114 protein-coding genes (1 of these 114 running past the window's edge) are annotated in these 108,449 nt (G+C 72.9%); 66 read left to right on the top strand and 48 right to left on the bottom strand.

All coding sequences use genetic code 11. From position 1 onward, the window contains the following. The 3 genes from K8U61_RS05805 to K8U61_RS05795 form a co-directional block, all read left to right on the top strand. Positions 1 to 1,258 carry the 3' portion of an MFS transporter gene (locus K8U61_RS05805; RefSeq protein WP_224122044.1) on the top strand. 197 nt of this gene lie to the left of the window's left edge, so the window shows 1,258 of its 1,455 coding nt (coding positions 198-1,455); its start codon lies off the left edge, out of view; its stop codon occupies positions 1,256 to 1,258. A 42-nt stretch (positions 1,259 to 1,300) separates the two neighbouring features. Beyond that, positions 1,301 to 3,571: a heavy metal translocating P-type ATPase gene (locus K8U61_RS05800; RefSeq protein ID WP_224122043.1), complete on the top strand. Its 2,271-nt coding sequence runs from the start codon at positions 1,301 to 1,303 to the stop codon at positions 3,569 to 3,571. Positions 3,572 to 3,738: 167 nt separating this feature from the next. Further along, entirely contained in the window at positions 3,739 to 4,221 is a 483-nt protein-coding gene (locus tag K8U61_RS05795; protein WP_224122042.1) for a hypothetical protein, read from the top strand. A gap of 10 nt (positions 4,222 to 4,231) precedes the next feature. Here the strand turns inward: K8U61_RS05795 and K8U61_RS05790 are convergent, their stop codons facing one another. The 3 genes from K8U61_RS05790 to K8U61_RS05780 all read right to left on the bottom strand — a co-directional run bounded on the left by K8U61_RS05790 (position 4,232) and on the right by K8U61_RS05780 (position 6,865). After that, positions 4,232 to 4,654, bottom strand: a complete 423-nt coding sequence (locus tag K8U61_RS05790) for a DoxX family protein (protein WP_224122041.1) — start codon at positions 4,652 to 4,654, stop codon at positions 4,232 to 4,234. Between the two features lie 54 nt (positions 4,655 to 4,708). Then, positions 4,709 to 5,710, bottom strand: coding sequence for a glycosyltransferase family 2 protein (locus K8U61_RS05785; protein WP_224122040.1), 1,002 nt, complete (start codon positions 5,708 to 5,710; stop codon positions 4,709 to 4,711). A gap of 72 nt (positions 5,711 to 5,782) precedes the next feature. Further along, a complete protein-coding gene (locus K8U61_RS05780) occupies positions 5,783 to 6,865 on the bottom strand; it encodes a glycosyltransferase family 4 protein (RefSeq protein ID WP_224122039.1) in 1,083 nt (360 codons plus the stop codon). Positions 6,866 to 6,963: 98 nt separating this feature from the next. Here K8U61_RS05780 and K8U61_RS05775 point away from each other — a divergent pair, with 98 nt between their 5' ends. The 6 genes from K8U61_RS05775 to K8U61_RS05750 are packed head-to-tail and all read left to right on the top strand — an operon-like array spanning position 6,964 to position 14,118. Then, complete coding sequence (locus tag K8U61_RS05775) at positions 6,964 to 7,425, top strand: hypothetical protein (RefSeq protein WP_224122038.1); 462 nt, start codon at positions 6,964 to 6,966, stop codon at positions 7,423 to 7,425. Further along, positions 7,422 to 8,495 (top strand): glycosyltransferase family 4 protein, encoded by a 1,074-nt coding sequence (locus K8U61_RS05770; RefSeq protein ID WP_224122037.1) that lies wholly within the window; start codon positions 7,422 to 7,424, stop codon positions 8,493 to 8,495. The genes K8U61_RS05775 and K8U61_RS05770 overlap by 4 nt, the downstream gene beginning before the upstream one ends. Then, the gene (locus K8U61_RS05765) at positions 8,492 to 9,337 is read left to right on the top strand and encodes a lysophospholipid acyltransferase family protein (RefSeq protein WP_224122036.1); all 846 of its coding nucleotides are present in this window, start codon (positions 8,492 to 8,494) and stop codon (positions 9,335 to 9,337) included. The genes K8U61_RS05770 and K8U61_RS05765 overlap by 4 nt, the downstream gene beginning before the upstream one ends. Beyond that, on the top strand, positions 9,330 to 11,690 hold the full coding sequence (locus K8U61_RS05760) for a hypothetical protein (protein ID WP_224122035.1): 2,361 nt from the start codon (positions 9,330 to 9,332) through the stop codon (positions 11,688 to 11,690). Before K8U61_RS05765 ends, K8U61_RS05760 begins: the two co-directional genes overlap by 8 nt. After that, entirely contained in the window at positions 11,687 to 12,949 is a 1,263-nt protein-coding gene (locus K8U61_RS05755) for a lipopolysaccharide biosynthesis protein (RefSeq protein ID WP_224122034.1), read from the top strand. Before K8U61_RS05760 ends, K8U61_RS05755 begins: the two co-directional genes overlap by 4 nt. Then, positions 12,946 to 14,118 carry a CDP-glycerol glycerophosphotransferase family protein gene (locus K8U61_RS05750; RefSeq protein WP_224122033.1) on the top strand — a complete coding sequence of 391 codons (1,173 nt, stop codon included), beginning with the start codon at positions 12,946 to 12,948 and terminating at the stop codon, positions 14,116 to 14,118. The genes K8U61_RS05755 and K8U61_RS05750 overlap by 4 nt, the downstream gene beginning before the upstream one ends. On the opposite strand, the gene K8U61_RS05745 is transcribed toward K8U61_RS05750, so the two are convergent. Next, positions 14,090 to 15,163 carry an acyltransferase family protein gene (locus K8U61_RS05745; protein WP_224122032.1) on the bottom strand — a complete coding sequence of 358 codons (1,074 nt, stop codon included), beginning with the start codon at positions 15,161 to 15,163 and terminating at the stop codon, positions 14,090 to 14,092. The genes K8U61_RS05750 and K8U61_RS05745 overlap by 29 nt on opposite strands. A gap of 175 nt (positions 15,164 to 15,338) precedes the next feature. Here K8U61_RS05745 and K8U61_RS05740 point away from each other — a divergent pair, with 175 nt between their 5' ends. After that, entirely contained in the window at positions 15,339 to 16,985 is a 1,647-nt protein-coding gene (locus tag K8U61_RS05740) for a fibronectin type III domain-containing protein (protein WP_224122031.1), read from the top strand. Here K8U61_RS05740 and K8U61_RS05735 read toward each other — a convergent pair. Then, positions 16,967 to 18,421, bottom strand: coding sequence for an MFS transporter (locus K8U61_RS05735; RefSeq protein WP_224122030.1), 1,455 nt, complete (start codon positions 18,419 to 18,421; stop codon positions 16,967 to 16,969). The two genes, K8U61_RS05740 and K8U61_RS05735, sit on opposite strands and share 19 nt — an antisense overlap. A gap of 111 nt (positions 18,422 to 18,532) precedes the next feature. Between K8U61_RS05735 and rlmC the strand changes: the two genes are divergently transcribed. Beyond that, positions 18,533 to 19,663 (top strand): 23S rRNA (uracil(747)-C(5))-methyltransferase RlmC, encoded by a 1,131-nt coding sequence (gene rlmC, locus K8U61_RS05730; protein ID WP_224122029.1) that lies wholly within the window; start codon positions 18,533 to 18,535, stop codon positions 19,661 to 19,663. Between the two features lie 108 nt (positions 19,664 to 19,771). Here the strand turns inward: rlmC and K8U61_RS05725 are convergent, their stop codons facing one another. Then, positions 19,772 to 20,104, bottom strand: a complete 333-nt coding sequence (locus tag K8U61_RS05725; RefSeq protein ID WP_224122028.1) for a TfoX/Sxy family protein — start codon at positions 20,102 to 20,104, stop codon at positions 19,772 to 19,774. A gap of 49 nt (positions 20,105 to 20,153) precedes the next feature. Between K8U61_RS05725 and K8U61_RS05720 the strand changes: the two genes are divergently transcribed. The 3 genes from K8U61_RS05720 to K8U61_RS05710 are packed head-to-tail and all read left to right on the top strand — an operon-like array spanning position 20,154 to position 22,851. Further along, positions 20,154 to 20,996: a methyltransferase domain-containing protein gene (locus K8U61_RS05720; RefSeq protein ID WP_224122027.1), complete on the top strand. Its 843-nt coding sequence runs from the start codon at positions 20,154 to 20,156 to the stop codon at positions 20,994 to 20,996. Between the two features lie 23 nt (positions 20,997 to 21,019). Continuing rightward, positions 21,020 to 21,832 carry a glucose 1-dehydrogenase gene (locus K8U61_RS05715; protein ID WP_224122026.1) on the top strand — a complete coding sequence of 271 codons (813 nt, stop codon included), beginning with the start codon at positions 21,020 to 21,022 and terminating at the stop codon, positions 21,830 to 21,832. Between the two features lie 29 nt (positions 21,833 to 21,861). Beyond that, positions 21,862 to 22,851: an aldo/keto reductase gene (locus K8U61_RS05710; RefSeq protein ID WP_224122025.1), complete on the top strand. Its 990-nt coding sequence runs from the start codon at positions 21,862 to 21,864 to the stop codon at positions 22,849 to 22,851. A 12-nt stretch (positions 22,852 to 22,863) separates the two neighbouring features. On the opposite strand, the gene K8U61_RS05705 is transcribed toward K8U61_RS05710, so the two are convergent. Beyond that, entirely contained in the window at positions 22,864 to 23,019 is a 156-nt protein-coding gene (locus K8U61_RS05705) for a hypothetical protein (RefSeq protein ID WP_224122024.1), read from the bottom strand. Positions 23,020 to 23,136: 117 nt separating this feature from the next. Further along, a complete protein-coding gene (locus K8U61_RS05700) occupies positions 23,137 to 23,613 on the bottom strand; it encodes an SHOCT domain-containing protein (protein ID WP_224122023.1) in 477 nt (158 codons plus the stop codon). A gap of 31 nt (positions 23,614 to 23,644) precedes the next feature. Between K8U61_RS05700 and K8U61_RS05695 the strand changes: the two genes are divergently transcribed. Next, positions 23,645 to 24,085 carry a hypothetical protein gene (locus K8U61_RS05695; protein WP_224122022.1) on the top strand — a complete coding sequence of 147 codons (441 nt, stop codon included), beginning with the start codon at positions 23,645 to 23,647 and terminating at the stop codon, positions 24,083 to 24,085. Between the two features lie 10 nt (positions 24,086 to 24,095). Here the strand turns inward: K8U61_RS05695 and K8U61_RS05690 are convergent, their stop codons facing one another. Next, complete coding sequence (locus K8U61_RS05690) at positions 24,096 to 24,728, bottom strand: maleylpyruvate isomerase N-terminal domain-containing protein (RefSeq protein WP_224122021.1); 633 nt, start codon at positions 24,726 to 24,728, stop codon at positions 24,096 to 24,098. Between the two features lie 123 nt (positions 24,729 to 24,851). Here K8U61_RS05690 and K8U61_RS05685 point away from each other — a divergent pair, with 123 nt between their 5' ends. Next, positions 24,852 to 25,355, top strand: a complete 504-nt coding sequence (locus K8U61_RS05685; RefSeq protein ID WP_224122020.1) for a DUF4234 domain-containing protein — start codon at positions 24,852 to 24,854, stop codon at positions 25,353 to 25,355. 13 nt (positions 25,356 to 25,368) lie between these two features. On the opposite strand, the gene K8U61_RS05680 is transcribed toward K8U61_RS05685, so the two are convergent. Then, the gene (locus tag K8U61_RS05680; protein ID WP_224122019.1) at positions 25,369 to 25,980 is read right to left on the bottom strand and encodes a hypothetical protein; all 612 of its coding nucleotides are present in this window, start codon (positions 25,978 to 25,980) and stop codon (positions 25,369 to 25,371) included. Between K8U61_RS05680 and K8U61_RS05675 the strand changes: the two genes are divergently transcribed. The 3 genes from K8U61_RS05675 to K8U61_RS24850 all read left to right on the top strand — a co-directional run bounded on the left by K8U61_RS05675 (position 25,979) and on the right by K8U61_RS24850 (position 27,939). Further along, entirely contained in the window at positions 25,979 to 26,152 is a 174-nt protein-coding gene (locus K8U61_RS05675) for a hypothetical protein (RefSeq protein ID WP_224122018.1), read from the top strand. The genes K8U61_RS05680 and K8U61_RS05675 overlap by 2 nt on opposite strands. Positions 26,153 to 26,249: 97 nt before the next feature. Beyond that, complete coding sequence (locus tag K8U61_RS05670) at positions 26,250 to 26,393, top strand: hypothetical protein (protein WP_224122017.1); 144 nt, start codon at positions 26,250 to 26,252, stop codon at positions 26,391 to 26,393. 166 nt (positions 26,394 to 26,559) lie between these two features. Then, positions 26,560 to 27,939, top strand: a complete 1,380-nt coding sequence (locus K8U61_RS24850; RefSeq protein WP_263426745.1) for a glycoside hydrolase family 30 protein — start codon at positions 26,560 to 26,562, stop codon at positions 27,937 to 27,939. A 10-nt stretch (positions 27,940 to 27,949) separates the two neighbouring features. Here the strand turns inward: K8U61_RS24850 and K8U61_RS05655 are convergent, their stop codons facing one another. From K8U61_RS05655 to K8U61_RS05625, 7 genes are all read right to left on the bottom strand, one after another. Further along, positions 27,950 to 28,243 carry a contact-dependent growth inhibition system immunity protein gene (locus tag K8U61_RS05655; protein ID WP_224122016.1) on the bottom strand — a complete coding sequence of 98 codons (294 nt, stop codon included), beginning with the start codon at positions 28,241 to 28,243 and terminating at the stop codon, positions 27,950 to 27,952. Between the two features lie 67 nt (positions 28,244 to 28,310). Then, complete coding sequence (locus K8U61_RS05650; RefSeq protein ID WP_308043095.1) at positions 28,311 to 28,565, bottom strand: contact-dependent growth inhibition system immunity protein; 255 nt, start codon at positions 28,563 to 28,565, stop codon at positions 28,311 to 28,313. Between the two features lie 42 nt (positions 28,566 to 28,607). Beyond that, positions 28,608 to 30,011, bottom strand: a complete 1,404-nt coding sequence (locus K8U61_RS05645; protein ID WP_224122014.1) for an RNase A-like domain-containing protein — start codon at positions 30,009 to 30,011, stop codon at positions 28,608 to 28,610. Continuing rightward, positions 30,008 to 30,298 carry a WXG100 family type VII secretion target gene (locus tag K8U61_RS05640; RefSeq protein ID WP_224122013.1) on the bottom strand — a complete coding sequence of 97 codons (291 nt, stop codon included), beginning with the start codon at positions 30,296 to 30,298 and terminating at the stop codon, positions 30,008 to 30,010. The genes K8U61_RS05645 and K8U61_RS05640 overlap by 4 nt, the downstream gene beginning before the upstream one ends. Next, positions 30,298 to 30,609: a WXG100 family type VII secretion target gene (locus K8U61_RS05635; RefSeq protein ID WP_224122012.1), complete on the bottom strand. Its 312-nt coding sequence runs from the start codon at positions 30,607 to 30,609 to the stop codon at positions 30,298 to 30,300. The genes K8U61_RS05640 and K8U61_RS05635 overlap by 1 nt, the downstream gene beginning before the upstream one ends. 69 nt (positions 30,610 to 30,678) lie before the next feature. Continuing rightward, positions 30,679 to 31,821 carry an acyl-CoA dehydrogenase family protein gene (locus K8U61_RS05630; protein WP_224122011.1) on the bottom strand — a complete coding sequence of 381 codons (1,143 nt, stop codon included), beginning with the start codon at positions 31,819 to 31,821 and terminating at the stop codon, positions 30,679 to 30,681. A gap of 11 nt (positions 31,822 to 31,832) precedes the next feature. Continuing rightward, positions 31,833 to 33,005 (bottom strand): acyl-CoA dehydrogenase family protein, encoded by a 1,173-nt coding sequence (locus K8U61_RS05625; protein WP_224122010.1) that lies wholly within the window; start codon positions 33,003 to 33,005, stop codon positions 31,833 to 31,835. A gap of 86 nt (positions 33,006 to 33,091) precedes the next feature. Here K8U61_RS05625 and K8U61_RS05620 point away from each other — a divergent pair, with 86 nt between their 5' ends. From K8U61_RS05620 to K8U61_RS05605, 4 genes are read left to right on the top strand one after another with little or no spacing between them, the layout of a single operon-like run. Next, positions 33,092 to 33,715 (top strand): alpha/beta hydrolase, encoded by a 624-nt coding sequence (locus tag K8U61_RS05620; RefSeq protein WP_224122009.1) that lies wholly within the window; start codon positions 33,092 to 33,094, stop codon positions 33,713 to 33,715. Between the two features lie 10 nt (positions 33,716 to 33,725). Continuing rightward, complete coding sequence (locus K8U61_RS05615) at positions 33,726 to 34,223, top strand: gluconokinase (RefSeq protein WP_224122008.1); 498 nt, start codon at positions 33,726 to 33,728, stop codon at positions 34,221 to 34,223. 25 nt (positions 34,224 to 34,248) lie between these two features. Continuing rightward, positions 34,249 to 35,604: a GntT/GntP/DsdX family permease gene (locus tag K8U61_RS05610; protein WP_224122007.1), complete on the top strand. Its 1,356-nt coding sequence runs from the start codon at positions 34,249 to 34,251 to the stop codon at positions 35,602 to 35,604. 20 nt (positions 35,605 to 35,624) lie between these two features. Next, positions 35,625 to 36,008: a DUF427 domain-containing protein gene (locus K8U61_RS05605; protein WP_224122006.1), complete on the top strand. Its 384-nt coding sequence runs from the start codon at positions 35,625 to 35,627 to the stop codon at positions 36,006 to 36,008. Here the strand turns inward: K8U61_RS05605 and K8U61_RS05600 are convergent. Continuing rightward, positions 35,990 to 36,658: an EthD domain-containing protein gene (locus K8U61_RS05600; RefSeq protein ID WP_224122005.1), complete on the bottom strand. Its 669-nt coding sequence runs from the start codon at positions 36,656 to 36,658 to the stop codon at positions 35,990 to 35,992. The two genes, K8U61_RS05605 and K8U61_RS05600, sit on opposite strands and share 19 nt — an antisense overlap. A gap of 31 nt (positions 36,659 to 36,689) precedes the next feature. Then, positions 36,690 to 37,112 carry a hypothetical protein gene (locus K8U61_RS05595; RefSeq protein ID WP_224122004.1) on the bottom strand — a complete coding sequence of 141 codons (423 nt, stop codon included), beginning with the start codon at positions 37,110 to 37,112 and terminating at the stop codon, positions 36,690 to 36,692. 190 nt (positions 37,113 to 37,302) lie between these two features. Between K8U61_RS05595 and K8U61_RS05590 the strand changes: the two genes are divergently transcribed. Continuing rightward, positions 37,303 to 37,731, top strand: coding sequence for a hypothetical protein (locus K8U61_RS05590; RefSeq protein WP_224122003.1), 429 nt, complete (start codon positions 37,303 to 37,305; stop codon positions 37,729 to 37,731). On the opposite strand, the gene glgA is transcribed toward K8U61_RS05590, so the two are convergent. Then, positions 37,732 to 38,919, bottom strand: a complete 1,188-nt coding sequence (glgA, locus tag K8U61_RS05585) for a glycogen synthase (RefSeq protein WP_224122002.1) — start codon at positions 38,917 to 38,919, stop codon at positions 37,732 to 37,734. 37 nt (positions 38,920 to 38,956) lie between these two features. On the opposite strand from glgA, the gene glgC reads away from it, so the two are divergent. Genes glgC through K8U61_RS05570 form a run of 3 tightly spaced genes read left to right on the top strand, consistent with a single transcriptional unit; the run spans position 38,957 to position 41,724 of the window. Then, positions 38,957 to 40,204: a glucose-1-phosphate adenylyltransferase gene (gene glgC / locus K8U61_RS05580; RefSeq protein ID WP_224122001.1), complete on the top strand. Its 1,248-nt coding sequence runs from the start codon at positions 38,957 to 38,959 to the stop codon at positions 40,202 to 40,204. After that, entirely contained in the window at positions 40,201 to 41,115 is a 915-nt protein-coding gene (locus tag K8U61_RS05575) for an RNA polymerase subunit sigma-70 (RefSeq protein WP_224122000.1), read from the top strand. Before glgC ends, K8U61_RS05575 begins: the two co-directional genes overlap by 4 nt. 54 nt (positions 41,116 to 41,169) lie before the next feature. Then, complete coding sequence (locus tag K8U61_RS05570) at positions 41,170 to 41,724, top strand: dihydrofolate reductase family protein (protein WP_224121999.1); 555 nt, start codon at positions 41,170 to 41,172, stop codon at positions 41,722 to 41,724. Here K8U61_RS05570 and K8U61_RS05565 read toward each other — a convergent pair. Next, on the bottom strand, positions 41,691 to 42,566 hold the full coding sequence (locus tag K8U61_RS05565) for an NAD-dependent epimerase/dehydratase family protein (protein WP_224121998.1): 876 nt from the start codon (positions 42,564 to 42,566) through the stop codon (positions 41,691 to 41,693). The two genes, K8U61_RS05570 and K8U61_RS05565, sit on opposite strands and share 34 nt — an antisense overlap. A gap of 22 nt (positions 42,567 to 42,588) precedes the next feature. Further along, positions 42,589 to 43,167, bottom strand: coding sequence for a mismatch-specific DNA-glycosylase (locus K8U61_RS05560; RefSeq protein ID WP_224121997.1), 579 nt, complete (start codon positions 43,165 to 43,167; stop codon positions 42,589 to 42,591). A 59-nt stretch (positions 43,168 to 43,226) separates the two neighbouring features. Here K8U61_RS05560 and K8U61_RS05555 point away from each other — a divergent pair, with 59 nt between their 5' ends. Next, a complete protein-coding gene (locus K8U61_RS05555; RefSeq protein ID WP_224121996.1) occupies positions 43,227 to 43,694 on the top strand; it encodes a hypothetical protein in 468 nt (155 codons plus the stop codon). Here the strand turns inward: K8U61_RS05555 and K8U61_RS25370 are convergent. Then, complete coding sequence (locus K8U61_RS25370) at positions 43,691 to 44,932, bottom strand: phosphodiester glycosidase family protein (protein ID WP_224121995.1); 1,242 nt, start codon at positions 44,930 to 44,932, stop codon at positions 43,691 to 43,693. The two genes, K8U61_RS05555 and K8U61_RS25370, sit on opposite strands and share 4 nt — an antisense overlap. A gap of 60 nt (positions 44,933 to 44,992) precedes the next feature. Here K8U61_RS25370 and K8U61_RS05545 point away from each other — a divergent pair, with 60 nt between their 5' ends. After that, on the top strand, positions 44,993 to 46,219 hold the full coding sequence (locus tag K8U61_RS05545; protein WP_224121994.1) for a site-specific DNA-methyltransferase: 1,227 nt from the start codon (positions 44,993 to 44,995) through the stop codon (positions 46,217 to 46,219). Here K8U61_RS05545 and K8U61_RS05540 read toward each other — a convergent pair. Continuing rightward, complete coding sequence (locus K8U61_RS05540) at positions 46,138 to 47,007, bottom strand: LysR family transcriptional regulator (protein WP_224121993.1); 870 nt, start codon at positions 47,005 to 47,007, stop codon at positions 46,138 to 46,140. The two genes, K8U61_RS05545 and K8U61_RS05540, sit on opposite strands and share 82 nt — an antisense overlap. Positions 47,008 to 47,090: 83 nt before the next feature. Between K8U61_RS05540 and K8U61_RS05535 the strand changes: the two genes are divergently transcribed. Then, positions 47,091 to 48,071, top strand: a complete 981-nt coding sequence (locus tag K8U61_RS05535; RefSeq protein WP_224121992.1) for an EamA family transporter — start codon at positions 47,091 to 47,093, stop codon at positions 48,069 to 48,071. On the opposite strand, the gene K8U61_RS05530 is transcribed toward K8U61_RS05535, so the two are convergent. Next, on the bottom strand, positions 48,072 to 49,472 hold the full coding sequence (locus K8U61_RS05530; RefSeq protein ID WP_224121991.1) for a WS/DGAT/MGAT family O-acyltransferase: 1,401 nt from the start codon (positions 49,470 to 49,472) through the stop codon (positions 48,072 to 48,074). It abuts the gene before it with no gap. Between the two features lie 89 nt (positions 49,473 to 49,561). Beyond that, the gene (locus tag K8U61_RS05525; protein WP_224121990.1) at positions 49,562 to 51,121 is read right to left on the bottom strand and encodes a serine/threonine protein kinase; all 1,560 of its coding nucleotides are present in this window, start codon (positions 51,119 to 51,121) and stop codon (positions 49,562 to 49,564) included. A gap of 137 nt (positions 51,122 to 51,258) precedes the next feature. On the opposite strand from K8U61_RS05525, the gene K8U61_RS05520 reads away from it, so the two are divergent. From K8U61_RS05520 to K8U61_RS05505, 4 genes are all read left to right on the top strand, one after another. Then, positions 51,259 to 51,915 carry an HNH endonuclease family protein gene (locus tag K8U61_RS05520; protein WP_224121989.1) on the top strand — a complete coding sequence of 219 codons (657 nt, stop codon included), beginning with the start codon at positions 51,259 to 51,261 and terminating at the stop codon, positions 51,913 to 51,915. Between the two features lie 185 nt (positions 51,916 to 52,100). After that, positions 52,101 to 52,439, top strand: coding sequence for a hypothetical protein (locus K8U61_RS05515; protein WP_224121988.1), 339 nt, complete (start codon positions 52,101 to 52,103; stop codon positions 52,437 to 52,439). Between the two features lie 22 nt (positions 52,440 to 52,461). After that, positions 52,462 to 53,562: an FUSC family protein gene (locus tag K8U61_RS05510; protein ID WP_224121987.1), complete on the top strand. Its 1,101-nt coding sequence runs from the start codon at positions 52,462 to 52,464 to the stop codon at positions 53,560 to 53,562. Continuing rightward, complete coding sequence (locus K8U61_RS05505; RefSeq protein WP_224121986.1) at positions 53,559 to 54,653, top strand: DNA polymerase IV; 1,095 nt, start codon at positions 53,559 to 53,561, stop codon at positions 54,651 to 54,653. The genes K8U61_RS05510 and K8U61_RS05505 overlap by 4 nt, the downstream gene beginning before the upstream one ends. A 36-nt stretch (positions 54,654 to 54,689) precedes the next feature. On the opposite strand, the gene K8U61_RS05500 is transcribed toward K8U61_RS05505, so the two are convergent. Next, complete coding sequence (locus K8U61_RS05500; RefSeq protein WP_224121985.1) at positions 54,690 to 55,817, bottom strand: glutamate--cysteine ligase; 1,128 nt, start codon at positions 55,815 to 55,817, stop codon at positions 54,690 to 54,692. Positions 55,818 to 55,837: 20 nt separating this feature from the next. Further along, positions 55,838 to 56,395 (bottom strand): DUF402 domain-containing protein, encoded by a 558-nt coding sequence (locus K8U61_RS05495; RefSeq protein WP_224121984.1) that lies wholly within the window; start codon positions 56,393 to 56,395, stop codon positions 55,838 to 55,840. A 37-nt stretch (positions 56,396 to 56,432) separates the two neighbouring features. On the opposite strand from K8U61_RS05495, the gene K8U61_RS05490 reads away from it, so the two are divergent. After that, entirely contained in the window at positions 56,433 to 57,788 is a 1,356-nt protein-coding gene (locus tag K8U61_RS05490) for a threonine/serine exporter family protein (protein ID WP_224121983.1), read from the top strand. Here K8U61_RS05490 and K8U61_RS05485 read toward each other — a convergent pair. Together K8U61_RS05485 and K8U61_RS05480 are read right to left on the bottom strand one after the other, a co-directional pair. Beyond that, positions 57,760 to 58,602 (bottom strand): SDR family NAD(P)-dependent oxidoreductase, encoded by an 843-nt coding sequence (locus K8U61_RS05485; RefSeq protein ID WP_224121982.1) that lies wholly within the window; start codon positions 58,600 to 58,602, stop codon positions 57,760 to 57,762. The two genes, K8U61_RS05490 and K8U61_RS05485, sit on opposite strands and share 29 nt — an antisense overlap. Continuing rightward, the gene (locus K8U61_RS05480; protein WP_224121981.1) at positions 58,599 to 60,131 is read right to left on the bottom strand and encodes a flavin-containing monooxygenase; all 1,533 of its coding nucleotides are present in this window, start codon (positions 60,129 to 60,131) and stop codon (positions 58,599 to 58,601) included. Before K8U61_RS05480 ends, K8U61_RS05485 begins: the two co-directional genes overlap by 4 nt. 51 nt (positions 60,132 to 60,182) lie before the next feature. On the opposite strand from K8U61_RS05480, the gene K8U61_RS05475 reads away from it, so the two are divergent. Further along, positions 60,183 to 60,782, top strand: a complete 600-nt coding sequence (locus K8U61_RS05475) for a TetR/AcrR family transcriptional regulator (RefSeq protein WP_224121980.1) — start codon at positions 60,183 to 60,185, stop codon at positions 60,780 to 60,782. Here the strand turns inward: K8U61_RS05475 and K8U61_RS05470 are convergent. Then, positions 60,766 to 62,205 carry a sensor histidine kinase gene (locus tag K8U61_RS05470; RefSeq protein WP_224121979.1) on the bottom strand — a complete coding sequence of 480 codons (1,440 nt, stop codon included), beginning with the start codon at positions 62,203 to 62,205 and terminating at the stop codon, positions 60,766 to 60,768. The two genes, K8U61_RS05475 and K8U61_RS05470, sit on opposite strands and share 17 nt — an antisense overlap. After that, entirely contained in the window at positions 62,202 to 62,912 is a 711-nt protein-coding gene (locus tag K8U61_RS05465; protein ID WP_272491945.1) for a response regulator transcription factor, read from the bottom strand. The genes K8U61_RS05470 and K8U61_RS05465 overlap by 4 nt, the downstream gene beginning before the upstream one ends. A gap of 118 nt (positions 62,913 to 63,030) precedes the next feature. Between K8U61_RS05465 and K8U61_RS05460 the strand changes: the two genes are divergently transcribed. Next, positions 63,031 to 63,363, top strand: a complete 333-nt coding sequence (locus tag K8U61_RS05460; RefSeq protein WP_224121978.1) for a hypothetical protein — start codon at positions 63,031 to 63,033, stop codon at positions 63,361 to 63,363. Here K8U61_RS05460 and K8U61_RS05455 read toward each other — a convergent pair. Continuing rightward, positions 63,360 to 64,874 carry an FAD-dependent oxidoreductase gene (locus K8U61_RS05455; protein ID WP_224121977.1) on the bottom strand — a complete coding sequence of 505 codons (1,515 nt, stop codon included), beginning with the start codon at positions 64,872 to 64,874 and terminating at the stop codon, positions 63,360 to 63,362. The genes K8U61_RS05460 and K8U61_RS05455 overlap by 4 nt on opposite strands. Positions 64,875 to 64,928: 54 nt before the next feature. Between K8U61_RS05455 and hrpA the strand changes: the two genes are divergently transcribed. The 4 genes from hrpA to K8U61_RS05435 all read left to right on the top strand — a co-directional run bounded on the left by hrpA (position 64,929) and on the right by K8U61_RS05435 (position 71,493). Next, entirely contained in the window at positions 64,929 to 68,702 is a 3,774-nt protein-coding gene (hrpA, locus tag K8U61_RS05450; RefSeq protein ID WP_224121976.1) for an ATP-dependent RNA helicase HrpA, read from the top strand. Positions 68,703 to 68,709: 7 nt separating this feature from the next. Beyond that, positions 68,710 to 69,306 carry a hypothetical protein gene (locus K8U61_RS05445; protein ID WP_224121975.1) on the top strand — a complete coding sequence of 199 codons (597 nt, stop codon included), beginning with the start codon at positions 68,710 to 68,712 and terminating at the stop codon, positions 69,304 to 69,306. 274 nt (positions 69,307 to 69,580) lie between these two features. Beyond that, positions 69,581 to 70,030 (top strand): type II toxin-antitoxin system PemK/MazF family toxin, encoded by a 450-nt coding sequence (locus tag K8U61_RS05440; protein WP_224121974.1) that lies wholly within the window; start codon positions 69,581 to 69,583, stop codon positions 70,028 to 70,030. 86 nt (positions 70,031 to 70,116) lie between these two features. Further along, positions 70,117 to 71,493, top strand: a complete 1,377-nt coding sequence (locus tag K8U61_RS05435) for an extracellular solute-binding protein (protein ID WP_224121973.1) — start codon at positions 70,117 to 70,119, stop codon at positions 71,491 to 71,493. A 94-nt stretch (positions 71,494 to 71,587) separates the two neighbouring features. On the opposite strand, the gene K8U61_RS05430 is transcribed toward K8U61_RS05435, so the two are convergent. After that, a complete protein-coding gene (locus K8U61_RS05430) occupies positions 71,588 to 72,901 on the bottom strand; it encodes a ribonuclease D (protein ID WP_224121972.1) in 1,314 nt (437 codons plus the stop codon). Between the two features lie 2 nt (positions 72,902 to 72,903). Next, positions 72,904 to 73,536 (bottom strand): DUF3000 domain-containing protein, encoded by a 633-nt coding sequence (locus K8U61_RS05425; protein WP_224121971.1) that lies wholly within the window; start codon positions 73,534 to 73,536, stop codon positions 72,904 to 72,906. 70 nt (positions 73,537 to 73,606) lie between these two features. Between K8U61_RS05425 and hemE the strand changes: the two genes are divergently transcribed. Continuing rightward, complete coding sequence (gene hemE / locus K8U61_RS05420; RefSeq protein WP_224121970.1) at positions 73,607 to 74,644, top strand: uroporphyrinogen decarboxylase; 1,038 nt, start codon at positions 73,607 to 73,609, stop codon at positions 74,642 to 74,644. Here hemE and K8U61_RS05415 read toward each other — a convergent pair. Continuing rightward, a complete protein-coding gene (locus K8U61_RS05415) occupies positions 74,604 to 75,587 on the bottom strand; it encodes a DUF4349 domain-containing protein (protein ID WP_224121969.1) in 984 nt (327 codons plus the stop codon). The two genes, hemE and K8U61_RS05415, sit on opposite strands and share 41 nt — an antisense overlap. Further along, a complete protein-coding gene (locus K8U61_RS05410; RefSeq protein ID WP_224121968.1) occupies positions 75,584 to 76,528 on the bottom strand; it encodes a LysR family transcriptional regulator in 945 nt (314 codons plus the stop codon). The genes K8U61_RS05415 and K8U61_RS05410 overlap by 4 nt, the downstream gene beginning before the upstream one ends. Positions 76,529 to 76,667: 139 nt before the next feature. On the opposite strand from K8U61_RS05410, the gene sfnG reads away from it, so the two are divergent. The 6 genes from sfnG to K8U61_RS05380 are packed head-to-tail and all read left to right on the top strand — an operon-like array spanning position 76,668 to position 82,575. After that, positions 76,668 to 77,786, top strand: a complete 1,119-nt coding sequence (sfnG, locus tag K8U61_RS05405; RefSeq protein WP_224121967.1) for a dimethylsulfone monooxygenase SfnG — start codon at positions 76,668 to 76,670, stop codon at positions 77,784 to 77,786. Next, positions 77,783 to 79,009 (top strand): SfnB family sulfur acquisition oxidoreductase, encoded by a 1,227-nt coding sequence (locus K8U61_RS05400; RefSeq protein WP_224121966.1) that lies wholly within the window; start codon positions 77,783 to 77,785, stop codon positions 79,007 to 79,009. Before sfnG ends, K8U61_RS05400 begins: the two co-directional genes overlap by 4 nt. A 10-nt stretch (positions 79,010 to 79,019) precedes the next feature. Beyond that, complete coding sequence (locus K8U61_RS05395) at positions 79,020 to 80,180, top strand: LLM class flavin-dependent oxidoreductase (RefSeq protein ID WP_224121965.1); 1,161 nt, start codon at positions 79,020 to 79,022, stop codon at positions 80,178 to 80,180. Then, the gene (locus tag K8U61_RS05390; RefSeq protein WP_224121964.1) at positions 80,177 to 80,707 is read left to right on the top strand and encodes an NADPH-dependent FMN reductase; all 531 of its coding nucleotides are present in this window, start codon (positions 80,177 to 80,179) and stop codon (positions 80,705 to 80,707) included. Before K8U61_RS05395 ends, K8U61_RS05390 begins: the two co-directional genes overlap by 4 nt. After that, a complete protein-coding gene (locus K8U61_RS05385) occupies positions 80,704 to 81,204 on the top strand; it encodes a flavin reductase family protein (protein WP_224121963.1) in 501 nt (166 codons plus the stop codon). The genes K8U61_RS05390 and K8U61_RS05385 overlap by 4 nt, the downstream gene beginning before the upstream one ends. Before the next feature lie 27 nt (positions 81,205 to 81,231). Then, the gene (locus K8U61_RS05380) at positions 81,232 to 82,575 is read left to right on the top strand and encodes a protoporphyrinogen/coproporphyrinogen oxidase (RefSeq protein ID WP_224121962.1); all 1,344 of its coding nucleotides are present in this window, start codon (positions 81,232 to 81,234) and stop codon (positions 82,573 to 82,575) included. On the opposite strand, the gene K8U61_RS05375 is transcribed toward K8U61_RS05380, so the two are convergent. Further along, complete coding sequence (locus K8U61_RS05375) at positions 82,572 to 82,781, bottom strand: hypothetical protein (protein ID WP_224121961.1); 210 nt, start codon at positions 82,779 to 82,781, stop codon at positions 82,572 to 82,574. The two genes, K8U61_RS05380 and K8U61_RS05375, sit on opposite strands and share 4 nt — an antisense overlap. A gap of 122 nt (positions 82,782 to 82,903) precedes the next feature. Between K8U61_RS05375 and hemQ the strand changes: the two genes are divergently transcribed. Both hemQ and K8U61_RS05365 read left to right on the top strand, forming a co-directional pair. Next, a complete protein-coding gene (gene hemQ / locus K8U61_RS05370) occupies positions 82,904 to 83,647 on the top strand; it encodes a hydrogen peroxide-dependent heme synthase (RefSeq protein ID WP_224121960.1) in 744 nt (247 codons plus the stop codon). 37 nt (positions 83,648 to 83,684) lie between these two features. After that, the gene (locus tag K8U61_RS05365) at positions 83,685 to 84,824 is read left to right on the top strand and encodes a hypothetical protein (protein WP_224121959.1); all 1,140 of its coding nucleotides are present in this window, start codon (positions 83,685 to 83,687) and stop codon (positions 84,822 to 84,824) included. Positions 84,825 to 84,834: 10 nt separating this feature from the next. On the opposite strand, the gene K8U61_RS05360 is transcribed toward K8U61_RS05365, so the two are convergent. Then, complete coding sequence (locus tag K8U61_RS05360; RefSeq protein WP_224121958.1) at positions 84,835 to 86,202, bottom strand: FAD-binding oxidoreductase; 1,368 nt, start codon at positions 86,200 to 86,202, stop codon at positions 84,835 to 84,837. Continuing rightward, positions 86,199 to 86,540 carry a Rid family hydrolase gene (locus K8U61_RS05355; protein WP_224121957.1) on the bottom strand — a complete coding sequence of 114 codons (342 nt, stop codon included), beginning with the start codon at positions 86,538 to 86,540 and terminating at the stop codon, positions 86,199 to 86,201. The genes K8U61_RS05360 and K8U61_RS05355 overlap by 4 nt, the downstream gene beginning before the upstream one ends. Before the next feature lie 137 nt (positions 86,541 to 86,677). Between K8U61_RS05355 and K8U61_RS05350 the strand changes: the two genes are divergently transcribed. After that, complete coding sequence (locus K8U61_RS05350) at positions 86,678 to 87,802, top strand: response regulator transcription factor (protein ID WP_224121956.1); 1,125 nt, start codon at positions 86,678 to 86,680, stop codon at positions 87,800 to 87,802. A gap of 115 nt (positions 87,803 to 87,917) precedes the next feature. Beyond that, positions 87,918 to 88,865: a hypothetical protein gene (locus tag K8U61_RS05345; protein ID WP_224121955.1), complete on the top strand. Its 948-nt coding sequence runs from the start codon at positions 87,918 to 87,920 to the stop codon at positions 88,863 to 88,865. A 66-nt stretch (positions 88,866 to 88,931) separates the two neighbouring features. Here the strand turns inward: K8U61_RS05345 and msrB are convergent, their stop codons facing one another. Continuing rightward, on the bottom strand, positions 88,932 to 89,333 hold the full coding sequence (msrB, locus tag K8U61_RS05340) for a peptide-methionine (R)-S-oxide reductase MsrB (RefSeq protein ID WP_224121954.1): 402 nt from the start codon (positions 89,331 to 89,333) through the stop codon (positions 88,932 to 88,934). 50 nt (positions 89,334 to 89,383) lie between these two features. Here msrB and K8U61_RS05335 point away from each other — a divergent pair, with 50 nt between their 5' ends. The 3 genes from K8U61_RS05335 to K8U61_RS05325 all read left to right on the top strand — a co-directional run bounded on the left by K8U61_RS05335 (position 89,384) and on the right by K8U61_RS05325 (position 92,019). Further along, on the top strand, positions 89,384 to 90,457 hold the full coding sequence (locus K8U61_RS05335; RefSeq protein ID WP_224121953.1) for a ferredoxin reductase: 1,074 nt from the start codon (positions 89,384 to 89,386) through the stop codon (positions 90,455 to 90,457). Positions 90,458 to 90,532: 75 nt separating this feature from the next. After that, the gene (locus K8U61_RS05330) at positions 90,533 to 91,738 is read left to right on the top strand and encodes a fatty acid desaturase family protein (protein ID WP_224121952.1); all 1,206 of its coding nucleotides are present in this window, start codon (positions 90,533 to 90,535) and stop codon (positions 91,736 to 91,738) included. Then, complete coding sequence (locus tag K8U61_RS05325) at positions 91,717 to 92,019, top strand: hypothetical protein (RefSeq protein ID WP_224121951.1); 303 nt, start codon at positions 91,717 to 91,719, stop codon at positions 92,017 to 92,019. The genes K8U61_RS05330 and K8U61_RS05325 overlap by 22 nt, the downstream gene beginning before the upstream one ends. On the opposite strand, the gene K8U61_RS05320 is transcribed toward K8U61_RS05325, so the two are convergent. Further along, the gene (locus tag K8U61_RS05320; RefSeq protein WP_224121950.1) at positions 92,016 to 92,474 is read right to left on the bottom strand and encodes a GNAT family N-acetyltransferase; all 459 of its coding nucleotides are present in this window, start codon (positions 92,472 to 92,474) and stop codon (positions 92,016 to 92,018) included. The two genes, K8U61_RS05325 and K8U61_RS05320, sit on opposite strands and share 4 nt — an antisense overlap. Positions 92,475 to 92,522: 48 nt before the next feature. Here K8U61_RS05320 and K8U61_RS05315 point away from each other — a divergent pair, with 48 nt between their 5' ends. The 5 genes from K8U61_RS05315 (at position 92,523) to rimI (ending at position 96,159) form a co-directional block, all read left to right on the top strand. After that, positions 92,523 to 93,602: a DNA polymerase domain-containing protein gene (locus K8U61_RS05315; RefSeq protein WP_224121949.1), complete on the top strand. Its 1,080-nt coding sequence runs from the start codon at positions 92,523 to 92,525 to the stop codon at positions 93,600 to 93,602. A 284-nt stretch (positions 93,603 to 93,886) separates the two neighbouring features. After that, positions 93,887 to 94,234, top strand: a complete 348-nt coding sequence (locus K8U61_RS05310) for an STAS domain-containing protein (RefSeq protein WP_224121948.1) — start codon at positions 93,887 to 93,889, stop codon at positions 94,232 to 94,234. Positions 94,235 to 94,251: 17 nt separating this feature from the next. Further along, positions 94,252 to 94,800, top strand: coding sequence for a mycothiol transferase (locus tag K8U61_RS05305; protein ID WP_224121947.1), 549 nt, complete (start codon positions 94,252 to 94,254; stop codon positions 94,798 to 94,800). Positions 94,801 to 95,027: 227 nt separating this feature from the next. After that, on the top strand, positions 95,028 to 95,678 hold the full coding sequence (gene tsaB / locus K8U61_RS05300; RefSeq protein ID WP_224121946.1) for a tRNA (adenosine(37)-N6)-threonylcarbamoyltransferase complex dimerization subunit type 1 TsaB: 651 nt from the start codon (positions 95,028 to 95,030) through the stop codon (positions 95,676 to 95,678). A 7-nt stretch (positions 95,679 to 95,685) separates the two neighbouring features. Beyond that, positions 95,686 to 96,159: a ribosomal protein S18-alanine N-acetyltransferase gene (rimI, locus tag K8U61_RS05295; RefSeq protein ID WP_224121945.1), complete on the top strand. Its 474-nt coding sequence runs from the start codon at positions 95,686 to 95,688 to the stop codon at positions 96,157 to 96,159. Here the strand turns inward: rimI and K8U61_RS05290 are convergent. Continuing rightward, positions 96,147 to 97,778 carry an HAD family acid phosphatase gene (locus tag K8U61_RS05290; RefSeq protein ID WP_224121944.1) on the bottom strand — a complete coding sequence of 544 codons (1,632 nt, stop codon included), beginning with the start codon at positions 97,776 to 97,778 and terminating at the stop codon, positions 96,147 to 96,149. The genes rimI and K8U61_RS05290 overlap by 13 nt on opposite strands. A 110-nt stretch (positions 97,779 to 97,888) precedes the next feature. Beyond that, positions 97,889 to 98,311 (bottom strand): DUF2000 family protein, encoded by a 423-nt coding sequence (locus K8U61_RS05285; RefSeq protein ID WP_224121943.1) that lies wholly within the window; start codon positions 98,309 to 98,311, stop codon positions 97,889 to 97,891. Positions 98,312 to 98,360: 49 nt separating this feature from the next. Here K8U61_RS05285 and K8U61_RS05280 point away from each other — a divergent pair, with 49 nt between their 5' ends. Then, a complete protein-coding gene (locus K8U61_RS05280; protein WP_224121942.1) occupies positions 98,361 to 99,158 on the top strand; it encodes a helix-turn-helix transcriptional regulator in 798 nt (265 codons plus the stop codon). Next, a complete protein-coding gene (gene tsaD / locus K8U61_RS05275; protein ID WP_224121941.1) occupies positions 99,155 to 100,201 on the top strand; it encodes a tRNA (adenosine(37)-N6)-threonylcarbamoyltransferase complex transferase subunit TsaD in 1,047 nt (348 codons plus the stop codon). Before K8U61_RS05280 ends, tsaD begins: the two co-directional genes overlap by 4 nt. A 93-nt stretch (positions 100,202 to 100,294) precedes the next feature. On the opposite strand, the gene K8U61_RS05270 is transcribed toward tsaD, so the two are convergent. The 3 genes from K8U61_RS05270 to K8U61_RS05260 all read right to left on the bottom strand — a co-directional run bounded on the left by K8U61_RS05270 (position 100,295) and on the right by K8U61_RS05260 (position 104,113). Further along, the gene (locus K8U61_RS05270; RefSeq protein WP_224121940.1) at positions 100,295 to 102,415 is read right to left on the bottom strand and encodes an MMPL family transporter; all 2,121 of its coding nucleotides are present in this window, start codon (positions 102,413 to 102,415) and stop codon (positions 100,295 to 100,297) included. 100 nt (positions 102,416 to 102,515) lie between these two features. Next, entirely contained in the window at positions 102,516 to 103,625 is a 1,110-nt protein-coding gene (locus tag K8U61_RS05265; protein WP_224121939.1) for a hypothetical protein, read from the bottom strand. Continuing rightward, positions 103,622 to 104,113, bottom strand: a complete 492-nt coding sequence (locus K8U61_RS05260) for a SigE family RNA polymerase sigma factor (RefSeq protein ID WP_224121938.1) — start codon at positions 104,111 to 104,113, stop codon at positions 103,622 to 103,624. Before K8U61_RS05260 ends, K8U61_RS05265 begins: the two co-directional genes overlap by 4 nt. Positions 104,114 to 104,207: 94 nt before the next feature. Between K8U61_RS05260 and K8U61_RS05255 the strand changes: the two genes are divergently transcribed. From K8U61_RS05255 to K8U61_RS05245, 3 genes are all read left to right on the top strand, one after another. After that, complete coding sequence (locus K8U61_RS05255; RefSeq protein WP_224121937.1) at positions 104,208 to 105,308, top strand: S-(hydroxymethyl)mycothiol dehydrogenase; 1,101 nt, start codon at positions 104,208 to 104,210, stop codon at positions 105,306 to 105,308. Beyond that, positions 105,305 to 105,913 (top strand): MBL fold metallo-hydrolase, encoded by a 609-nt coding sequence (locus tag K8U61_RS05250; RefSeq protein ID WP_224121936.1) that lies wholly within the window; start codon positions 105,305 to 105,307, stop codon positions 105,911 to 105,913. The genes K8U61_RS05255 and K8U61_RS05250 overlap by 4 nt, the downstream gene beginning before the upstream one ends. 139 nt (positions 105,914 to 106,052) lie before the next feature. Continuing rightward, positions 106,053 to 106,646, top strand: a complete 594-nt coding sequence (locus tag K8U61_RS05245; protein ID WP_224121935.1) for a hypothetical protein — start codon at positions 106,053 to 106,055, stop codon at positions 106,644 to 106,646. 69 nt (positions 106,647 to 106,715) lie between these two features. Here the strand turns inward: K8U61_RS05245 and K8U61_RS05240 are convergent, their stop codons facing one another. Further along, positions 106,716 to 107,882, bottom strand: coding sequence for a class I SAM-dependent methyltransferase (locus K8U61_RS05240; RefSeq protein ID WP_224121934.1), 1,167 nt, complete (start codon positions 107,880 to 107,882; stop codon positions 106,716 to 106,718). Positions 107,883 to 108,087: 205 nt separating this feature from the next. Here K8U61_RS05240 and groES point away from each other — a divergent pair, with 205 nt between their 5' ends. Next, a complete protein-coding gene (groES, locus tag K8U61_RS05235; protein ID WP_011757078.1) occupies positions 108,088 to 108,381 on the top strand; it encodes a co-chaperone GroES in 294 nt (97 codons plus the stop codon). Positions 108,382 to 108,449: the final 68 nt, after the last annotated feature.

Raw genomic sequence — 108,449 nt, 5'->3', positions numbered from 1 at the left:
GCTCACCTCGACCCTGCTCGCCGGTGCCGTCGCGGTGCCGATCCTGGGTCGCCTCGGCGACATGTTCGGCAAGCGCCTGATGCTGCTGGTCGCGCTCGGCGCGCTCACCGTCGGCTCGCTGATCGACGCGCTCTCCGACGACCTCGGCTGGCTCATCGTCGGCCGGGCCATCCAGGGCGCGTCGGGTGCCGCGATCCCGCTCGGTATCAGCCTCCTGGCGACGCTGATGCCGCGGGAGCGGGTGGCCTCCTCGGTCGCGCTGATCAGCGCGATGCTCGGCGTCGGCGGATCGCTCGGCCTGCCGCTGGCCGGCCTGGTGGCCGAGCACGCCGACTGGCACGCGCTCTTCTGGATCAACACCGTCGTCGGCGCGATCGCCTTCGTCGGCATCCTGCTGGTCGTCCCGGAGTCCCGCCAGCGCGAGGGTGGCCGGGTCGACCTGGTCGGCGCGGTGCTGCTCTCCGCCGGCCTGGTCTGCCTGATCCTGCCGCTCGAGCAGGCCCACGAGTGGGGCTGGGGCTCGGGCCGGGTGTGGCTGCTGCTCGCGGCGTCGGTGGTCGTCTTCGCCGTCTTCGCGTGGTTCGAGCTGCGCACCCGCGACGCGCTGGTGGACCTCAAGGCGTTGACCCGCCGCCCGATCCTGATGACCAACCTCGCCTCGATCTGTTTCGGCTTCGCGCTCTTCGCCTCGTTCATCGGCACCTCGACCTTCGTCGAGGCGGGGAAGTGGACCGGCTACGGCTTCGAGTCCAGCCTCCTGGTCGGCGGCCTGGCGATGCTGCCGAGCGGCCTGGCGATGCTGGTCTTCGCGCCGCTCGCCGCCCGCCTGATCGTGCTCCGCGGTGCGCCGCAGACGCTCGCTCTCGGCGCGGCGATCGTCGCCGCCGGCTGGCTGCTGCGGATCGTCCTGACCGGCGAGCTGTGGCAGATCTTCGTCGGCGCGACGGTCGTGGGCATCGGCACCGGCATCGGGTACGCCGCGATGCCGTCGCTCATCAACGCCTACACCCCGCCCCACGAGATCGCCGCCGCCAACGGCCTCAACACGCTCTTCCGCAGCCTGGGCAGCACCCTGGCGACCGCGGTCGGCACCAGCATCCTGGCGTCCTCGCTCGTCTACGAGGTGGCCGACGGTCAGGTCGTAGACGCGGCGGCCAGCCTGACGGCGTACCGCTGGCTCTTCGCGGTGTGCGCCGGCGCCGCAGCGCTCGCGGCGGTGCTCGTGCTGACGGTGCCGCGACCGAGGGCGCACGCCTGACCCGGACTTGACTCGATACCCCCAGGGGGTATGGTCGGTGGCATGAGCAGTCATGCCACCGACCGCGCGACCGACCCCGTGTGCGGGATGAGCGTGGACCCGGCGACCGCCGAGCACCGCGCGACGTACGACGGGCATGAGTACTTCTTCTGCAACCCCGGCTGCCGCGAGAAGTTCCTCGCCGACCCGCACGCCTACCTCCACGGCCACGCGCCGGAGATCGAGGTGCCCGCAGGTCAGGAGGTTGCTGAGTACACCTGCCCGATGCACCCCGAGGTGCGGCAGCACGGTCCGGGCGCGTGCCCGATCTGCGGCATGGCGCTCGAGCCCGTGCTGGTCACCGCGGAGACCGGGCCGAGCGAAGAGCTCGTCGACATGACCCGGCGCTTCTGGGTCAGCGTCGTGCTCGCCGTCCCGGTGCTGGTCCTCGGGATGGCCGAGAGGCTGCCGTGGGTGCAGCTGGTGCTGGCCACGCCGGTGGTGCTGTGGGCGGGGTGGCCGTTCTTCGTGCGCGGCTGGGCGTCGGTGCGGACCCGCAACCTCAACATGTTCACCCTGATCGCGATGGGCACCGGTGTCGCCTGGGTCTACTCCGTGGTGGCGACGGTGGCGCCCGGGATCTTCCCCGACGCCTTCCGCGAGGACGGCGACGTCGGCGTCTACTTCGAGGCCGCGTCGGTGATCACCGCGCTGGTGCTGCTCGGCCAGGTGCTCGAGCTCCGCGCGCGTGAGCAGACCTCGGGCGCGATCAAGGCGCTGCTCGGGCTGACCCCGACCACGGCCCGGCGGGTCCGCGAGGACGGCGGCGACGACGAGGTCGCGCTCGAGGAGGTCGTCGTCGGCGACCTCCTCCGGGTCCGGCCGGGCGACAAGGTGCCCGTCGACGGTGAGGTCGTCGACGGCCGGTCCACGCTCGACGAGTCGTTGGTGACCGGCGAGTCGATGCCGGTGACCCGCGAGGCCGGTGACCCGGTCATCGGGGGCACGGTCAACCAGACCGGATCGCTGACCATGCGCGCGCAGAGCGTCGGGCGCGACACGATGCTGTCGCGGATCGTCGCGATGGTCGCCGAGGCGCAGCGCTCGCGGGCGCCGATCCAGCGCACCGCCGATCGCGTGGCCGGCATCTTCGTGCCGGCGGTCATCGGCGTGGCCCTGCTGGCGTTCGTCGTCTGGGCCCTGGTCGGGCCGGAGCCGCGGCTGGCCCACGCACTCGTCGTCGCGGTCGCCGTGCTGATCATCGCCTGCCCCTGTGCCCTCGGCCTGGCGACACCGATGTCGATCATGGTCGGCGTCGGTCGGGGTGCCCACGTGGGCGTGCTCATCAAGAACGCCGAGGCGCTCGAGCGGCTGGAGAAGGTCGACACCCTCGTGGTCGACAAGACCGGCACCCTCACCGAGGGTCGCCCGTCCGTCACCGAGGTCGTCGGCCCGTTCGACGGGGACGAGCTGCTGCGCCTGGCCGCCGCGGTCGAGCGTGCCTCCGAGCACCCGCTCGGCCGGGCGGTCGTGGACGCCGCGGACGAGCGTGGCCTCGCCGTACCTCCCGTGACGGACTTCGACGCCCCCGCCGGCCGGGGCGTCCTCGGCACGGTCGAGGGGCGGTCCGTGGTGCTCGGGACCGCGGCGTTCCTGGGGGAGCGGGGTGTCGAGGTCGCGACGCTGGAGGCCGACGCCGCCCGCCTGCGGGCCGAGGGCGCGACGGTCGTCCACGTCGCGGTCGACGGCGCGCTCGCCGGTCTGGTCGCGATCGCCGACGCGGTCAAGGAGACCACCCCGGCCGCGCTCGCGGGCCTGCGTGCGGACGGCATCGCGGTGGTCATGCTCACCGGCGACAACCGCGCCACCGCCGAGGCCGTCGCCCGGACGCTCGGGATCGACCGGGTCGAGGCCGAGGTGCTGCCCGACCACAAGGCCGAGGTCGTGCAGCGGCTGCAGCGCGAGGGCCGCGTGGTCGCGATGGCCGGTGACGGCGTCAACGACGCACCCGCGCTGGCGGCCGCCGACGTCGGGCTGGCGATGTCGTCGGGCACCGACGTGGCGATGGAGTCGGCCGGGATCACCCTGCTCGGAGGCGACCTGACCGGCATCCTCCGGGCCCGGACCCTGTCGGAGCGGACGATGCGCAACATCCGGCAGAACCTCGGCTTCGCGTTCGTCTACAACGCCGCCGGCATCCCGATCGCCGCCGGCGTGCTCTACCCGGTCACCGGCATGCTGCTCTCGCCGATGATCGCGGCCGCCGCCATGGCGCTCTCGTCGGTCTCGGTGATCGGCAACGCGCTGCGGCTGCGGGTGGAGCGGCTCGGCTAGCGCGGCATTCACCGGTGCACCGGTGAATGCCGCACTTCTCAGGCGTTGCATCGGCCGAGAAGTGACGGAGTCGCCTGAGGAGTGTGGCGAGTGAGGCTGGTGGTGCCGCCGCCGAGGCCGTCCGCTGCGCGACCTCCACTGTCGGTGGTCCCTGCTGGGATGGGTCCGTGGGCGCGCGGACCAGGGGTGACGGTGTCGAGATCGGGATCCGGCGACGCGGCGCGGCGGCCGTCGAGGTCGTCCGGGCGGTGCCGGTGCGGGCCGTCGCGAGCGGGGGGCTCTACGAGCTGCGGGGCAACTCCTTCCACGTGCCGCTCGCGGTCCGCGACCTCGTCCGCGCCCGCCCGGACGGCACCGGTCTACGGCTGACCGGGCTCGTCTGCCCGGGGCCGCTCACGCTCGCCTGGGCGAGCCTGGTGCCGGCCCACCCGCCCCAGACCGACGTGCTGATGGACGGCTGGCTGCGTCGCGGGGCGACGTGGTCGGAGCTGCGTGGGCGGCGGGTCGCGATGGTCTGGCAGCCCGGGGTCGCGGCACGCGACGTACGACGACTGCTCGCCGACGACCTCGCCTCCGGGCACCTGCAGGACCTCGAGGTCCACGAGCCCGACGACCGCACCGACGAGGCGCTGGCCGACTGCGCCGGATGAGGAGCGGGGCTCAGCGGCGCGGGCGGTCCCGCCAGGCACCGGTGGACCACAGCGCCCAGACCACGAGCACCGGCTGGAAGAAGAGCCGGACGAAGCGCTTCTGGTCGGTGTCGAGACCGAAGGCGTCCCGGTGCTCGACGTACTGCGCGATGTTGCCGGGGAAGATCGCGACGAAGAAGGCGGCGACCACCAGTCCGACGCCCACCCGTCCCCGGGCGAAGCCGACCAGGGCGGCGCCGAGGCTGATCTCGACGATGCCGGAGACCACCACGACCGGGTCCTTCGGGCCCGGGAACCACGACGGCACCTGGGCCTCGAACTCCTCGCGGGCGAAGGTCAGGTGGCTGACCCCGGCGAAGACCAGGATCGCGCCGAGCGCGATCCGGGCGAGCGAACGGGGACGGGAGGTCGGCGGCGCCTGGAGGAGCGACATGTCACGACGCTAGCCGAGCCCCGGTGGGCGGGTGGGTCCGTCTCAGCCGCGGTGTCAGCCCGCGCGCGGAGCGGGGACGAGCGGTACGGCGACCGGCGGCTGGTCGTGGTACTCGGGGTCGCGCACGTAGGTGCTGCGCACCGACGGGTGCCGCACGTAGGAGAGCCGGCTCACCTCGTGGCGGGCCTTGCGGGTGCCGTCCATGATCAGACCGACGGTGAAGCACAGGCAGCCGATGAGGACGAGGAACGACGCGACCACGAGGCTCGGCAGCCGCGGCACCATGCCGGTCCGGACGTAGTCGGCGATCACCGGCGCGGCGAGCGCGGCCGCCACGAACCAGAAGAGCACCGAGATCAGGCCGTAGAAGTAGATCGGGCGCTCGTGCCGAGTCAGGTTGAGGATGACGTTGAGGATCTTCCAGCCGTCGCGGTAGGTGCGCAGCTTGGACTCCGAGCCCTCCGCGCGGTCGCTGAACGCGATGTCGTGGGTCTCGGACGGGATCCGCAGCGCGAGCGAGTGGACGGTCAGCTCGGTCTCGATCTCGAACTCGCGCGACACGGCCGGGAAGCTCTTCACGAACCGGCGGGAGAAGACTCGGTAGCCCGAGAGCATGTCGCCCATCGTGTCGCCGAAGATGCCGCCGACGATGCGGTTGAGCGCCCGGTTGCCGCGCTCATGACCCTGGCGGTACGCCGAGCCGCGGCGTACGCCGACGACCTGGTCGAGGTTGTCGGCCACCAGCTTCGCGACCATCTCCGGCGCCGCGGCCGCGTCGTAGGTGTCGTCGCCGTCGATGAGCAGGTAGATGTCGGCGTCGATGTCGGCGAATGCCCGTCGGACCGCGTTCCCCTTGCCCAGCATGGGCTCTCGGCACACGACCGCGCCGGCGTCGGCGGCGCGGTCGGCCGTCTCGTCCGTGCTCCCGTTGTCGTAGACGTAGACGGTCATGCCCGGGATGGCCTCGATCAGGTCACGCACCACGGTCGCGACGGCGACCTCTTCGTTGTGGCACGGGACGATCGCGGCGATGCGGTAGCGCGTGGCAACAGACACAGGTCGAACCCCCCACAAGTCGACTGGTTCCGGCTAGGTGACGCCCCACCCAACGTGACGGGCAACGTGGGGTTACGGCCGGGTAGCCTCCCGGTAGATCCGGTCCAGACGATCGACGTGCACGTCCCAGGAGTAGGCCGCTCGTGCGTACGCCGCGCCGTCCTCGCCGAGCCGGCGCATCTCGTCCCGGTCGGCGACCAGCGTGCGCAGGGCGGCCCGCAGGTCGCCGGCGTCCATGTCGACGAAGCGCACACCCGGGCCCGAGGTCCACTCGGTGTGCAGGGCGGGATCCTCGCGCAGCAGCACCGGCAGCCCCGACGCCATCGCCTCCAGCACCGTGAGCGGGCACTCGCCGACCGAGGCGACGACCATGACGTCCGCACGGGCGTAGGCGTCGGGCATCTCCGCGACCGGCACGACGCCCAGGAAGGTGAGTCGCGGGTCGTCGAGGCCGCGCGGGCGGTCGCCGCCGGCGAACGCGATCTCGTAGGCGTCGTCGGCTGCGGCCGCCACCAGCTCGAACCCCTTCTTCGGCACGAACCTGCCGACGAAGAGGACCCGGGGCAGCCGGTCGTCGGGCCGGGGGCCCGGGTGGAAGCGGTCGGTGTCGACGCCGTTGCCGAGCACCTCGACCCGCGCGGATGCCGGGAGCGACGCCGCGACGTGCTCGTCGATCGGCAGCACCACCCGCGCTCCACCGAGCACGAACCGGCCGATCGTCGCGACCACGGCCGCCTGGACCAGTCGCACCAGCGCCGAGGAGTGGTGGACGAAGCCGACGTGGCGGTGCACGACGTACGGCGTGCGCAGCAGCCGGCACCACAGCGCGGCCACCCAGCTCGTGAGGTAGAGCACGTCGTGCACGTGGACGACGTCGGCCCGGCGTACCTCGCGGGCGAGCGCGCCGACCAGCCGCGGGGAGTAGAGCGGGAAGGGCACGCCGTACCGCTCCTCGAGCCCGTTCCAGGCGCGGACCCGGACGGCGCGCACGCCGTCCGCGACGGTCGTGCCCGGCCGGGTGGCGGTCGCGCTGGTGACCAGCGCGACCTCCCAGCCGCGCGCGGCCAGCCCACGGGTCTCGGCGGCGACGACGGTTTCCAACCCGCCGAGGTGGGGCACGGCGTGGTGCGCGACGTGCAGGACTCGGTGACTCACGGCGGCGAGTATGCCTCCGCGTAACCCGGGCGACACCCTGACGTTGAACCGGTCTCGGGGGCATGGATGGGGATCTGGACCTGGGGAGGGTTGGGCTGGTGGGGAGCCTGCACGCAGCACCGCGCTGGTGGCAGCGGGTGCTGCCCGTGACCGTGCTCGTGGTCGTGGTGGTCGCCGTCGCGGCGGTGCTGCTGCCGGGCGTGCGCGACCAGCTGCGGCTGTCCGCGACCCACGAGCCGCAGCGCTACGTCGAGCTCGGCTTCGCCCGGAGCGCCACGGGCACGCTCGAGGTGTGCTCGGCCGCCGGGCGCGACGCGCACGCGACCTTCACGGTCACCAGCCACCTCGCCGACGCCCGCGACCTCGCCTACGTGGTCACCGCGGGCGGCGTACGCCGGACCGGCACCGTCACCGTCGACCCCGGCCGGTCCGTCACCGTCGACGAGACGCTGCGAGGCGCCGGTCGCCGCTACCAGCTCGACGTCCGCCTGCCCGACCTCGACCAGCGCGTCCACGCAGCCTGCCCGGGGCAGTGGTCGACGGCAGGGGCCGCCTCATGAGGGCCGCCGTCGTCACGCCGCGCTTCCCACCGGACGCCGGCGGCGTCGAGGAGTACGCCGCCTGGGTGGCCCGCACCCTGCGCGACGCCGGCCACGACGTCCTCGTCGTCACCACCGGCCGCGGCCGGCGCCGCACCGAGACGACGTACGACGGGATGCGGGTGGTGCGGCTCGGCACCTGGCTGACCGTCTCGAACACCCCAGTCCACCCGGCCTGGCCGGTCCAGCTGCGCCGACTGCTCGCCGACGTCGACGTGGTCAGCGCCCACGCCCCCGTGCCCGGGCTGGCCGACCTCGCGGCGTACGTCTCCGCGGCGCCGGTCGTGCTGACCTACCACTCCGGCTCGATGGTCAAGGGCGGTCATCCCGCCGACCCGCTGCTGCGCGCCTACGAGCGCCGGGTGCTGCCGCGCGTCCTCGACCGCTGCCGCGAGCTGGTCGCCGTCTCGCCCGCCTCCCTCGCGCACGCCACCGGCCGCGCGCACCTGCTCCCGCCGGGCGTCGACACGACCGTCTTCGGCCCGGGCGACGAGCCGCGCGGCCGGGGGGTGCTCTACGTCGGGCGTCTCGAGCGGACGTCGCGCTGGAAGGGCGTGCCCGTGCTCCTCGACGCGCTGCCCCGGCTGCGCGACCTGGTCCCGGGCGCCCGGCTCGACGTGGTCGGCGACGGCGACGACGTCGAGGCCCTGCAGAAGCACGCCGCCGACCTCGGGGTCGCCGACCTGGTCACCTGGCACGGCCGGGTCGACCACGCCGCGCTGGCGCCCCACTACCGACGTGCGGGCGTCACCGTGCTCCCGTCACTCACCGAGTCCGAGGCCTTCGGGATGACCCTCGCCGAGGCGATGGCCTGCGGCAGCCCCGTGGTCGGGACCACCGTCGGCGGCATCCCGTACGCCGTGCGCGACGGCGTCGACGGCCGTCTGGTCCCTCCGGGCGACGCGGTGGCCCTGGCCGACGCGCTCGCGCAGGCCCTGACCGACCCGGTCACCAGTCCCGACCCGCAGCGCTGGGCCTGGGAGCGCCAGGCCGACCGCACCGTCCGCCTCCTGGAGGGAGCAGTCCGATGACGACCACCGAGCAGCGAGCAGCCCGGCTCCGGGCCCGCGTCCCCGAGCGACTCGTCCCCGCCCTGGCGGCCGCTCGCGCACGCGCCGAGTGGCGGCGCGAGAGCGTCCGCCAGGACGCCCGCACCCAGATGGGCTTCCTGCTCGACCACACCCGGCCCGACGCCGACCTCGAGCGGGTCGCCCGCGCCTACGTCCACGCCCAGGCCGTCCGCGGCGAGCTCCGCTGGCACCCGCGTCTGCTCACCTCGCTCCGCGTCGAGGGTGTCGAGCACCTGCGGACGGCGAGCGAGCAGGGCCGGGGCGTGCTGCTGAGCTTCCTGCACCACGGCCACTACGACGGCGCGTTCCCGTCGATCGCTCGTCTCGGCTTCCCGGGCCACATGGTCGCCTACCCCTACATGCTCACCGACGAGGCGCCGGTGTGGCTGCGCCAGCACGTCGCGATCAGCTGCATGAACGGCGGCACCCCGGTGAGCGCCGACGTCGGCGCCGCCGGCATGGTCGAGCTCCTCGAGCGTGGGCAGATCCTCGCGATCGCCACCGACGTCCCCGGTCGCACCCCGGTGCGCTTCCTCGGCCGCGAGGTCCTCGGCTCCTTCGGCGCGGCCCGGCTCGCCTCCGCGGCCGGTGCGCCCGTCGTCGTGCTCACCACCGAGCGCGACGCGCAGGGCGCCTTCGTCCGCCTCCACGAGCCGCTGGACTCGCGGGGCGCCGAGCCGCGCGACCTGCTCGACCGGATCCTGGCGATCCACGAGCCGGTCCTGCTGCGCTGGCCCGAGCACACCGACATCCCGCTCGCCCGCTGGGGACTCCCGGCACCGGCGGAGGCCGCCCGTGGCTGAGTCCTCCTCCGAGCTCGGCACCGGCTTCTCGCTGCCCTGGACCCCGGAGCTGCGCCGTCTCGCCGAGCGCGCCTCCGGCCCGTGGGCACTGGCGACCCGCGCAGCGCCGTACCTCCTCGTGGTGCTGGCGCAGACGGTGGTCGGCCTCGACCTCGACCTGCCGGTGCTGCGACCGGCGCTCGCGCTGGCGACCTTCGTGGGGCTGCCCACGCTGGCGCTCTACCGACGCGCCACGCTGCCCGGCGACACCCGGCTCGCGCAGGCGGCCTACGCCTTCGGCTTCAGCATCCTCGCGCTCCTGCTCGGCGGGCTCCTGCTCAACACCGCGCTCCCGCGGCTCGGCGTCGCGCACCCCCTCGCGCCGCTGCCCCTGGCCATCACCTGGCTCGTGCTCGACGTCGCCGTGCTGCGCTGGCGGCGGGCGCTGCCGCTGGCCCCCGCCGGGTGGGCCGGTACGACGGCCCGCGCGGTCCGCGAGGCCCGGTTCGCGACGGCGCCCACCCTCGCGGTGGTCTCCCTGCTCTGCTCGGTGGCCGGCGCGATCCGGCTCAACAACGGGGCCGGTGGCGCGGTCGCGGTCGCCGCGGTCGTCGCCGGTGCGGGCTCGCTGCTCGCACTGCTGCTCGGGCGGACCCGCTCGACGGGCCGTGACGCCGCGTGCCTGGCCCTCGTCTCGGCCGGGCTGCTGCTCGCCACCTCCCTGCGCGGCTGGGGGATCACCGGTCACGACATCCAGGCGGAGTTCCTCGCCTTCCGGCTCACCGACGGCGCCCAGCAGTGGCAGCTCGACGCGCTGCCGAGCGCCTACAACGCCTGCCTCAGCGTCACCATCCTGCCGACGGTGCTCGCCCAGGCGACCGGCCTCTCCGGCGAGATCGTCTTCGAGGTGCTGCTGCAGCTGGTCTTCGCGGTCGTGCCGGTGCTCACCTACCTGCTGTCGCGACGCTTCGTCAGCCGCCGGCTGGCGCTGGTCGCCACGATCCTCACGATCGCGTTCCCGACCTTCGCCACCGACATGCCCTACCTGGTCCGCCAGGAGATGGCCTTCTTCTTCCTCGCCCTGGTCCTGCTCGCCGCGACCGAGCCGGGCCACCGCGGCTGGTACGACCGGGTCCTGGTGGTCGCGCTCGGCCTGGGCGTCGTGCTCTCGCACTACTCGACGACCTACGTGCTGCTGATGGCGCTGGGCGCCGGCCTGGTCGGCCTCGCGCTGGTCGGGGTGGTCCGGCGCCGCCGCGGGCGCGGTCCGTACGACGGCGCGCTGGTGCTGCTGCACCCGGGCGTCGTGGTGGCGCTGGTCGCGCTCACGCTCGTGTGGGCGGGCCCGGTCACCCACACGGGCGGCCACGCGTCGGAGGTGCTCCAGGAGACCGTCGACGCGATCACCGGCCAGGGCGTCGACGGGCCGAGCTCGTCCGACACGTCGTACTGGATCCTGTCCGGCGACCAGACCACGCCGCGCGACCGGATGGACCTCTTCGTCGACGCGACCCTCGACGCCCGGCGCGCGGAGATCCCGCAGGACCAGCGCGTCTTCACCCACCTCGTCGCCGCCGAGCTGCGGCCCGCGCTGGCTGAGACGCCCTCCAGCCCGATCGGCGACCTGGCCCGGATCGCGGCCGCGGCGCTGATGCAGGTCTTCCTGCTCCTCGGCCTGCTCCGGGTGCTGCGCCGCGGCCTGGGTCGCTCCCGGATGGGGGCCGCGTCCGGCCGCGAGGCGGCCTGCCTCGCCTGGGGGTCGATGGCCGCGCTGGGCGCGATCGTGGTGGTGCCCAACCTGTCGGTGGACTACGGCGTGCTGCGCGCCTTCCAGCAGACGCTGCTCGTCGTCGCGCCGATCGCAGCACTCGGCCTGGTGGTCGCGCTGCGGCCGGTGACCGCCTGGCGGCCCCGGCTCGCACTCGTCCTGCTCGGGCTCGTGCCGGTCGGCATGTACCTCGCACTGACCGGCGTCGTCCCCGCCTTCACCGGCGACCAGCCGCAGCGGATGGCCCTGGCCAACGCCGGCACCTACTACGACCGCTTCTTCTCCACCGACGCCGAGACCCGCGGTCTCCACTGGCTCGCGGAGGTCGACCACGCCGACACCACCAACGCGCGGGTGATCGGCAGCCGCAACGTCAACGTCCGGCTGCTCGGCCTCAGCGACAACCGCGCGCCGGTCTCCGACCGGCTCTACCCGACGATGCTCTCGAAGGACGCCTACGTCTTCATCGACGCGCAGGTGCTCGACCAGGGGGAGTCGACGATCTTCTACACCGGCGACCTGCTCACCTACCGCTACCCGCTCGGTGCGCTCGACCACCGCATGGACCTCGTGTACGACGCCCCGCAGGCGAGGGTCTACCGATGAGGCGCCTCCTCACGAGCTCGGCGCTGCTCTTCCTCACCACCGTGCTGATGGCCGGCGCGGGGGCGGTATTCTGGGTGATCGCGGCCCGGCTGGCCTCGCCCCACGACGTCGGCCTGGCCGGATCGCTGGTCGCCGCCGGCGACTCGCTCGCGCTCTTCGCCCAGCTGGGTCTCAACATCGTGGTGCTGCGCACCATGCCGATCAGCTCGCGCCCGACGGGCGACGTGCTCACCACGGGCGTCGTCGTCCTCGGCGCCGGCACGCTCTTCGGGCTCGGCTACGCCCTGCTCCTCCCGTGGACGTCACCCCGCCTGGCCGAGGTGCTGCACTCGCCCTGGCTGGTCGCCGGCTTCGCGCTGCTGGTCGCCGCGACCGCCCTCAACGTGCTCACCGACAACGTCTTCCTCGGCATCGACCGGGTGCGCGACTACCTCGTCACCAACGGCATCCTGCTCGGGGTCGTGAAGTGCGGGCTGCCCTTCCTGCTCGCCTCGGCGGGCGCGTTCGGGCTCTACGGCTCGGTCGCCGGCGCGATCGCGTGCTGCGCGCTCGCGAGCGTCTGGGTGATCCTGCGCCGCGTCCCCGGCGAACGTCGCCTGCGCCCCTCGCCCGAGCTGCTCGCCCACCGTGGCTTCGCGGCCGCCGGCTACGTCACCTACGTGCTGACCGTCGTCCCGCTGCTCGTCTACCCGCTGCTCGTGGTCAACGCCCTCGGGTCGACCGCCGGCGGCACCTACTTCATCAGCTTCCAGGTCGTCACCCTGCTGCACGCGGTGGTGCTGACGATCGCCAACGCGGCCTACGCCCAGGCCGAGCGCGCCCCCGACCACCGGCACGCCGTCGTGCGCCGCGGTGGCACGCTGCTGCTCGGTCTCGCGGTCGTCGGGTGCCTGGTGATGTGCGCGCTCGCGCCCGCCTTCCTGCGGATCTTCGGCGCCCACTACTCCGACGAGGGCACCGCGACCCTGCGGGTGCTCGCGCTCGCGGTCGTCGGGGCGGCCTTCAACTACTGGGGGATGATGCGGCTCCGATTGGCCGCCCACCTGCCGGCGATGATCCTGGTCCAGCTGGTCAGCACGGTCGTGATGCTCGGGCTGGCCTTCTCGCTCGCGGACCGCGGCACCATCTGGGTGGCGGCGTCGTGGGGCATCGGCCACGCCGTCGGCGGGCTGCTCGGCTTCCTGGTCACCAGCACCGTGGCCCGGTTCGCCGACGCCGTCCCCGCCACCGACGCGGACAGGGAGGTGGTCCCGGTATGAGGGTCCTGCGCAACCTCGCCCTCGACCTGGTGCTGGTCAGCCTGCGGGTGGGCCTCCGGCTGCTCTCGCGGGTGGTCCCGACCTCGCGCTCGGTCGTGCTCTCCGCCAGCCCCGAGACCGAGGGCAACGGCGTCGAGGTCGCCCGCGCGCTGCTCGGCCGCTACACCGGCACCATCGTCTGGCTGCGCGACGGCGGGCCCGTGCCGGTCGAGGTGGAGGCGCTCGCGGACCGCGGCATGGTGCTGGTGCCCAAGGCCAGCCCGGCCGGCCTGTGGGCCTACCTGCGCGCCGAGGCCGTGCTCTTCACCCACGGCCTCTACGGCAGCCCGCGGCCGGTGCCGCGCAAGCCGGTGGTCAACCTCTTCCACGGCGACGGGCCCAAGGACGTGCGGCCCGCCCGCGGCGTCGGGGCCCCGATGGCGAGCACCTACCTGGTCGGCAGCACCACGCTCTTCTCGGGCTTCCAGGCCGAGGCGTTCGACGTCCCCCGCGACCGGCTGCTGCTCACCGGCAACCCCCGCACCGACCAGCTGTGGCGGGACCTCACGCCCCACCAGCTCGCGGCGCTGGGCATCACGGGCCCCTACGTCGTGTGGCTGCCGACCTTCCGCCAGCCGCGCGCGGTCGGGGCGGTGCGCGTGCACGACGCGGCGGTCGTCCGCGACGACGCGGCGGCCGGTCTCGCCGGGCTGCTGGCCGGCCTGGCCGACCGCGGACTCCAGCTGGTGGTCAAGCCGCACCCGATGGACGCCGACCGCCGTCGTACGCCGGGGGTCGTCACCATCGACGACGACGACCTCGCCCGCGTGGGCGTCGGCCTCTACCCGCTGCTCGGCTCGTCCGCCGGCCTGGTCACCGACTACTCCAGCGCCTGGGTCGACTACCTGCTCGTCGACCGGCCGATCGCGTTCCTGGTGCCCGACCGGTCGACCTACGACCGCGAGCTCCTGCCCGCCGACGTGCTCGACTGGGCGCCCGGCGAGGTGGTCGACAACGACCCGTGGACGCAGCCCTTCGCGGAGTTCTTCGCCGACCTCGACACCCACGGCCGGCGCGGGTCGTCGCTGCGGCTCTCGGTCGCCGAGCGGATCGGCCTCAACCCCACCACCACGGCCGCCGACGACCTCGTCACCGAGCTCGTCAAGCGAGGGGTGCTGGACTCGGCCTGAGCTCCGGGTCGGGACGCCCGGGCCGGCGCATCCGGAGCAGCTCGCTGCGCGGCCGCAGGAAGGGACGCTCGAGCAGGCGGTGGCTCGCCCAGGTGAGGACGGCGGCCGCGGCGACGGCGAGCAGGCCCAGCGCCGGCTTGGGCAGCGGAGCGTCGGCGAGCAGCACGAAGGGCAGCAGGTGCCACAGGTAGAGGCTGTAGCTGACCCGGCCGAGGCCGGTCAGCCACCGGTGCGAGAGCACCCGCTGCGCAGGCCCCGGTCCGGCGTACCCGGCCCGGATCAGCAGCACGGCGCCGGCCACGGCGAGCGGCACGCCGACGTAGCGGTAGCCCCAGGTCTGGGCGTCGGTGCCGATCACGGCGTAGCCGATGACCGCCGCGAGTGCGACGACGGGCGCGACCCGGGTCCGTCGCGGCGTCGGCGGATGGTCGACCAGCCAGAGCCCGAGCGCGGCGCCGACCAGCAGCTCCGCGCAGCGCTCCACGGGGCCGAAGTAGAAGGCGAAGGTCGGCAGCGGCACGGCGAGCGCGTACGCCGCCGCAGCGGCCGCGAGACTCACGGCGGCGAGGCGTGCGGCGGACCAGTCGGCGGCGCGGGCACGCAGCACCAGCAGCGGCCAGAGCGCGTAGAAGTACCACTCGACGGCGAGTGACCAGGTCTGCCCGAAGGGCTCGAGCCCGGGCAGCCACATGCTGCCGGACCGGGTCGCGGCCCAGGCCGACGACGTCTGGGTGAGGGCGATCAGGCCGCGGCGCGCGACGTCGGCCGGCCCGACCGGTGCCCAGGGCGTGACGGCGTAGAGGGCGACACTGACGACGACCAGGCCGAGCAGCGCGGGGTAGAGGCGGACCACCCGGCGGCGGAGGAAGGCGCCCCACTGCGTCGTACCGCGCCACAGCACCGTGGTGATCACGAATCCGCTGAGAACGAAGAAAACGTCCACGCCGATCGACCCGCCGTGGAAAAATGGGACGTACCAGCTCGCCCAGTGCAGGGCCAGCACCGCGGCGATCGCGACGCCGCGGATCCCGTCGAGGAAGTCCAAGCGACCCGACCCCTGCATGCGTCCTCAACGACGCGCGTCGTCACGGTGTTACGCGAGAAACGAGACGACTTGTGTTGTTCATGTTCGTCACAAACCCTGGACATTCTCCATGCGGTGTGAACACCGTAGGGGCCGATCGCTCAGGTGCTCGTGTCCACCGACCGATGGAGAACCCATGCCTCGCGCCGTCGCCACCCTGCTCGCGGGAGCCGCCGTCGCCGCAGCAGCCGGCCTCGCGGCCCTGCCGTCCGAGAGCGCCGGTGCCGCCAGCACCACGACCCTCCAGGCGATCCCGGCTGACTCCGTGGTCGACTCCTACGGCATCGGGATCCACACCAACTTCCTGGACACCCCCTACCGGGACTACGGCGCCGTCGCCGACGCGCTCGCCGGTCTCGGGGTGCGCCACGTCCGCGACGACCTCTACCTCGACGCACCGCGGCAGTACGCCGCGATCAAGGCGGTCGCCCAGCGCGCCGGCGTCCGCTTCGACCTGATCCTCGGCCGCCCGACCGACAGCGCGACCCCGGCCGACTACGTCGACACCGTCGCCGACCAGCTGAGCGGGGGCGCGGTCGAGAGCCTCGAGGGCACCAACGAGTGGGACCTCTCGGGCCGCAGCGACTGGCCGAGCGAGCTGCTCGACTGGCAGGAGGGCCTCTACCGGGCCGCCAGGGCGAACCCCGCCACGGCCGACCTGCCGCTCCTCTCGCCGGCCCTCGCCTTCCGGTGGAACTACCCCCAGACCGACGGTCTGAGCTCCTATGCCGACATCGCGAACGCCCACGTCTACCCGGGCGGCTACGTCCCCTCGACCGAGATCACCAAGGTGCTCGCCGCACTGATCGACGCGGTCCCCGAGCAGAAGACGATCACCACCGAGGCCGGCTACCACAACGCGCTCAACGCCCAGTCCAGCCACCCGGCCGTGCCCGAGGACGTCGCGGCGGCCTACCTCCCGCGGCTGCTGCTCGAGCACGTCTCGCGCGGCGACTCGCGGATGTACAGCTACGAGCTCATCGACGAGTTCGACGACCCGGGCCTGACCAACCCCGAGGCCCACTTCGGCCTGCTGCGCCACGACCTGTCGCCGAAGCCGGCGTACACGACGATGCAGAACCTGCTGGCGCTGCTCGACGACCCGGGCACGTCCTTCCGCCCCGGGTCGCTGCCGATCTCGGTCAGTGGATGGCCGTCCGACGGCAAGTACCTGCTCACCCAGCGCAGCGACGGCAGCTACGTGCTGCTCCTCTGGCGCGACGCCTCGCTCTGGGACCCGGGCTCGCAGACCCGGCAGACGGTCACCCCGGCCTCGGTGACGCTCGGCTTCGGGTCGTCCTACGACGTCGCCGTGCACCACCTCGACAGCGCCGCCCCGGTGGCGACGTCGACCGGCTCGTCGGTGACGGTCGACCTCGACGCGGCCGTGACGGCGATCGAGCTGGACCCTGCGACCACCGCGACGCCCACGCCGACCACCCCGACCGCGACGCCCACGCCGACCGCGTCGACGTCGCCGACGACGTCCGCATCGCCGACGCCCACGGCGACCACGACGCCCGAGGTGACGACCTGCCCGACCGCGGTGGTCGCGAAGGCGGCGCGCCGCCACGTCACCGTGCGCTGGCAGCCGGCGCCCGACGACGGCGTCACGGCGTACCGGCTCAAGATCGGGGGCCGGACGCTCCTGCTCGGGCCGGACGACACCCGGGCCAAGGTCAGGGGGCTCCCGCGCGGCGCGCGGGTCCGGGCGACGGTGACCGCGCGGAACGCCGCCGGGTGGGGCGCGGCGACCCGCAGCGCCTACGTGCGGCTCGGCTGAGGCTCGAGCTCCGCCTCGGACTCGGCCTGCGGGCCGGGGACGACGTGCGTGCTCGCCCGGACCACGGGGATGAAGAGCGCGACGACCGCGGCGGCCGTGGCCATCAGCGCCAGCAGCAGGAAGCCGTGCGTGTAGCCGCTCTCGACCGGCAGGCCCGAGGGCTCCACCGAGCTCGTGATCACGGTGGCCAGGACCGCGGAGCCGATCGCGCCGCCGACGGTGCGGATGTTGGTGTTCATGCCGCTCGCGACGCCGGTCTGCGACTGCGGGACCGCGTCGACGACCAGGTTCGACATCGCCGCGAACGCCAGTCCGAAGGCCAGGCCGAAGACCACCGACTCGACCACGATCAGCCAGGCGGCTCCGTGGAGGAAGGTGAGGCCGAAGGTGCCGAGCGCCATCAGCGCAGCGCCGACGACCAGCAGCGCCTTGGAGCCGTAGCGTGCGGCGAGCCGGCCCGCGAAGACGCCGCCGAGGAAGCTCGCGATGGTCTGCGGGAGCAGCAGCAGGCCGGACTCGGTGACCGAGACGCCGAAGCCGTAGCCGGCCGACTCGGGGGTCTGGAGGAACTGCGGCAGGAAGGCGAAGGTCGAGTACATCGCGAAGCCGAAGAGCAGCGCGACGAGGTTGACGGTCCACACGGTCGGGATCCGCATCATCTGCATGTCGACGAGCGGCTGGTCGCTGCGCGACTCGGCCCAGACCCAGGTGGGCAGCAGCACGGCCGCGACCACGAACAGGGCGACGACCTTCGTCGAGCCCCAGCCCCAGTGGTGACCCTGGCTGACGCCGATGAGGAGGGCGACCAGCCACGCGGACATGAGCAGCGCGGTGCCGACGTTGATCCGGCCGGGCGTGCGCTCGGGCGACTCGGGCACCCACACCGCGGCGGCGACGGTCGCGACGATCGTCATGATCATCGGGATCCAGAAGAGCCAGTGGTAGCTGAGCGCGTCGACCAGCGGGCCGGCGATGACCAGGCCGACGCCGCCACCGACGGCGAGCAGCGCGGCCGCCGTACCGATCGCGGAGGCGACCTTCTCGCGCGGGAACTCGTCGCGGATGATGCCGAAGGTCAGCGGCAGCACACCGCCGCCGATGCCCTGGATGACGCGCGCCGCGATCAGCACGCCGATGGTGCCCGCGACGGCCGCGAGCAGCGAGCCGACCGCAAGGGCGCCGAGAGCGACGACGAGCATCCGCTCCTTGCCGACCTTGTCGCCGACCCGGCCGATGATCGGCGTGAAGACCGAGGCCGAGACGAGGTAGGCCGTGAGGACCCAGGTGACCGTGGACTGGTCGGTGTGGAGCGCGGCCTCGATCGTCGGGAGCACCGGGTTGACCATCGACTGGAGCAGGGAGAAGGACGCGACGCCCACGCACAGCACGAGGAAGGTCACCCGGTAGTCGGTACGGCGATCGAGGGCGGCGGTCATGCTCGGCCCAACCCGGTGGGCGACTGGTTGATTCCGACAACCGTCGACGAAGTTCCCCGGAGGGGTGTGATCTGGGTCGCTGTCGGCGGCCGCCCGTAGCCTTGCCGGGCGATGCCGACCCTGTGCCACCACTTCGACGCCGACCGCTGCCGCTCGTGCGGCTGGCTCGACCTGTCCTATGCCGCGCAGCTCGCCGCCAAGCAGGAGTCGGTCGTCGACCTGCTCGGCAGCCCGGCCGGTCTGACCTGGGAGCCGCCGGTCGCGAGCCCGCAGCTGGGCTTCCGCAACAAGGCCAAGATGGTGGTCACCGGCACCGCCGAGGAGCCGGTGCTGGGCATCCTGGGCCCGTCCGGTGTGGGTGTCGACCTGCGCGACTGCCCACTCCACCTGCCCGGCATCCAGGCCGCGCTGCCGGTCCTGGCCGACTTCGTCACCCGCGCCGCGGTGGCGCCGTACGACCTGGCCGCGAGGCGCGGTGAGCTCAAGCACCTGCTGGTGACCGAGTCGCCCGACGGCGAGCTGATGGTGCGCTTCGTGCTCCGCTCCCAGGAGCCGGTCGCCCGGCTGCGCAAGCACCTGCCCGGCCTGCTCGCCGAGCTGCCGTCCGTCGCGGTGGTCTCGGTCAACCTCCAGCCCGAGCACAAGGCCGTGCTCGAGGGCGATCGGGAGATCCTGCTGACCGAGCGGGCCACGCTGACCATGCGGGTCGCCGGGCTCGCGCTGCACCTGCGTCCTCAGAGCTTCTTCCAGACCAACACCGCCATGGCGGCCGAGCTCTACGACCGGGCGCGGTCGTGGGTGGGCGAGCTCGCGCCGGCGCGGGTGTGGGACCTCTACTGCGGCGTGGGCGGCTTCGCCCTCGCGCTCGCGGGGACGGCCCGGGAGGTCACCGGCGTCGAGGTGAGCGCCGAGGCGGTCGCGAGCGCGACCCAGTCGGCGGCCGACGCGGACCTGGGCGGCGTGCGGTTCGAGGCGGGCGACGCGACGGCCTGGGCGCTCGGTCGGGCGGCGCCGCCCGACCTGGTGGTCGTCAACCCGCCGCGACGGGGGATCGGGCCGGAGCTCGCCGGGTGGCTGGAGGGATCGGAGGTGCCCGACGTCCTCTACTCCTCCTGCAACGCGCAGACGCTCGCCCGCGACCTCGCGGCGATGCCGTCGCTGCGGCCGGTGCGGGCGCAGGTGCTCGACATGTTCCCCAACACCGACCACTACGAGGTGCTGGTGCTCCTGGAGCGGTCGTGACCGATCCGCGGGTCGAGTCGAGGGTTTCGGTGGAGTGAGTCGACGTCATCCGCGGACACGCCGACCGAAAGCCTCGGCTCGACCCGCGAAAAGGCTCGACTCGACCGGCTACTTCGGCGGCAGTGACCGCGCGTGCTCGAGGCCGATCGCGGCCCAGCGCTCGAGGTCCGCCTCGGACTCGACGCCCGCCGGCTCGACCCGCAGCCAGCCGGCCATGGTGCGTTCGCGCATCACGAACTCGTCGGTGTGCGGCTCGCGCAGCAGCTCCTCGGTGCGCTCGGGCGGCACCCGCAGCAGCAGTCCGCCCCGGTGGCTGACCGCGACCGCCATGTGGCCGTGGACCAGGAAGGCCAGGCCACCGAACATCTTCTGCTCACTCAGGCCCGGCTCGCCGAGCGCGATGTCGCGGATCCGGCCCGCGAGCTCCTCGTCGTACCCCATGTCTCGATTGTGACTGGCGTCACCGACATCGGAGGAGGAACCTCGTGCCATGACGATGGGAGAGGTCAGCGGGGCCGGCTTCACGCTCGGGACGGCGTTCCGGCCGGGCACGGTCGCGGAGGACGCGGTGCACGCGATGGTCAGCGTGCTCGACGCGCAGGACGCCGCGCCGTCGATCGAGCGGCTGCGCGGGTGGGCGCTGAGCGCCGGGGCGGTGCGGCTGGGGGAGACCTGCGTCGACCTGGGCAGCGGCACCGGCACGATGACGCGGCGGCTCGCCCGGCTCGTGGGTCCGGACGGCCGCGTGGTCGGCATCGAGCCCAACGGGATGCTGCGCACGGTCGCCGCCGAACGGGCGGCGAGGGCCGGGACGGCGATCGAGCTCTGCCAGGGTCTGGCGACCGAGATCCCGATGCCGGACGAGAGCGTCGACGTGGTCTGGTGCGAGCGGGTGCTCCAGCACGTGCCCGACCCGCGGGCCGCCCTCGTCGAGATCGCCCGTGTGCTGCGCCCCGGCGGGCGGGCCCTGCTGCTCGACTCCGACCACGCCTCACGGGTCGACTCGGACATCGACCCGGCCGTGGCGGCCGCGATGCTCGACTCCTTCATGGGCCAGCTCGCCAACCCCCTGTCGGCGCGGCAGCTGCCCCGGCTCGCGATCGAGGCCGGGCTGGAGGTCGACCCCGACATCGGCTCGTCGGCGCTGGTCTACCCGCAGGAGGTGCTCGTCGGTTCCGAGCTCACCCGCCTGGCCGCCGACCAGGCCGTCTCCGAGGGGAGGATCACCCGCGAGCAGGCCGACGAGGCGATGCGCAGCCAGTCGGCCGCGGCGCGGTCGGGGTGGGCGTTCTCGGCGATCACGGTCTTCGGGTTCGTCTGCCGCAAGCCCTGACGGCGGTCCACCCGGGTGGGAGAGTGACCGCCGTGATCCTCGACAACTTCCGCCTCACCGACCGGGTCGCCATCGTCACCGGCGCCGGCCAGGGCATCGGCCGCGGCATCGCGATCGGCTTCGCCGAGGCCGGTGCCGACGTCGTCGTGGCCGCCCGCACCGCTGCCGACCTCGACGCCGTCGTCGCAGAGGTCGAGGCGCGGGGGCGCCGCGGGCTCGCGGTGCCGACGGACGTGATGGACGCCGACGCCCGGGCCGCCCTCGTCGAGACGGCGGTGGCGCACCTCGGCCGGCTCGACGTGCTCGTCAACAACGCGGGCGGCAGCGGCCCGCGGCCGGGGCTGGCCACCTCGGAGCGCTTCCTCGAGACGGCGTTCAAGTTCAACGCCACGGTGCCGTTCCTGCTGTCGACGCTCGCCGCGCAGGCCATGGTCGACACCGCGGGCGGCGGCTCGGTCGTCAACATCTCCTCGCGCTCCGCGGACATGACGATGACCGCGATGGCGGCGTACGGCGCCGGCAAGGCCGCGCTCAACCGGATCACCCAGGACCTGGCTGCGGAGTGGGCGCCGCGGGTGCGGGTCAACGCGATCGGCGTGGGCGGGGTCGCCACCCAGGGACTGGCGATGGTGCTCACCGACGACGACCTGCGCGCGACCTACGAGGCCAACACGCCGATGCGGCGCGCGGGCACACCCGAGGACATCGCCAACGCCGCGCTCTTCCTCGCCTCGCCCGCGTCGTCGTGGGTGACCGGCAAGATCTTCCAGGTCGACGGCGGGGTCGAGCGGCCCGCGATCGAGGTGCCGGTGGCGCCGTTGGAGCCGCGCGCCTGACCGCTCCGTCCTGCTGCCAGACTGGCGGCATGGAGCAGCGCACCCTGGGCAGGACCGGCCGCGAGGTCTCGGTCGTCGGACTCGGCACCTGGCAGCTCGGTGCCGACTGGGGCGACGTCTCGGAAGGGGACGCGCTGGCCGTCCTCGAGGCCTCGGTCGAGGCCGGCGTGACCTTCCTCGACACCGCCGACGTCTACGGTGACGGCCGCAGCGAGCAGCTCATCGGCCGCTTCCTGAAGACCCACGACGGCCTCACCGTCGCGACCAAGATGGGTCGCCGCGAGGAGCAGCTGCCGGAGAACTACACGATGGCCAACTTCCGCGCCTGGACCGACCGGTCCCGGCGCAACCTCGGCGTCGACACGCTCGACCTGGTGCAGCTGCACTGCCCGCCGAGCGCGGTGATCGAGGCGGACGCGACGTACGACGACCTCGACACGCTGGTCGACGAGGGCGCGATCGCGGCGTACGGCGTGAGCGTGGAGACCTGCGACCAGGCGCTCGCCGCGATCGCGAGGCCGCACGTCGCGTCGATCCAGATCATCCTCAACGCCTTCCGGCTCAAGCCGCTCGACGAGGTGCTGCCGGCGGCGGCCGCGGCGGGGGTCGGGATCATCGCGCGGGTCCCGCTCGCGTCGGGGCTGCTGTCCGGGCGCTACACGGCGGAGACGACCTTCGCGGCCGACGACCACCGCACCTACAACCGGGACGGGTCGGCCTTCGACCAGGGCGAGACCTTCTCGGGCGTGGACTACGAGACCGGGGTGCGCGCGGCGCAGGCCTTCATCGGGCTCGTCGACGAGGTGGGTCCGACCGGGCTCAGCCCGGCAGAGGTCGCGCTCGCCTGGGTGTGGCAGCAGCCAGGCGTGACGACGGTGATCCCGGGCGCCCGCAACGTGACCCAGGCCCGCGCCAACGCAGCGGCGGGTGACGCCGACCCGCTGCCCGAGGGACTGCTGGCCGGGGTCACCCGCCTCTACGACACGTGGTTCCGGGACGCGGTGCACCCGCGCTGGTGACCCGGCGGACGCTCACGCGAGCTGCTTGAGCAGCTTGCTGTGCCGCTGGAAGCGACGGCGCCGGCGGGCGCCGCGCGTCCGGTCGTCCCCGGACTGCGACAGGCCGGCGAGCATCAGGGCGCCGGCCGGGTCGAGGATCGGGGTGGTCATGGTGATCGAGCTGTACATCGTGGGCTCCTCGGTAGGACTGGCTGATGCCCCTACCGTGGTCGTCTGAGGTAGGTCCGCACATCGGGCGTGTGTCCTAGGTGCGCGGAGGGCTACCTCAGATACCTCAGGACCGTCTCACAAGCGGCCGAGGAGGGTCCGCTTGGCGGCCTGGAACTCCTCGTCGGTGAGCACGCCCGACGCGTGCAGCCGGGCCAGCCGCTCCAGCTCCGCCAGCGGTGAGCCGTCGCCGCTCGGACCGGCCTCGGGCCGGTGCCCCGCTGCGGGGTCCGGTGCGGGGTCGGATGCGGGGTCGGGTGCCGCCGGGAGGTGGCGCAGCTGGGCGCGCAGCGCCTCGGTGAAGGCGCGTGCCTCGGCCTTCGGGATCCGGGAGACGGTGATCGTCTCCTCGCCCAGCTCGAGGGTCACGAAGCCGGTGAGCAGGCCGATCTGGGCGGTCACGTCGGTGATCTCCCGCAGGGACACCGCGACGGGCGCCGGCTCACCCTCGAGCTGCATCGACAGCCCGGAGTCGGTCAGCTGCAGCCGGGCCGGAAGTCCCTCGACGGCGCCGTTCGCGACCGACCACAACTGTTCACCGGAGGCGTCGGTCATGCGGTCGAGGGTAGTCGTTAGGCTGAAGGCGATGAGCGACGTGGACTACTGCGAGCTGTGTGACCTGCCGAGGAGCACCTGCATTCACGGCAACCCGCCGGCACCTCCGCCGCCGAGCACCCCGACCACCCGGGCGACCCCCGTCGTACGCCGCAAGGCCGCAGCGCCGCGCGTGCCCGGGTCGTCGGCCGCGTCGGCGCCGTCACGGGTGGTCCGGCACCGGTGGACACCGCCGGACGTCTTCGCCCCCCACATCCTCGAGGTGCTCCGCGAGGCGGGCGGCGAGCTCGACCAGGACGAGCTCTTCGACCGGCTGGAGACGGCGATGGCCGAGCGCCTCGGCGACGCCGACCGGGAGACGACGCCCGAGGGCGAGCTGCGGTGGCGCTACGCCGCCCGCCGGGCCCGGCAGTCGCTGGTCTCCGAGGGGCTGATGACCAAGGGGCGCCCGGGGGTCTGGGCCCTCAGCTGACCGCGGCCGGTCACGGCACCACCGAGGTGCCCTCGGCCAGGGGCTGCCGGCCGGTGAGCGCGAGCAGCACGTCGACGCCGTGCCCCTGGCGCAGCGCGCTCGCGGCAGCCAGCGCCAGCGTCTCGGCGAGCGCGTCGGTGGGCGGGTCGAAGTCGGTCCCCGTGGCCCGCGCGATGTCGAGGGAGTGGACGGTCAGCTCGAAGGTGCGCGTCGGGAGGTAGTCGCTGACCCGCATCCCGCCGGCCGCGGTGTCGACGACGGCGTCCTCGTCCTCGAGCAGGTCCAGGGCCAGCCGGGCGTCGTCGTAGGACTCGCGCAGCCGGGCCATCGGGTCCTCGCCCAGCGCGACGCCGGCCTCGATCCCGCGCTGGTGCACGGCGTCGCGCGCCGTCCCGTGCACCAGTCCGCTCACCACCGCGAAGTAGTCGGCGGCGTCCTCGGCCACGACCTCGTCGGCGCGGGTGGTGAGGTAGGTCGCGACGGTGATGAGCGAGCGGCCGGTGTGGCCGATCAGTGCCCGGAGGTCCCAGTTGCCGAGGCCGGCGCCGGCGTACCGCTCGAGCGGCACCCGAGCGGCGAGGTCGAGGAACGCCTCGGCCGCGATCTCGAAGGTGGTTCGGGCGGTGCGGAGCGACTCGGTCATGCGTCCATCCTGCCCGGCGACACCGGTCTAGACCGGGTCGCGTGCGGCCCGTGAAATCTCCGGGTGGCCACGCTCACAGGTCCTAGCCTCAAGCGTCTGTCCACTTCCCGTGAGGATCACGTCATGACCGACAGCAACGACCCGACCCCCGCACCCGAGGCGGCCTCCGTCCCGCCGCCGTACGGCGCTCCGGCGCCGGACGCCGTCCCCGCGCCGGCGCCCGGCATGACCGCGATGGCGCCGATGCCCGGCCTCGTCGACGGTCCGGTGGGCAAGGTGCGCAGCACCGGCACGTGCGTGCTGCTGACCATCGTCACGCTCGGCTTCTACACCTGGTACTGGTACTACAAGACCCACGACGAGATGAAGCGCCACAGCGGCAACGGCGTCGGCGGCGGCATCGCGCTGCTCCTGGCCATCCTCGTCGGCATCGTGATGCCGTTCATCAGCTCCAACGAGGTCGGCGGCCTCTACGAGCGCAAGGGCCGCCCGAAGCCGGTGAGCGCCGCGACCGGTCTGTGGTACCTGCTGCTCGGCTGGTTCTTCCTCGTCGGTGCGATCGTGTGGTTCGTGAAGACCAACGGGGCGCTCAACGAGTACTGGAAGTCGCAGGGCGCGCAGGGCTGAGTCCCCGCCGCGGCTACGCCGTGACCGCGATCTCCTCGCCGAGCCGAGCGCCGGCGAGGAGGTCGAGGTCGTCGCCCGACCAGAACATGCCTGGGTCGTAGTAGTTGGTCGGGCGGTCGCCGTCGATCAGGCCGATGGCCTCGTACGTCGCGGCGACCACCTCCGCGCAGTAGGTGAGTTCGATGCCGGCCTGCCGGCGTACCCGTCCCATCGCCCAGCGCCGCGCGAGCTTGGCGGTCGAGGGGAAGGGCGTCCCGTCGAGCCGCGCGATGGTGCGCATCAGCTCGTCCTCCATCTCGCGCGTCACGGTCGCGTCGAGCTGGCGCAGCCAGGCGCGCTGCTCGTAGCGGCCGGTCCACTGCACGACCGCCTCCCGCAGGTCGTGCAGCTGCACGCCGCGATGGTGGCTGTCGGTCCACACGTCGCGCAGCCCCTTGCCGAGCTCGGCGTGCCACATCAGCGGTGGCAGGTCGTCGAGGACCACCGCCATGCCCACGTGGTTGACCGGCGCGTTGGTCAGGACCCGGATAGCGTGGTCGGCGGCGGAGCGACCGCGGAAGAGCCACAGGTCGCCGGTGCGGGTGAGGTCGACGGCCTCGTCGAGCGTCAACGTCGTCACGGTCATGGAGGTCCTCGTGAAGCTGTGGAAGGTGCTCGGCCTGGCCGGGCTGGCCGGCGTCGCCGCGTCGGGAGCCATCATCGCGCGCGACCAGCGCCAACGGGCGCAGCTCACGCCGGAGCAGGTGCGCGACCGGCTCCGCGAGCGCCTCGACGAGAGCGCGCCGCCCCGGCCCTGACGGCTCCCTCCCAGTCGGCTCCCAGTCGGCTCCAAGCAGGCGCGCGCACGATGGGCGAGCCCGCCAGGGAGGCGGGAACCGACAGGAAGGCACCACCGTGAAGACCACGATGCTCGAACGCCGCGCCATGTGGCAGTCGCTCTCCCACCAGGACAAGCACACCCGCCTCCGGGACCTGCGCCGCCGCCAGCAGCAGCAGGTCGAGGTCGAGATGCTGCGCCTGCAGCACCTCACCCGATGAGGCCGCTCGACCGGACCCGGCCCCTCGGGACGTCATCCGGCCCGTGATCACCGCGATCACGGCCCCGATGACGGCCTGAGGGGCCGTCCCCGCTCCCGGGTCTCTCTGTGCAACACGTCACGAAGCCCGTGCGTTCGGCGCCCATCCACGTCACGGTGGAGGGGTCATGTCCTTCCCCAGCCGACTCCGCGCGCTCCTCCTCGCCCTCGTCCTCCTCGCCTCGGGTGCGGCGGCCTGCGCCGTCGTACCCACCGTGGGAGAGCCGGCGGCGTCCCCGCACACGGCGCCCCGGGCGCAGTTCCAGGTCACCTCGCCGACGGTGCCCGGCCGGACGCTGACCGTCGTGCCGCCCAGCCCCGACTCCACGCCGAGCGTGACCCTCGACGTCCACCTCGACGAACCTCAGCAGGAGTGGTGGGGGGCGGGCGCCGCGCTCACCGACTCCTCCGTGCAGCTGCTCCAGGGGCGACCCGGTGCGGTGTCGGCCCTCTTCGACCCCGACGCGGCCCAGGGGGCCCGGCTGACGATGGTCCGGCTCCCGCTCTCGGGCACCGACTTCTCCGCGTCGCCGTGGACCTGGCAGCCGGGCGAGCCGGCCCCGCGCGAGCAGGTCGCCTCGGCGCGGTTGCTGCGCCAGCAGGTGCTGCCGCTGCAGCCCCGGACGCGGGTGGTCGGCGCCCCGTGGACGGCGCCGCCGTCGATGAAGACGTCGAGCAGCCCCCGTGGCGGCGCGCTCTCGGACTCCGGGGTCGACGCGTACGGCGACCTGCTGGTCCGGCAGGCCCGCTGGCTGGCCCGGCACCACGTCCCGCTGTGGGCCACGACGCTCGGCAACGAGCCGGGCTACAGCTCGGACTACCCGACCATGACGATGACCGACGACCAGATGGTCCGGCTCGCCGACGAGGTCGGACCGCGGCTGGACGGGCTCGGCGTACGGCTGTGGGCGGTCGACCACAACTGGTCCGACCGGGCCCGCGTGGACGCCGTCACGTCGCAGTCGGCGGCCTTCGACGGGGCGGCCTTCCACTGCTACGGCGGGTCACCGGACCAGATGGCCGGCCTCGTCGTACCGCGGATGGTCACGGAGTGCACCGGCACCACCGACACCCCCGCCAGCACCTTCGGCTGGGACGCCCAGAACCTCGTGGCCCGCGCCGTCGCCGCCGGCTCCTCGGGGCTGATGATGTGGAACCTCGCGCTCGACCCCGCGCACGGCCCCGTCGACCAGGGCTCGCGGTGGGGCTGCAAGACCTGCCGCGGCCTGGTCACCGTCACCACCTCGGGCTTCTACCGCGAGCCGGAGTTCTACGTCCTGGCCCATCTCTCCCGCGCCGCCAGCCCCGGCGCCCGCGTGCTGCCCACCTCCGGCGCCTCGACCGTGCTGAGCACCGCCGCCTTCCGCAACTCCGACGGCACCGTCGGGGTCTTCGGCCAGAACCGCACCGGCACCACCCAGACCGTCCGGATCACCACCGGCACCACCTCGCGGACGTACGTCGTCGGCCCGGGGGAGCTGTTCTCGTACCGCGCGCCGGCCCCGTGACCTCATGCGATCAGGTGGAGGGAGCCTGAAGGCGGCCCGTGATCCGCTCGAGCCAGCCTCGGTAGCCGTCCTGGTCCGTCGGCGGGAGGTACTCGCTGCCTTGGGAGTCGAGGTAGTCGGCCAACTGCTCCTCGGTGTGGAACTGATCGAGAACCCATCGGATCTCGGTGACCAGGGACGCCACCGATGCGGGGTCGTCCGCAGCGAAGGAGTCGATCGAGGCCTCTTCGGTTCCGTAGTCCTCGGGCCAGTCCTGGTTGAAGTAGATGCCGACGAAGCTCCACAGCGCAGGGGTGCTGGTCATCGTCACTCCTTCCGTAACGTCATACGGTCGGAGCCATCTATGGCTCTCTCCGTATGACGTCCCACGATCAGGTGGACGCGCGTACGTGGTCGGCGATCTGGGTGAGCCACTCGCGGTAGGTGACGCCGCCCGTCGAGAACGCCAGGCCGAAGCCGCGGAGGAGCGCTTCAAGCTCGTCTTCCGTGGAGTTTTCATGCAGCACTCGGGCGACCTCGTTAGGCAGGGCACGTGCGCGCTCGGGGTCGCTCGCTACGAAGGCGTCGACGGCGGCGAACTCGTCGTCGTACAAGTCGAACATGTCCTGGTGGAAGTACGCGCCCACTAGATTCTCCAGAGGTGAGGTCAGCATCGTTGTCCTTTTGAACTAGAGATCCGGGTGGGCGGTTATCAAGCGCCAGCCATCAGGCATCGTCCTGTCTGCGAGCAGAACGATCTTCACCTTCGTGCCGGGTACTACCTCGCCGGTGGATCTGACGAGAACCGATCCGACATCGTCTCCGAAGTCGAGAGTGAAGTCCTGCGTGCCCTTCCCGTGCTCGAGCCAGCGTTGGATTTCCGCCTCCTTTGAGCGAAAGGTCTGCGCGATCAATTCCTCTGCTTCCGTCTCGTTCCGGAAGGTACTCGCGTAGTCGAGCCGCTGTCGCTCGACGAGGCGTTGGCGCAGTTGTTCGACCGATCGATCGACGTGTCGGGTGATGGTGTGTCCAGCCCCCTCGTGGTCGTTCAGCCACCCACGACGAAACCGCGGAAGCGTCCGGCTAGCCAGTGCGCTGCCACCTTCCTCGCCCGCCTCCATGAACACCGCCCGCGCGGTGGCGGTCCGTTCGAGCGAGCCCCCGAGCGTGCCGGCCTCGACGGTGACGGGGCGGAGGCCGGTGGCGGTGCCGGAGGTGAGGAGGCGGAGGGAGTCGAGGATGCCACGGAAGTCGCGGCTGGCGGAGGCGATGCGGGCGGTGGCGGCCGAGCCGCCGAGGCCGGCGGCGGCGCCGCCGGAGAGGAAGGAGAGGCCGCCGGCGACGAGGGCGCCGATGGCGAACTCCTTGACCAGGCTCTCGAGCAGGTCGACGAGCTCGGCGCGCTTCTCGTCGACCTGGGCGGCGTAGGTGTCGCAGGCGTCGGCGAGGGCGTCGAGCTGGTCGGCGAGGGCGTCGGCGCGGTCGCGGAGCTGGGCGGTCGCGGCGAGCGCGACCGGGATCTCCGGGGAGCGCTCGTCGGCCAGCGCGGAGCGGGCCGTGTTGCAGTGGGCGACCAGCAGGCGCAGGGCTGCGGCCGCCGTACGCCAGACCGTCGCGGCGGCGCGGACCCGGTCGGTGTCGGCGTTGGGCCAGAAGACGTCCTGCAGCACGTCGAGCACCAGGCCGGCGGCCCCGCCGGGCGGGGTGTCGGCGGCACCGAGCGCGGACGGCGGAGGCGAGAGGCGTACGCCGACGGCGCGGTCGGCCACCGTGGGCGGTCCGACCACCTGGCGCGCCCAGTCCGGCAGCACCGACCGGGCCTCGGCGTGCGTGTGGTTGGTCAGCGACGCCTCGGTCAGGCGAGCCAGCGTCGCGAACGACCCGACCAGCGGCGCGAGGGCCGCCACGGTCGAGACCGCCGCCTCGTCGTACGACGCCGCGAACCCCTCCGCGGTCGAGTCGTTCCCCGCCATCCCGCCCGAGGCGGCGAGCCGCTCGACCAGGGTCGTCGCGGCGCGGGCGGCGAGCTCGTTGCCGGTCACGAACGCCTCGGTCGCGGACGCGTAGCCGGCCTCGGCGACCGCGAGCCTCATGAGACCTGCTCCCACATGCGCAGGTTGGTGTCGACGGCCTCGCGGTAGCTGCCGTGCGCGTGGTCGGCCGCGGCGCGCATCGCGCCCAGCGCGGCCTGCATCTCGCGGAAGCCGGCCTCCCACTCCGCCTGGGCGGCGACCTGGGCGTCGGCGGCGAGGCCGGACCAGCTCACGTGCAGTGCGGCCACCCGCCGGGCCACCTCGTCGAGCAGCTCGTCGAGGGCGGCGCCGCAGCGGCGCAGGTCCTCGACCGTGCCGAGGAGCTCCTCGGTGTCGACGCCGTACATCAGCCGAGCCTGCTCGTGAGTCGGGCCAGGTCGGCGGCGGAGGAGTCGTCGGTGCGGCTGAGGTCGGCGGCCACCGACTGGACCAGGTCCGCCATCGTGGCGAGCCCATCGAGCACGCGACCGGCGCCGTCGCACCAGGCCGCCCAGCCGGCGTCGTAGGAGTCGGCGGCGGTGCCGGTCCAGCCGCTCAGCAGGCCGTCGACCGAGCGCGCGGCACGGTCGCGGTCGTCGCGCAGCCGGTCGGCCGCGGCGCGCAGGTCGGTGACCGCGTCCGTGAACTCGATCCCGTTGGCAGTGATCCCGAGAGCCATGAACAGCAGCATCCCCGGGCCAGAGGCCCGGGGACACCGCCGTTCGTCGATCTGTGGATAACTCCTGGATCAGGGGAGCGGCTCGACCTCGTCGTAGCCGCCCACACCGGCGGCCAGCAGGCCGAGGTGGTGGTTGCCGTCGCCGAGCAGGTGGTCGAGCGCGGTGAGGTGGCTGGTGTAGGAGCCGATGCTGTACTCCGCGGTCATGCCGATGCCACCGTGCAGCTGGATCGCCTCCTGCCCGATGTGCCGGCCGGCCCGGCTGACGCCGAGCGAGGCCCGCGACGCGGCGGTCGCGGCCTCCTCGCCCGAGCCGGAGTCGACGACCATCGACGCCCACAGCGCCAGGCTGCGCGCCTGCTCGAGCGACACGTACATGTCGGCCGCGCGGAAGGTGAGCGCCTGGAAGGTGGTGAGCGGTACGCCGAACTGCTTGCGGCTCTTGAGGTACTCCGCGGTCGTGTGCAGCGCGACCTCCATCGCGCCGACCGCCTCGTTGGCCGCGGCGACGCGGGCGATGTCGGTGACCCGGCCGATGATCCCGGTCGCGTCGCCGCCGGAGCCGAGCGGCGTGGCCGGCGTGCCGTCGAACGCCACACGGGCGGCCCGGCCGCCGTCGTGGGTGCGGTAGCCCTCGCGGGTCAGGCCCGAGGCGTCGGCGGCGACCAGGAAGAGGCCGGTGCCGCCGTCGGGCAGCGCGGCCGACACGACCAGGACGTCGGCGCGGGCACCGTGCGGCACCGGCTCCTTGACGCCGCTGATCGTCCAGTCGTCGCCGGACCCGGTCGCGGTCACGCCGGAGGTGGTCGACTGCCAGCGCGATCCCGGCTCGGCGTGCGCGAAGGTCAGCACGCTCTCGCCGGCCGACAGCGCGCCGAGGAGCTCGCCCTTCTGCTCGTCGGAGCCGGCCGCGGCGACCAGGCCGCCGGCCAGCACGACCGTGGTGAGGAAGGGCTCGGGGGCGATCACGCGGCCCAGCTCCTGGGCCACGATGCCGACCTCCACCGCGCCGGCACCCATGCCGCCGTGCTCCTCGGCGAACGGCAGTCCGAGGATGCCCATCTCGGCCAGCTGCGACCACAGCTTCTCGCTGAAGCCCGGGTCGTCGGCGACCGTCTGGCGCCGCTGCTCGAAGTCGGAGTAGGCCTTGCCCACCAGGCCGCGCACGGCCTCCCGCAGGGCCTGCTGCTCGTCGTCGTACTCGAAGTCCATCGTCGTCTCCCTCAGAGTCCCAGGATCGTGCGGGCGATGATCTGGCGCTGCACCTCGTTGGAGCCGCCGTAGATCGAGGCCTTGCGGAAGTTGAGGTACGTCGGCGTCGCGCGCCGGGTCCACAGCGGCAGGTCGGAGTCGTCACCGGCGCCGCTGGCCAGCGAGGCCGGGCCGGCGATGTCGACGATCAGCTCGGTGACCGCCTGCTGCAGCTCGCTGCCCTTGAGCTTGAGCACCGACGAGGCCGGGTGCGGCTTGCCGTCGGCGGAGTTGGCGACCACGCGCAGCGCGGTCAGCTCGAGGGCGAGCAGCTCGTTCTCGAGCTCGACGATCCGGGTCGAGACCAGCGGGTCGTCGAGCAGGGTGCCGTCGCCGACGGAGACCGACGCGGCCCACTCCTTGGCCTGCGCGAGGTTGCGCTTGGTCGCGCCCACCGGCGCGACGCCGACGCGCTCGTTGCCGAGCAGGAACTTGGCGTAGTCCCAGGCGCGGTTCTCCTCGCCGACGAGGTTCTCGGCCGGGACGCGGACGTCGGTGAACCACACCTCGTTGACCTCGTGGCCGCCGTCGATCAGCTCGATCGGGCGGACCTCGACGCCCTCGGACCGCATGTCGATGAGGAGCATCGAGATGCCGGCCTGCTTCTTCACCTCGGGGTTCGTGCGCACGAGGGTGAAGATCCAGTCGCCGTACTGACCCAGAGTGGTCCAGGTCTTCTGGCCGTTGACGACGTACTCGTCGCCGTCGCGTACGGCGCGGGTCTTCAGCGACGCGAGGTCCGAGCCGGCGTCGGGCTCGGAGAAGCCCTGCGACCACCAGATGTCGAGGTTGGCGGTCTTCGGCAGGAAGCGCTCCTTCATCTCCTGCGAGCCGAACTGCGCGATGACCGGACCGATCATCGAGGCGTTGAACGCCAGCGGCTGCGGGACGTAGGCCCGCTGCAGCTCCTCGTGCCAGATGTGGCGACGGAGCGGGGTCCAGTCCTGGCCGCCCCACTCGGTGGGCCAGTTGGGCACCGCGAGCCCGTGCTCGTTGAGGATCTGCATGCTCTGCACGAACTGCTCGCGGCTCAGCTCGCCACGATCGCGCACGATGTCGCGGATCTCCTGCGGGATCTTCGTGGTGAAGAACTCCCGCATCTCGTCACGGAACTCGGCGTCTTCGGCCGACAGCGCCAGCTGCATCGGGACCTCCTGATCGGGTGCGCTCGTCCGACGCTACCGGCAAGTAGGTCGAGCGCGCTCGGGGGGCGTCGGCATACTGGACCGCGATGGCCGAGGGGGACGAGCGTCGTACGCCGCGACTGGTGGCGACCCAGCAGCCGAGTCGTCCCACGGGGCTCGTGCTCGTGCTGCACGGCGGTGCCGCCCGACCCTCCCGCCCGGCGGTCAGCCCGACCCAGCTGTCGGTGCTGCGGATGGTCCCGATCGCGCGGCGGATCGCCCGCGCCGACCGCGGGCTGGCGGTGGTCCGGCTGCTCAACTCCACCCGCGGCTGGGACGCCACGACCACGCCCGTCGACGATGTCCGCTGGGCGCTCGCTCAGCTGCGGGCGCGGTACGGCGAGATCCCCGTCAGCCTGGTCGGCCACTCGCTCGGCGGCCGCGCCGCGCTGCTGGCCGGGGAGGCCGACGCGGTGCGCACGGTCGTCGCGCTCAACCCGTGGGTCTACCCGACCGACGACGCGGACCTGGCCGGACGCCGGGTGCTCGTGGTCCACGGCACCGACGACCACGTCGCGCTGCCCGAGCGCGCCCGCGCGGTCGTGGCCAGCCTGCGCCGCCGTACCGAGGTGGAGTACGTCGAGGTGCCCGGTGGCAAGCACGCGATGCTGCGCCACGGTCGGACCTTCGAGCGGGCGGCGACGGCGTTCGTCACCGGGACGCCGGGATAGGTTGGACGGCATGGGTCCGTTGGTCGTCATGGGTGTCTCGGGGTCCGGCAAGTCGACAGTGGGGGCGGCGCTCGCGCAGCGGCTCCGGGTGCCCTTCGAGGACGCCGACGACCTGCACCCCTCGGCCAACATCGCGAAGATGAGCCGGGGCGAGGCGCTCACCGACGAGGACCGCTACCCGTGGCTCGAGCTGGTCGGCGACTGGCTGGCCGTGCACGAGGACGGCGGGGTGATGAGCTGCTCGGCGCTCAGGCGGAAGTACCGCGACCAGCTCCGGTCGCACGTGCCCGGGCTGCGCTTCCTGCTGCTCGAGGGCACCCAGGAGGTCATTGCCCGGCGCCAGGCGAGCCGGCCCGGTCATTTCATGCCGGCGTCGTTGCTGACCTCGCAGTTCGCGACGCTCGAGCCGCTCGCTCCCGACGAGGACGGGATCGTCGTCGACGTCGATCAAAGTGTCGACCAGATCGTCCAGGGGTACGTGGAGGCTTTGCACGCTGAGTCGGGGTGACCCGGCGGAGGAGGCCTGATCCCTGATGGACGTCGTCGACCCGGTCGCACCCGGGTGGCAGCTGATCGTCGCGGCCCTCGCCGCGATCGCCCTGATCGTCGTACTGATCACGCTGGTCAAGCTCCACCCGTTCCTGGCCCTGATCCTCGGTGGGTTGACCGTCGGGATCGTGGCGGGCGAGAACGTCAACGACGTACTGGCGTCGTTCACCGCCGGCTTCGGCTCGACGGCGGCCGGCGTCGGCGCGCTGATCGCGCTCGGCGCGATGTTCGCCAAGCTGCTCGCCGACTCCGGGGGCGCCGACCAGATCGTCGACACCATCGTCGGCCGCGCCTCGGGGCGGATGCTGCCCTGGGCGATGGCGGCGGTCGGCGCGATCATCGGGCTGCCGATGTTCTTCGAGATCGGCCTGGTGCTGCTGATGCCGGTCATCTACCTGGTCTCACGCCGGGCACAGGTCTCGCTGATCACCGTCGGCATCCCGGCCCTGGCCGGCCTGTCGGCGATGCACGGCTTCGTGCCGCCGCACCCCGGCCCGGTCACCGCGATCGACTACCTGCACGCCGACCTCGGCGTCACCCTGGCGCTCGGCCTGGTCGTCGCCATCCCGACCGTGATCGTCGCGGGGCCTCTCTTCGGCCGCCTCGCCGGCACCTGGGTCGTCATCGACGCGCCGACCACCTGGGAGACCGAGGAGCGCGACGCGACCACGCGGCCGTCGTTCGGTGTCACCATCGCCACGGTGCTGCTGCCGGTCGTGCTGATGCTCGGCAAGGCGATCCTCGACATCGTCATCGACGACACCGACAGCACCGTCCAGCAGGTCGGCGATGTGATCGGCAACCCGTTCGTCGCGCTGCTGATCTCGGTGCTGGTCGCGATGTACACCTTCGGCGTCCGGGCCGGGATGGACCGGCAGAAGCTGTCGGACACCGTCGCCTCGGCGCTGCCGCCGATCGCTGGCATCCTGCTGATCGTGTCGGCCGGTGGCGGCTTCAAGCAGGTGCTGGTCGACACCGGCATCGGCACCCTGCTCGCCGACTGGGCCAAGGACGCGAACATCTCCGTGCTGCTGCTCGCCTGGGTCCTCGCGGTGCTGATCCGCCTGGCGACGGGCTCGGCGACGGTCGCGACGATCACCGCGTCGTCGCTGATGATCGGCCTGGTCGACGGGCTGTCCACCGGCGAGACCTCGCTGGTGGTGCTCGCCGTCGGGGCCGGCTCGCTCTTCTTCTCCCACGTGAACGACGCGGGCTTCTGGCTGGTGAAGGAGTACTTCGGCATGACCGTCGGCCAGACCGTGAAGACCTGGTCGCTGATGGAGACGGTGCTGTCGGTGACCGGCCTCGTGGTCGTGCTGCTCCTGGGAATCGTCATCTAGCGCCCGTGGTTGTGCCGGGCATGAGCGACAAGCCGGTCCTGGTCCCCGACGACAGCCACCCGATCACGATCACCCCGACCGACGGTCGGGTCGTGGTGACGCTCGGTGACCGCACCATCGCCGACACCTCCGACGCACTGACGCTGCAGGAGGCGAGCTACCCGCCGGTGCAGTACGTGCCGCTGGCCGACGTCGACCCGGACGTGCTGCAGCGGACCGACCACGCGACGTACTGCCCCTACAAGGGCGACGCGTCCTACTACAGCCTGGTCGCCGACGGCGAGACGTACGACAACAAGGTGTGGAGCTACGAGGCGCCGTACGACGCGGTCGCGCCGATCGCCGGCCGGGTCGCGTTCTACCCGGACGCCGTCGACGTCCGGGTCTACTCCCCGAGCGCGTAGAGGTAGCGGCTGCTCGGCACCAGGTCGAGGTCGTGGTCGGCGCCGATCCGGGCGACGCTGGCCATCAGCTCGGTGAGGCGCCGGTTGAGCTCGGCGTCGTCGCCGCGGCTGCCGTAGAAGGCGTGCATGTCGGTGGCGCCGGCGCTCGGGAAGAGCTCCTCGACGAACGCGTCGACCGCCGGGGCGTCCGGGGTGACGGCACCCTGCACGATGTTCTGCACGTAGCCGAAGGTCGCCTGGGTGCGGATCGCGATCGGCGTGTGCTCGACCATCCACCGGCGCAGCCACTCGGCCCGCTCGAGCTCGGCCGGCCGGCGCAGGATCGCCACGTTGGCGAGGGCGTCGGCGCGCGAGCCGTCCCACGACTCCGGTGGGTCGAGCCGGCGGCGCTCCTCCACGGAGTACCCGTGGACTGTGCCGCCCGCGGCGCCCAGCGCGGCCGCGACCGCCTTGGCATCGGCGTCCCACGTCATCACGATGGCCTCGACCGGCCGGACGAAGTGGGGGATCCGCATCGCGCCGGCGACGTGGTCGTCGTCGACGTTGAGCTGGAGGCGGTCGGCGCCGGCGTCGCGAAGCGCGTCGTGGAGCTCCGGATCGTGCAGCCGGGCCGGGTCGAGGTCCCACAACAAGAACACGTTCTTGGTCACGGAGGGGACGGTAGCGGGTCGACCGTCCGGATCAGGCGGAACGCGGTAGGAGGTCGTCGAGGGGGATCGCCACGACGTCGTCGTCGGTGGCGAGGTGCACGGTCTCCTGGCGTACGCCGGCCTCCCGGCCGGTCTCGTGCAGGAAGACCGCCCACGCGACGTCGTCGCGGTCCACGACGCCGCGGCCGGGCCGGCTGACCAGGAACGCGACGCTGCCACCGGGCTCCTGTCGGTCGAGCTCGCGGAGCGTGGCGGCGAGACCGGCGGCGTGGTCGGGCTCGGGGCGGTCGGCGCAGTCGGTGATCTCGGTGAGCACCGGTGTCGGGCGCCGGTCGGCGCCGAGGTGGAGCAGCCAGACGCTGCGCCGGCCGAAGCCGAGCGGACGCATGAGGAAGCGCCAGACCTCCTCGAGGTCGGCCTGGGTGCGGACGAGGGGACGGTAGGTGTCGGTCATGCGGATCAGCATCGGCGCGCCCGCCGACGGTCGCGAACGCTCATCCACAGGGGGCGCCGTGCAGGGATACCCGGTCGACCGGGTATCCCTGCGCCTGACAGCCGTTGCAACGGCTGTCAGGCGAGACAAAGGACTGTCCAGTGCGACCCGACGATGGGAACCGCTCGGTCGTACGGCGCGTCCCAGCGATGTGAGTCGCACCCTGATCGCCCTGCTGCTCGGTCTCACCGGGCTGGCGGCGGCGCCGTTCCCGTCCAGTCCGGCGGCCGCGGGCTGCGCCGGCCCGCAGGTCGTCGTCCCCGGCGTCGACGTCGCCCGGGACCGGCCGGTCCTGACGCGGGGGAGCGAGGTGACGGTGCGCGGCCGGTACTTCCTGGACGGGTGCGACGACACCGGGGGGTCGTCGGCCACGCTCGGCTGCACCACCGACGACGAGGGCGAGACGGTGCAGCCCTCGCGCGACGTCGAGCTCCGACTGAACGGCGAGCTGGTCGGCACCGCGGACGCCGACGAGGACGGTCGGATCACCTGGACCTTCACGGTGCCCGTCGACCTGCCCGTCGGTCCGGCCACGATGGACAGCTATTCCGGCGACGAGATCCGGGTGCGGATCCGCTAGCTAGAGCACCGAGCGGTAGACCTCGACCGTCCGCTCCGCGATCGCGGCCCAGCTGAACGCCGAGATCGCCCGCTCGCGCCCGGCCCGGCCCATCGCCGCGGCCCGGTCGGGATCGCTCACCACGGAGGTCAGCGCGGCGGCGAAGTCCGCGACGTACCGGTCCGGGTCGAGCGGGGTGCCCGTTCCGTCGGTCGCCTGCGAGATCGGCACCAGCAGCCCGGTCTCGCCGTCGACGACGACCTCCGGGATGCCGCCGGTCGCGGTGGCGACCACGGCGGTCTCGCACGCCATCGCCTCGAGGTTGACGATGCCGAGCGGCTCGTAGATCGAGGGGCAGGCGAACGCCGTCGCTCCGGTCAGCAGCGCCACCACATCAGGCCGCGGCAGCATCTCGGGGATCCACACCACCCCCGACCGCGAGGAGCGCAGCGACGCCACCAGGCCCTCGACCTCGGCCATGATCTCGGGGGTGTCCGGGGCGCCCGCGCACAGCACGATCTGCACCTCGTCGGGCAGGGCGGCGCACGCGCGCAGGAAGAGCGGCAGCCCCTTCTGCCGGGTGATCCGGCCGACGAAGACGACCGACGGACGCTCCGGGTCGACGCCGAGCTCCCGGACGCGGTCGGGGTTCGCCCGCGGTGACCAGTCGGCGGTGTCGATGCCGTTGTGCACCACGTGCACCCGCCCCGGGTCGACCGCCGGGTAGGACCGCAGCACGTCGTCGCGCATCGCCGAGGACACCGCGATCACGGCGGCCGCGCCTTCGTACGCCGTCCGCTCGGCCCACGACGACACGGCGTAGCCGCCGCCGAGCTGCTCGGCCTTCCACGGTCGCAGCGGCTCGAGCGAGTGGGCGGTGACGACGTGCGGGACGCCGTACAGCAGCCCGGCGAGGTGGCCGCCCATGTTGGCGTACCAGGTGTGCGAGTGCACGAGCTCGGTGCCGGCGCAGCCGTCGGCGATCGCGAGGTCGACGCCGAGGGTGCGCAGCGCGGCGTTGGCGCCCGAGAGCTCCGCGAGGTCGGCGTACGACGAGGTCAGCGGCTCGTCGCGGAGCGCACCGAACGCGTGCACGTGCGCCTCCACGTCGGGACGCGCCCGTAGGGCACGGACCAGCTCGGCGACGTGGACACCGGCCCCGCCGTAGATCTCGGGTGGGTACTCGCGGGAGAGGACGTCGACGCGCACAACCTCGAACCTACCGACATCCCGCTACGTTGGGCACATGGCTCTGCGCGCGCGCAAGAAGGTCCTGGCGATCGTCCTCGCGGGCGGCGAGGGGAAGCGGCTGATGCCGCTCACGGCCGACCGCGCGAAGCCGGCCGTGCCGTTCGCCGGCATCTACCGCCTCATCGACTTCGCGCTCTCCAACGTCGTCAACTCCGGCTACCTCCAGGTGGTCGTGCTGACGCAGTACAAGTCGCACAGCCTCGACCGCCACGTCACCCAGACCTGGCGGATGTCGACGATGCTCGGCAACTACGTCACGCCGGTGCCGGCACAGCAGCGGGTCGGCAAGCACTGGTACCTCGGCAGCGCCGACGCGATCTACCAGTCGCTCAACCTGATCCGCGACGACCGCCCCGACATCGTCGTCGTGGTCGGCGCCGACCACGTCTACCGGATGGACTTCGACCAGATGGTCAAGGCGCACATCCGCAGCGGCGCGGCCTGCACGGTCGCCGCGATCCGGCAGCCGATCGAGATGGCCGACCAGTTCGGCGTCATCGACGTGCACCCCGAGGAGCCGACCCGGATCCGGGAGTTCCTGGAGAAGCCGAAGGACCCCGTCGGCCTCCCCGACAGCCCCGGCGAGGTGCTCGCCTCGATGGGCAACTACGTCTTCGACGCCGACGCGCTGGTCGAGGCGGTCACCCGCGACTCGAGCGAGATCGGCTCCAAGCACGACATGGGCGGCGACATCGTGCCGTCGTTCGTCCGCCGCCAGCAGGCCGCGGTCTACGACTTCAAGGACAACGACGTCGCGGGCTCGACCGACCGCGACCGCGGCTACTGGCGTGACGTCGGGACGCTCGGCTCCTACTACGCCGCGCACATGGACGTCGTCTCGCCGCTGCCGGTCTTCAACCTCTACAACTTCGACTGGCCGATCTACACCTCCTACGGCCCGCAGCCGCCGGCCAAGCTCGTGCAGGGCGGCGGCGGCGAGAAGGCGCGCGTCGACGAGGCCGTGCTCTCGCCCGGTGTCGTCGTCACCGGCGGCAAGGTGAAGCGGTCGGTGCTCTCGCCCGCTGTGCGCGTCGACGCCGGCGCGGAGGTGACCGGAGCGGTCCTCATGAACGGCGTCCACGTCGGCGCGGGCGCGGTCGTGCGCAACGCGATCATCGACAAGCACGTGGTGATCCCGCCGGGCGCCGAGCTCGGCGTCGACCTCGAGGCCGACAAGGCGCGCGGGTTCGTCGTCGAGGACGGCCTCGTGGTGCTGGGGAAGGACCACCCGTTCCCGGGGTGAGCCTCGATGCGCAGGCCGCCTTCGAGGCGGCCGTCGCGCCGTACCGTCGCGAGCTCCTCGTCCACTGCTACCGGATGCTCGGCTCGCCGCACGACGCGGAGGACCTGCTGCAGGAGACACTGCTGCGCGCGTGGCGAGCGGCGGACCGGTACGACGCGTCGCGCAGCTCGCTGCGCACCTGGCTCTACCGGATCGCCACCAACGCCTGTCTGAACGCGCTCCAGAGTGCGCGGTCGCGGCCGCTGCCGTCGGGCGTCGGGGAGGTCTTCACCGACCCGGACGCCGACTTCGTGCCGGGGACCGAGGTGCCCTGGCTGGTGCCGCTGCCCGCCGACCCGGAGGCGGGTGCCGTGGAGCGCAGCCGGCTCCGGATCGCGCTGGTGGCGGCGCTCCAGCTGCTGCCGGCCCGGCAGCGCGCGGTGCTGCTCCTGCGCGAGGCGCTCGAGCTGCCGGCCGCGGAGGTGGCGGCTGCGCTCGACATGTCGACGGCTGCGGTCAACAGCGCGCTCCAGCGAGCCCGCACCCGACTCGCCGAGGAGGGCGTCGACCCGGAGGGTCAGGCGGAGCCGCCGGCGCAGCAGCGTGCGGTGGTGGACCGCTATGTCGCGGCGTTCGAGCGTGCCGACGTCGCGGCGATCGTGGCGATGCTGGCCGACGACGTCGTGATGGAGATGCCGCCGATGTGGAACTGGTACCGCGGTCGGGCGGACTACGGCGGGTTCATGGAGCGCGTCTTCCGCACCCGCGGCACGAGCTGGCAGACGAAGCCGGTGTGGGCCAACGGCGAGGCGGCCTTCCTGTGTCGGCGCGACGGCGAGCCGCACTCGATGCAGGTCGCGACCACCTCCGGCGACCTGATCACCCGCCTCACCGTCCATGCGGATCCGGCGGTCTTCGCGCTCTTCGCCTGAGGTCTTTTGCCTGGGGTGCGATGAGTCGGGGCCGCCGCGTCGGTATGTCCTGGCATGACCACACTCACCGTTGTCTCCTTCACCACCCTCGACGGCGTCGTCGAGGACCCCGATGGCCGCGGCGGCACGCCGTACGGCGGCTGGGCCTTCCGCTACGGACCCGAGGGCATCGCGGGCGACAAGTTCCGCCTCGGCGACCTCTACGACACCGGCACGCTGCTCTTCGGACGGCGTACCTGGGAGCACTTCGCCACGCTGTGGCCGACCCGGAGCGGCGACTTCGCGGACGCGATGAACCGCGCCCGCAAGGTGGTGCTCAGCAGCACCGCGCCCGACCTCTCGGCCTGGCCGAACTCCCACCACCGCACCGGCATCGACGACCTCGACGGCCTCGGCGACATCGCGGTCATCGGCAGCGTCAGCGTCGTCCGGGCGCTCGCAGCCGCGGGTCGGGTCGACGAGTACCGGCTGATCACCTTCCCGGTCGTGCTCGGGCAGGGCGGGCGCCTGTTCGACGGCGTGGCCGAGCTGCACCTCGTGAGCTCGGAGGAGCTGGGCCCGACGACGTACGCCGTCTACAGGCCGGCGGCGATCTCGGCGAGCGCCTGATCGAGCGCGACCTGGGGCGTCCAGCCCCACGCACGCGCGCGGTCGGTCACGATCCGCCCGGTCCAGGCCGGCTCGTCGCTCCAGACCGGGTCGACGCCGAGGGCGCCGGCCACCGTCGCGTAGTAGTCGCGCTGGGTCGCGGGCTCGGCCGCGACGTTGACCACCGTGCAGGCGCCGTCGACCGGTCCGGGCAGCTGACCGGTCGCGACGTCGGCGAGGAGCGTGGCGAGGTCGTCCACGTGCACCCAGGCGAACGTTCCGTCCGGCGGGGTGCGGCGCTGCGCGGCGTCCTCCCGCATCGCGGCCGGGCGCAGCGAGTTCCACACGGACGTCTCGCCCGGACCGAGGATCGCGGGCGGCCGGACCAGCACCCGGGTCGGGCCGTCGATCCCGGCGATCGCTGCGTCGGTGTCGCGCTTGGTGACGGCGTAGTCGTTGCCGTCCTCGCCGACGAGATCCGCCGACTCGTCGATGTCGCCGACGCCGGGGGAGCGGTCGTAGACGGCGGCGGTCGAGACGTGCACCAGTCGGGCCACCGCGGCGTCCGCGGCCGCGCGGGCGAAGGTCGCGGTGGCCTCGACACCCACCTGCTGCTGGACTGCGCGGTCGCTGCCCATCGGGTGCACGGTCGTGACGGCCGCGGCCGCGCCGTCGAGCACCGCCGCTGCGAAGACCGGGTCGCCGAAGTCGCCGACGTGCTCCTCCACTCTCTCGGGGGCCGTGCCGGCGCGGCGGACGACGCCCCGAACGGCGGCGCCTCGCTCGACGAGTGCTCGGCACACGCGAGAGCCGACGAAGCCGTTGGCTCCGGTGACAACGATCGGTCCCGTGGGGTCGGTCATCCCTCCACCCTGACAGGTGGACCTAGAGCAGCCCAGCCGCCCGCGCGACGTCGGCGTACGCCGCCGCGAGGGAGTCGACGGTGTCGTGGGCGTTGAGGCCGCTCGGGTTGGGCACCACCCACAGCTCGGCGCTCCCGAGCGGCTCGGGCTGGCGGCCGACGGACGCCTTCGGGACCGAGAAGGCGGCGCGGTAGGCGGTGATGCCGGCGATCGCGACGACCCGAGGGGCGGTGCGCTCGATCCGCTCGACCAGCGCCCGGCCGCCCGCGCGGAGCTCCTCGGTGGTGAGCTCGTCGGCGCGGGCGGTCGCGCGGCGTACGACGTTGGTGATGCCGATCCCGCGGGCGCGGAAGTAGTCGCGGTCGGCGTCGGTCATCCCGGCGCCGGCGTCGACGGGGCGGTCGATGATGCCCGCCTCCAGCAGCGCGGGGTAGAAGCGGTTGCCCGGGCGCGCGAAGTGGGTCTGGACGGCCGCGGTCCACAGGCCCGGGTTGATGCCGACGAAGAGCAGCCGCAGCGGCGGGTCGCCGGGGCCGGGCAGCAGGTCGGGGACCTCGGCGTCGCGGAAGGACTCGAGCTCGGCGCGGGTGAAGCGGGCCACGGCCCGAAGCCTGCCACGCCGGTGGGGAACCGGCACGGGACGGGTACCGTCCCACTGACATGCGACTTCTCGGACCGTTCCTGGTGGCCGCCGCGCTCGTGCTGGGCGGCTGCGGCTCGGACCAGTCGGGCGGCAGTGCCCCCGTGGGCAGCGGCACCGTGGCGGACGCTCTCTACCACCAGGTCGCGATGATCACCGTCACCGAGGGCGGCGGCCAGGTCACCGACCAGATCACCTGGGTCGACAGCGAGAGGTCGCTGCGTCGCTACGTCTTCGGCTTCCCCTCCGAGCAGCTCCAGCGCGAGGTGCTCGCGGCTGCCGAGCACGCGGACCTCGACGACGGGCAGCGCCTCGGGGCGGCGGTCGTCGACCTCGGCTGCTCGCCGCCGAACGAGGTGTCCGTGACCGGGTCCGGCGCCGACCTGAGCATCAGCGCGAGCGGCAAGCCGTCCGCGGAGATCCAGTGCCTGGCGCCGATCACGACCGTCGCACTCGTGGCGGTGGACGACTCGCTCAGTGCCTCCTAGTGCTTCTTGGGCCGCGTGTAGGTCACCTCGACCGCGTTGGCCACGTGGCGCAGGAAGCCGTCCGAGGGATGGTTCATCACCTTGGTCCTGCCGCTCTGGCCCTTGGCGACCATCGTCGAGGAGCCGCCGCCATCGAGGTTGATCGCCTCGTCCGCCCCGAGGTCGATCATCATGTCGGCGAGCTCGACCAGCGTGTAGCCACGGCTCTGCGCCGTCCGGCCGTCGATGACGAGGAAGAGCACCTCGCCGGTGTCGTGGTCGATCCCGACCGCCGTCCGCGGCTGGAGGATCCGGTCGTCGGTGGCCTGGATGATCCCGGTGTGCACGAGGTAGTTGCTGCCGGTGATCGCCATCTGCGGCCGGGCGGGCAGGCCGTAGTGGACCCTGACCGGGGTGCCCTTGTGCAGCGTCTTGAGCCGCTCGGCACCGCGGCCGCGGCCGACGAGGAGGAGGCCGCGCACGTCCTTGCCGGTCTGCAGGTGCGAGCGGTTCCTCACGACCTTGCCGTGCTCGACCCACACGGCGCGGATGTCCTTCTGCTGGCCGTTGGTCATGCCGGTGCCGGTGGTCCGGCCCCAGGCGTGGGTGTAGATGCCGACCCCGCCGGCCGCGACCGCCGGTGAGTTGAGGTTGGTGACCTTGATCCGCGGGTGGTCGACGATCGAGGCCTCCATCGGCAGCGAGCCGATGTCCGGGCGACCGTTGCGGGCGATGTAGAAGGCGGCGTTGCCGTTGTTCTCGCGGCCGTGCAGCAGGCCGCGCTGCCGATCCTTGCCGAGCCCGAACGGCGCACCCGAGTGGCCGATGTCGTAGAAGTCGCCGTTGACGCCCGCGACGGCCTTGTCGCGGGCCAGGATGTCCGGCACCGTCGCCGTCTGCCGCACCCCGCCGACGCTGGCGTAGTCGATCCGCACGCCCTTCTTCCGCGTGCTCACGGTGAGCAGGTGGGCCCGGATCGGGCCGCGGGCGTCGGTCTGGGACCACTTCGTGTAGTGGACGCCGGGCGCGACCCGCCAGGTGACCGGCGCGCTGGAGGAGGTTGTCGCGCGGCGCAGGAAGGACGGGAGCGGCGCGGCGACGTCGCCCCGTTCGTGGTCCGAGGTCTGCTGAGGGTTCAGGTTGCGGTGCTGGTCCGACCGCGCCGTCGGACCCGACGTCGGGTCGCCGGCGAGGGCGGGCGCGACCCCCACGAGGGTGCACGCGACCAGCCCCACCACGACCGAGATCCGCCTACGCACCTGCCCGATGGTAAGTCGCGGCTCCCCAGGATCCGGGTAGGAATCGCCTAGTGTCGCGGTGTGGTGCCGTCGTGGAACACCTTCGTCGAGGGCGACAACCTCGACGTGCTGCCTACGCTCCCGGCGCTCCTGGGCCGTCCCGTCGACCTGGTCTACATCGACCCGCCCTACAACACCGGCAACGAGTTCGCCTACCGCGACGACTTCCGCGGCCACGCCACCTGGGTCGCGATGATGCGGCCGCGGCTGGAGGCGGCGCGCGAGGTCCTCGCCGAGACCGGTGCCATCTTCGTCAGCATCGACGACCACGAGGTCGCCTACCTGCGGCTGCTGATGGACGAGGTGTACGGCGAGCAGAACTTCCTCGCCCAGGTCGCGGTCAACCTCAACCCGAAGGGCCGGCAGCTGGGGCGGGGCTTCGCCACCAGCCACGAGTACCTCCTCGTCTACGCCCGCGACGCCCGTCGTACGGCGCTCGACGCGACCTCGCCGGACCACGTCGACGAGCGCGACTTCCCGCTCGTGACCGCGGACGGGCGCCGCTACCGTCACCTGCCGCTGCGCAACACCAACAAGAAGTTCAACCCCGTCACCGCGCGGACGCTGCACTTCACGGTGTGGGGCGACCCGGACAGCGGGCGGGTGAGCACCGCGCCGTTCGAGGGCGCCGTGGAGATCGGCCCGGTCTTCGGCGACGGCCGGCCGGCGGTGTGGCGGTGGAGCCGGCCGCGCATCGACGAGCGCCCCGGCGACCTGGTCTGCCGGCGGGTCAACGGCCGCACCGGCGAGCGGGTCGACGTCTACCAGCTCGACTGGCTGCAGCCCGCCGACGGCGCGCCCCGGCGCAAGAAGCTGCGCACCGTCTGGCTCGCCGAGGAGATCGGCTCCACCGACACTGCGGTCGCCGAGCTCAAGGACCTCGTCGGCCACGTCTTCGAGTCGCCCAAGCCGACCGGCCTCGTCCGCCGGATCCTCGGCACGATGCCCGACGACGCGCTGGTGCTCGACTTCTTCGCCGGCAGCGGTACGACGGGGCACGCGGTCGCCCTGCAGAACGCCGCCGATGGCGGTACCCGCCGCTGCGTGAGCATCAACTCCGCGGAGCCGACGCGGGTCGGGTCCAACGCCCACCTCGCCGGGCTGCTCACGGTCGCCGACATCACCCGGGCGCGGCTGCGGGCGGTCGCCGAGGTGGTCGGCGGCGGCTACGAGGAGCCGGCGGCCAGCGCGTCGAGCACGGTCCGCAGCGGCGACCAGCGGTCGCGGCCGCGGCGGACGACCGCGTAGGTCCGCATCGTCACCGGCGGGTCGGTGAGCGGCAGCACGCGCACACCGCGGCGGGACGCGCGCCCGCGGGGGAGGAGCCCGATGCCGCGGCCCGCGACGATGAGGTCGTCGACGAGCTCCAGCGCGTCGATGCGGTGGGTGATCCGCGGCGTGAAGCCGGCCATCGACGCGAGCATCCGCAGCACCTCCTCGTCGGCGGTGTTGCGGGAGTTCACGATCCAGTCGCGGTCGGCGTACGACGCGAAGGGTGCGCGCCGCTCGCGCGCCGGGACGCCCAGTCCCCAGGCGACCGTGCCGAGCAGGGTCACCTCGTGGTCGGTGCGCCACGACGCGGGCGCGAGGTCGTAGTCGTAGGTGAGGGCGAGGTCGACGTCGTCGCGCGCGAGCAGGTCGAAGGCCTCGAGCGGCTCGTGCTCGAGGATCCGGACCTCGAGCCGCGGGTGGGTGTGCGCCAGGTCGTCCATCACCGGCAGCAGGGAGCGACGGATCGCCGACGCGAAGCCGGCCACCCGCAGCACGCCGGCCGGCTCGGACGCCGGGTCCAGGTCGAGGCGGGCCGCGTCGATCGCGGCGAGGATCCCGACGGCGTGGTCGGCGAGCCGGGTGCCCGCGGGCGTCAGCCGGACCCGGCGGCCGTCGGGCTCCACGAGCGGGGTGCCGACCTCGCGGGCCAGCGCGGCGATGCCCTGGGAGACCGCCGAGGTCGTGGTGCCGAGCTCGGCGGCGACCTCGTGCATCGAGCCGAGCCGAGAGAGCTCGAGGAGCAGCCGGAGGCGCCGTGGGTCCACGTGCTCATTGTTCGTGTTTGCTGAACGGTATGTCCAGCAGAGTCACGTGGACCTGAACGGATGAGGTCGCTTCACTGGACCGCATGAACCTCTCTCCCACCCGGGTCGGCGCCTCGATGGCGGTCGCGTCGATGCTGTGCGTCCAGCTCGGGCTCGCGGTCTCGGTCGGCCTCATCGACCAGGTCGGTGCCGAGGGTGCCGCGTGGCTGCGGCTCGCCTGGGCTGGCGTGATCATGCTCGTGGTCGTCCGGCCGCGCCGTGGCGCGTTCACGCCGGAGGCGCTGCGCGCCGGGGTCGCGCTCGGGGTCGTCACCGCTGGCCTCACCCTGCTCTTCATGGCTGCCGTCGCCCGGCTGCCGCTGGGGACGGCGAGCGCGCTGGAGTTCCTCGGCCCGCTCGGCGTGGCGGTCGCCCGCAGCCGCGGCACCGGCCGGCTCTGGGCGCTGCTGGCCGCGCTCGGGGTGCTCGGGCTGACCGAGCCGTGGGCGGGCACCGCCGACCCCGTCGGGGTGGGGTTCGCCCTCGCCGCGGCCGCCTGCTGGGCGGCGTACATCCTTCTGACCCAGCACGTCGGCGACCAGGTCAGCGGCGTCGCGGGTCTCGCGATCTCGATGCCGGTGGCGGGCGTCGTCGCGACGGTCGTCGCCGGTCCGTCGGTCGTCGGCCACCTGACGCCGACGCTGCTGCTGGCCGGGCTCGGGCTCGCGGTGCTGCTGCCGGTCGTGCCCTTCACGCTGGAGCTGCTGGCCCTGCGCCGGCTCTCCGCGGGCGCCTTCGGCACCCTGATGGCGCTCGAGCCGGCCTTCGCGCTGCTCATCGGGCTGGTCGCGCTGCACCAGGTCCCGGGTCCGCTGGGCGTCGTCGGCGTGCTGCTGGTCGTCGCAGCCGGTGTCGGCGCCGAGAGCGCCGGGACGCGTGAGGACAGGGTGGAGCCTGCGACGGACCAGGATCGTCACCGGCCCCACCCTGGACCGGGGGCGCCCTCGTCGGACCATCCTCGGTCAGCTCCCGGTCGCCTGCCCTCGCCCGAATGGGGTGACGACCGCGCCTGCGAGATGCGCTAGCTAGACGTCGGCGGCCTGCTCGAGCGCGGTGAGCTCGCCGTCGAGGTGGGTGAGCATCCGCTGGAGGTGCGGGACGGTGCGGCGGCAGCCGATCAGGCCGAACGACATGGCTCCGTCGTACGACGTGCAGGTGATGTTGAGGGCCATGCCGTTGATCGGGATCGAGAGCGGGTAGGTGCCGACCATGGCCGCGCCGTTCCAGTAGTGCGTGGTCCGCGGGCCGGGGACGTTGCTGATGATCAGGTTGTACGGCGGCCGCACGATGCCCTGCATCCGCAGCATCGGCGCGAGGATCGCCGGCGCCTGGCCGAGCGCGCTCATCGCGAGGATCTGCGTCGGCGTCATGCTCGACAGGGCGTCCTTGCCGTCCACCATCGACCGGTGGATCGCCTGGAGCCGGTCGGCCGGGTCGGCGAGGTCGGTGCCCAGCTGGCACATCACCGACCCGACCGCGTTGCCGCCCTCCGTCGAGGCCAGCTGCGACTCCTTCGCCTTGAGGCCGATCGGGACCATCGCGACGAGCGATGCGTCCGGGAGCGCGTCGAGCTCGAGGAGGTAGGAGCGGACGGCTCCGGCGCACATCGCGAGCACGACGTCGTTGATCGTGGTGCCCGTCGCCTTGCCGACCGCCCGCAGCCGCGAGATCGGCCAGTCCTGCGCGGCGAACCGGCGCGAGCCGGTGATCTTCTGGTTGAACATCGTGCGGGGCGCGTAGAGCGAGATCGCCGAGGTCTCGTTGCGCAGGCCCTTGTTGAGGGTGCGCACCAGCGCACCGGGCAGCCCCGCGGCCTCCGCCGAGATGCCGAGCGCCGACCGGACCGCCGACGCCGGCAGGTCCGCGAGGCTGGTCGGCGCGGAGGGCTGCGGCGCCCGTGCCGGGCGGGTGCGGGCGTCCCACGGCGCCGGCATCCCCCGCCGGTCGGGGTCGGTGGTCAGCACGCCCTGGAGCAGCCGCATCGCCGAGATGCCGTCGACCAGGGCGTGGTGGGTCTTGGTGTAGAGCGCCACCCGTCCGTCGGTGAGGCCCTCGATGACGTGGGCCTCCCACAGGGGCCGCTCCCACGCGAGCCGGGTGCTGTGCAGGCGGCCGCTGAGCTCCAGCAGCTCCCGGATCCGGCCGGGCCGCGGCAGCGCGCTGTGGCGGACGTGGTGGTCGATGTCGAACTGGTCGTCCTCGACCCACACCAGCTGGCCCGCGGTCGTCAGGGACCGGTGCGGACGCTTGAGGAAGAGCGGCGCGACCTCGCCGACGTCGCGCATCGACTCGTACATCTCCCGGGCGTAGTCCTCGCCGGCACCCTCCGGCTTCTCGAAGAGCTGCAGGCCGCCGACGTGCATCGGCATGCTGCGGTTCTCCGTGAGGAGGAACGCGGTCGCCGTCGGGTCGATGAGAGTGGCCACACTGCCTCTTCCGGTGGGTGGTCGGGCGTCCGATCATGACGTGCCGTGACGGTCGCCACAAGGCCGCCGCGGGGAGCGGACCGCACCGGTCAGGGGTGGGGCTTCTTGCCGGGCTTCTTGCCGGGCTTGGGTGGCTTCGGCGGCTTGCCGTGCCCCTTCGCCTTGCCGGGAGCCGACGGGTGCGGGTGGCCGGACTGCTTCGTGACGACCGGAGCCGCGGCGAGGACCAGCGGGACGGTGGAGCCGCGGCGCAGGCGGGTGACGGAGTCGTCGACGCCGACCTCGACCACGCTGTCGACCGGGGCGTCCGAGGCGGTGGTCCCGGCCCGGACGGCGACCAGCCCGCGGCGGGACAGCGCCGCGGCGGCCCGGTCGACGTCGAGGCCGACGAGGGTGTCCGGATCGATCGCCACCCAGCCGGAGGCGACGCGCAGGGTCACGGTGGACCCGGGCGGGCGGAGCGCGCCCTTGCCGCCCGAGGTCGGCGACTGGCGCAGCACCTGTCCCGCGGGAGCGGCCGCGTCGACCCGTCGTACGTCGACCTCGAAGCCGGCGTCGTGCAGGTCCTGCCTGGCCTCGGCGACCTGCTCGTCGACGACGTCCGGGACCGCGACGCCGGCGGCCGCGGGCGGGGTGACCGGGTCGCCTCCGGCGATGCCCCAGACGACCAGACCGGCGACCAGGGCGACCAGGGCCGCGCCGGCGATCGCGAGGCTGCGGCCGCGAGGCCGGGCGAACGGCCACAGGGCCGTCGGTGCGGGCCGCGCGACGGCCGGCAGCGCCTGGGTCGTGGGCTCGGTCGCGGTGCGCGCCCGCGCGCTCACCTCCGCGGCCCCGGGCCGCTGGTCGGGGTCCTGCCGCAGCATCTGGTGGACCAGGTCGCGCAGCGGAGTGGGGACGGTGTCGGGGAGCGGCGGCGCTGCGTCGTGGAGGTGCGCGAGCGCGGTGGCGACGTGCGTCTCGCGGTGGAAGGGCGAGGTCCCGGTCAGGCACTGGTAGGCGACCACGCCGAGGGCGTAGACGTCGGAGGCCGGTGTGGCCCGCTGGCCCGACACCTGCTCGGGGCTGAGGTAGTCGGCGGTGCCGATGATCTCCCCGGTCTGCGTCAGCGGGTCGTCGCCGTCGGAGCGGGCGATGCCGAAGTCGACCAGGACGGGCCGACCATCGGGGCGCACGATGATGTTGGAGGGCTTGAGGTCGCGGTGCACGACCGTCGCGGCATGCGCCTCCGCCAGCGCCGCCCCGACCTCGTGGACCAGCAGCAGCACCGACTCCGCCGGCAGCACGCCGTCCTCGCGGAGCACCGCGGACAGCGGCCGGCCGGGCACGTGCTGCATGACGACGTACGGCGAACGGCCGGTCGCGTGCCGCTCCTCGCCGTAGTCGAGCACCCGGACGATGCCCGGGTGCTGGAGGCCGCCCGCGAGCCGTGCCTCGGCGTGCAGCCGCGCGCGGCGCACCACGTGATCGGGGTCCTCCGGGTCGCGTGGGTCGTCGGGCCCGTCGCGGAGCACCTTGATCGCGACCTCGCGGTCGAGGCGCAGGTCGTGGGCCCGGTAGACGGCGCCCATCCCGCCCGAGCCGAGGTGGGCGCGCAGCTCGTAGCGCCCGTCGAGCAGGCGCACCGGAGCATCGACCGAGTCGGTCATGCGCACGTCGTACCCACCGCACCGCTCTGTGAACCTCCTGTGAACGAACCGCCGAGCCCGGCGATCCCCCTTGCGCACCCGGCCCGGCTCGGGATGGGGTCGAGGGGTCCATCCGGAACTCATCTCGGGAGTGCTCCATGGTCCGTCGTCCGCTGCTCGCCCTCCTCTCCGTCCTGCTCGCGGCCGCCGGGCTGGTCGCGATCCCGTCCGCCGCGCAGGCCGCGTCGTACTCCGCCTCCCTGAGCCAGGCCATCGCGGACCTGCCGGTGGCCGCCGAGGTCCGCACCGGCTACTCGCGCGACCTCTTCGTGCACTGGGTCGACGCGGACGGCGACGGCTGCGACACCCGCGACGAGGTGCTCATCTCCGAGGCGGAGGAGGCGCCGACCGTCGGCTCGGGCTGCTCCCTGTCCGGTGGCCGCTGGTACTCCTACTACGACGGGGTCTCGCAGACGAGCGCGTCGGCCCTCGACATCGACCACATGGTCCCGCTCGCCGAGGCCTGGGACTCCGGCGCCCGATCGTGGTCCGCCGCCACGCGGCAGTCCTACGCGAACGACCTCGGCGACTACCGCACGCTCGTCGGCGTGACCGCCGCGCTCAACCGCTCCAAGGGCGACCAGGACATCGCCGAGTGGCTCCCGCCGCAGCAGCAGTGCCGCTACCTGCGGGAGTGGGTCGCGGTGAAGCACCGCTGGAGCCTCAGCGTCGACAGCGCGGAGAAGAGCGCGATGACCGCGCTCGTCTCGAGCGCGGGCTGCACCGGCACGATCACGGTGACCGTCGCGAACTAGTGACCTGAGTGGGAGGTTCCTGCGCACTGGGCGTGCTCAGGGCACCGGCCACCTTCTCTCCACAGGGAGGCTCCGAACCGCGGTCTCCCCAGGGGTACGCCGCGCGGCCGCGGCTCGTCCGCGGCCGCGCCTAGCGTCGCTCGCACGCCGGATCGTCCGGCGTACCTGCCCCTCGGGAGCTGTTCATGCGACGCACCACCCACCTGCCCGTCCGACTCGTCCTCCTCGCGCTCGGCGCCGGCCTCGTCGGCTCGCTCGGCACGCTCGGCGCCGCGGCGGTCGCCGCCGACGACGAGCCGCCCGGCGACACGATCGTCGCGGTCACCGGCGACAAGGCCAACGGGTTCGAGATCGAGTTCTACGACGGCTCCGGCCTCTATCCGCCCACCGACTCGGAGGCGCACGCCGAGTGCCGGGAGTACGACCGCCGCGTCGACCGGGTCCGCTGCTGGACGGAGGTGAAGACCTGGTACCGCGACCTCGGCGACCTCCAGCAGGCGCTCGACTGGGCGCACGCGCAGTAGCGATCGTGCGAGGATCGGTCCCGTGGAGGCGGGACCGCTGGACCGGATGTGGGACCGCAGCCGTACGTCGGTGCGCGCCAGGATCCGGCGGTGGCAGTCGAAGTTCTGGCAGATCGGCCAGTGCGCGATCGCCGCCGGCGTGGCCTGGCTGATCGCCGCGGACCTGATCGGGCACACCACGCCGTTCTTCGCCCCGGTCGCGGCGGTCGTGGCCCTCGGCACCTCCTACGGCCAGCGGCTGCGCCGGGTCGCCGAGGTGACGGTCGGGGTCGCGGTCGGGGTGTTCCTGGCCGACCTCATCGTGGCCGGCATCGGGTCGGGCTGGTGGCAGATCGCCCTCATCGTGGCGCTCGCGATGTCCGCCGCGTTCCTCCTCGACGGCGGGCAGCTCCTGGTCACCCAGGCGGCCGTGCAGTCCATCGTCGTCGCCACCCTGATCCCCGACGCCAACGCCGCCTTCACCCGCTGGACCGACGCGGTCATCGGTGGTGCGGTCGCGCTGGTGGCCGCGACCGTCGTCCCGGCCGCGCCGCTGCGGCGACCTCGCGAGCAGGCCGCGGTGGTGATGCGCAAGATCGCGGGGCTGCTGCGGGCCGCGGGCGAGGTGATGGTCCACGGCGAGAGCGCGGAGGCGCTCGCGCTGCTGGCCGACGCGCGGTCCACCGACCACCTGATCCGGGAGCTCCAGGCCGCCGCCGAGGAGGGGCTGTCGATCGTGGCGTCGTCGCCGTTCCGGGTGCGCCACCGTGACGACCTGCGCAAGATGTCGGAGCTGGTCGACCCGCTCGACCGGGCGCTGCGCAGCACCCGCGTGCTGGTCCGGCAGACCGCGGTCGCGGCCTACCACCGCCGGCCGATCCCGGTGTCCTACTCCCAGATCGCCCTCGACCTCGCGGACGCCGCCGAGCTGGCCGCGGCCGAGCTGGCGAGCGACCAGATGGCGGTCGCCGCCCGGGTGCCGCTGCTCGCGGTCGGCGACGCCACCGGGCGGGTCGAGCGCACCGACGTGCTCGCCGCCGAGGCGGTGCTCGCCCAGCTCCGCTCGGTCGTCGTCGACCTGCTGATGGTGAGCGGGCTCGACCAGCTCGAGTCGACCGACGCGCTCCCGCCGCCACCCCGATGAGCGACCCGGCGACCGACCAGCCCTGGGTGCTGCACGTCGACCTGGACCAGTTCCTGGCGGCGGTCGAGGTGCTCCGCCATCCCGAGCTCACGGGCCTTCCGGTGGTCGTCGGAGGCCGGGGCGACCCGACCGAGCGCGGCGTCGTGTCGACCGCGTCGTACGAGGCCCGCGCCTTCGGCGTCGGCTCCGGGATGCCGCTGCGGCTCGCGGCCCGCAAGTGCCCGGACGCGGTCTTCCTGCCCGTCGACAATGACGCCTACGACGCGGCGTCCGCCGGGGTGATGGCGAGCCTGCGCGGCCTCGAGTGGGGCGGGGTGCCCGTCGTCCTGGAGGTACTCGGCTGGGACGAGGCGTTCCTGGCTGCCGGGCCGGGGCACGGGGAGCTGGGCGACCCGCGCGAGTTCGCCGCGCACGTCCACGACGCGGTGCTCGCCGTCACCGGGCTGCACTGCTCGGTCGGGATCGGCGACACCAAGGTGCGCGCCAAGATCGCGACCGACTTCGACAAGCCGCAGGGCATCTCGCAGCTGACCGGGGACACCTGGTTCGCGGTGATGGGGGAGCGGCCCACCACCGCGCTCTGGGGCGTCGGGGCGAAGACGGCGAAGAAGCTGGCCGCCCTCGGCATCGACACGGTCGCCCAGCTCGCCGCCGCCGACGTCGACGTCCTCGCCGCCGAGCTCGGCCCGACGATGGGTCCGTGGTACCGCCGGCTGGGACGCGGCGCCGACACCGGCCCGGTCGACGCGACGCCGTGGGTGCCCCGGGCGCACGGACGTGAGGAGACCTTCCAGGCCGACCTCCTCGACCCGGCCGCGGTCGACGAGGCCGTCCGGGCCCTCACCCGTCGCGTGGTCGAGGACATCGACCGGGAGGGCCGGCTCGCGGCGCGGGTGGGGCTCAAGGTCCGGCTGCGCCCCTTCTCCACGGTCAGCCGCAGCCTGACCCTGCCCGCGCCCACCAACGACCCGACGGCCCTCGCCGACGCGGCCGTCTCGCTCCTCGATCGTCTCGACCCGCGCGACCGGGAGCGGCCGGTGCGACTGCTCGGCGTACGCCTGGAGATGGTGCCGCCCGAGGGCGGCTACTGACGGTCAGACCGCGGTCAGACCGCGGTCAGACCGCGGTCAGAGCCCGGAGCGCAGCTCCTGCACGACGGAGTCGACGACCGCGACGAGGTCGCCACCGGTGCGCTCGGCGACCGCTCGCTGGCGCTGGTACGACGCGCCGCGGCTCGGGATGTCCGCGACCGTGGCGAGCTCGGCCTCGCAGCCGAGCCGCTCGGCGACCGGAGCGAGCCGGTCGAGGAGGTCGGCGAGGTCGTCGGTGACCAGCCGCTCGTGGGAGGCGGCGTCGGTGATCACGATGGCGTCGAGGCCGTAGCGGGCGGCCCGCCACTTGTTCTCCTGCACGTGCCACGGCGGCATGGTCGGCAGCGTCTCCCCGGCGGCGAGCCGGGTGTCGAGGTCGACGACCAGGCAGTGCATCAGCGCGACGAGCGCGGCCAGCTCGGTGAAGTTGGAGACGCCGTCGCACACCCGGTTCTCCAGCGTGCCGTGCACCGGCGCGGGCCGGACGTCCCAGCGGATCTCGGTCAGCTCCTCGATGACGCCGGTGGTGACCTGGTCGTGCGCGAAGGCCTCGAACTCCGACCACCGCTCGAACTGGAAGGGCAGCCCGGCGGTCGGCAGCTGCTGGAACATCAGCGCCCGGTTGGAGGCGTAGCCGGTGTCGATGCCGGCCCAGATCGGCGAGGACGCGGAGAGCGCCTGGAGGTGGGGGTAGTGGTTGAGCAGCGCCGAGAGCACGGGCATCACCCGCTCCCGCTCGGGCAGCCCGACGTGGACGTGCACGCCCCAGATCAGCATCTGCCGGCCCCACCACTGGGTGCGGTTGATCAGCTCCTCGTAGCGGTGCCCCTCGGAGAGCTGCTGGACCGTCCAGGACGCGAAGGGGTGGGTGCCGGCGCCGTACAGGTCGATGTCGAGCGCGTCGCCCGCCGGGACGACGACCTCCAGGGTCTGCCGCAGGTCGTCCATCGCCTCGCCGACCGTGTGGCAGACCCCGCTGACGATCTCGACGGTGTTGCGGAGCAGCTCCTTGTGGAGCTTGTTCGGGTCCGGCAGTCGCGGCTTGGCGCGGGCGAAGAGGTGGGTGGCGTCGTTGCGCAGGTCGCGGGTGCGGCGATCGACCAGCGCGAGCTCCCACTCGACGCCCAGCGTCGGCTCCGGGGAGGAGTGGAAGTCGATCCGCATGGGCGCAAGCGTTCCACAGGTCAGGTGGGGTCGAGCGCGGCCAGCCGGGCGAGCCACGCGTCGGCGGTCCCGTCGAAGGGCGCGAGCCCGGCCGTGACCTCGGCGAGGACCCGCTCGGCCGACGCGACCGCGGCCGCGACGACGTCGTCGGGATAGCCGAAGCGGACCCGGTGGTCGGCGAACTCGTCCTCGTCGTCGACCCAGATGCGCCCCCGACCGCCGTGACCGGCGCCGTGGATGACGTCCAGGTCGAGGTCGACCGAGCGCAGCACGCGGCCGTCCCAGGCGGCGGGCGTCGCGACGTCGACGTAGACCGTGCACCAGATGCCGGGCGCCTGGAAGGTCGGCAGGCACCACGCCAGGTGCTCGGCCCGCGGCACCAGCGTCACCGCATCGACCTCGGAGACGAACCGAGCACCGGGCCGCGCGTTGAGGGTGCCGGCGGGGGCGCCGATCCAGTCCCCGTGATCGTCGCTGCCGAGGAAGATGGCGTCCAGCTCCCAGTGGGGACGGTCGCCCCACTTCGTCATCTCGAGACGTACGGCGTCGCCGGGTGCGGGGCTCACGTCCGGGGTCACGTCGACTGTCTACCAGTTGGCTGCCACCATGGCGGCCATGCTGGAGGCACGCGAGCTCAACCTGACTCTCGACTTCTGCCTCCGCGTCGGCGAGCTGCTGCTGTCGTCAGGAGCCGGCGCGGCGGACGTGACCGCCACGATGCAGGCGCTGTCGTGGCAGTACGGCGTCCGCAACCCCGAGGTGGACGTGACCTTCACGTCGCTGTCGATGAGCTTCCAGCCCGACCCCGAGCTGCCGGCGTTCGTGCTGATCCGGCAGGTCAAGCAGCGCGAGATCGACTACGAGGACCTCACCCTGGTCGACCACCTCGTGCGCGACGTGCTCCGCGGCGAGGTCGAGCTCCGCGACGCCCGCAGCACGCTGGCCCGGATCGTGTCCTCGGGCCACACCCTGCCGCGCTGGGCGGTCACGCTCGGGTGGGGTGCGATGTGCGCCGGGGTCGGCCTGCAGCTCGGCGGTGACGGGGCCGTGGTGGCGATCGCGTTCGTCGCGGCCGTCGTCATCGACCGGCTCCAGATGCTGATGGCGCGGCGCCGGCTGCCGGCGTTCTACCGCCAGGTCGCCGGCGGCGGCGTCGCGACGCTGATCGCGGTGGGCGTGGCCGCCCCCGGCTTCGACCTCAACCCGTCGGTCGTCGTCACCGCGAACATCATCATGCTGCTCGCCGGCATCGGCTTCATGGGCGCGCTCCAGGACGCCCTGTCGGGCTTCTACGTCACCGCCGGTGCCCGGCTGACCGAGGCGCTGCTCGCGACCGCGGGCATCATCGCCGGGGTCGGTGGCGGGCTCCAGGTCGCCGAGGTGGTCGGCGTCGACGTCGGGCGCCTCGACCCCGGCGCGGTCGGCGACCTCAAGCAGGCGTCGGCGGCGGCGATCGGGGCCGCGATCTGCGCGGCGGCGTTCGCCTTCGCCTCCTACGCGCCGCGCCGGACGCTGGTGACGATCGCGGCGGTCGCCGCGCTGGCCATCCTCATCTCCACCTCGGCGAACGTCAGCGGCATCGGGCGGGCGTGGCCGACGGCGATGGCCGCCTTCTTCGTCGGCCTGATCAGCTACGGCGTCTCGTCCCGGCTGCGGGTGCCGCCGCTGGTGGTCGTCGTCCCCGCGATCGTCCCGATGCTCCCGGGCCTCTCGATCTACCGTGGCCTGAGCCTCCTCTCGGAGGGCGGCGACTCGACCTCGGAGGGGCTGCTGGCGCTCTTCACCGCCGGGGCGGTCGCGCTGGCGCTCGCGTCCGGCGTGATCCTCGGGGAGTACGTCGCGCAGCCGATCCAGCGCGAGGCCCGCAAGCTGGAGAGCCGGCTCGCCGGCCCGCGCCTGGTCGGCCCGCTCAGGGTCCGGACCGGCCGCGCCGCACGCAGGATCAGACGACCTTCGTCCCCGGAGGCATGAGGCGCTTCGCGCGGTTGGCGACGATGTCCTGGTAGCGCGACCCGGCGATCTTGCCGAGCTGGTGGACGATGTGCGCGTCGAGGCCGACGAGCACCCGCGCCTTGTCCTTCTCGACGCCGGCCAGGATCACCGACGCCGCCTTCTCGGGCGTCATCCGGGCCAGCTTCTCGTCGAAGAAGCGGGCCGTCTGGGCGCCGTCCTCGACCTCGGAGTAGCGGCCGTTGCGGGCGATCCCGGTCTTGATGCCGCCCGGGTGGACGACCGTCACGCCGACCGGGTGGCCGGCGACCAGCATCTCCTCGCGGACGGCCTCGGAGAGCCCGCGGACGGCGTACTTCGCGGCGTTGTACATGCTCTGGCCGGGCATCGACACCAGCCCGAAGAGGGAGGAGATGTTGACCAGGTGGCCGTCGCCGGAGGCGATCAGGTGCGGCAGGAACTCCTTCGTGCCGTGGGTGACGCCCCAGAAGTTGATGCCGACGATCCAGTCCATGTCCTCGTAGGCGAGGTCGACCAGGTCGCCGGTCAGCGAGACGCCGGCGTTGTTGACCACGAGGTTGACCCGGCCGAACTGGCCGACGACGGCCTCGGCGTACGCCGTGAACGCGGCCCGGTCGGCCACGTCGAGGTGGTCGGAGCGCACCTCGCGCGCGCCGGCCGCCTTCACGAGGTCGACCGTCTCGGCGAGCCCGTCGTCGTTCACGTCCGAGATCGCGAGCAGCGCGCCCCGGCGGGCGAGGTCGACGGCCAGCGCCCGGCCGATGCCGGAGCCGGCGCCGGTGACGACGGCGACCTTGTCCTCGAAGCTCTTCATGCGGGCAGGTCCTCTCGGGTCGGGGTCGGATCGGTGCGGCGGACGTCGTAGGCGTCCGCGTCGAAGCGCGCCAGGTCGCGCCGGAAGGTGACCGTCGACTTCGGCCACAGCGTGGTGTTGCGGCCGTGCTCGTCGAGGTACCAGCTGTCGCAGCCGCCGCGGGTCCAGACGGTGCGCTTCATGCGCCGCTGCAGGTTCGCGTTCCAGCGCTGGAACGCTCCCTGCCGTGGCTCGACAGCGGCCCAGCCACGCTCCCGCATGGTGCGGATCGCGTCGCGCAGGTAGGCCACCTGCGCCTCGATGATGAAGACCATCGAGGTGTGGCCCTGGCCGGTGTTGGGTCCGGTCAGCATGAAGAGGTTGGGGAAGCCCGGCACCGTGGTGCCCTTGTACGCCGCCATCCCGTCGCGCTGCCACACGTCCGCGAGGGTGCGGCCGGCCGCGTCGCGGACGTGCTCGGCGATCGGCAGCTCGGTGGTCCAGAAGCCGGTGGCGACGACGAGCACGTCCACCGGTCGCTCGACCCCGTCCACGGTCACCACCGCGTCACCGGTGACCTTGGCGATCCGGTCGGTGACCAGCTCGGTGTTGTCGGCCGCGAGCGCGGGGTAGTAGGTGTTGGACCGCAGGATCCGCTTGCACCCGATCTCGAAGTGCGGCGTCACCTGCGCCCGCAGCGCCGGGTCGGAGATGCCCTTGCGGATGTTGGCGAGGGCCGCGGCCCGGGCGGGCGCGGCCATCTTCGGCTCGATCGTGAACGCCGGAACGTAGCCCTCGTGGGCCCAGTAGATGCCGGTCCGGTAGAGCCGGCCCAGGGCGGGCACCCGTCGCAGCAGGCGCCGCTCGAGACCGCCGTACACCCGGTCGTTGCGGGGGATGATCCACGGCGCGGTGCGCTGGTAGACGTCGAGGTGCCCGGCGACCCGCTGCATCTCGGGCACGATCTGGATCGCGGAGGCGCCGGTCCCGACCACCGCGACCCGCTTGCCGGTGAGGTCGACCGAGTGGTCCCACCGGGAGGAGTGGAAGAGGTGGCCCTGGAAGGTCTCGATGCCCTCGATCGCGGGCAGCCGGGGCTCCGAGAGCGCGCCGGCGCCGAGGGTGAGGGTACGGGCGAGGACGGTGCGGGTGCCGGCCGGGCCGGTGACCTGCACCCGCCACCGGGCCTCGACGTCGTCCCAGTCGCCGCCGTCGAAGGTGGTGTCGAAGACGAAGCGGTCCAGGGTCCCCGACCGCTCGGCGACGCCGCGGATGTAGGCCTGGATCTCCGGTGGGGGGGAGTAGGACGACGACCACTCCGGGTTGGGCGCGAAGGAGTAGGAGTAGAGCTGGCTCGGGACGTCGCAGGCCGCGCCGGGGTAGGTGTTGTCGCGCCACGTCCCGCCGACGTCCGAGCCCTTCTCCACCACGAGGAAGTCGCGCTCGCCGTCCTCCTGGAGCTTGATCGCGGCGCAGAGCCCGGCGAATCCGGCGCCGACGATGAGATGGTCGACGCGGGCGACCTCCGGCTGGGGAGACTGGGCAGCCATGACGCCGACCGTACTGGCGCTATTGAACGACCGTCAATAGAGTGAGGTCTCGTGACCACCACGCCCCGCACCCGGCTCTCGCCCGAGCAGCGCCGCGAGCAGCTGCTCGACCTCGGCGTCCGGCTGCTGGCGCACCGCTCCCTCGACGAGCTGTCGATCGACCTCTTGGCCGAGGAGGCCGGGATCTCCCGGGGTCTGCTCTACCACTACTTCGGCAGCAAGCAGGCCTTCCACGAGGCCGTGGTCCGGCACGCCGCCGACGACCTGATCGCGCAGACCACCCCGCCCACCGACGGGGAGCCGCTGGTCCGGCTGATGACGTCGCTGACGGCGTACGTCGACTACGTCGTGGCCAACCACGAGGGGTACGTGTCGCTGGTCCGGGCGGCTGCCGGGGGCAACGAGAGCCTGCGGGCGATCTACGAGGACGCGCGCTCGTCGCTCAACAGCCGCGCCTTCCGCGAGGACCTGCGCGGCGAGGTCGTCGCCGACACCCCGGCCAACCGGCTCGTCGTCCGCGCCTGGTCGGCGATGGCCGAGGACGCCGTGCTCACCTGGATCGACGACCCGCACGGGATGACCCAGGAGGACCTGATCGGCTTCCTGGTCGCGTCGCTCCCGGCCGTCATCGCGGTCACACCGGAAGGCTGACGTCCACCACCGTCTCGCCCGGCCGCGACCGCAGCGTCACCCGGCCGCCGTGGGCGGTGACGATCGCTTCCACCAGGGAGAGACCCAGGCCGACCCCGCCCACGCCGAGCTCCGAGCCGCGGGTGCGGGCGGCGTCGCCGCGGACGAAGCGCTCGAAGGCGCGCCCGACCAGCTCCGGCGGGAAGCCGGGACCGTCGTCGTGGACGCTGAAGCCGTCGCGGCGCACGGTGACCGTGATCGTGCTGCCCTCCGGGGTGTACTTGCGGGCGTTGGTCAGCAGGTTGGTCAGGACCTGGTGCAGCCGCAGCTGGTCGCCGGCCACCTCGGCGGGTGCATCGACCAGGTCGTCGGGCACGTCCACCCGCCAGCGGTGCGTGGGGTCGACGACGCGGGCGTCGGACACGGCCTCGACGCAGAGCCGGGTCAGGTCGACCGGCTCGCGCTCCAGGGGGCGCCCGGAGTCGAGGCGGGCGAGCAGCAGCAGGTCCTCCACCAGGGAGGTCATCCGACCGGACTCCTCCTCGACCTTGTCGAGTGCGGTGCCGACGATCTCGGTGTCACCGGGCCGGCGCCGCGCGAGCTCGGTGTAGCCGGCGATCGTGGCCAGCGGGGAGCGCAGCTCGTGCGAGGCGTCGGCGACGAACTGCCGCACCTGCTGCTCGCTGCGGTGCCGCGCCGACAGCGAGGACTCGACGTGGGCCAGCAGCGTGTTGAGGGCCGCGCCCACCTGCCCGACCTCGGTCCGCTCGTCGGTGAGGTGCTCGGGCACCCGCGCCTGGATGTCGATCTCGCCGGACTCCAGCGGCAGCTCGGCCACCGTGTGCGCGGTCGCCGCGACCTCGCGCAGCGGCCGCAGCTGCCGGCGTACGACGATCGTGGCGGCGCCGCCGGCGCCGAGGACCGCGACCAGGCCGAGGAGCACCTCCCACCAGATGAGGGTGTTGACCACGTCGTCGACGTTGCTGGTGCCGATGCCCACGGCGACGATGGTCGAGTCGACCGAGCTCTGCGCAACGGCGACTCGGAACGAGCCGTCGTCGCCGAGGTCGACGGTGTGCACCGTCCCGTCGGTCGGCAGGGACTGCAGCGTCTCGATCTCGTCGTCGGAGAGGTCGGTCTGGTCGTTCATCCCGTCGGCCCGCTGGGTGCGGAGCTGGCCGATGGAGCTGGAGCCGTCGCTCGTCCACTGCGCGGCGATCGTGCCGACGTCGCGTCCCGGACCGCCGATCCCGGGGCCCGGGCGGCTGACCCCGAAGTTGCGTGCGCCCTCGACGCTCGCATGCACGTTCTCGTCGAGCTGGTTCACGAGGTAGTCGCGCACGGCGAAGGTCGTGATCGTGCCGATGAGCACCGAGACGACGAGCGCCAGCGCGACGGTCGTCAGGACCAGGCGCGAGGTCAGCGACGCGAAGCGATGCCTCATGAACCCGGCTTCAGCACGTACCCGGCGCCGCGCATGGTGTGGATCATCGGCTCCCGGCCGGCGTCGATCTTCTTGCGCAGGTAGGAGATGTAGAGCTCGACGACGTTGGCCTGGCCGCCGAAGTCGTAGTTCCAGACCCGGTCGAGGATCTGGGCCTTGCTGAGCACCCGCTTCGGGTTGCGCATGAGGTAGCGCAGCAGCTCGAACTCGGTGGCGGTGAGCGCGATGTCGGCGCCGGCGCGGCGTACCTCGTGGCTGTCCTCGTCCAGCTCGAGGTCGCCGACGACGAGGAGCGAGGACGCGGCGGCCTGCTGAGCGCCGGCGCGGCGCATCAGGGCACGGAGCCGGGCGACCAGCTCCTCGAGGGAGAAGGGCTTGGTGACGTAGTCGTCGCCGCCGGCGGTGAGGCCGGCGATCCGGTCCTCCACGGCGTCGCGGGCGGTCAGGAAGACCACCGGCAGGTCGGGCTGGGCGGTGCGCATCCGGCGCAGCACCTCCAGGCCGTCGAAGTCCGGCAGCATCATGTCGAGCACCACGGCGTCGGGCCGCAGCTCCTTGGCGGCGGCGACGGCCTTGGTGCCGGTGTGCGCCATCGTCACCTGCCACCCCTCGTAGCGCAGCGCCATCGCGACGAGCTCGGCGATGTTGACCTCGTCGTCGACGACGAGGACGCGCAGGGGGGATCCGTCAGGTCGGGTCAGGTCCATGGTGGACACGTTCTCGACCCTAACTGTGACGTTCCTGTGAGACGACTGTGGTGATCTCACGAGAACCTCACCGCGGCTCGACAGGGTCCGCACAGGTTCCCGCGCCAGCGTCGCCGGCATGAGTGAGCAGTATCCGACGGCCCCGACGGCAACGGCGCCGTCGCCCCCGCCCTCGTACCCGCCCTACCAGCCGCCACCGGTCGCGCCCCGCGTGCGCGACCGCCGGCTGGCGCTCCCGTGGGTCGCCACGGTCGCCGTCGTCGCGCTCCTCGTGGGCGGCGGCCTCGGCTTCGCCCTCGGGTACGTCGCGCACGGCGACGGCGGTGGCTCGTCCTTCCAGCGCGGCCCCGGCGGCTTCCCCGGCGGCGGCACCTTCCCGGGCGGAGGTCAGGTGCCCGGCAACGGGCAGCAGGCCCCCGGTGGCCAGGTGCCGCAGCAGCCGGGCAGCTAGCCCAGCAGGTCGCGGACCGCGAGCGACGCGAAGACCATCGCCGAACCCAGCGGCGCTCCGGGGCCGGGGTAGCAGGTCCCGAAGACCGACGCCGCGCTGTTGCTCGCGGCGTACAGGCCCGGGATCGGCGTGCCGTCCTCGTGCAGCACGCGGCCGGCGACGTCGGTGACCAGGCCGCCCTTGGTGCCGAGGTCGGACAGCACGAAGCGGGCGGCGTAGTACGGCGGCTCCGTGCAGGGGGTCAGCGCCTTGTTGGGCCCGGTGCCGCCGGCGAAGAAGCCGTCGTACTCGTCCTCGCCGCGGCCGAAGTCCTCGTCGGTCCCGGTCTCGCAGAAGCCGTTGAACCGCTCGACGGTCGCCGCCAGCGTCTCCGCCGGTACGCCGATCGCCTCGGCCAGCGCGTCGATCGAGTCGGCCCGCACCCAGGTGCCGGCCTCCAGGTGCGCGGCCGGGTCGCCCTCGGGCATCGCGATCGCCGGCAGCCGACCGTCCTCGCGCGAGTCGAAGACGTACCAGGACGGGATGCGCTCCGGGGCTTGCGCCATCACCCGGCCGAAGCGGTCGTAGGGGAGTGACTCGTTGCCGTAGCGCTCGCCGCGCTGGTCGACCATCAGCCCGGAGCGGAAGCCGAGGGTGAAGGAGCCACCGCCGTCCGGCTGCTCCAGGCCCGGGCAGAACCAGCCGACGCCGCGGTAGTCCGTCGCCGCACCGACCGCCACGGCCGCGGCGATCGGCTCGCCGGTGTTGGTGCCGCGCGGCGCCATCGTCCACGCGACGTCGCCCGGGACCCCGTGCGCGGCCCGCTCCTCGGCGTTGCCCTCGAAGCCGCCCGCGGCGATCAGCACGCCGCGACGAGCGCGGATCTCGATCGGCCCCTCCGGGGTCATCGCGGCCACGCCGGCCACCCGCTCGCCGTCGAGGACGAGGCCCGTCACCGGCAGCTCGGTCAGCACCGTGCCGCCGTCGCGCAGGAAGCCGTCGAGCAGCCGGGCGATCAGCGACTGCCCGCCGCTGAGCGTGGTGCGGCCGCCCTCGCCGACGCGGTCCCGCTCGACCGGCGGCCGGACCAGTGCGCCCACCCGCTCGGGCAGATCGCCGCGCTTGACGTTGGTCGGCTGGATCGAGCGGCCGAACGGCACCCGGCCCGGCGCGTCGTAGTACTCCGAGAAGGGCAGCCACTCGAAGTCGATCGCCGGGTCCGCCTCCAGCTCTGCGACCAGCGCTGGCGCGTGCGCGAGGAACGCCTCGACCTTCGCCTCGTCCGGGTCCTCCAGGATCGCGGCCAGGTACTCCCGGGCCGACTCGGTCGAGTCCGGGATCCCCGCCCGCTGCTGGACCTGGCTGCCCGGCAGCCAGCAGGCGCCTCCGGAGTACGCCGAGGTGCCGCCGAGCAGCGCGGTCTTCTCGACCACCACGGTGGACAGGCCGGCCTTCTGGGCCAGGAACGCGCCGGTCATCGCGCCCCCGCCCGACCCGACCACGACGACGTCGTACTCCTGTGCCTCGGTCATGGCCGGATACTAGAACATGTTCTAAGTGGACAGGGTTGGCACAATTGTCCGGTCATGACCGCGTCGCCTCCCGAGCTCCAGATCTCGTACCCGCCGGAGCTGCCGGTCACCCAGCGCCGCGACGACATCGCGCAGGCCATCCGCGACCACCAGGTCGTGATCGTCGCGGGCGAGACCGGGTCGGGCAAGACGACCCAGCTGCCGAAGATCTGCCTCGAGCTGGGCCGCGGCACGAACGGCCTGATCGGGCACACCCAGCCCCGCCGGATCGCCGCGCGGTCGGTGGCCGAGCGGATCGCCTCCGAGCTGAAGACCGAGCTCGGCGAACTCGTCGGCTACCAGGTGCGCTTCACCGACCGCACCTCGAAGAGCAGCCGGGTGAAGCTGATGACCGACGGCATCCTGCTCGCCGAGCTGCAGCGTGACCGGCAGCTGAAGAAGTACGACACGATCATCATCGACGAGGCCCACGAGCGGTCGCTCAACATCGACTTCCTGCTCGGCTACCTCAAGCGGCTGCTGCCGAAGCGGCCCGACCTCAAGCTGATCATCACCTCGGCGACCATCGACGTCGACCGCTTCGCCGACCACTTCGACGCACCCGTCGTCGAGGTCTCCGGCCGCACCTATCCGGTGGAGATCCGCTACCGCCCGCTCATGGATCTCCAGGAGGACGACGAGGACGGCGAGGTCGTCGTCCGCGACCAGACCGAGGCGATCGTCGACGCGGTCAAGGAGCTCTCGGCCGAGGGGCCGGGCGACGTGCTGGTCTTCCTGCCGGGCGAGCGCGAGATCCGCGACACCGCCGACGCGCTCAGCGAGCTGCCACGCACCGAGGTGCTGCCGCTCTACTCCCGGCTGACCGCAGCCGAGCAGCACCGCGTCTTCAGCTCCCACGGCAACGCCACCCGACGGATCGTGCTCGCCACCAACGTCGCCGAGACGTCCCTGACCGTGCCCGGCATCAGGTACGTCGTCGACACCGGCGTCGCCCGGATCAGCCGCTACTCCGTGCGCACCAAGGTGCAGCGGCTGCCGATCGAGCCGATCAGCCAGGCATCGGCCAACCAGCGCTCGGGGCGCTGCGGCCGCGTCGAGGCCGGCATCGCGATCCGGCTCTACTCCGAGGAGGACTTCGACGGCCGGCCGGAGTTCACCGACCCCGAGATCCTGCGCACCAACCTCGCCAGCGTCATCCTCCAGATGGCCTCGCTCGGCCTCGGCGACATCGGCCGCTTCCCGTTCGTCGAGCCGCCCGACCGACGCAACGTGCAGTCCGGTGTCCAGCTGCTGGAGGAGCTCGGCGCCCTCAAGACCGGCCGCCTCTCCCAGATGGGCCGGCGGCTCGCCCGGCTGCCGATCGACCCGCGCCTGGCGCGGATGATCCTCGAGGCCGAGCGGCTCGGCTGCGTGCGCGAGGTCATCGTGATCGCCGCCGCCCTGTCGCTCCAGGACCCGCGCGAGCGCCCGGGTGCCGACCACCCGAAGGAGCAGGCGCAGGCCGACCAGCAGCACGCCCGCTTCAAGGCCGAGGGCAGCGACTTCCTCACCTGGCTCAACCTCTGGCGCTACCTCAAGGAGCAGCAGAAGGAGCTCTCGTCCTCGGCGTTCCGGCGGATGTGCCGCCGCGAGTTCCTCAACTACCTGCGCGTCCGGGAGTGGCAGGACTTCGAGTCCCAGCTCCGCCAGGTCGCGAAGGAGATGAAGATCCAGGTCGGCCAGCCGGCGGACAACCCCGACAGCGACGGCATCCACCAAGCGTTGCTCTCGGGTCTCCTGTCGCACATCGGCCTGCTCGAGGAGCGGGACAAGAAGGACGGTGCTCGATCCAGGGGAGGACCGCGCGAGTACCTCGGTGCCCGCGGCGCGCGCTTCGCCGTCTTCCCCGGCAGCGTGCTGCACCGCAAGAACCCGCAGTTCCTGATGGCCGGCGAGCTCGTCGAGACCAGCCGGCTCTGGGCCCGCCAGAACGCCGCCATCAAGCCGGAGTGGGCCGAGCGGCTCGGCCGCGACCTGGTCAAGCGCACCTACTCCGAGCCCCACTGGAGCCGGAAGCGTGCGGCCGTGATGGCCTACGAGCGAGTCACCCTGTACGGCGTCCCGCTCGTCGCCGACCGGCTCGTCTCCTACGGCAAGGTCGACGTCCCGCTGGCCCGTGAGCTCTTCATCCGCCACGCCCTCGTCTACGGCGACTGGCACACCAGGCACCGCTTCATGGACACCAACCGCAAGCTGCTGGAGGAGGCCGAGGAGCTCGAGCACCGTGCCCGGCGCCGCGACATCGTCGTCGACGAGCACACGCTCTTCGACTTCTACGACGCCCGGGTCGGCGCAGACGTCGTCAGCGGCGCGCATTTCGACCAGTGGTGGAAGGAGACCCGTCGCCGGACGCCCGACCTGCTCACCTTCGACCTGGCGATGCTCACGCACGACACCGCCGACGAGGTGTCCGCCGCCGACTACCCCGAGCAGTGGCAGGCCGACTCGGGTGGGGGGAGTGGGCTGACCTTCTCGATCAGCTACCACTTCGAGCCCGGCGCCGCCGACGACGGCCTCACCATCGACGTCCCCGTCGCGACCCTCAACCGGGTCGAGGCCGAGGACTTCTCCTGGAACGTCCCCGGCCTGCGCGCGGAGCTCGTCACCAGCCTGATCCGCAGCCTGCCGAAGAACCTCCGGGTCAGCTTCGTGCCCGCGCCCGACAGGGCCCGCGAGTTCCTCGCGACCGTGCCACCGGGCGAGGAGCCACTGCTCGACGCGCTGGAGCGCTGGTGCCGCTCGACCACCGGCGTCGTCGTGCCGCGCGACGCGTGGGACTGGTCGAAGGTGCCCGAGCACCTGCGGCCGACCTACCGGGTGGTCGACGAGGACGGCGCGGAGCAGGCCCGCGGCAAGGACCTCGACGCGCTCAAGGCACCGCTGCGCGGCCAGTTCGCCGAGGCGATCGCCGAGGTCGCCGCCGACAGCGGGCTCGCCCGCACCGGCGAGACCACGTGGGTGTTCGGCACCATTGCGACGTCCTTCGAGCAGAAGCGCGCCGGCCACGAGGTGCAGGTCTTCCCGGCCCTGGTCGACGAGGGGGCCACCGTCGGACTCCAGGTCTTCGGCTCGGCGGAGGAGCAGGAGGCGCAGCACCGCCTCGGCGTACGCCGCCTGCTGCAGCTCGAGGTGCCGTCCCCTGTCAAGGCGCTGCTCGACGGGCTCAGCAACGCGGAGAAGCTCGGCCTCGCGGGGTCGCCGTACGCCAGCGTCGCGGAGCTGCTCGAGGACTGCCGGGCCGCCGTGCTCCAGGTCGTCGTCGATGCCCGTCCGGCGGTCCGCGACGAGGCGGCGTACGCCGCGCTCCGCGCGGAGGCGACCCGCGACCACGAGGCGCACGTGCGGGCCACCATGGCCGACGTGATGCGGGTGCTCGACGGCTGGCGTCGGGCCGAGAAGGCGCTGAGCGGCCGGGCCGAGATGACGATGCTCCCCGCGCTGACCGACCTGCGGGCGCAGCTCGCGCGGCTCGTGCATCCCGGCTTCGTCGGCGAGGCCGGCGCGACCCAGCTGCGTCGCTACCCGACCTACCTCGCCGCGCTCGAGCAGCGTCGCGACAAGCTGGCCGGACAGGTCGCCCGCGACCGGCAGCTCATGGACCAGATCGCCGACGTCCAGGACGCCTACCTCCACCAGCTCGACGCTCTGCACGCCGGCCGGCCGCCCGGCGCCCGGCTGCGGCAGGTGCGCTGGATGCTCGAGGAGTACCGCGTCTCGCTGTGGGCGCAGCAGCTCGGCACCCCCACGCCCGTCAGCGACCAGCGCATCCGACGTACGCTCGCCGGGTGATGCACCCGTGACCGACCGCCAGTACCACCGCCCGATGACGCCGGGGAGCCTCTTCTTCGCGGCCCTCGGCGGCGGCGCCGACCCGGCCCTGGTGAGCGAGGCCGCCGACCGTGCGGCCGCGCTGCTGGTCCGGGGCGCGCGGGACTCCGACGACGCGGCCGTGGCGGAGCGGCTCGTGCACCTCGCCGACACCGAGGGCATCGAGACGATCGCCGAGGTCTGGTCGGGCTCGCCCGCCGACTCGCTGGCCGGCTGCCTGTGGCGGCTCTTCCTGCTGCGCTCCTGGGTCTACGCCGACCCGGTCGGCGTCGCGCACGAGTTCGAGGCCGGACGACGCAGCGCCCAGGTCGCCCGCGTGGTGGCCGGCGTGGCCGACCCGCCCGGCCCCGAGCAGCTCAAGACGATGATCGACGAGGTGCTCCGCGGCATCGCCGGGAGCGACTTCGCGGACGTGCTGCTGCGCGCCGCGGCGTTCGCCCGTGTGGTCGCCGCCGGCCGCGCGTCGCTCGCCGGTCCGACCGAGGCGGAGGTGCAGCGGATCCTGGTGCTCTCCGAGCAGCTCGAGGCCGCGGGACACCTCGAACTGGAGCACCGGCTCACCTGACGTCGTTACAATGGACGCAGCACGCCGGGCCGCGGCAGCCCCGGGTCCCAACATCAGCCGCTACGAGCGGCCACGCGCCGTGAGGCGCTCCCGGTCCGGCGTGCTGCAGCTTTGGATAGGGCGAGCGTGTCGCAACGGAGCTTCGCTCCGTGCCGCTTCGCGGCGGCGCCACGCTGCCGCCCGGGCTTGAATGGGCCGAGCGTGTCGCGATCGGGCTTCGCCCGATGCGGCTTCGCCGCGGCGCCACGCTGCGGGCCCGGGCTAGCCTCGGCTCATGTTGCGCCGACTTCTCCGCCGACGCCGTCGTCCGTCCCCGCCGATCAGCGGCCCCGCCAGTGGCCCCTCCGTCACCTATGCGCCCAAGGCGGACGGCCGGCCGGATCCCGGTGAGGTCGTGTGGGGCTGGGTTCCCTACGAGGACGACCCGCGCCAGGGCAAGGACCGTCCCGTGCTCCTCGTCGGCGTCCAGGACGGCGAGCTCCTGGGCCTGATGCTCACCAGCAAGGACCACGACCGCGACGGCGAGCAGGAGGCGCGGTGGGGTCGCCACTGGATGGACGTCGGCACCGGGGCGTGGGACCGCGAGCGCCGGCCGAGCGAGGTGCGGCTGGACCGGCTGATCCGGCTCGCGCCCTCCGCCGTACGCCGCGAGGGTGCCGCGCTCGACCGCGCGACCTTCGACCGGGTCGTCGCGGGGGCCCGGAAGCATCACACCTTGGGCTGACCCGCAGGTCATCGCGGGGTCGATAGGGTGGGCCAGCGCCCGGGTGTGCCCGGGCGCATTCGTGCGACGACGGGGGAGGAGATCAGGTGAGGGCGAGGCGAGCACTGGCGGCTGCGGTGGTGATCGGGTCGCTCGGCACCCTCGTGGCCTGCACCGACGGATCCGACGCGCCGTCGCCGTCCCCGTCGACCAGCACCTCCGCGGCCCCGCGCCACCTGACCTTCGGGGTCTTCGGCAGCCAGGAGGAGATCCGGGCCTACGAGACGACCGCGGCCACCTGGAACGCCGACCCCGACCACCTCGAGGTGGAGGTGAGGTCGTGGCCGAACCGCGCGGCGATGCGCAAGGACATCGAGGGCGGCGCCGCCGTCCCGGACGTGTTCCTGGCCTCGCGCACCGATCTCTCGTGGCTGCTCGACAACAACCTCAACCAGCCGGTCGACGAGCTGCTCGACGAGCGTGGCGTCGCCTTCGGCGACAACTACTCCCGCAACGCCCTGCAGGCGTTCAGCGCCCAGGACCGGCTCCAGTGCATGCCCTACGGCGTCGCGCCGACGGTCATCTACTACAACAAGCGTCTGGTCAACTTCACCAAGATGACCAACCGCGGTCTCGACGCGCCCGGTGAGGACGCCACCAGCTGGTCCTTCGACCAGTTCGCGGCCGCCGCGGAGTTCGCGTCCCGGCCCGGCCGCAACACCAAGGGCGTCCACATCGCGCCGACGTTGAACGGGCTCTCGCCCTTCATCGTCTCCGGTGGCGGCTCGGTCTTCGACGACGCCGAGGCCCCCACGTCGCTCGCCTTCTCCAGCGACGGCAGCCGCGACGCGCTGGAGCGCACCCTCGAGCTGCTGCGCAACCCCCAGGTGACCCTCGACAACAGCCAGCTGCTCAAGTCGCCCGCGCTCACCTGGTTCGAGAAGGGCAAGCTCGGCATGATCGCCGGCACCCGCGCGTTGGTGCCGGAGCTGCGCCAGGTCGAGGGACTCAAGTTCGACGTGATGCCGATGCCCAAGCTCGACGGCTCGGCCACCGTCGGCGACGTGACCGGCCTGTGCCTGTCCGCCACCGCCGCGAGCACGCCGTACGCCGCGGACTTCATGGTTCACGAGATCTCCAACGAGTCGGTGAGCACCCTGGCGCGCACCGGCTACCTCGACCCGGCCAACGTGGCGGTCGCACTGTCCGACGACTTCCTCCAGCCCGACCAGCAGCCGGCGCACTCGACCTTCTTCAACACCAGCGTCCGGTCGATGTCGATCGCGCCGCTGATCGACACGTTGCCGCAGCTCGAGGACGCGGTCGAGCCGAGCCTGGAGCAGATGGTCTACGGCGTCGGCGTCCTCGACCTCGACGCCGTCACCGAGCGGATCGACGAGCTCTCCAAGCCCGTCCTCGACCCCGAGTCGGTCTCCGAGTCGGCGTCCCCGTCCGACTCCGCCTCGCCCTCCGACGGAGGCTGAGCCGCGGGTCGGCGGTGACCTCGGCTCGGTTCGTCGACAGCAGAGCGAGCCGAACCCACCGCTGCCCGGGCCCGACCGAAGCCCTGGACCGACCTCAGTCGGACGACTCAGCGGCCGCCGCGGCCTCGGCGTCGGCGGTCAGGATCGCGTCGACGATCACCGGGCCGGCGAGGTCGACCTGCCAGGGGCGCGCGGTCAGCGCCGTGAGCTGTGCGCCGACGGCGGTGGCCAGCGCGGCGGGCTCGCGCGTGGCCGGAGGGGTCCACAGGACGCGCCGCAGGTAGTCGGGGGTGAGGAGGTTCTCGACCGGGAGGCCGTGCTCCTCGGCGAGCGCGGTGAGCGCGTCGCGGGCGAGGGTGAGCCGGCGGGCGGCCACCGGGTCCTTCTCGGCCCAGGCGCGGGGGAGCGGCGGCCCGTCCCCGCGCGGCGAGCGGGTCGGCAGGTCCGCGTCGTCCATCTCGGCGGCCTGGCGCAGCGCGGCCACCCAGCGGGCGGCGTAGCGCTCGGCGCCGCGACCGTGGAAGCCCTTCGTGGAGAGCAGCGCGGCCCGGTCGGCGGGCATCGCCTGGGCCGCGATCACGATCGAGGCGTCGGGGAGGATCCTGCTCGGCGTCACGTCGCGGCGCTCGGCGATCTCGTCGCGGGTCTCCCACAGCGCGCGCACCGCGGCCAGGGCGCGCCGGCCGCGGACCCGGTGCAGGCCGGAGGTACGCCGCCACGCCTCGACGCGGGCGGTCGGCTCGAAGCCGCGCAGGTGCTCGAACTCCTGGCGCGCCCACTCCTGCTTGCCGGCCTCCTCCAGCTCGTCGCCGATCCGGTCGCGGAGCTCGACGAGCACCTCGACGTCGAGGGCGGCGTACTCCAGCCACGGTTCGGGCAGCGGCCGCGTCGACCAGTCGACGGCGGAGTGCTCCTTGGCGAGCCGGTAGCCGAGCAGGGTCTCGACGAGGGTCGCCAGGCCGACCCGGGGATAGCCGAGCAGGCGCCCCGCGAGCTCGGTGTCGAAGAGCGCGGACGGGCGCATCCCGACCTCGGCCAGGCAGGGGAGATCCTGGGTCGCGGCGTGCAGGATCCACTCGACACCGTCGAGCGCCTCCTGCACCGGGGCCAGCGACCCGAAGGCGATCGGGTCGACCAGGAAGGTGCCGGAGCCCTCGCGGCGCAGCTGGATGAGGTAGGCGCGGGCGGAGTAGCGGTAGCCGGAGGCGCGCTCGGCGTCGACGGCGACCGGCCCGGTGCCGGCGGCCAATCGCGTCGCCACCTCGGCGAGACCCGCGTCGGTGTCCACCACCGGGGGCAGGCCGTCGCGCAGGGTGAGCAGCGGCTTCTCGGGCTCGGGAGCCTCCGGGGTCTCCGCAGACCCGGGGGTCTCGGCGTCGGTCTGAGCGGGGGTCGGGTCCTGGGTCATCGTCACGAGCCCCGCTGGCCGCGGCGGCTCGGCATCACGGCAACACCGTCGGGCACCGGCGGCAGCCCGGCCGCGGTGCACAGCAGCTCGCTCCACGCCTCGACGTGGGGTGCGAGGTCGAGCGGTCCGAGGTCGGCGGCCTCGGGCGGCCGCACCGGCGACCAGGACGCCCGGATCTCGATCTGGGCGCTGCCCTCCTCGTCGGCCATCCCGCCGAAGCTCTCGGTCGCGACCCGGGTGACCGTCCCCGACGCGGCGACGTACGACGCCCCGTGGGCGTCGAGCGCCTCGGTCAGCCAGGTCCAGCCGACCATCGCCAGCATCGGGTCGGTGATCAGCTCCAGGTCGATCTCGGCACGGGCGTAGGCCACGCACCGGAAGGTGCCGTCCCACGCGTCGTTGCCGGCAGGGTCGTGGAGCAGGATGATCCGGCCGGTCGCGACGTCCGTGTCGTCGACGGTGACGTCGGCGGAGAGCGCCGAGGCCCAGGGCGCGATCCGCTGCGGCGCGGGCATCTCCTCGCAGAAGACCTCAGGGCGCAGCCGGGCGGCGCGCATGGTCGCCACCGCCTCACGGAACTCCGCAGGCGCCGCGCCCACACCCGGACTCGGGTGTGTCTCCTGACCGACCACCATGGGTTCACAGTAGGTCGACCCCTGCCAACCCGATGTGCGAACACGCCGACCGAGGTGTCAGGCTTCGACCATGGCACCCCATCCTCGGCTCCGTGACAGCGCGTTCCTCAAGGCGCTCCGCGGGGAGGAGGTGCCCTACACGCCGGTCTGGTACATGCGCCAGGCGGGCCGCTCGCTGCCGGAGTACCTCCGGGTCCGCCAGGGCGTCGGGATGCTCGAGTCCTGCATGAACCCCGAGCTCGTCGTCGAGATCACGCTCCAGCCCGTGCGCCGGTACGGCGTCGACGCGGCCATCTTCTTCTCCGACATCGTGCTGCCGCTCAAGGCGGTCGGCGTCGACCTGGACATCAAGCCCGGGGTCGGCCCGGTCGTCGCCCACCCGGTGCGCACGATGGCCGACGTCGAGGCGATCCCGGACCTCACGCCCGAGCACGTCCCGTTCATCACCGAGGCGGTCCGCGAGCTGGTCGCCGAGCTCCACGGGACCCCGCTCATCGGCTTCGCGGGTGCGCCGTTCACCGTCGCGTCCTACCTCGTCGAGGGCGGTCCGTCGAAGGATCACGCGCGCACCAAGGCGATGATGTTCTCCCAGCCCGAGCTCTGGCAGGCGCTGATGCGCAAGATCGCCGGCATCTCCGCGGCCTACCTCGAGGTCCAGGTCGCGGCGGGCGCCTCCGCCGTCCAGCTCTTCGACAGCTGGGCCGGTGCCCTCACCCCCGCCGACTACCGCGACCAGGTGCTCCCGCACTCCGCCCACGTCCTGGAGCGGGCCGGGGCGCTCGGCGTCCCGCGGATCCACTTCGGCGTCGGGACCGCCAACCTGCTCGGCCTCATGGGTGAGGCCGGCGCCGACGTGGTCGGCGTCGACTGGCGCACCCCGCTCGCCGACGCGATCGCGAAGGTCGGCGACCGCGGCGTCCAGGGCAACCTCGACCCCACGCTCGTCTTCGCGCCCACCGAGGTGATGACCGCCCGGGCCGCCGAGGTGATCGAGGCCGGACGGGCCGCCCGCGGCCACGTCTTCAACCTCGGCCACGGGGTGCTGCCCAGCACCGACCCCGACCAGCTCACGCGGCTGACGGAGTTCGTCCAGAACTTCGAGCGCTGAGCCGCCGGCGCAGCCACCGCACCAGCAGGTACGCCGGCGGCCCGACCAGCGCCACCACGACCAGCCAGGGGAGCAGGGCGCCGAGGACCGTCGCGAGCCCGACCGCGAACGTCGACAGCCCACCCCACCCGGCCTTCAGCCCTGCCACGAACCCGGAGTCGTCGTCCTTGGCGACCGCTGCCTTCTTCTCCGGCGTCCGGTCGATGTCGACCGTGATCGTGGAGTAGCTCGACTGGTGGGAGAGGTAGGCCGCGCGCCGCTCGAGGGACTCCAGGTCCGCCTGGCGTCGCGAGAGCTGAGCCTCGATCGCCATGATGTCGCGGATGCTCTGAGCCCGGTCGAAGAGCACGCTGATCCGGGCGATGCTGCGCTTCTGCACCTCGATCCGGGTCCGGGTGTCGATCAGCTCGGAGGTGACGTCCTCCTGCTTGGTGTTCGAGCCGACGAGCTCGGCAGCGGCGGAGATGTCGTCCATCGCGTCGTCGAAGTGGGCGACCGGCACCCGCAGCACCATCCGGGAGTACGACGGGTCGCCGTCGTCGCTCGTCTCCGTCTGCTCCTCGGTCACCTGCCCGGAGTAGCGGTCCGCGATCTTCTGCACCTCGAAGCCGGCCCTGCCGACGTCGGTGCTCGTCAGCTCGACCGTGCCCTTCTTGATCAGCGCCTGCTGGAGGTCGTCGACCTGAGCCGCGGGCCGGTTCTTGCCGGAGGCCGGGCCGGCGACAGCGGCGCTGTCGGCCGGTGCGTCCGCGACCGTGCCGTCGGTCAGGGACTTCTCGAGGGTGGTGCCGCCGCCGTCGTCGGCCCGGCTGGCGCTGCTGCCGCCGGCGTCGGAGTCGCCGCTGGCGCCGGAGTCGCCGGTGCCGCTGCAGCCGGCCAGGAGGAGGAGACTGCCGGCGAGGGCGGCCGTGACCAGGGAGAGGCGAGCGGGTGACCGGTTCATGCCCCCTGGGACGCGACCGGGAGCGGGGCGGTTCCCGCGGCCCGGTGCAGGGCTGCGGCGCGCTCGACGAGGGCGGCGCACAGGGCCCGCACGTGCTCGGGCGTGTGCCGCTCGATGCGCTGCCGGAGCTCGAGGAGGACGACGGTGCGGTCGGCCGCGAGCGGGCGGTGGGTGATCAGTCCGGCGCGCACCAGCGGGTCGTCGATGACGCTGTAGTCCGGCAGCACGGTGAGCCCGAGCCCCTGCGCGACCATGATCTTGCCGAGCTCGGCGCCGTCGGTGGTGGTCGAGAAGCTCGGCATCCGGTCCTCGAAGAGGCGGTGCGCGAAGCGGTGCATCAGGTAGCCCGCCCGCATCGCGACGAACGGCTCGGCCCGCAGGTCGTCGATGGTGACCGCGTCCGCGCTGGCCAGGGCGTGCCCGGCGGGCAGCACGGCGACCGGACGACCCTGCGCGAGCGTCGTACCGGTGAGATCGGTGGGCCGGTCGTCGCCGGCGAGGAGGTTGACCAGCCCGAGGTCGAGGGTGCCGTCGCGCAGCCCGTCGTCGATCTGGACCTGCTGGGTGTTGACGACCTCGACCTCGCTGCCGGGGTGGGTACGCCGCAGCTCGCGGACGGCCGGGACCAGCAGCGTCGAGGTCGCGGTGCTCACCGTGCCGACCCGGACCACCCGGTGCCCGGCGGCCTGGTCGCCCGCGGCCTGCCGGAGCCGGTCGACGGCCTCGAGGACCTCGACCACGTTCGGGATCAGGTCGCGGCCGCGGCGGCTGATCCGAGCACCGGAGCGGCGCCGGTCCAGCAGCGTCACGCCGAGCTCGCGCTCGAGCTTGGAGACCGCCTCGCTCAGCGCCGGCTGGGAGAGGTGGAGCCGCTCGCTGGCGCGGCGCAGTGACCCGTGCTGGATCACCGCCGTCAGGTATTCCAGCTGCTCGATCCGCATGTCGTCTCCTCCCGGTGACAGGTCCTGCCTGTCACCCCATCGCCCGTTCCGCCCGCGTGTGGGGTCGGTCTGGCTTGCACCGAGCACTAAAGTACATAAATCTAATCGACATAGTTAGTTCGAGGAGAAGGAGAGTCGCGTGACCGAGTCCCTGCAGTCGCCCGCGGAGCCGCTGAAGTTCGCGTACTGGGTGCCCAACGTCAGCGGCGGCCTCGTCGTCAGCACCATCGAGCAGCGCACCGACTGGGGCTACGACTACAACAAGACGCTGGCCCGCCTGGCCGAGGACAACGGCTTCGAGTACGCCCTCTCGCAGGTGCGCTACATCGCGTCGTACGGCGCGGCCTACCAGCACGAGTCGACCAGCATCAGCCTGGCGATCGCGCTGGCCACCGAGCGCCTCAAGGTGATCGCGGCCGTGCACCCGGGGCTCTGGCAGCCCGGTGTGCTGGCCAAGCTGGTCGCCAGCGCCGACGTGATGACCGGTGGCCGGATGGCGATCAACGTCGTCAGCGGCTGGTTCAAGGACGAGTTCACCAAGCTCGGCGAGCCGTGGCTCGAGCACGGCGAGCGCTACCGCCGCTCGGAGGAGTTCATCCGCTACGTGCGCGAGATCTGGACCTCCGAGCACGCAGAGTTCGGCGGCGACTTCTACCGCCTCCACGACTTCGACCTGAAGCCGAAGCCGGTCGAGGTGCCGGGCCGGCCGCACCCGGAGATCTTCATGGGCGGCAACTCCACCGACGCCCGCGGCATGGGCGGCCGGGTCGCCGACTGGTACTTCATGAACGGCAACACCCCCGAGGGCATCCAGGAGCAGATCCGCGACGTCAGCGACGTCGCCCAGGTCCACGGTCGCACCGTCCGCTTCGGCGTCAACGGCTTCGTGGTCGCCCGCGACACCGAGGCCGAGGCCCGCGACGTGCTCCGCGAGATCATCGACAAGGCCGACCGCGAGGCGGTCGAGGGCTTCGGCTCCGCGGTCAAGCAGGCCGGCCAGTCGACCGGTGACAAGAAGGGCATGTGGCAGGACTCGGAGTTCGCCGACCTCGTGCAGTACAACGACGGCTTCCGCACCGGCCTGATCGGCACGCCCGAGCAGATCGCCGAGCGGATGCTCGAGTACAAGCGTCGCGGCGCGAACCTCATCCTCTGCGGCTTCCTGCACTACCACGAGGACGTCGAGTACTTCGGCCGTCACGTGCTGCCGGTCGTCCGCGAGATGGAGGCCGCCGAGCTCGAGCGAGTGCACGCGTGAGCGCCGCCCACTCCCTCACCGAGCTCCCGCTCGCGCCGGTCCTGCGCCCGGACGACGCGATCCGGGTCGCCGCCGAGCTGTCGGCGGTGCTCGCCGACGGCGCCGCGGAGCGTGACGCCCGGCGGATCCTGCCCGCCGAGCAGCTCGACCTGCTCTCGGCCTCGGGCCTGCTCGGCATCACCGTGCCGGCGACGTACGGCGGCGCCGACCTGCCGGCCGGCACGGTCGCCGAGGTCTTCCGGCTGCTCGCGATCGGCGACCCCAACGTCGCGCAGATCCCGCACAGCCACTTCGTCTACGTCAACGCGCTGCGCCACCAGGCGACCTCCCTGCAGAAGGAGTTCTTCTTCGGCCAGGCGCTCGACGGCAAGCGCTTCGGCAACGCCCAGTCCGAGGTCGGCACCCGCCACGTGCGCGACTTCCGCACCACGCTGCGGCCGCTCGACCAGGGCGACGGCACCGGGCAGTGGGTGCTCGACGGCGAGAAGGGCTACAGCACCGGCGCGCTCTTCGCCGACTGGATCCCGGTCCTCGCGCACCTCGGCGAGGACGGACCCCTGCACGTCGCCTGGGTCGACCGGCGCGCGGACGGCGTCACCGTCGTCGACGACTGGGACGGGATGGGGCAGCGCACCACGGCCAGCGGCACCGTCCGGCTGCGGCGCGTGGTCGTGCACGAGTCGCGGATCGTGCCCTACCACCTGACCTTCGAGGGTCCGCAGACGTACGGCGCGTTCGCGCAGCTGCTGCACGCCGCGATCGACACCGGCATCGCGCGGGCGGCGCTCGAGGACGCCGCGGCGTTCGTGTCCACCAAGAGCCGGCCCTACCCGGACGCCGGGGTCGAGCGGGCCGCCGACGACCCGCTTGTCGTGCAGGCGTTCGGCGAGATGGAGCTCGCCGTGCGCGCCGCCGAGGCGCTGCTGGCCGACGCCGGTCTCGCCGTCGAGCACGCCGACCGGCACCTCTCCGCGCAGACCGCCGGCGAGGCCAGCCTGGCCGTGGCCGCCGTACGCGCCGCGAGCACCCGCGCCGCGGTCGACGTCGCCAGCCGGCTCTTCGAGGTCGCGGGCACCCGCGCGGCGCTGGCCTCGCTCAACCTCGACCGGCACTGGCGCAACGCGCGCACCCACACGCTCCACGACCCCGCGGCCTGGAAGGTCCAGCACCTCGGCAGGTTCGCCGTCGAGGGGACCCTGCCGCCCAACCACGGTCAGCTCTAGGAAGGACGTCATGTCGAGGCTCACGTTCCACTGGTTCCTGCCCACCAACGGCGGCGACGGCCGCCAGGTCGTCGGTGGCGGCCACGGCGTCGAGGCCGGTCCGTCCGGTCGCCCCGCCTCCGTGCCCTACCTGGGTCAGGTCGCCCGGTCGGCGGAGCAGCTCGGCTTCGAGGCCGCGCTGACGCCCACCGGCGCCTGGTGCGAGGACGCCTGGATCTCCACGGCGATGCTCAGCCAGGTCTCGGAGCGGCTGAAGTTCCTGGTCGCCTTCCGGCCCGGCCTCACCTCGCCGTTCATCGCGGCGCAGATGGCCGGCACCTTCCAGAACCTCTCCGGCGGCCGGCTCGCCCTCAACGTCGTCACCGGCGGCGAGAGTCACGAGCAGCGGATGTTCGGCGACTTCCTCGACAAGGACGGCCGCTACGCCCGCTGCGACGAGTTCCTCACCATCGTGCGGCGGCTGTGGACCGGCGAGCCGGTGACCTACCGCGGCGAGCACCTGCAGGTCGAGGACGCCGTCCTGGCCCAGGTCCCCGACCCGCTGCCGGAGATCTACTTCGGCGGCTCCTCGCCGGCCGCGGGCACCGTCGCCGCGAAGCACGTCGACGTCTACCTCACCTGGGGCGAGCCGCCGGCCGCCGTCCGCGACAAGGTCGAGTGGGTCCGCAAGCTCGCCGCCGACGAGGGCCGCGAGGGCGAGGTGCGCTTCGGCATCCGGCTGCACACGATCGCCCGCGACACCTCCGAGGCCGCGTGGGCCGAGGCCGACCGTCTCCTCGCCGGCATCTCCGACGAGGACATCGCGCGCGTCCAGGCCGGCCTCCGCAGGAGCGAGTCCGTCGGCCAGTCGCGGATGCTCGAGCTCAACGCGGGCTCCAAGGACGGCCTCGAGATCCACCCCAACCTCTGGGCCGGCGTCGGCCTGGTGCGCGGCGGCGCCGGCACGGCGATGGTCGGGTCGTACGCCGAGATCGCGGACCTGATCGAGCAGTACCGCGAGGTCGGCATCGAGGAGTTCGTGCTCTCCGGCTACCCGCACCTCGAGGAGTCCTACTGGTTCGGCGAGGGCGTGCTGCCCGAGCTGGCCCGGCGTGGCCTCTGGGAGCACCCGGCTCCGCAGCGATCCACGACCGCCGCCGTGCCCTTCGGCGCTTCGAGGGCGGCGTCGTGACGGGCGCGCCCCGGGTGTCCGTCGTCGTCGGCAACCCCAAGCCGCAGAGCCGCACGTTCGCGGCCGCGACGTACCTCGCCCGTGAGCTGACCGGCCGCGAGCCCGACCACGTCGTCGACCTGACCACCTTCGGCGCCCGGCTGCTCGACTGGCAGGACCCGGTGGTCGCCGACGTCGTCGACCAGGTGGGCGACGCCGACCTGGTGGTCGTCGCGTCCCCGACGTACAAGGGCACCTACACGGGGCTGCTCAAGCTCTTCCTCGACCGGTTCGCCACCGACGGCCTCCGCGGGGTGGCCGTGCCGCTGATGCTGGGCGCCGGCCCGGGCCACGCGCTCGCGCCGGAGCTCTCGCTGCGGCCGGTGCTCACCGAGATCGGCGGGCTGGTCCCCGCGAAGGGGCTCTACGTCGTCGACGCGGCGTACGACGACCCCGCGGCGTACGAGCACTGGCTCGGCCTCGCCCGCCCCGCCATCACCGCACTTCTCGACGCCAGGCTCGACAACAGGATCGGAGCACCCGCATGAGCATCTCGGTCTTCCCCACCAACCAGGACCTCGACCCCGCGCGGCTGCGTGAGGCGTTCGGGATATTCCCGAGCGGCGTCGTCGCCGTGGCGGCCGAGGTCGACGGCGCGCCCGTCGGACTGGCGGCCAGCTCGTTCACGTCGGTGAGCCTCGACCCGCCGCTGGTGTCCTTCTCGGTGGCCAACACCTCGAAGACGTGGCCGCAGCTGCGGCGCGCGGGTCACCTGGGCGTCACCGTGCTGGCCGACCACCACGGCCAGGTCTGCCGTCAGCTGGCCGGTCCGGTCGAGGACCGCTTCACCAGCGTGCCCATCTCGGTGACCGGCGACGGCGCCGTCGTGCTCGACGAGGGCCTGGCCCGCTTCGACTGCTCGATCTACCGCGAGGTCGAGGCCGGCGACCACACGATCGTGCTGCTCGAGCTGCACGCCGTGGAGCACGCCGTCGGGCAGCCCCTGGTCTTCCACCGCAGTGCGTTCGGGCGGCTCGTGGGCTGACCGGGCCGGCGTGCGAGACTCGCACGCGTGAGCAGGGTCGTCGTGGTCGGAGCCGGTGTCGCCGGCCTGACTGCGGCCCGTGACCTGGCCGCGGCCGGTCACGACGTGCTCGTCCTCGAGTCGTCGCCGCGGGTCGGCGGCAAGCTGCTCCGCGCCGAGGTCGCCGGGGTGACCGTCGACGTCGGCGCCGAGGCGATGCTCAACCGGCGGCCCGAGGGCGTCGAGCTGGCTCGTGAGCTGGGCCTGCCGCTCGAGCACCCGACCACCGCGTCCTCCCGGATCTGGACCCGCGACGCACTGCGTCCGCTCCCGCGGTCGCTCATGGGGGTCCCGCTCGACCTCGACGCCCTGGCCGCCTCGGGGATCCTCTCCGCCGAGGGGCTGGCCCGGGTCCGCGAGCCGGCCGCGGCGACGTACGACCACGACGTGGCGGTCGGCGACCTCGTCGACCGGCGCTACGGCGCCGAGGTCACCGACCGGCTCGTCGAGCCGCTGCTCGGCGGGGTGTACGCCGGCCACGCGCGCGCACTCTCGGCGCGCGCCGCGGTGCCGCAGCTGCTCACGCTGGCCGCCGGCGGCACGCTGCCCGAGGCGACCTCGGACCTCCCGGTCTTCGCCGGGATCCCCGGCGGCATGGGGCGGTTGCCCGAGGCACTCGCGGCGGGCGTGACCGTCCGGACCGACGCCACCGTCCGTGAGCTCTCCCGCACCGGCTCCGGCTTCTCCCTCGTCGTCGGGCCGACGACGGCGCCGGATGTCGTCGAGGCCGACTCCGTCGTGCTCGCCACCCCGGCCGCCCCGAGCGCGCGACTGCTGGGCACCGTCGCGCCGATGGCGGCGACCGAGCTGGCGGCGATCGACTACGCGTCGATGGCCGTGGTCACCCTCGCCGTCCGCGCCGCCGACGCCCCGGCGTTGGCGGCCACCGACTCCTCGGGCTTCCTGGTGCCGCCGGTCGACGGCCGCCGGATCAAGGCCTCGACCTTCTCCTTCGCCAAGTGGGGCTGGGTCCGGGCGGCCGGTGCCGAGACGGGCGACGACCTGCTGCTCCTGCGCACCTCGCTCGGCCGGCACAGCGAGGAGGCCGCCCTGCAGGCCGCCGACGACGAGCTGGTCGCCTGGTCGCTCGCCGACCTCCGCGACGCCGTCGGCCTCACCGCCACCCCGATCGACGCCCACGTCCAGCGGTGGGGCGGCGGCCTCCCGCAGTACGCCGTCGGACACCTCGACCGCGTCGCCCGCATCCGGGTCGCGGTCGACGCCGTCCCCGGCCTGGCGATCTGCGGCGCGGCGTACGAGGGCGTCGGCATCCCCGCCGTCATCGCCTCGGCGCATCGCGCCGCCGCCAGGGTCTCCTCGGGGCCGGGCTAGAAGCCGGCGCCGCCGCCTCCGCCACCGAGGCCGATGCCACCCGGGCCGGAGCGGCCGGGGTCGTGGACGCCGTTGATGTTGCCGTCGATCGCCCCGCGGTTGCGCCGGAGGGAGTTGCCGTCGACGCCCTTGCGCGCCCGCCCGCTGGTCCACCACGCGAGCGCGAACAGGACGAGTGCGACTGCTCCTGCGACCAACCAGAACATGGCGACCTCCCGAGTCGAGGGGCCGCCAGCGTACGACAGCTCTGCCCGGTTGTCCCCGGTCGTCCCGGGGTCGCGGGAGGCCGGGTACGGGCCCGGGTAAGGGCACCCTTCATCATGGAGGCATGACCGAGACCGACCCCCAGGCCGAGATCAAGTCCAACGCCGCCCGGATCAACGAGCTCAACGAGACGATCCGCTACACCATGTGGTCGGTCTTCCGGCTCGAGGACACGTTGGGCTCCCCTGGATCTGAGGGGAGCGCCGACCGGGCGGCCGAGGCGGCCGAGCTCGAGGCGCTGGTCGCCGACCTCGCGGCCGAGGACGTGGTGGTCCGGGGCGTGTACGACGTGGGCGGCCTGCGCGCCGACGCCGACGTGATGGTCTGGTGGCACGCCGCGTCCTCCGACGCGCTGCAGGCGGCGTACCACCGCTTCCGCCGCACCCGCTTCGGCCGGCGGCTCGCGCCGGTCTGGTCGCAGATGGCGTTGCACCGGCCGGCGGAGTTCAACCGCAGCCACCTGCCGGCGTTCCTCGCCGACGAGCGCACCCACGACTACGTCGCGGTCTACCCCTTCGTTCGCTCCTACGAGTGGTACCTGCTCGAGGAGGGCGAGCGGCGCCGGCTCCTGGCCGAGCACGGCCAGATGGCGCGCGGCTATCCCGACGTGCGGGCCAACACGGTCCCGTCGTTCGCGCTCGGCGACTACGAGTGGATCCTCGCCTTCGAGGCCGACGACCTGTCCCGGATCGTCGACCTGATGCGCCACCTGCGCGGCTCCGAGACCCGCCGCCACGTCCGCGAGGAGGTGCCGTTCTACACCGGCGCCCGCATCGACGTCGCCGACCTGGTCGACCGCCTGCCCTGACTAGGAACCGGTACGACGGTCCGCCCGTCGTACCGGCATGAGGACCCTGCTCGCCGTCGCGTCGCTGCTGCTCGTGGCGGGCTGCGGCAACGGCACGGTCGACCACCCCGTGCAGGGGACCGCCGACCCGTCGGCGTCCCCCGGTCCCGCCGGTCCGCAGCTGCTGCGCACGCGCGGCGCGCTCGAGGTGATCGACCGTGGCGACGGGCCGGTGCTGTGCGTCGGCGTGGTGGCGACCTCGCTGCCGCCACAGTGCGACGGCCCGGCCCTGGCCGGCTGGAGCTGGCGTGAGCACCGCGGCGGCTTCGAGTCGCGAGCCGGGGTCCGCTTCGGCAGCTTCGCCCTGACCGGCACCTACGACGGCGACACGTTCACCGTCGTCGACGCCGGTCCCACCGCCGACCTGAAGATGCTCACCCGTCCCGGCCTGCCCGTGTCCGACACGAGAGGGGACGCTGACGTCGATGTCGCCGGGCTGCAGGAGAGCCTGACGACCGTCGGCGGCTTCCTGCTGGCCAGCCACCGGGGTGGGGTGGTCCACCTCGAGGTCGTCTACGACGACGGCACGCTGCAGCGCCGCTTGGACGAGAAGTACGGCGCCGGCCGGGTCCAGGTCCGCTCGGCGCTGGTCCCCGTGGAGCAGACGAGTGGCGGCTCGACGATGCCGGTGCACATCCCGGCCGCACCGGGCCGGGTCTCGACGCTGGGTCTCGCGACCGTCCTCGACCCGGGCGACGGCCCCACCCTGTGCGTCGGTGGCGTCCGCGAGTCCTACCCGCCGCAGTGCGACGGCCTGCCGCTCGCCGGCTGGGACTGGAGCGACCACGACGGCACCTACGACCACTCGGGAGAGGTCCGGTTCGGCGGCTACGCGGTCACGGGGACCTGGGACGGTGAGACGTTCACCGTCGAGAGCGCGGTGCCCGCGGCCGGGTACGACCCCGCGCCACTCGCATCACCGGCCTACCCGGTACCCGCACAGCACCACACCGCGGTGGAGCTGGCCGCCATCGCCCGCGAGGTCACCGACCTCCCCGGCGCCGACGGCTCCGAGGTCCACGGGCAGAACGTGGTCGTCACGGTCGTCTACGACGACGGCTCGCTGCAGAGGTGGGCCGACCGGGAGTGGGGCGACGGCACCGTGGTGGTCACCCCACTCCTGGTCGACGAGTCCTGAACCGACCCGCTCAGGCGATGGTGTGGTTGGCCAGGAACACCCCGTCGGGGTCGACCTCGGCCCGCACCGCACGCAGGCGCTCCCAGCCCTCGCCGTACACGGTGGCGAGGTCGCCCCGGGTCTCGCAGAAGGTGAGGACGTGGGTGCCGGTGGCGTACGGCGCCATCGCCGCGCACAGCGCCGCCGCGTCCGCACGTCCCTGGGCCGCGGCCTCCGGGAAGGGCGCCATCGCGACGCCGAGCAGCGCGTAGTCGCCGGCGACGGAGGTCAGCACCCCGCCGCCCTCGACCGGGTGCGCGAGCGCCCCGCCGAGGTGGCGCAGCTCGGCGAACATCAGCGACGTCGTCGAGCCGGGGCCGGCCTCGCCGAGCAGCGCGACGACCGCGTCCTCGGTGAGCTCGCCGACGACGAGGTGCTGCCCGACCGACGGCACCGGGGCGGGCGGGTCCATGTGCACCGCGACCAGGCCGGTGCTCGGGATCCGGCCGAAGGTGTCCATCTCCGGGGCCAGGGCGCGCAGCGGGGCGAGCAGCTCGGCGGCCCGGTCGTCGTCCTCGAGCACCGCGCCGTCGATGACGACGATCTGTCGGCCGCTGAGGAAGGGCGGCAGGTCGGGGAGGGGCGGGAAGCTCATCAGCCGCAGCGAGGTGGTCACCGAGTCGGGGACCTCGCGGGTCCAGGCGGCCCAGGCCCGGACCACCTCGGGGGAGCGCTCGCGGTCCCAGAGCAGCATGCCGGCGAAGACCTCGGCGTAGGGCAGCAGCTCGATCTCCATCGCGACCACGACGCCGAGGTTGCCGCCGCCGCCGCGCAGCGCCCAGAAGAGGTCGGGGTGCTCGGTCGCGCTGGCGCGCACCAGCGACCCGTCGGCGGTGACGACCTCGACGGCGCGCACCGAGTTGGCGGCCACGCCGTGGCGGCGGCCGTAGAACGACAGGCCCCCGCCGAGCAGGTAGCCGATCACCGAGACGTCGCCGGCGCTGCCGTGCATCGCGGTCCGGCCGTACGGCGCGGCCGCGGCGACGACGTCGGCCCACAGGGTGCCGCCGACGACCCGGGCGGTGCCCGCTTCGGGATCGATGCTCACGCCGGTGAGCTCGGAGAGCCGGACGATGACGACGCCGGACAGGTCGCTCTCGTTGAGCGGAGCGGCGGCGTGGCCGGTGCTCTGCGGGGCGACCCGCAGGCCGGCCGCGGCGGCGGCGCGGACGACGTCGGCGACCTCGTCGACGGTGTGGGGGACGGCGACCGCGGCGGGCCGCTGGTCGACGAGGAGGTTCCAGGCGAGCCGGGCGGCGTCGTACCCGGGGTCGCCGGGGAGGTGGACGCGGCCCTCGCACACGGTGCGGAGCGAGTCGATGGTGGGGGTGGTGGTCATGACGGTGCTTTCTCGGGAGTGACGGGCGTGTCGGTGAGGGCGGCGCCGATGGCGACGAGCGTCCCGGGTGGGGGCAGCTCGCTCACCTCGACGACGGTGGTGACGGGGTGGGCGCCGAGGTCCGCGAGGCGCTCGTCGAGCACGTCGCGGGCATCGGTGAAGGCGCGTCGGTCGGTGGTCGAGACGCGCAGCTCCCGGAGCTCGCGGGCGCTGCGTCCGGTCCGGGCGAGGGTCGCCTCCAGCCGGGCCAGCGCGAGCGCCAGCTGTGCCGGGTAGTCGTCCTCGTGCAGGAGTCGGCCGAGGTCGTCGAGCGGCGCGTGCTCGGGGATGGTGGTCATGGCGAGAACCCTTCCGGGCAGCAGCGTCCTCGCCCATCCCGGTCGCGTGGGGACTTCTCGACCGGTCGGCCTGGGTTGTCCAGACCACCCAGAAATGTGGGATGGCCGCCCCGGGCCCGGCCCCGGACACTGGTCGGGTGGCCACCGCCCTGACCGTCGAACGCGTCCGTGGGGACGTCGACGTGCTCTCGCGCGCCGGCCTCGACCTCGACACGTTCCTCGCCGAGGCGACCTTGTCGGTCAACCGGGCCGTCCCCTGGGTGGCCGCCTGCCTGGCCACGAACGACCCGGGCAGCACCATGCTCACCAGCGCGCGGAAGTACGGCCACCTGCAGGAGGTCAACAGCCACGACCACGAGTTCGGGCTCCTGGAGTACGGCACCGTCGAGCCGACCGCCTTCACCGAGCTCGCCCAGGCCGAGGTGCCCGCGGCCGGTGTCGCGCTCCTGCACGGCGATCCGCTCCGCTCCGCGCGCATGGAGACCTTCATGCGCCCTCACTTCGGCTTCGGCGACGAGGCCCGGCTCGCCTTCCGCGAGGGCCGTCAGTCCTGGGGCGCGATGGCGCTCTTCCGCGGGCCGGACGACACGCCGTTCTCGGCTGACGACGTCGAGCTCCTGGCCTCGCTCTCGGGCCAGTTCGCCCGCGGCGTCCGCACCGGGATGCTCGCCCGCCTCGCCGACGTCGTCCCCCCGGGCAGCGCCGGGCCGGCCGTGATCATCGTCGGTGCGGACGGCCAGGTGCTCCAGATGAGCCTCGGCGCCGAGGAGCGTCTGGCCCGTCTCACCACCGGCTCCGCCGCCGCCGACCCGATGAGCCCGGTCTCGGCGCTCGTGGGCGCGGCCCGCCGCTACGCGAGCGGCGACTCGAGCGCCCCACCTCGGGCGCGGGTGCGGTCGGCCGACGGCGTCTGGCTGGTCCTGCACGCGGCGCCGCTCTCGGGCATGGACGGCCGGGTCGGTGAGGTGGTGGTGACGATCGAGGAGGCCCGTCCGCCGGAGATCGTCGCGCTGGTCGTCGCCGCCTTCGACCTCACCCCGCGCGAGCGCGACGTCACGCAGCTGGTGCTCCAGGGCGTCGACACCAAGGAGATCGCGGCGACCCTGCACCTCTCGGCGTACACGGTGCAGGACCACCTCAAGTCGGTCTTCGACAAGGCCGACGTGCGCTCCCGCCGCGAGCTGATCGCCCGGGTCTACTTCGACCAGTACGTCCCGCGGATGGGCTCCGAGCTCGGCCCGTCCGGCTTCTTCGCCGGCTGACACACCACGCACCGTCTCGGGCGGCACGAGGTGCCTGGCGTGTCAGCGGACGTGGCCGTCCACAGGCGCCGCGACCGATCTTTTCGTCGTACGGCGAGGTGGGGACGGTCCCGGCATGTCCTTCGAGCTCCGTGCCCCGCGCGTCCGCGACCTGGTCGTGCCGGTGTCCATCGACCCGACGGGTGTGCGCGGGCCGACCCGTGGTGCGGCCCGCGGGCGGGCCTGGCGACGGACGAGTCCGGGACGCTACGTGCCGGCCGGGACGCCGGGGAGCGTGGAGCAGCGGATCGTCGAGGCGTCCCAACGGGCCGGGGCTCGTGGCGCGGTCACGGGGTGGGCCGCGCTCCGCCTCCACGGGGTCGGCTTCTGCGACGGGGTCGCCGGCGACGGACGCTCCGTCCTGCCGGTCCCGCTCGTCGAGGGCGCCGGGCGGATCCGCGACGATCCGGCCATCACCGTGTCGCGGGAGGACCTGCCCGAGAGCGAGGTCCGCTCGGTGCACGGGATCCGCTGCACGAGCGCAGAGCGTGCGTTGTACGACGAGGTGCGCTCCCACGAGCTGCGCCGAGCGCTCGTGCACGCCGACATGGCGTACGCCGCCGGAGCCCTCGGCCCGCAGGGGTGGTCGGCGTACCTCGCTGCGCGATCGGGGCACGTGCGGATCCGGCAGGCGCGACGGGTGCTCGACCTCGCGATGGTCGGGAGCCGGTCACCGGGGGAGACGCTGCTCCGGTTGATCTGGGTCCTCGACGCCGGCTGGCCGACGCCCTTGCTCAACCCGCTGGTCACGGACGAGCAGGGTCTCGTCCTGGGGATGCCCGACCTGCTCGACGCCGAGTGCGGGCTGGCCGTCGAGTTCAACGGCTGGGTGCACCGCAGCCGCGATGTCTACGTGCGTGACCTGCAGAAGGAGCAGGCCTTCCGCGAGGTCGGGCTGGAGACCGTGGCGTTCGCCGGTCCGGACCTCGACGCGCCGGCCGCCGTCGTCCGGCGGCTCGAGGCGGCGCGGCGGCGTACCGGTCGGAGCCCGCGCCGCTGGGGCCTGGTCACCCGTGCCCGCTGACACATCCGGCACCGGCCCCGAGCCCATCTCGATGCCTCCTGTGTCAGCGGACGCAGAGACGCGGCATCAGGAGTCGGCGGGCTCCAGCGAGATGCTGATCGAGTTGATGCAGTAGCGGTCGCCGGTGGGGGTGCCGTAGCCGTCGGGGAAGACGTGGCCCAGGTGCGAGCCGCAGTTGGCGCAGCGCACCTCGACCCGCTTCATCCCGTGGGAGGTGTCCTCGATGTACTCGATGGTGTCGGTGATCGGCTGGTAGAAGGACGGCCAGCCGCAGCCGGAGTGGAACTTCGTGTCGGACTCGAAGAGCTTCGACCCGCAGGCCTTGCAGGAGTAGACGCCCTTGGTCTCGGTGTCGGTGTACTCGCCGGTGAAGGCGCGTTCGGTGCCGGCCTGGCGCAGGACGGCGTACTCCTCGGGCGAGAGCTCCTCGCGCCACTGCTCGTCGGTCTTCTCCACGTTGTACGTCACGCCTCCAGATTAGTTGACGCATTCAGAGAACAAGTGTTCACTCAGGACTCATGGCCGCGACCATCCCGTGGGAACGCCTCCGCAGCGCCGGTGCGAAGCTCACGACGCCGCTCCACCCCGACGACTACCTCCGCCTGCTCAACCCGCTGTGGAGCGAGCGCGAGCTGCGCGGGCTGGTCGTCGACGTCCGTCCCGAGACCGAGGATGCGGCCACGCTCGTGACCCGCCCGGGCTGGGGGTGGCGCTACGACCACCGTCCCGGCCAGTACGTCGGGATCGGGGTGCAGGTCGACGGACGCTTCCAGTGGCGCTCCTACTCGGTGAGCTCGCCACCGCGCCGCGACGGCCGGACCATCGCGATCACCGTCCGGGCGATGCCCGAGGGACGGCTCTCGAGCCACCTGGTCAACGGCCTCGCGCCCGGCACGATCGTCCGGCTGGCACTGCCCGAGGGCGACTTCGTGCTGCCCGAGCCGCCGCCCCCGCGGATGCTCTTCCTGGTCGGCGGCAGCGGCGTGACGCCGGTGATGGCGATGCTGCGGACGATGGCGCGACGAGGCTCGATGCCCGACGTGGTCATGCACTACTCCTCGCCGACCGCGGAGCGGATGATCTTCCGCGAGGAGCTGGCCGCGCTGGAGGCGGCCCACGACGGGCTCACCGTGCACCGGTTGCACACCGACACCGACGGGATGCTGGAGCTCTCCGACCTCGGCGCCCTCTGCCCCGACTGGCGCGAGCGCGAGACCTGGGCCTGCGGGCCCGGCCCGATGCTCGACGCGATCACGACCCACTTCGAGCAGGCCGGCCTCGAGGGCCGGCTCCACCTCGAGCGCTTCTCGCTCGAGCTCGGGGGTGACGGGGGCGAGGGCGGCACGATCACCTTCCGCACCTCCGGCAAGGAGATCGAGGTCGACGGCGCGACGACGGTCCTGGAGGCCGGCGAGGAGGCCGGCGTCGGCATGCCGTTCGGCTGCCGGATGGGCATCTGCCACACCTGCACGCTCACCCTCGTCAGCGGCCGGGTCCGCGACCTGCGCAACGGCGAGGAGCTCCACCAGCCCAACGAACAGGTGCAGACCTGCGTCACCGCCGCGGTGGGCGACTGCACGCTCGACATCTAGCGCTGGTTGAGGTGCCCCGAGCGAGGAACGAGCGAGGGGCCTCGAAACCCAGTGAGACGAAAGGAGACCTGGACCATGGCGATCTCGGACGTCCGCGAGTACACCCATCTCACCGACGAGGAGGTGGAGCAGATCGGCCGCGAGCTCGACGCGATCCGGGCCGAGGTCGAGGAGTCGCGCGGCGCGAAGGACGCGGCGTACATCAACCGCGTCATCGCCGTGCAGCGCGCGATGGCCGCGGCCGGCCGGGCCGCGATGCTGGCCGCGCCGCACACCGGCAGGGGACGGCGGCCGGCGTACGCCGCCGGTACGGCGCTGCTCGGCCTGGCCAAGATCCTCGAGAACATGGAGATCGGCCACAACGTCATGCACGGCCAGTGGGACTGGATGAACGACCCCGAGATCCACTCGTCCAACTGGGAGTGGGACACCGCGCAGCCGGCCGAGCAGTGGAAGCACAGCCACAACTACGTGCACCACCAGTTCACCAACGTGCTCGGCTACGACAACGACATCGGCTACGGCATCCTCCGGATGGCGCGCGAGCAGAAGTGGCACCCCGCCAACATCGGGCAGCCGGTCTACAACAGCCTGCTGGCGCTGCTCTTCGAGTGGGGCGTCGCGCTGCACGACCTCGACATCGAGCGGATCCGCAAGGGCGAGAAGGACCCGCAGGAGATGAAGCGCCAGCTCACGCAGATCTGGCGCAAGGGCCGCAACCAGGTGATCAAGGACTACGTCGTCTACCCGGCGCTGTCCGGCCGCCACTGGAAGAGCACGCTGAGGGCCAACGTCACCGCCAACATCATCCGCAACCTGTGGTCCTACGTGATCATCTTCTGCGGCCACTTCCCGGACGGCGCGATGCACTTCACCGAGGAGGAGATCGAGGACGAGACCCGGGCGGAGTGGTACCTGCGCCAGGTCCTCGGCGCCGCCAACTTCGAGGGCGGGCCGCTGCTGCACGTCATGAGCGGCAACCTCGGCTTCCAGATCGAGCACCACCTCTTCCCGGACCTGCCGAGCAACCGGTACGCCGAGATCTCGGTCCGGGTGAAGGCGCTCTGCGAGAAGTACGACCTGCCCTACACGGTCGGCCCGCTGCACCGGCAGTACGGCCAGGCGCTGCGCACGATCATGAAGCTGTCGCTGCCGAACCGGATGACCTCCAGTGATCAGCCGGAGCCGTCGACACCGGCACGGGATCGGAAGCGGCGTACCGACGCGGAGCGTCCCGAGCGGCGGAGGGAGCTGGGCGGATGGACGCGCAGCGCCTCCTGATGCCGGAGCTCACGTCCAAGCGATGGGTCACGCAGTGCGCGCTCAGCCGGATCTGCGGCGTGTGCGGCGAGTCGCTGGGTCGGCCGATCGCCTTCCTGGGCACCGCGGACGAGGTCGCCCGCAACGCCTTCCACCTGCCGCCGATGCACCTCGCCTGCGCGACCGACCTGGGGGAGCGGGACGAGACCGAGATGGTGCGGACCGCCGGCTTCGAGTTCGTCCGCCCGGGCCGTGACGACCCCGACCAGCGGCCGCGGTTCGAGCCCAACTCGGTGCTCTAGCCGGCGGTGAGCGTCTTCTCGTAGAACACGCGGGCGAAGCCGGCCTCGTCCGTGCGGTGCGTCTCGGCGTACCCGATCCGCTCGTAGAGCCGCTGGTTCTCGACCATCGTCACGTGCGTGTAGAGGTGGATCCGGGCGAAGCCGCGGGCGCGCGCCCGCTCCTCTGCCAGCGTCAGCAGCGCCCGTCCGACGCCGAGGCCGTGGTGGGAGGGGAGCACGGCGACGTTGCTGAGCAGCATCCGGTCGCCGTCGTCGACCAGCACGACGAAGCCGACGACGGAGCCGTCCTCGTCGGCGACCCAGGCCTCGTCCGCGGCGACGCTCGCGGCGTAGTCCTCGTCCATCGGCCGCGGGCGCAGGCCGCCCATGCGCTCGACGTACGGCGCGTAGGCGTCCTGGGCGATCCGGTGCATCGACGGCGCGTCGACGGCGGTCGCCCGGCGGAGGTCCGGCACCTGCTGATCATCGCAGCCTCCGTCGGACCCGTGCCCTAGGGTCGGAGCATGGCGAAGCCACCCGCAGCCGAGGTCGAGGCGGGCGGTCGCGCCGTCCGCGTGTCCAGCCCCGACCGGGTGATCTACGAGGCGACCGACCGGACCCCCGAGGTCACCAAGCTGATGGTCGCGGAGTACTTCGCGAGCGTCGAGGACGGCCTGATGCGTGCGCTGCGCGACCGGCCGACCGCGCTCGAGCGGTGGACCTCCGGCGTCCGCGAGGGGATGAAGCTCGCGACCGGCCCGCAGGACAAGGACGCCGACGCGTTCTACCAGAAGCGGGTGCCGAAGGGGGCCCCCGACTACCTCGAGACCGTCGAGATCACCTTCCCCTCCGGTCGCACCGCCGAGGAGATCTGCCCGACCGAGATCGCGGTCCCGGTCTGGTGCGCCCACATGGGCACGATCGTCTTCCACCCCTGGCCGGTACGCCGCGGCGACGTGGACCATCCCGACGAGCTGCGCATCGACCTCGACCCCCAGCCCGGTACGACGTTCTCGGACGCGGTGCGGGTCGCCGGGGTCGCCCAGGAGCTGCTCGAGGAGCTCGGCCTGGTCGGCTACCCGAAGACCTCGGGCAACCGCGGCGTGCACATCTACGTCCGGATCGAGCCGCGCTGGGAGTTCACCGACGTGCGGCACGCCGCGATCGGCTTCGGCCGCGAGCTCGCCCGCCGCGACGACGGCGTCACCGTCGAGTGGTGGAAGGAAGAGCGTGGTGAGCGGATCTTCGTGGACTTCAACCAGAACAACCGCGACCGCACCATCGCCTCGGCCTACTCCCTGCGGCCGAAGCCGGGCGCGCCCGTGTCGACCCCGGTGACCTGGGCCGAGCTGGCCGGCATCTCCGACCCGCGCGACTACAACCTCTTCACCGTCCCCGACCGCGTCGCCGACGGCGACCCGTGGGCGAGCATCGACGACACGGCGTACTCCTTGGAGCCGCTGCTGCGGTTGTGGGAGGAGCTGCCCGGCGGCGAGCTGAACTTCCCGCCCGACTACCCCAAGATGCCGGGCGAGCCCCCGCGGGTCCAGCCGAGCAAGAAGGTGGCGTCCCACTGGGACGAGGACGGCAACCGGGTCGAGTGAGGTCACGGTGGCCGGAGATGGGTGAAGAGCCCGCTGCCGCCTTCTCGGATCCATCTCGGGACGGTGGATCCGAGCGCGCGGCAGCGGGCTCTTGCACAGGTCGCCACGCCCCCTGAGCGTCGGGCCCGAGGCCCTGGCGACTGATGCCTAGGTGATCGGCGCCCCACGGCGGGACTTGAGGGCTTGGGCGATTTTTCTTCTGCGCTGGTCCAGACCTCACCCGTAGGGGTGGAAAAGGGTGTCCCGGCGCGTGGGGCGCCCTCCGGCGAGGCTAAGGTCCCCGCATGGCCGCCGAGACCAGCTTCGACATCGGCATCGAGACCGGGGACGGGCACACGCTCGTGACGGTCAGCGGCGAGGTGGACGTCTTCACCTCGCCCCGCCTGCGTCAGGTCCTCTTCGATCCCGTCCTCTGTGCCCAGCCCCGGACCGTGGTCGACCTCCACGCCGTCACCTTCATGGACTCCACCGGGGTCGGGACGCTCGTGGCCGCGCGACGCTGGGCCACCTCGCGGGAGCAGACGATCGCCCTGGTCTGCTCGGCGGGCCCGGCGCTGCGCCTGCTGGGCCTGGTCGGTCTCGACAAGGTCTTCGAGGTCCACGAGACGGTCGAGGCCGCGGTCGCGCCCTGACCCGCGATGATGGTCCGGTGACCGACGACCAGCGCGTGGCGCGGGACGACGCCGAGCCCGACAAGCACGGCCCCGCCGGCGCGCCGCGCTGGTCGGCCTACCTGGACTGGGTACGCCGCGACCTGGCCGCCACCGTGCTCGCGCTGCCCGAGGACGAGCGGCGCCGTACCCGCCTGCCGAGCGGGTGGACCCCGATCGAGCTGCTCAGCCACGTGCTGCACATGGAGCAGCGGTGGTTCGTCTGGGGGTTCCTCGGGGAGCCCGTCGCGGAGCCGTGGGGCGACTGGACCGTCGACGAGCCCTGGGACGCCGACCTCCAGGGGCGCTGGGTGGTCGCCGACGACCTCAGCGCCGAGGACCTCGCTGCGCGGCTGGAGGAGATCGGGCGAAGGACCCACGGCGTGCTGCGCGACTTCCCGCTCGACGCGACCGCCTCGCCGGGAGGCCGATTCGCCGACGACCCGCCGACGCTCGAGTGGATCTGCTTCCACGTGCTCGCGGAGTACGCCCGGCACGCCGGTCAGCTCGACGTCGCGGTCGAGCTCGGGGCCGCGACAGGGACGTAGAAGGGCCCGGCCCGCCTTCTCGGAGCATCGAGCGCGCGGGACGGGCCCTCCGGGACAGACCGACGAACGCTCCCCCCAGGCGCCCGCGGATCCCCATGTACCGCGGTCAACGGCCGGCCAAGTCCTCGTCCCCGACAGTAGGGGAGCCCGATCCACGAGCGGGTGACAGCCGATCCACAAGACGCCCATAGTTCGGCAACGCGGTGGGCGCGGCTATCGTCGGGGCCGTGCTGCTCGCCTTCGACACCGCGACCCCGCTGGTGACCGTCGCCCTGCACGACGGCGACCCGGACGCGCCGCCCGTCGTGGAGCATGTCGCGGACCGGCCGATGAAGCACGCCGAGCAGCTGGCGCCGCTGATCGAGCGCGCGCTGGCCGATGCCGGCCTGGTCCGCCAGGACCTCACCGCGATCGCGGTCGGCGTCGGTCCCGGCCCCTTCACCGGGCTCCGGGTCGGGCTGGTCACCGCGCGGACGCTCGGCTTCGTGCTCGAGATCCCCGTGTACGGCGCGTGCTCGCTCGACGTGCTCGCGATCGAGGCGGTCGACACCGGCACCGTGCCCCACGGCGACTTCGCCGTCGCCACGGACGCCCGCCGCAAGGAGGTCTACCTCGCGCGGTACGACGAGACCGGGGCGCGGCTGGACGGCCCCGTCGTGGACAAGCCCGCCGCGCTCGCGACGGACGCGCCCGTGGTGGGGGAGGGGGCGCTGCTCTACCCCGAGGCGTTCCCCCGGCCGGCCGGCCCGTCGGCGCCCAGCGCCGGCTGGCTGGCGCGGGCGATCGCCGGCGAGCGCGTCGAGCTGCTCGACCCCGAGCCGCTCTACCTCCGTCGCCCCGACGCGGTCGCCGGGCACACCCCGAAGCCCGTCTCGTGAGCGCGTGGTGACCGTCCGGCCCGCCGGCGCCGACGACGTCCTGGCCATCGCCGAGCTCGAGCGCGCCAACCTCGGTGACGACGCCTGGTCCGAGGCGCTCGTCGAGGAGGGCGTGACCGGCAACCTGCCGACGGTCCGCTACCTCGTGGCCCAGGTCGAGGGGGTGGTCGTGGGACACGCGACCGCGAGCATCGTCGACGACGTCGCCGAGCTCCAGCGGATCGCGGTCGACGCCGCGCACCGGCGTACCGGTCTCGCCTCACAGCTCCTGGACGCAGTGGTCGGCGCGGCCCAGGAGGGTGGCGCCGACCGGGTGCTGCTGGAGGTGCGGGAGGACAACGCCGGGGCGCTGGGGTTCTACGCCGCCCGCGGCTTCGTCGAGGTCGACCGCCGCCGCCGCTACTACCGCGACGGCACGACGGCCGTGGTGATGCGCCGCAGCCTCGGTCGAGGCTGCGGCGCATCCGATCACGGCAGGTAGTACGTCGGGTTCGGCAGCTTCTTGACCTTGTCGGAGTAGCCGCCGATGAGGTCGCTGAACTGGTCGCCGAAGTTGGCCACGATGTGCAGGCCCAGCGAGTCCTCGATGTACTTCCGGGTCGAGGCCTTGTAGTCGATCGTCGAGCAGGACGCGGAGTTGCCGTCCAGGCCGCAGTCGACGTACGCCGGCGGGTTGTCGCTGCTGGTGTTCCACTTGGTGAAGTAGAACGCCGACTTGAAGTACGGGTTGCCGTCGCTGTCGTGGTAGTAGCGCGCCAGGTTGTCGAGGGTCGCGACCCGCTGGGCGTTGTTGCGGCCGGTGAGCCCGACGATCTTGCAGCCGGCCTTCTTGGCGGCCTTCACCACGCTCGGCATCGACGGCGTGGCCGGGAAGCGGCCCTCCTGGACCCAGGTATTCTGGAGGGTCGGGTCGAAGTTGAACTTCATCGCCCCGTCCTCCATGTCGTAGGTCATCAGGGTGGTGTCGTCCGCGTCGAAGACGACCGCCGGGTGCGTCTTCTTCTTCACGCCCTTGGTGCAGGCCTTGGTGAGCTTCGTCCGCCACGCGTCGGCGATGCTCGCCATCTGGCTGATGTACGGCGAGTCCGTCTTGCTGGCGATGCCGTTGGTGGCGCCGTAGTAGGCGCGGATCTCGGCCTTCACGTTGTCCATGTTCGGGATCTCGTCACCCGGCGTGGTCTGCCCGCTCGACCCGTCGGCGGCCATCTCGAACTCGGTGGGCAGCGCCAGCGAGGAGTCGCTCGACGGGGCACCGGCGATGTCCGGGCTCGGCAGGTAGTAGGTCGGGTTGGGCAGCTTGACGCTGTTGAGGGAGTAGCCGCCCTGCAGGTCGGAGTACTGGTCGCCGACGTTGAGCACGATCGTGTCGCCGCTGCTGTCCTGGATGTGCTGCCGGGTGAACGCCTTCTTCTCGACCGTCGAGCAGGAGGCGTCGGTGCCGTCCGCGGCACAGTCGACGTAGTCCGGCTTCGCGGCCGGCGTGTAGGAGCCCGTCGTGTAGAGGTTGTCGGCGTCGAAGAGCGCGTTGCCGTCGCCGTCCACGAAGCCCTGCTCGGTGAGGTTGGCGATGGTGTCGGCCTGCTGGTCGCCGGGTCGGCCGGTGACGCCGTACACGTCGTAGCCGCGGGCGGCGAGCGTCGAGACCAGGTCGGCCATGCCGGGGACCGCCGGGTAGCGGTGGTCGGCGACCCACTCCGCGCTGACGGTGGCGTCGTAGTTGAAGTGCACCGCCTCCTCGAAGTCGTAGTCGGCCAGCAGCGTCGCGTCGACGTCGAAGACCACCGCGGTGCCGGCCGGGGCCGGGTCGGGTGCCTGGGTGAGGATGGCCTGCTCGATCCCCTGGAGCTGGGTGATGTAGGGCGAGCTGGTCTGGCTGGCCACGCCGCCGGTGGCGTTGTAGTAGGCCCGGATCGTCGACTTCACCGAGTCGATGTTGGGGATGTTCTCGCCGTTCGCCGGCGGCGCCGGCACGCTGCGGTCGGGGTTGAGCGGCAGCACCGTGAAGTGGGTGTGCGGCGTGAGGGTCGAGTCGTCGACCGTGCGCGCCGTCGCTGCGGTGGGGGTGAGGAAGAGGCCGGCGGCCGTGGCGGCGGCGAGCATGCCGACACCCAAGCGTCCCGAGAATCGCATACGGGGGGCTCCTGGAGGGATGAGGAGGGGTGGTTGACCGGGTCAACCTACGCCCGACCTGCGACCTGACGGAAGATCCTTCAGGGATGCAGGCGGGCGCCCTTGACGATCTTGTCGACGGCGTTGCGCGGGCCGTGCACCGCGAGGCCGACCAGGTCGAGGTCGTCGCGGCGTACGGCGGCCACCGCGGCGCGGTTGTCGTCGTCGTTGCCGGTCCGGAAGAGGTCGGCCGTGAAGACCCCGACGGTCAGGTCGCGGCGCAGGGCGCGCTCGTGCGCCTGGGTGAGGGTCGTCGCGTCGCCCTCGAAGACGAGCACCGGCTGGCCGAGCATCGCGAGGTACGCCGTGCCGTCCGCGTCGGCGTACGGCTCGCCGACCAGCTGGGGCCAGGCATGCGTGACCCCGCTGACCAGGAACGCCGTCACGTTGAGCCGCTGCCAGGTCGCGAGGTCGTCGCGCACCAGCACGGCGACCTTGGTGTCGAATCGGATGTCGGTGGCCATGCGTCCACGATCGGCCCGGGTACGACCGGTGGTCTTGTACGTTCCTGACATGCCGGCGCCCACGATCCGCGCCTGGCGGCCGCCGGTCGCCGGGGTGGCCGAGGTGCTGCACGCCCACTTCCCCGAGCACGCCTATCCCTCGCACACCCACGACACCTGGACGCTGCTGCTCGTGGACACCGGCACCGTCCGCTACGACCTCGAGCGCCACGAGCACGGCGCGCTCGGCGACCGGGTCACGCTGCTGCCGCCGCACGTCCCGCACGACGGCCGCTCGGTCGAGGCCGACGGCTTCCGCAAGCGGGTCGTCTACCTCGACGCCGACCGGATCGGGGTCGACCGGATCGGCGCGGCCGTCGACCATCCCGGCTGGGTCGAGCCGGCGCTGCGCCGTGACGTCAGCGCCCTGCACGACGCGCTGCGGCACCCGGGCGACGCCTTCGAGGCCGAGGTGCGGCTGACGACGGTCGCCGACGGACTCCGGCAGCGCCTGGCCGGCGCGGCCTCCGCCGTACGCCGGGACCGGCCGCTGGCCCACCGTCTGCGGGACCTGCTCGACGAGCGGGTCGTCGACGGCGTCACGCTCGACGCCGCCGCCGCTGCGCTGGGCACGAGCCCGACGCACCTGGTGCGGGCCTTCGGCGCCGAGTTCGGGATCGCCCCACACCGCTACCTCACCGGCCGGCGCCTCGACCGGGCCCGTCGGATGCTGCTCGCGGGGGAGCGGGCCGCCGAGGTCGCGGTCGCCGTCGGCTTCCACGACCAGGCCCACCTGACCCGTCACTTCCGACGGCTGCTGGGGGTGGCTCCCGCGGCGTACGCCCGGTCAGGCACGATGAGCGCGTGACCGACGAGCCGCTGATCCTCGGGATCGAGACCTCCTGCGACGAGACCGGCGTCGGGATCGTCCGCGGCCACACCCTGCTCGCCGACGCGGTCGCGAGCAGCGTCGACGAGCACGCCCGCTTCGGCGGCGTCGTCCCCGAGGTCGCCAGCCGTGCCCACCTCGAGGCGATGGTTCCAACCATCGAGCGCGCCTGCGAGACCGCCGGCATCCAGCTGCGCGACGTCGACGCGATCGCGGTGACCAGCGGCCCCGGCCTGGCCGGGGCACTGATGGTCGGCGTGGCCGCCGCGAAGGCGCTGGCCGTCGGGCTCGGCAAGCCGATCTACGGCGTCAACCACCTGGCCGCCCACGTCGCGGTCGACCAGCTCGAGCACGGACCGCTCCCCGAGCCCTGCCTGGCGATGCTGGTCTCCGGCGGCCACTCCTCGCTGCTCCGGGTCACCGACGTGACCGTCGGCGTCGACCCGCTCGGCGCGACGATCGACGACGCGGCCGGCGAGGCCTTCGACAAGGTCGCCCGGCTCCTCGGCCTGCCCTTCCCGGGCGGCCCGCACATCGACCGCGCCGCCCGCGAGGGCGACAGCGTCTACGTCGACTTCCCCCGCGGCCTGACCTCGCGTCGCGACCTCGAGCGGCACCGCTTCGACTTCTCCTTCTCCGGCCTCAAGACGGCCGTCGCGCGCTGGGTCGAGGCGCGCGAGCGGTCCGGTGAGCCGGTGCCGGTCAACGACGTCGCCGCGTCGTTCCAGGAGGCGGTCTGCGACGTCCTGACCCGCAAGGCGATCGACGCCGCCGCCACCGAGGGGATCGACGACATCCTCATCGGCGGCGGCGTCGCCGCCAACTCCCGCCTCCGGGCGATGGCCGAGGAGCGGGCCGCGGCGAAGGGCATCCGGGTGCGGGTCCCGCGCCCCGGCCTGTGCACCGACAACGGCGCGATGGTCGCGGCGCTGGGTGCCGAGATGGTCGCCCGCGGCCGCACCCCGTCCGCCCTCGACCTCCCGGCCGACTCGTCGCTACCGGTGACCGAGGTCCTGGTCTGACCGGCGACTGCGTACTCCCGGACGTTTTCGCGGTCCGGAGTCGCGCGCAGCCACGAAAACGTCCGGGACTACGCCGCTGACCCCGGACCCAGGTCAGTGCTGCTCGGAGAGCTCCTCGGACTTCTTCTCGTCGCCGTGGCCGGGCCACCAGGCGGCGTGCCCGATCAGGGCGGTCAGCGACGGTGTGAAGAACATCGCCATCACGAACGCCGCGACCGCGATGCCGAAGGAGATCGCGAAGCCCATCTGGGTCAGCAGCGAGTTGCCGGCCAGCATCAGCGAGGCGAACGTGCCGGCCAGGATCAGGCCGGCCGCGGCGACCGTCGGACCGGCGTGCCGGACCGCCTGCGCTGCTGCCTCGCGGGGCGACTTGCCCTCCCGTGCCTCCTCGCGCAGCCTCGCGATCATCAGGATGTTGTAGTCGGTGCCCAGCGCGACCACGAAGAGGTAGATGTAGATCGGCAGCAGGAAGATCAGGCCCTGGTCGCCGGCGAGGTGCTGGAAGATGATCACCGCTGCGCCGAGGGTCGCGCCGAAGCCGAGGCCGACGGACAGCATGAGGTACCACGGCGCGACCAGCGACCGGAGCAGCAGCGCCAGGATCACCATGATGATGATGGCGGCGACCGGGAAGACGACGGAGTAGTCGCGGTTCATCGCGGCCTGGAAGTCGACGAAGACCGAGGTCAGGCCGCCGACGTACGCCGAGGTGCCCTCGGGGGCCAGGTCGTGGACGGCCGGCCGGATGTCGTCGCGGACGGCCTTCAGGGCCGCGTCGGAGGACGGGTCGTCGTCGAGGACGACCATGACGATCGCCGTCGAGGGGTCGGTGGGGGAGAGCACGGCCTGGCCCACCTGCGCGATGCCGTCGATGCCCGCGAGGCCCTTCGCGAACTCGTCGACGGCGTCCTGGGTGAGCTGACCCTCGGAGTGCAGCACGACGGGCGCCGGCTGGGTCGCGCCCGCCGCGAAGCCCCCGTCCTCCAAGGTCTTGGTGGCCTCGGCCGACTCGACGGTGCTCGACGAGGAGGACGAGCCGAGGTCGAAGGTCGGGTTGAAGCCGAGCGCGAAGACGGCGAGCACGGCCAGGGTGCCGCCGGAGGCGACGGCGTACCGCACCGGGTGCCGGCCGAGCGAGCCGCCGATCCGGGCGAACCGGTCACCCTGCGACGGCTCCTTCCACTTCTTCGAGGGCCAGAAGAGCGCCTTGCCGAGCACCGTGACGAGCGCCGGGAAGAGCGTGAGCGCGGCGACGAGGGTGACGGCGACGGCGATGGCCAGCGAGGGGCCGATCGACTGGAAGATGCCGAGCGAGGAGAGCGCGAGCGTCATGAAGGCGACGAAGACCGCCGCGCCCGCCGAGGCGATCGCCTCGCCCGCGCGCTCGAGCGCGTGGGCGACGGCGGCGCGGTGCTCCTCGCCCTCGCGCATCCGCTCCCGGTAGCGGAAGAGGAAGAAGAGGATGTAGTCGGTGCCGATGCCGAAGAGGACGACGATGAGGATGACCGTCGTCGAGTCGTCCTTCTGCAGGTCGAAGAGCTTGGCCGCGATGTTGATCAGCGCGGACGAGACCGGGGAGAGGATGAAGCCGACCGCGAGGATCGGCATCAGGGCGATCAGCACGCTGCGGAAGATGATGCCGAGCAGCACCAGGATCAGCACCACGGTGGCGATGCCGACGATCGCCTCCGCGCTGCTGCCGGACTGGGCCTGGTCGTAGGTCTGGGGCAGGCTGCCGGTCGTCTGGGCGCGCAGGTCTGTGCCGTCGGTGGCGTCGGCGAGCTCGTCGCGCAGGTCCTTGGTCTGGTTGTACTCGTCCGGGTCCTGCCCGGTCGCGTCCGGGTCGAGCGTCAGGTTGACGATCGCGACCTGCTTGGTCTGCGAGACCTGGATGTCCTCGGCGCCGGTGAAGACCGGCGGCAGGTCGAGCTCCTTGACGATCTTCGTGGCCTCGGCGACGTCGTCGTCGCTCAGCGGGTCGCCGTCGGTGCGGTCGAAGACGATCGTGGCGCCCGCGTCCTGCTGCTGCGGGAACGCCTCGGTGACCAGGTTGGTGGCCTTGATCGACTCGTAGGAGTCGGGCAGGAAGTCGGCCTGGTCGGTCGTCGAGTCGACCTTCGGGGCGAAGGCGACCAGCAGGATCGCGGCGACGATCCAGACGCCGATCACGTACCAGGGACGACGGGAGGCAAGGCGACCGAGGGCAGCGAACACGACAGATGACACTACCGACGCTGGATGTCCGGATGCCTCCGACTTTCGGCTACATCGTGTTGCGTCACGGTGACGGAAGGATGACCCCGGCGCTCGTCAGCTACTCCGAGAACGTGAACTCCGACATGATCTCGGGATTCCCACCGGGACTCGGCGGGACGACGATCTCGGGGTCGCCGCCGCCGAGCTCGAGCCGCGTGAGCGACCACTGGCTCGACCGGAGGTCGACGGCCGCGACGAGCACGTGCGCGGAGTCGTCCCACGCCACCCTGCTGATCACGTCGGTGTCGACGACGTCCGTGGTCCTCAGGTCGCGGTCGACGACCTTCACCTCGCCCGCCATGTTGTTGTCGCCGCGCACGCTCAGCAGGTGTTCACCGTCGGGGGAGAAGCGCAGGCCCGAGACGTCGCAGCTGCGTGCCACGAGGGCCGCGGACTCCGGGTCGTAGAGCCCGCCGCAGCCGAACTGGCTGTCGACGTCCGGGACCGTCGTGACCGCCCACAACGAGCCATCGGGGCTGACGTCGGTGACTCGGAAGGGCTCGCTGGTCGCGAGGTCGGTCTCGCCGTCGGCCGTCATCTCGACCGAGGTCGTGGTGCCGTCGTCGATGAGGAGGTGGTCGGCGTCGAGGACCGCGCTGATGTTGCCGTCGGTCCCCGGGAGGCGGGGGATCCGCGGCCAGGTCGACGGCTCGGTGGTCCCGCTCGAGAGGACCTGCACGGACAGGTCCTTCGCGACCCACGCGACCACGTCGTCGCGGGCCGAGGTCGCGAAGACGTTGTAGCGCACCGGATAGCGCGCTTCGAGGGCCCCGTCCGGACGGTAGACCTGGATGCCGTACGGCTCCTGCAGGGCCAGCACGATCCGGCCGTCCACCAGGACCGACATCTGGGTCACGTCGGCGTTGTCGACCGCGACCGGCACCGTCCCGCCACCCGGCAGCGTGACGACGCCGTCGTGCAGCACGGCGGCTCCGGGTACGGTCGGCGCCGGTGCGGGCTCGGGGGCCCGGTCGTGCCCGCCACCGGACAGGGCCGTCGGGACCAGCACGACGGCGGCGACGGCGGCGGCGACGCCCGCCACGACGGCCGTACGCCGGCGGCGCCGGATCTGCCGGGCCCGCCCGGACACGACGTCGAAGGTGAGGGGCGCGCCGTGCACCTCGTCGGCACGCCGGGCGAGCTCGCGCTCGAAGGTCTCCTGGGTCATCGCTCCTCCTCCCCGATGCGGTCGCGCAGCGTGGCCAGGGCCCGGCTGCACTGGGACTTCACGGTGCCGACCGAGATGCCGAGCACGTCGGCGGTCTCGGCCTCGGACAGCTGCTCGTAGTAGCGCAGCACCACCACGGCACGGGCCTTGCGGGGGAGCGTCTGCACGACCGCCCACACCGCTGAGCCCGTCCCCTCGTCGTACCGGTCGTGGACGGGTGCCGTCTCGGGCACCGTGTCCGTGGCCGTCTCCCGTCGACGCCACCCACGGCGCCACAGCGAGTTGTTCTCGTTGACCATGATCCGGCGGACGTAGGCGTCCACGGATCCTCGGTCGCGGACCCGGTCCCACGCGAGGTACAGCTTGGCCAGCGACGTCTGCAGCAGGTCCTCGGCCTGGTGCTGGTCGCCGGTGAGCAGGTACGCCGTGCGCAGCAGGCGCGCCTGGCGAGCCTCGAGGTACGCGGTGAAGTCGGTGTCCCGATCCACCGGCGCCACTCCTGTCTGTTCCGTCAACACACCACCCAGACGCGAACGCCGGGTTGATGGTTGCAATTCTTGCCCGATGCGGTTGGCTGGCCGCATGCATCAGGTGAAGGGCGTGGTCGCCCGTGGCAAGGGTCAGCCCGTCGAGCTCGTGACGATCAACGTCCCGGACCCCGGTCCGGGCGAGGCGCTGGTGAAGGTGCAGGCCTGCGGGGTCTGCCACACCGACCTCCACTACCGGGAGGGCGGCATCAACGACGACTTCCCCTTCCTGCTCGGCCACGAGGCCGCGGGTGTGGTCGAGGCCGTCGGCGAGGGCGTGACCGGTGTCGCGCCGGGTGACTTCGTGGTGCTCAACTGGCGCGCGGTCTGCGGGGAGTGCCGCGCCTGCAAGCGCGGCGACCTCCACTACTGCTTCAACACCCACAACGCGACGCAGAAGATGACGCTCGAGGACGGCACGGAGCTCTCGCCGGCGCTCGGCATCGGTGCGTTCGCCGAGAAGACCCTGGTCGCCGCCGGCCAGTGCACCAAGGTCGACCCCGACGCGCGTCCCGCTGCCGTCGGCCTGCTCGGCTGCGGCGTGATGGCCGGCATCGGCGCGGCGATCAACACCGGTGCGGTGACCCGCGGGAAGTCCGTCGCGGTCATCGGGTGCGGAGGCGTGGGCGTCGCCGCGATCGCCGGCTCCGCGCTGGTCGGCGCCAGCCCGATCATCGCCGTCGACATCGACCCCCAGAAGCTCGAGACCGCGAAGCGGATGGGTGCCACGCACACCGTCGACTCCTCGCAGGTCGACGCGGTCGAGGAGATCAAGCGGATCTGCGGCGAGTTCTTCGACGGTGCCGACGGCGCCGACGTCGTGGTCGAGGCCGTGGGCCGCCCCGAGACGTGGAAGCAGGCCTTCTACGCACGCGACCTGGCCGGCACCGTGGTGCTCGTCGGCGTCCCCACGCCGGACATGAAGGTCCCGGACCTCCCGCTCATCGACGTCTTCGGCCGCGGTGGCGCGCTCAAGTCCAGCTGGTACGGCGACTGCCTGCCGACCCGCGACTTCCCGATGCTCGTCGACCTCTACCGCCAGGGCCGGCTCGACCTCGACGCCTTCGTCACCGAGGAGATCGGCATCGGGGACATCGAGGCGGCGTTCGAGCGGATGCACCACGGCGACGTCCTGCGCTCGGTGGTGGTCCTGTGACGGCTCGTGTCGACCACGGCATCAGCAGCGGCACCTTCAGCCTCGACGGCCAGACCTTCGACGTCGACAACAACATCTGGGTGGTCGGCGACGACAGCGAGTGCATCGTCATCGACGCGCCGCACGACGTCGCCGACATCCTCGGCGTCGTCGGCGACCGCAAGGTCAAGGCGATCGTCTGCACCCACGCCCACGACGACCACGTCCGCGTCGCGCCCGCGCTCCGCGAGGAGGTCGTCGCGCCGATCATGCTGCACCCCGACGACAAGGTGCTCTGGGAGCTGACCCACGAGAACTACCTGTGGGACCTCGACCTCGCCGACGGCCTCAGCATCGACGTCGCCGGTACGACGCTCCAGGTGCTCCACACGCCCGGGCACGCGCCCGGCGCGGTCTGCCTCTACGCGCCCGACCTCGGCTGCGTCTTCACCGGCGACACGCTCTTCAACGGCGGCCCGGGCGCGACCGGCCGGTCCTACTCCGACGCCGACCTCATCAAGGAGTCGATCCGGGCCCGGCTCTTCGCGCTGCCCGACGACACCGTCGTGCACACCGGTCACGGCGACGACACCACCATCGGTGCCGAGAAGGCGGCCCTCGGGTAGGGACCTCCACCTGCCCGCTCGGAGGACCTTGGTCCTCCGAGCGGGACCGTCGTGCCCTGATCAGGCCTCTCAGGAATTTCTAACGTTCTAGGTGAAGCGAGGACGAAAGGGAATCCCCGCCAGAAGAGGGAGGCGCACCATGCGCTCGGCATTCGACAAGCTCATCTCCTGGACCGGACTGGCACTAGCGGCCGTGCTGCTGGTGGCGGGCGGTCTGCTCACCTGGGCCAACACGTTCATCGGCGACCAGGTCCACGACCAGCTCACCATGCAGGGCATCACGATGCCCGAGGGCGACGCCCTCTCCGCCCTGCCCCAGGCCGACCAGGACGCCCTGAAGCCCTACGCCGGCAGCGCGCTGGACACCGGCCCCGAGGCCAAGGCGTACGCCGACCACTACATCCTCGTGCACATGAACGAGGCCAGCGACGGCCGGACCTACAACGAGGTCAGCGGCGAGTACGTCTCGATGACCGATGAGCAGAAGGCCTCCGACGAGGGTCAGGCCCTGGCCGGCCTGCGGCAGACGCTCTTCATGGGCAACACCCTGCGCGGCCTGCTCCTCTACGGCTACGCGTTCGCCACGATCGGCACCATCGCCGGCATCGCCGCGATCGTCTCCTTCGCCGGAGCGGCCGCCCTGCTGGTCCTCTTCGGCCTCGGCCTCTGGCACTCGCGCCGGATCACCCACGAGGCCGCCGCCGACCTGCCGGGAGTCGCGCAGGCGGTCTGACCCGCAGCAACCCTCACGATCGCCCGGGAACCCGCACCGGTTCCCGGGCGATCTTCGTGTGCCCGGTGCTCAGAACGGCGCGACCAGCAGCGCGGTGCCGTCGCCGGCGACCCGGGTGAGCACGATCGTCGCCTCCTGCTCGCCGTGCAGGTCGAGCCGCTTGCGCAGCTGCTCGGGCACGACGTCGACTCCCCGCTTCTTGATCGTGAGCCGGCCGACACCGCGCTCGCGGAGCGCCGCGCGCAGCTGCTTCTCGCGGTAGGGGAGCTCCTCGATCACCCGGTAGCCACGGGCGAAGGGGGTGCGGAAGGACGCGTCGGAGGTGACGTAGGCGATGTGCTCGTCGACCAGCCCGCCCTGCACCCCGGCGGCGACGGCGGTGACCAGCCCGGCCCGGATCACCGCACCGTCCGGCTCGTAGAGGAAGGCGCCGAGCTCGCGCACCGGTGCCCCCGGGTCGTCCTCGTCGGTGATGGTCGCCAGGCCGGTCTCGCCGATCACGGTCGCGCGGCGTGCGGTCGTCGCGAGCCGGCCCGACCACAGCGCCGCCTCCTTCACCTCGCCGCGGTCGCTGACCCACTCGGCCTCCACACCCGCGGGCACGAGGTCGTGGGGGATGCCGGGCGCGACCTTGACGCAGGAGTCGCGGCCGAGCAGGCCCTCGACGAACGACCACGGCGGGGTCCAGTCGTCGACGTCGAAGGTGCGTCCGCGCGCCGTACGCCGCGCCGGGTCCGCGAAGGCCACGTCGAAGGGGCGGGTGTCGACCGTCGTCGCGTCCGCGACCTGCACCGCGCCGGGCAGGCCGAGCGCGTCCAGGTTGGCGCGCGCCACCTCGACCCGCACCGGGTCCAGGTCGACCCCGGCGCAGACCAGGCCGGCCCGCGACCCGGCGAGCAGGTCGCCGCCGATCCCGCAGCCGAGGTCGATGAGCGTGGTGGTCGAGGCCGCGACGAGCCGCGCGGCGCGGTGCTCGGCCACGCGGAGGCGGGTGGCCTGCTCGAGCCCGTCGGGCGTGAAGTACATCCGGTCGGCCAGCTCGCCGAGCTTGTCGCGGGCCCGGATCCGCAGCGTGGCCTGGGTCATCGCCGCGGCGACGTGCTCGGCCCCGGCGCCGCGCCGCAGCCGGGTCTGGACCGCCAGCGGGTCGCCGTCCTCGGCGACCTCGGCGACGGCCGCCGCCAGGAGCCGCTGCCCGTCGTCGGTCAGCAGCCAGCGGAAGGCGTCCAGGTCCATCCCCGGATCCTCCCAGGCAGGGGGTTCTCTGGCACTCAGTTGGTCAGAGTGCTAGTTTCTGATCTGGCACTCTCCCTGTGAGTGTGCCAGCGCTTGCGACGACGGTACGACCCCCGCGACGGCGTACCCGGGCCGCAGGCACCAGACGTGCACCACCCATCAAATCGCTGCTCATGTGAAGTCCCAGAAAGTGGAGGTCGACATCGTGTCGGTCAACATCAAGCCGCTCGAGGACCGGATCGTCGTCAAGCCCCTCGACGCCGAGCAGACCACGGCCTCGGGCCTGGTCATCCCGGACACCGCCAAGGAGAAGCCGCAGGAGGGCGAGGTCCTCGCGATCGGCCCCGGCCGCATCGACGACAACGGCAACCGCGTCCCGCTCGACGTCACCGTCGGCGACAAGGTCATCTACAGCAAGTACGGCGGCACCGAGGTCAAGTACGCCGGTGAGGAGTACCTCATCCTTTCCGCCCGCGACGTCCTGGCCGTCGTTTCCTGAATTCCTCCGGGTCGGGGGGGGGGGGGGGGGGGGGGGCGGGCGGGGGGGGGGGGGGGCCCCCGGGGGGG

Source organism: Nocardioides mangrovi (assembly GCF_020073815.1).
Taxonomy (GTDB): domain Bacteria; phylum Actinomycetota; class Actinomycetes; order Propionibacteriales; family Nocardioidaceae; genus Nocardioides; species Nocardioides mangrovi.
Note: the sequence above shows the minus strand (reverse complement) of the source record. Positions and strands in the feature narration are given on the sequence as shown.

What these genes read in the sequence shown, in the direction of transcription:
- K8U61_RS05485 (WP_224121982.1), bottom strand. Translation starts at nt 58,602, where the DNA reads ATGAAGAGCTTCGAGGACAAGGTCGCCGTCGTCACCGGCGCCGGCTCC.
- K8U61_RS05725 (WP_224122028.1), bottom strand. Translation starts at nt 20,104, where the DNA reads ATGGGGTACGACGAGGAGCTCGCGGGCCGGATCCGCGACATCGCGCTC.
- K8U61_RS05425 (WP_224121971.1), bottom strand. Translation starts at nt 73,536, where the DNA reads ATGGTGGTCGGTCAGGAGACACACCCGAGTCCGGGTGTGGGCGCGGCG.
- K8U61_RS05790 (WP_224122041.1), bottom strand. Translation starts at nt 4,654, where the DNA reads ATGTCGCTCCTCCAGGCGCCGCCGACCTCCCGTCCCCGTTCGCTCGCC.
- K8U61_RS05770 (WP_224122037.1), top strand. Translation starts at nt 7,422, where the DNA reads ATGAGGGCCGCCGTCGTCACGCCGCGCTTCCCACCGGACGCCGGCGGC.
- K8U61_RS05690 (WP_224122021.1), bottom strand. Translation starts at nt 24,728, where the DNA reads ATGACCGAGTCGCTCCGCACCGCCCGAACCACCTTCGAGATCGCGGCC.
- K8U61_RS05465 (WP_272491945.1), bottom strand. Translation starts at nt 62,912, where the DNA reads ATGGACCTGACCCGACCTGACGGATCCCCCCTGCGCGTCCTCGTCGTC.
- K8U61_RS05365 (WP_224121959.1), top strand. Translation starts at nt 83,685, where the DNA reads ATGAGGACCCTGCTCGCCGTCGCGTCGCTGCTGCTCGTGGCGGGCTGC.
- K8U61_RS05685 (WP_224122020.1), top strand. Translation starts at nt 24,852, where the DNA reads ATGACCGACAGCAACGACCCGACCCCCGCACCCGAGGCGGCCTCCGTC.
- K8U61_RS05765 (WP_224122036.1), top strand. Translation starts at nt 8,492, where the DNA reads ATGACGACCACCGAGCAGCGAGCAGCCCGGCTCCGGGCCCGCGTCCCC.
- K8U61_RS05360 (WP_224121958.1), bottom strand. Translation starts at nt 86,202, where the DNA reads ATGACCACCACCCCCACCATCGACTCGCTCCGCACCGTGTGCGAGGGC.
- K8U61_RS05470 (WP_224121979.1), bottom strand. Translation starts at nt 62,205, where the DNA reads ATGAGGCATCGCTTCGCGTCGCTGACCTCGCGCCTGGTCCTGACGACC.
- K8U61_RS05395 (WP_224121965.1), top strand. Translation starts at nt 79,020, where the DNA reads ATGTCGAGGCTCACGTTCCACTGGTTCCTGCCCACCAACGGCGGCGAC.
- K8U61_RS05255 (WP_224121937.1), top strand. Translation starts at nt 104,208, where the DNA reads ATGCATCAGGTGAAGGGCGTGGTCGCCCGTGGCAAGGGTCAGCCCGTC.
- K8U61_RS05735 (WP_224122030.1), bottom strand. Translation starts at nt 18,421, where the DNA reads ATGACCGCCGCCCTCGATCGCCGTACCGACTACCGGGTGACCTTCCTC.
- K8U61_RS05740 (WP_224122031.1), top strand. Translation starts at nt 15,339, where the DNA reads ATGCCTCGCGCCGTCGCCACCCTGCTCGCGGGAGCCGCCGTCGCCGCA.
- K8U61_RS05280 (WP_224121942.1), top strand. Translation starts at nt 98,361, where the DNA reads ATGCCGGCGCCCACGATCCGCGCCTGGCGGCCGCCGGTCGCCGGGGTG.
- K8U61_RS05640 (WP_224122013.1), bottom strand. Translation starts at nt 30,298, where the DNA reads ATGTACGGCGTCGACACCGAGGAGCTCCTCGGCACGGTCGAGGACCTG.
- K8U61_RS05440 (WP_224121974.1), top strand. Translation starts at nt 69,581, where the DNA reads ATGTTGCGCCGACTTCTCCGCCGACGCCGTCGTCCGTCCCCGCCGATC.
- K8U61_RS05720 (WP_224122027.1), top strand. Translation starts at nt 20,154, where the DNA reads ATGACGATGGGAGAGGTCAGCGGGGCCGGCTTCACGCTCGGGACGGCG.
- K8U61_RS05515 (WP_224121988.1), top strand. Translation starts at nt 52,101, where the DNA reads ATGCGACGCACCACCCACCTGCCCGTCCGACTCGTCCTCCTCGCGCTC.
- rlmC (WP_224122029.1), top strand. Translation starts at nt 18,533, where the DNA reads ATGCCGACCCTGTGCCACCACTTCGACGCCGACCGCTGCCGCTCGTGC.
- K8U61_RS05430 (WP_224121972.1), bottom strand. Translation starts at nt 72,901, where the DNA reads ATGACCCAGGACCCGACCCCCGCTCAGACCGACGCCGAGACCCCCGGG.
- K8U61_RS05375 (WP_224121961.1), bottom strand. Translation starts at nt 82,781, where the DNA reads ATGTTCTGGTTGGTCGCAGGAGCAGTCGCACTCGTCCTGTTCGCGCTC.
- K8U61_RS05330 (WP_224121952.1), top strand. Translation starts at nt 90,533, where the DNA reads ATGGCGATCTCGGACGTCCGCGAGTACACCCATCTCACCGACGAGGAG.
- K8U61_RS05490 (WP_224121983.1), top strand. Translation starts at nt 56,433, where the DNA reads ATGCTGGAGGCACGCGAGCTCAACCTGACTCTCGACTTCTGCCTCCGC.
- K8U61_RS05290 (WP_224121944.1), bottom strand. Translation starts at nt 97,778, where the DNA reads ATGCTCGCCGCCGCCACGGCCGCCGGCCTCTTCCTCACCCCCACCGCA.
- K8U61_RS05345 (WP_224121955.1), top strand. Translation starts at nt 87,918, where the DNA reads ATGTCCTTCGAGCTCCGTGCCCCGCGCGTCCGCGACCTGGTCGTGCCG.
- K8U61_RS05655 (WP_224122016.1), bottom strand. Translation starts at nt 28,243, where the DNA reads ATGACCAGCACCCCTGCGCTGTGGAGCTTCGTCGGCATCTACTTCAAC.
- hrpA (WP_224121976.1), top strand. Translation starts at nt 64,929, where the DNA reads ATGACCGCGTCGCCTCCCGAGCTCCAGATCTCGTACCCGCCGGAGCTG.
- K8U61_RS05620 (WP_224122009.1), top strand. Translation starts at nt 33,092, where the DNA reads ATGGCCGAGGGGGACGAGCGTCGTACGCCGCGACTGGTGGCGACCCAG.
- K8U61_RS05610 (WP_224122007.1), top strand. Translation starts at nt 34,249, where the DNA reads ATGGACGTCGTCGACCCGGTCGCACCCGGGTGGCAGCTGATCGTCGCG.
- K8U61_RS05310 (WP_224121948.1), top strand. Translation starts at nt 93,887, where the DNA reads ATGGCCGCCGAGACCAGCTTCGACATCGGCATCGAGACCGGGGACGGG.
- K8U61_RS05635 (WP_224122012.1), bottom strand. Translation starts at nt 30,609, where the DNA reads ATGGCTCTCGGGATCACTGCCAACGGGATCGAGTTCACGGACGCGGTC.
- K8U61_RS05625 (WP_224122010.1), bottom strand. Translation starts at nt 33,005, where the DNA reads ATGCAGCTGGCGCTGTCGGCCGAAGACGCCGAGTTCCGTGACGAGATG.
- K8U61_RS05410 (WP_224121968.1), bottom strand. Translation starts at nt 76,528, where the DNA reads ATGCGGATCGAGCAGCTGGAATACCTGACGGCGGTGATCCAGCACGGG.
- K8U61_RS05415 (WP_224121969.1), bottom strand. Translation starts at nt 75,587, where the DNA reads ATGAACCGGTCACCCGCTCGCCTCTCCCTGGTCACGGCCGCCCTCGCC.
- K8U61_RS05460 (WP_224121978.1), top strand. Translation starts at nt 63,031, where the DNA reads ATGAGTGAGCAGTATCCGACGGCCCCGACGGCAACGGCGCCGTCGCCC.
- K8U61_RS05645 (WP_224122014.1), bottom strand. Translation starts at nt 30,011, where the DNA reads ATGAGGCTCGCGGTCGCCGAGGCCGGCTACGCGTCCGCGACCGAGGCG.
- hemQ (WP_224121960.1), top strand. Translation starts at nt 82,904, where the DNA reads ATGACCGAGACCGACCCCCAGGCCGAGATCAAGTCCAACGCCGCCCGG.
- K8U61_RS05500 (WP_224121985.1), bottom strand. Translation starts at nt 55,817, where the DNA reads ATGCGGATCGACTTCCACTCCTCCCCGGAGCCGACGCTGGGCGTCGAG.
- K8U61_RS05535 (WP_224121992.1), top strand. Translation starts at nt 47,091, where the DNA reads ATGAACCTCTCTCCCACCCGGGTCGGCGCCTCGATGGCGGTCGCGTCG.
- K8U61_RS05265 (WP_224121939.1), bottom strand. Translation starts at nt 103,625, where the DNA reads ATGACCCAGGAGACCTTCGAGCGCGAGCTCGCCCGGCGTGCCGACGAG.
- K8U61_RS05800 (WP_224122043.1), top strand. Translation starts at nt 1,301, where the DNA reads ATGAGCAGTCATGCCACCGACCGCGCGACCGACCCCGTGTGCGGGATG.
- K8U61_RS05605 (WP_224122006.1), top strand. Translation starts at nt 35,625, where the DNA reads ATGAGCGACAAGCCGGTCCTGGTCCCCGACGACAGCCACCCGATCACG.
- K8U61_RS05455 (WP_224121977.1), bottom strand. Translation starts at nt 64,874, where the DNA reads ATGACCGAGGCACAGGAGTACGACGTCGTCGTGGTCGGGTCGGGCGGG.
- K8U61_RS05245 (WP_224121935.1), top strand. Translation starts at nt 106,053, where the DNA reads ATGCGCTCGGCATTCGACAAGCTCATCTCCTGGACCGGACTGGCACTA.
- K8U61_RS05570 (WP_224121999.1), top strand. Translation starts at nt 41,170, where the DNA reads ATGACCACACTCACCGTTGTCTCCTTCACCACCCTCGACGGCGTCGTC.
- K8U61_RS05695 (WP_224122022.1), top strand. Translation starts at nt 23,645, where the DNA reads ATGAGCGACGTGGACTACTGCGAGCTGTGTGACCTGCCGAGGAGCACC.
- K8U61_RS24850 (WP_263426745.1), top strand. Translation starts at nt 26,560, where the DNA reads ATGTCCTTCCCCAGCCGACTCCGCGCGCTCCTCCTCGCCCTCGTCCTC.
- K8U61_RS05505 (WP_224121986.1), top strand. Translation starts at nt 53,559, where the DNA reads ATGAGCGACCCGGCGACCGACCAGCCCTGGGTGCTGCACGTCGACCTG.
- K8U61_RS05750 (WP_224122033.1), top strand. Translation starts at nt 12,946, where the DNA reads ATGAGGGTCCTGCGCAACCTCGCCCTCGACCTGGTGCTGGTCAGCCTG.
- K8U61_RS05335 (WP_224121953.1), top strand. Translation starts at nt 89,384, where the DNA reads ATGGCCGCGACCATCCCGTGGGAACGCCTCCGCAGCGCCGGTGCGAAG.
- K8U61_RS05630 (WP_224122011.1), bottom strand. Translation starts at nt 31,821, where the DNA reads ATGGACTTCGAGTACGACGACGAGCAGCAGGCCCTGCGGGAGGCCGTG.
- K8U61_RS05520 (WP_224121989.1), top strand. Translation starts at nt 51,259, where the DNA reads ATGGTCCGTCGTCCGCTGCTCGCCCTCCTCTCCGTCCTGCTCGCGGCC.
- K8U61_RS05525 (WP_224121990.1), bottom strand. Translation starts at nt 51,121, where the DNA reads ATGACCGACTCGGTCGATGCTCCGGTGCGCCTGCTCGACGGGCGCTAC.
- K8U61_RS05595 (WP_224122004.1), bottom strand. Translation starts at nt 37,112, where the DNA reads ATGACCGACACCTACCGTCCCCTCGTCCGCACCCAGGCCGACCTCGAG.
- K8U61_RS05615 (WP_224122008.1), top strand. Translation starts at nt 33,726, where the DNA reads ATGGGTCCGTTGGTCGTCATGGGTGTCTCGGGGTCCGGCAAGTCGACA.
- K8U61_RS05675 (WP_224122018.1), top strand. Translation starts at nt 25,979, where the DNA reads ATGGAGGTCCTCGTGAAGCTGTGGAAGGTGCTCGGCCTGGCCGGGCTG.
- K8U61_RS05385 (WP_224121963.1), top strand. Translation starts at nt 80,704, where the DNA reads ATGAGCATCTCGGTCTTCCCCACCAACCAGGACCTCGACCCCGCGCGG.
- K8U61_RS05285 (WP_224121943.1), bottom strand. Translation starts at nt 98,311, where the DNA reads ATGGCCACCGACATCCGATTCGACACCAAGGTCGCCGTGCTGGTGCGC.
- hemE (WP_224121970.1), top strand. Translation starts at nt 73,607, where the DNA reads ATGGCACCCCATCCTCGGCTCCGTGACAGCGCGTTCCTCAAGGCGCTC.
- K8U61_RS05680 (WP_224122019.1), bottom strand. Translation starts at nt 25,980, where the DNA reads ATGACCGTGACGACGTTGACGCTCGACGAGGCCGTCGACCTCACCCGC.
- K8U61_RS05555 (WP_224121996.1), top strand. Translation starts at nt 43,227, where the DNA reads ATGCGACTTCTCGGACCGTTCCTGGTGGCCGCCGCGCTCGTGCTGGGC.
- K8U61_RS05480 (WP_224121981.1), bottom strand. Translation starts at nt 60,131, where the DNA reads ATGGCTGCCCAGTCTCCCCAGCCGGAGGTCGCCCGCGTCGACCATCTC.
- K8U61_RS05240 (WP_224121934.1), bottom strand. Translation starts at nt 107,882, where the DNA reads ATGGACCTGGACGCCTTCCGCTGGCTGCTGACCGACGACGGGCAGCGG.
- K8U61_RS05355 (WP_224121957.1), bottom strand. Translation starts at nt 86,540, where the DNA reads ATGACCACCATCCCCGAGCACGCGCCGCTCGACGACCTCGGCCGACTC.
- K8U61_RS05565 (WP_224121998.1), bottom strand. Translation starts at nt 42,566, where the DNA reads ATGACCGACCCCACGGGACCGATCGTTGTCACCGGAGCCAACGGCTTC.
- K8U61_RS05705 (WP_224122024.1), bottom strand. Translation starts at nt 23,019, where the DNA reads ATGTACAGCTCGATCACCATGACCACCCCGATCCTCGACCCGGCCGGC.
- K8U61_RS05325 (WP_224121951.1), top strand. Translation starts at nt 91,717, where the DNA reads ATGGACGCGCAGCGCCTCCTGATGCCGGAGCTCACGTCCAAGCGATGG.
- K8U61_RS05700 (WP_224122023.1), bottom strand. Translation starts at nt 23,613, where the DNA reads ATGACCGACGCCTCCGGTGAACAGTTGTGGTCGGTCGCGAACGGCGCC.
- K8U61_RS05315 (WP_224121949.1), top strand. Translation starts at nt 92,523, where the DNA reads ATGGCGAAGCCACCCGCAGCCGAGGTCGAGGCGGGCGGTCGCGCCGTC.
- K8U61_RS05755 (WP_224122034.1), top strand. Translation starts at nt 11,687, where the DNA reads ATGAGGCGCCTCCTCACGAGCTCGGCGCTGCTCTTCCTCACCACCGTG.
- K8U61_RS05710 (WP_224122025.1), top strand. Translation starts at nt 21,862, where the DNA reads ATGGAGCAGCGCACCCTGGGCAGGACCGGCCGCGAGGTCTCGGTCGTC.
- glgC (WP_224122001.1), top strand. Translation starts at nt 38,957, where the DNA reads ATGGCTCTGCGCGCGCGCAAGAAGGTCCTGGCGATCGTCCTCGCGGGC.